Here is a 115,343-nt window from a genome sequence, read left to right on the forward strand (position 1 = left end):
ACGATTTTCTCATATCGACCGGTTTGTTTTCCCCCACCAGTACCATTGTAAGCATAGTCGCACTGACTGCACTATTTGCACTCATGCTACGCATGCGCAAAAAGCGACCGCTGGTTGCACTGGGTATGGCGTTCTTCTTCGGCTGCCATTTGCTGACCGGCACCATACTGCCACTGGAACTGATCTACGAACATCGGAACTACTTTGCCAGCTTTGGCCTGCTACTGGCGATTGTGCCCCTGCTTGCAGCGCCACGCCTCAGAACGCGTTTATCGGCGGCCAGCGAAGCACTTGGCGCAGACGTAGCCGCCGTGGACACGACAATAAAGATCGGGTCGATGGCAACCGTGGGTGACACTGGAATATTGGAGCCGATCGACGCGCTTCCCATTGCGTTACCCCGCTATGTCCTTTTGGCTGGACTGATCGTCTGCTGGGCTGGCCTTACGGCGCTTACCTCACATGCATGGGGACAACCTCTGAGACTGGCGGAAGATCTGGCAACCCGCGCGTCGATGTCGCCCCGCGCTCAATATGAGCTGGGGCGTACTTACATTATCTATTCACACTACGATCCCGCATCACCCTTCACCAAGCTGGCTTACGGAGCGCTGGAAAAAGCAGCTGTCTTGCCTAAATCGACGATTCTTCCAGAACAAGCGCTGATCTTCATGAATGCCCGCATGAAGCTCCCGCTGAAAAATGAGTGGTGGGACAGCTTGATCGACAAACTGAGTTCGCGCACCCCCGGCGTACAGGATGAAAGTTCACTTGCTTCCCTTGCTCAATGTGCTCAGGAATACCATTGTGACCTGCCTAAAACTCGTATGAAAAATGCCTTTGCGGCAGCACTGTCACATCCCAATCCAAGCGCGCGGCTTCTGGCCACTTATGGGGACTATGCGTGGAACGTTTTAGACGATCAGGCGCTGGGCGCGCGCATGACCATGGCAGCCGTCCAGGCAAGTCCAAGCGAACCGGCCTATCAAATCACCCTTGTTCGCATGCTCGCCGCGGAAAATCGCTCAGCAGAGGCGAAACAGGCGCTGGAGCGACTGCAGTCATTGAATATAGGGGGCCGACTCGATACGAGCCTGACTCAGTTGAGGACGCTTCAGGCATTGCAATGACCAGCTCACCGCGACGATAGAAGTGAAACACGATAGAGCTCGCAGCCAATCATGTTGAAGGCAGTCTTACTCTATTATCTGCCCCTCCCACGCTTCGTCCTCCTTCACCACCAACCTAACTGTGAAAAGCACCGTCATGAAAGCAGTCATCCTTGCGGGCGGTCTTGGTACAAGAATCAGCGAAGAGACCATCGTACGCCCGAAGCCGATGATCGAGATCGGCAGCAAACCGGTCCTATGGCATATCCTGAAGACCTATTCGCACTTTGGCATCAACGATTTCATTATCTGCCTCGGTTATAAGGGGTATATGGTCAAAGAGTATTTTGCCAACTATTTCTTACATACCTCCGACGTCACTTTTGACTTGGTAAAGAACCGTATGGACGTCCATCACCAGCACGCTGAGCCATGGCGGGTCACGCTAGTGGACACCGGTGACCAGACGCAGACAGGCGGGCGCCTCAAGCGCGTGCAAAATTATCTCGACGACCAGACGTTCTGTTTTACCTATGGTGATGGACTGGCCAATATAGACATACGCAAGCAACTGGCGTTTCACGCAAAACATGCAAGCCTGGCGACCATGTGCGCCGTGCAACCACCGGGAAGATTCGGTGCGATCGATATCAGGGACAACCGCATCACGCGCTTCCAAGAGAAACCACAGGGCGATGGCTCGTGGATAAACGGCGGCTTTTTTATACTAGAGCCGGAAGTTATGCGCTACATACGGGACGACAGCACCATATGGGAGCGCGAACCACTGGAAGCCTTAGCCCTCGACGGTAAAATCTCGGCGTATACCCACGATGGATTCTGGCAGCCCATGGACACGCTCCGCGACAAGATCAAACTGGAAGAGCTATGGCAAAGTGGCCAAGCGCCATGGAAAGTCTGGCCTTGAACGAGTTATTCGGGGGAGCATACGTAGATCGAAATGTGCTTGTTACGGGCCACACTGGTTTCAAGGGCTCGTGGCTGTGCCTTTGGCTCGTGAGCATCGGTGCCCACGTTACGGGCTTGGCGCTTGACCCGGAGGCCAGCCCTTCACATTGGTCACTACTCAAACTCGATAACGTCACAGACTTGCGTATTGATTTACGCAATCGCGACAGCGTGCGGCAGACGCTGAGGGATGTAAAGCCGGAAATAATCTTTCATCTCGCAGCCCAGCCGTTGGTCAGGCGCAGCTACCTCGAATCGATAACCACCTTTGACATCAATGTGATCGGTCTGGTCAATCTGCTGGAGGCAGTCCGCGCCACACCGTCAGTGCGGGTATTGATCAACGCGACCACAGATAAGGTCTATCTGGATCAGGGTGGCGACAGCGCTTATCGTGAAGAACATCCGCTCGGCGGACATGACCCCTACAGCACGTCCAAGGCCTGTGCAGAACTCGTTACTGAATGCTATCGCAAGAGCTTTTTTGGTGAATCCGGTCCACGGGTGGCTACGGCTCGAGCGGGCAATGTCATCGGCGGAGGTGACTGGTCAGAAGATAGGATTGTTCCCGACCTGGTGCGTGCCGCTTGCGCGGGAAATGCCCTAAAAATTCGTAACCCAGACGCCGTGCGGCCGTGGCAACACGTGCTGGAACCTTTATCGGGTTATCTGCAGCTGGGTCAAAGCCTGCTATCCAGCAAGATTGCGGAGGGACCATGGAATTTTGGCCCCGGAACCGACGCAACGCTACCGGTGCATATGCTGGTATCCGAATGGCAGAAACACTGGCCCGGATTGCACACCGAATATCAGCCGGGGCCACATCCTCATGAAGCGAAAGCGCTGCGGCTCGACTGCTCCAAAGCGGCCCGACTACTCGACTGGCGTGGCGTATGGAATGCCGAGGAGACACTTCATCGTACAGCTTCATGGTATCGCGCCTTTTACGAAGATGGCTGTTTAAATAGCAGCGATGATCTGCATGACTATATCGCCGCTGCCAGAACTGAGAGCATGGGATGGGCGACATGAAGATTCATACCACGCCACTTGCTGGCTTGATGGTTATGGAAACCACACCCGTTCGTGACGAACGTGGACAGTTCATTCGGGTGTTTTGTCAAAACGAGTACGCTGTGGTGCGGCCTCAACTGCATTGGGAGCAGATCAATGTTTCCGACACGACACATAAAGGCACGGTCCGCGGCATGCACTTCCAACACCCGCCATCTGCCGAAGCTAAGCTTATTCGCTGTCTTCGTGGAAGGGTCTTCGACGTTGCTGTCGATCTGCGCACTGGTTCTCCGACCTTCCTGCACTGGCACGGCATCGAACTGAGTCAGGATGAACCAATTCAGTTTCTCATCCCGGAAGGCTTTGCTCATGGCTTTCAAGCGCTGACGGACAACGCGCAACTGCTGTACCTGCATACTTGTGGATGGGATCGCCAGCGCGAAGGTGCACTTCGCCATGACGATCCAGCGTTGTCTATTGCATGGCCCTTGCCGGTGACAAAACTGTCTAACAAAGATCGCACTACGCCTTTGATCGACGGAGCATTCAAAGGCCTCCAATTGAACGAGGAGCCATAATGAAGTGCCGGTTCTGCAGTACGCCTTTGCACGATGTATTTCTTGATCTCGGCAGTGCGCCACCTTCAAATGCGTTTCTGACTGCCGATGCATTGAATGCTCCGGAAACCTGGTTTCCGCTGAAGCTTTTCACCTGTGAAAAATGTCATCTGGTACAGGTGGATGAGGTGCAGTCGCACTCCGCTCTGTTTGCCTCCGATTACGTTTACTATTCTTCTTTCTCCCGTTCTTGGCTTGCGCACGCGGAACGTTATGTTGATAGCGCCGTGACCAGGCTGGGATTGAACCAGAAAAGCCTGGTCATGGAGATAGCGTCTAACGATGGGTATTTGCTTCAATACGTCGCCGCGAGAGGTATTCCCTGCATCGGCATAGAGCCCACGGGCGGCACTGCTCTAGCTGCACGACAGAAAGGGATCGAAACGATTGAACGTTTCTTTGGCAATGAATTCGCTGAAGAATTCGTACACCAACGGGGTAACGCCGACCTGATCGTCGCGAACAATGTCTTGGCGCACGTTCCGGATATCAACGACTTTGTCGCTGGATTGGCTCTTGTGCTTGCAGAACAGGGCGCTATCACGATCGAGTTTCCGCACCTGATGGAGCTGGTCAAACATCGTCAATTCGATACGGTTTATCACGAGCACTTCTCGTATTTTTCGTTGCACACCGTAAAAGCCATTTTTGCCACGCACGGGCTGCGCCTTTGGAATGTCGAACAGCTTTCCACGCATGGGGGATCGCTGCGTATCTGGGCCGCACACGAGCACAGTCACCACCTGCAAAAGCCGGCAGTCGATGCTTTGCTGGAAAAAGAAGCTCTTGCCGGCATGAACGACCTGACCTTTTACCGCGGATTTCAGTCGCAGGCCGACAAGGTCAAGAACGACTGTCTGGCGTTCCTACTGCAACAGCACCGCACCGACCGCAAAGTAGTCGGTTATGGTGCGGCGGCCAAGGGAAATACTCTATTGAACTACGCCGGAGTGAAGGCCGATCTGTTGCCGTACGTGGTCGATGCATCGCCTCATAAGCAAGGCCATTGGCTTCCAGGATCAAGAATCCCTGTCCTAGACGAGTCCCGACTACGCCAGGACCGGCCGGATTTCGTGCTTATACTGCCTTGGAATCTGCGCGAAGAAATCATTGACCAACTCGGTTATGTCAGAACATGGGGTGGCCGCTTCGTCACCTGCGTTCCAGACCTTATCACGGACTGACATAATGCGAGTTGCCGTCACCGGCGCCAGCGGATTCGTCGGGCAGCACGTGCTGCATGAATTGCAGTCGCGCGACCTTGAAATCGTAGCCATCAGCCGAACAACGGCAGGCCCGGCCTTCGACAACGGTCGCATTGAATTCGTGCAAATGGATATCGCCGAAGCACATGCCAATCCAATCGAAAAAATGGGCTCACCTGATGTGCTCATTCATCTCGCATGGGATGGCTTGCCCAACTACCAGTCCCCTGCACATATGGAAATCGAGCTTCCAAGGCAACGTCGCTTTCTTACGTCTTGTCTGGACTCTGGACTGGAGAGGCTGGTCGTGACTGGCACCTGCTTCGAATACGGAAGACTCTCGGGAGAAATTTTCGAGTATATGCCTGCAAATCCATGTACTCAGTACGGTGCAGCCAAAGATGCCCTCCATAATCACCTGAAAGCTTGTAAAACCAACCACGCTTACCAGCTATCCTGGTTGCGACTTTTCTACTTGTTTGGACCAGGTCAGTCTAAAGCCTCTCTGTACTCCCTTTTGATGAACGCCATACATCGAGGCGATACGGATTTCGACATGTCCGGCGGAGAACAAATAAGAGACTTTCTACCCATCGAAGAAGCGGCGCGGGCGATCGTGGATTTGGCCATGTACCCATCAGAAGTGGGAACCGTTAATGTGTGCAGTGGAAAACCCACCAGCGTTCGCAAACTCGTCGAGGAATGGATTCGAGCAAGCAAGTCACATATCAACATGAAACTGGGTTGTATTCCTTACTCTGATATTGAGCCGATGCACTTTTGGGGAAATTGCTCGAAGCTTAATCGTATCCTGAAAAATAGTTCCCAGAATTTGAGGCGCTGACCAAAAATATTTTCAGAGATTGTATCTGCTGTCTTTTCTTACAATTGGATCGACCAGCCTTTCGTAGACATCCGGACGCCATAATTGGACTGCCCAGGGAATCGTAAGCACTTCTAGCCTATGATTTGAGCATAGGGGGAAGTCCCCTGAGCAAACCGCGATTTACCCCGGAATTTAAAGAAGAAGCCGTTCGGCAAATCATCGATCGCAAGTATTCCGTCGCCGAAGTGTCCGCACGATGGGGCGTATCGGCGCCATAGCCTTTACACGTGGGTCAAGGCCGTCGCTCCCGACAAGAGCGAGAAGCAAGCCAGTGAATGACTTGAGACCAAGAGCGAGCTGTTACGATTGCGTGCCCAGTTGCGCCGCTTCGAGGAGGAACACGACATCCTAAAAAAGGCCGTGGCACGTTCAACCGGTCGATGCAATATCATCCATGTAATTGGAACTTGGAGATGCAGCATCTATGGCACGTATGGGAAGGCCAGGGCTCTCGGATGACCAGAAGATAGAACTTTGGCGGCGATGGAAGGATGGTCAGAATCTAAGTGAGATCGGCTTGGCGTTGTGTCGTCACGCCGGCTCGATTCACGGCGTCCTATCAGCGCGAGGCGGCATCGCACCGTCGGCCCGGCGGCGCAGTGCGTTTGCTCTCACGCTCGCGGAACGAGAGGAAATTTCTCGGGGCTTGGTCGCGGGCCAATCGATCCGAAGCCTCGCTGCTTCTCTGGGGCGATCGGCGTCCACCGTGAGTCGAGAGATTGCTGGAAATGGGGGCGCCAAGATTTACCGTGCCTCAGAAGCAGAAGAGGCAGCGTGGAAGCGCGCTCTGCGGCCGAAAATGTGTCGACTGGCTTTGCTGCCTCGATTGCGGCAAGTAGTTGCCACTAGGCTAGCTGAGCAATGGTCGCCCGACCATTGAATCGCCCAGAGTTCCATAGACACTTAGGACCCTCGTTGCGCGTAGCGCCTCTCGAACTCTACAGGGGACAAATCACCACAGGAACCGTGGCGGCGTTTCGGGTTGTAGAACATTTCGATGTAGTCAAACACATCGGCCCGCGCAGCATCTTTGGTCAAGTAGATCCGCCGTCTGATCCGCTCGCGCTTGAGCAGGCCGAAGAAGCTTTCCACGGGCGCGTTGTCGTGGCAGTTGCCGCGACGGCTCATGCTGCACACAAGAGCATGCGCCGTCAGGAAGCTCTGCCAGTCATCGCTGGTGTAGACCGACCCTTGGTCCGAGTGAATCAGGGCACCGAGTTTAGGCTTGCGCCGCCAGACCGCAGAAAGCAGCGCCTGCACGACCAGGTCGGCGTCCGCCCTATCACGCATTGCCCAGCCGATGACTTGCCGCGAAACAGGTCGAGCACGACCGCCAGATACATCCAGCCCTCATGGGTCCGGATGAACGTGAAGTCACTGGCCCAGACAGTATTCGGTACAGCGACATCGAACTGCCGATCCAGCACGTTGGTGGCCGCTGTGCACTCTGGCCCGCCATGGAAACGCGGCTTGCGTCCATAACCCACCTGCGCTCGCAAGCCTTCGGCACGCATCAGGCGATGCACGCGATGCCGACTACAGCGCTCGCCCAGATCCCGCAGATCCTTGGTCACCTTGCGATGCCCGTAGACGCTGCCGCTGGCCAGCCATTGATGCTTGATCAGCCCGAGCCGGCGCTCGTCCTCCGTCGCCCGGTCACTCATCGGCGACTGCAGCCATGCGTAGTCGCCTGCGCGATTCACCTTCAGCACTCGACACATCGCGCACAGCCGGAACTCCCGGCCGTGCGCCTGCATGAACGCGTACTTTGCCTTTACCCCTTGGCAAAGTACGCCGCAGCCTTTTTTAGGATGTCACGCTCCTCGGTCACCCGCCGAAGCTCCGCTCTTAGACGCCGAACTTCGGCGCTCTGGTCGATTTGCGCTTGCTGCACGATGCCCGGTTTGCCGAACTTGCGACGCCACTCGTACAGGCTGTGTGTGGTGACCCCGAGTCGCTCGGCGACGTCCGCCACTTTGAAGCCCCGATCCGTCACTTGACGCACCGCCTCCACCTTGAACTCATCCGTATATCGCTTGCTGCTCAGAGACACCTCCGATCAGACCATTTTCCATGGCCCTGAGATGTCTAGGAAACTCTTGGCGATTCACTCATCGGCCATCTGCGATCGCGACGAATGATGCGGCGTTCGAAAACCTCAACCACAAAAGGTCAGCCACGTGGCCGCATCATTGATGCGATCTCGATTCGCGATCGCCCACATGAGGTCGAAGGCAGTGCCATTCCTGGTCACTGGGAGGGAGATCTACTATCAGGCGCCAAGAACAGTCACATCGTTACGCTGGTCGAGCGAAGAACACGATTCACCATGCTTGTGAAAGTCACCGGAAAAGACACCGGAAGCGTGGTAAAGGCATTGATCCAGCAAATCCGTAATTGCCTGCAGAGCTACGAAAGTCGCTGACCTGGGACCGCGATGGGAGCTGGCAAGTCACAAAGCACTTACTGCTGCTACCGGCGTTCAAGTGTATTTTTGCGACCCGCAGAGTCCTTGGCAGCGCGGAACCAACGAAAACACAAATCGGCTCCTCCGGCAGTATTTTCCTGACAGCACGAACCTATCAGTCTTCAGCCAAGATGACCTGAATCGGGTTGCTCTTCGTCTGAACCGGAGACCACGAAAAAATCTTGGATATCAAACTCCGGTAACGTGGTTCGGCAATGCCGTTGCATCGACCGGTTGAACGTGCCGCACGGTCCTTTGCCAAGGAACCTGAGTGAAGTACCGTTTTATCAACGATCACCGGCATGAATTCCGGATGGCCACGATGTGCCGCGTGCTGCATGTGACGCGCAGTGGCTTCTATCAATGGGTGCATAAGCTGATGTCCGACCGGGACATCGAAGACCAGCGTTTGTTAGGCGTCATTCGTGAGTCCTATGTCGCTAGCGGCGGCGTCTACGGGGAACGTCGTGTCTTGGGCGACCTGCGCAAAGCGGGCGAATCGTGCAGCAAACATCGGGTCGCCAAGATCATGCGTAGCCACAAAATCAAGGCGATTCGCGGCTATAAGGCACCTCGCCGTATCGTTGGACGCCCATCGATCATTGCGCCCAATCGCTTGCAGCGACCATTCACCGTCGACGCGCCCGATCATGCATGGGTCACGGACATTACCTACCTTCGAACCTGGCAGGGTTGGCTCTATCTGGCCGTGGTGATCGATCTGCATTCGCGCAAAGTGATCGGTTGGTCGATGAAGCCGACATTGGCACGCGAACTGGCTCTGGATGCCTTGCTGATGGCATTGAGTCGTCGTCAACCCTCGCAGCCTGTAATCGTGCACTGCGATCAAGGCTCACAGTACGGCAACGATGATTGGCAGCGGTTCTGTCGTTCGCACGGATTGCAGCCGAGCATGAGTCGCCGTGGCAACTGTTGGGATAATGCCGTGGCCGAATCGTTCTTTAGCAGTTTGAGGAAGGAGCGTATCTGCAAGCGCGTCTACAAACCCGCGATCTGGCGCGTGCCGATGTCTTCGATTACATCGAGGTCTTCTACAATCGAACTCGTCGTCACAGCCGTCTGGGTGGCGTCAGCCCCGAGGCCTTCGAACAGGCCTCACTGTGAGGCTGCGAAGTGTCTTCATTCCCTGAGCAGTCCAAATCGATGAACCAAGAGCACCCTGTGTCACATAGAATCGATATAATTCTGGAGTGATAAATCGGGCCTCATCGTTTATTACGTGCATCAGCTCGCTGTAAGCGACGATCGAGTACTGGTGATTCTCGACTTCAATCACACATGGCCACATATCGGCGGATATTAGAAGGGTATATCCCCTCAGCATTTCCGGGTGGTTATTGCAACTTATTTGACCATGTAACCGGCAATCTACAGAACTCTATTTTTCCGGATCACTCCTCGAAAAAGGGTAAGGATCAAAAGATGGCAGCGCCGGAATGTCTACGGCACCTGCAGATTGAAAAGTGACCAGACAAAGACGGACGCCGTTGCCATTCAAAATTGACGTAGCAATGGTAAAAAAGCTGCTCACTACGGCACCCCTACGGGCTATCTGAGACGGATGTAATTCATTTTTTCTATGACAGCTCTGCGTACCAATATCCTAGCCAATTATGCCGGGCAGATCTGGATGGCGCTGATGGGGGTGGCATTTGTACCACTTTATATTCGTGCTCTTGGCATGGAGTCATTCGGACTGGTAGGTCTGATGCTGAGCATTCAGGCACTTTCCACGCTTTTCGACCTTGGCATGGGTGGCGTACTCAACCGAGAGCTTGCGCGCCGCTTCCACGGCACCAGATTAGATCAAACTTCAGCTGATTTGATTCGCACTTTCGAATGGCTGGTTTGGCCAATTGCCGGACTGTTGGCCATCATCATATGGCTTGGCAGCGAGCCACTGGCAAATCACTGGCTCCACCCAGATCACCTTACCCGTCACGACACCGCCCGTGCTATCGCTATCATGGGACTTGCCGTAGCGTTGCAATGGCCGAGCAGCTTCTACACAAATGGGTTGTCTGGATTGGAAAGACAGCCAGCATTGAATCTGATCAATGCCGGCTTCGCCACGCTTCGCGGAGCTGGCGTCTTGGCGGTGCTCTTCTGGGTATCGCCAACCATCATTGCGTTTATGTGGTGGTACGCGGCGGTAGGTGCAGCCCAATCGCTGACCGCAGCTTCGGTGTTGTGGCGCCTGCTGCCTGCCGATAATAAGTCCCAAGCCAAATTTCGCTTGAAAGAGATACATTCAACCGGTCGTTTCGCGGGCGGCCTGTTAGCGATCATGGCTTTATCGGTGACGTTGATACAGCTCGACCGGATCGTACTTTCCGCCATGCGACCCTTGGTGGAACTGGGCTATTTCAGCCTGGCAATGAGCGTAGCCGCTGGGATGGGCAGGATGATCCAACCCATGTTCAACGCTCTTTACCCTCGTTATACAAGACTGGTTTCATTAGGAAAAGTGGAGGAACTCAATCATTTGTATCATCTTAGCAACCAATGCGTCGCTGTAATGGCCGCTTCCACAGCCGCGGTATTAATGGTCTTTGGCAAAGACGTGATCTTTCTATGGACGGGGGATAACGCGGCAGCAGCAATGCTCGCGTTACCGCTTTCCGTTCTTATAGCCGGAACTGCGCTCAACGGATTGATTAATCTGCCTTACGCTCTGCAACTGGCATCTGGCTGGACGAGACTCACCATCGGGTCCAACTTGGTCGCACTGATTTTTGGACTACCTTTTTGCATATGGGCAGTAAGGCAGGATGGTGTGCTCGGGGCAGCATACCTTTGGTTCACCATCAATTTGGGATTTTTCGCCATCACCGTCCCGTTGATGCATCGTCGCCTGATGCGAGGCGAACTGAGCAAGTGGTATTTTCAGGACATCATTCCGCCCATTATCTCCGCTATCTTTATCACCTTATTGGGCAGATGGTTTTTACCTGCGCTTCAACGCAATATTTTGAGTGCCTTGCTTTTGGGCGCCGTCAGTATAGTCACACTGACAGTTTCGGCACTTTCTGCTCCCATGCTACGTGAGCACATCTACCGGCAGCTGAAAGTACGAATAGGGAGCTCAACATAGGTAGCGCCATTAAGCGCTTACCGGACATCTCGAACCAGATGGCCAAAACGTTTCTGGAGTTCTCTCCGATCGTTCACCAATCGGTTTTCGACCATCCGGTAGTACCTTGTATAGATTCGCTGGAACCAGGGATTCTGCTCGCATGCAGTTGCTATAGCTCTTAGAAGCATTGGGCGCCATAGCTGCCCATAATCCATTTGGAGTGCGCCAGCCGCACCCCGCGCAAAATCGTAGCGGCCGAACGACAAGACATTGGCTCCTCGTCTAAACAACATTCTTTTTGCGTCCTTATGCAGTGCCACAAGAGCTGCTTGCTTTGCAAAATCGCTCAAGCTCTCACTACATTCAATATTACGAAACATTTTTTTCCAGCCTGGCCAGAACGAGGAAAGTGGCTCCGTCGCGCTAAAGGATGCCGCATTAAGCGTAAATACGGCTGATGGATGCTTACGCAGGAAGAACGGATAGGAAGCCGCTGCCCTTAAAACAAAGTCCAGATCAGACGGACCTAATGCTTCCTTATCCGGAAAACCCATAAAGTCCAGAATTTCTCGTCTGAATAAAATACCGTTCCACGAAGGAGCAAGCCCATTCATCATTGCCATCATACCGTCGGCAGGAAGGTACAGTCCTTCCCTTGTCCACTGATTTATACGCGCGTCCCAGATATTTCCCTGTTCGTCGACATTCAGCGTCATACCTGCCCAAAACATTGCATTGGGATGCTTGGCAAGGTCTTCCAAAGCCTGCTGATAGAATCCCGGCAATAAGTAATCATCATCAGAAAATATGGAAAAAAAGGGTGTATCAACACTGCGTAATCCGTACTCGAAATTGGCAGCTGCCCCTATATTCTGCCGATGGCAGTGATAGCTGAGTCGTGACTCACCTTTGGCTAGATCCGCCATTACCGCGCCTGTCTCATCACCTGAGGCATTATCGAAAACGCGAACACTGAGCGAGACCGCAGCTTGATTCAGCACACTAGTTACCGCACGCCGAAGAAGCTTTGGCCGGCGGTAAGTCGGTATGATCGCCGTGATATCCGCGGTGATCACGGCGAACCGATCACTTTGCGATAAATGGCCACGTAATCGTCGACCGCCAACTTTTCTGTAAATACGTTCAACGCCCGCAGTCTCCCAGCACATCCCATACGCTCCAACATCGGCATGTCTTCCGCAAGCTCTTTGCACCGCCACACTAAAGCATTGACGTCGTTTATGGGGACTAGAAAACCGGTCTCTCCGTCAACTACGACATCAGTCAGACCGCTGGTATGAAAGCCCAAGAAAGGCTTTCCGCAAGCCATGCCCTCTAAAGCAGTGTATCCAAAGCCTTCATAACGTGACAAAGAAACAACTGCATCGCAGGTACCATATTCCTCGATCAGCGTGCTCTCGGATACGCGCCCTAACATGCTGATGTTAGCTGGCCTTGAATTATCGTCGCTGCCTCGGAGCCCTCCCGTGCAGCGCAAATCAAACGCCGGCCCCAACTTCTCGGCAAACGCCAACAGCAGGTCACTGCCTTTGCGGCGACTGTGGTTTCCCACCATCAGCAATCTGAACTTTCGGTCGCGAGGCGGCCTGTACGTGGCGGATGGCTTGTACGAATTAGTGTCCACCCAATTATTGATTATCCGAACCGAGGTTAGTCCAAAAACGTCTATTACCGTTTCGCCCACATAGCTTGAAATCGCCGTTACGGCAGCACTTTTCTTTATCGCCAGCGCTTCTCGCCACCGAACGTGCCAGCGGTGATACAACGCCTGCGCGACGGATCGGTAAGGGGCATAGCCCGGGTCATGGACCAAGTGTAGGACCGTAGTCACCACAGGAATCCGCAGCCCTAGAAACACATACGCATTCCAGCTATTGGCGTGGATGATATCGATATCGTCAGGCCGTTGGTGGAGGCGCATGAGTTCCGGCAAGAGTTCATATCGTTTGTTGAACCACTGCACGATAACCTCATGTCCCGCACTGTGAAGTGCCTCGGCGAGTCGCAAAACAAAGACATCGGCGCCACTTTGGGCACGAATGGCAGGGATCCAAATTCGCAACTTGTCCCGTTTACTCTGATCGATCATTGTGGCCAGAACCGATAGATCAGGGTCGGCATGACATTAAGCAGAGGTACCCAAACTCGGTCGGGAAGATTTCGCAGAACATTTAGAACAAAACTTTGCGAATGCTCAATTTCTATAGTAGTGCGCATAGCGTCGATTGAAATATTTTCGTACCCGAAACCTGCCTGCGCTAGAAAGTTCTCAAGCTGGCTCAATTGCAAAGGCTCGCAATCATATCGCTTGCCCTTTCGCATGAGATGAAGATATGGCGTTCGCCATGAACGCGGCATCCAGCTGAGAAATGCGAGTCGGAAATGTGGCTCTATCAGCATCCATCGATTGGGAACTGCGATATAACCGATACCGCCGGTTCGTAGCACCCGATGCAGTTCAGACAAATGATGGCGCTGGGCTTGCTCATCACCAACGTGCTCGATCACGTGATTAGTAACAACAACATCGAACGAATCATTTTCGAATGGCAGAACGGTGCCCATAACCTGCTGATAGTGGTAGCCATCCAGCACAAGCCGATTGTCGTATACGTCGACCGCGTCGACGATACAGCGCATGCGGGGATGAGTACCAAAGTAGTGTGCAATGCCTCCAGACCCCGTCCCAACCTCAAGCACGCGCAACGGCTTGGGAAGATTTTCCAGATCCAATAAGCGTTCAATTTTCAGCCCCTTGAGCTGCCGTGAGCGCATGTCCAGAGCCGCATGGGGCATCCGCAAAGACGAGTCACCTTCGCAATTTTTGTGATGCGGTTGGTCAGTCAAGTTCGAACCTCAGAAACGCCTGAAATTTCATTTTTTCCGTCCCGAAAATACATATTGCAAGACGCAGACCTAGGCTTTGTGCTCGCGCGGACTCACCACGTTTTGGATTATCTCAGAGTAGTTCTCGGCAACAATCGACCAGTCGAACTTTCTGGACAACGCTAATCTCAACCCTTCCTGGGACTGTGGTGTCGGCGGACTTGCAAACAGCGCACAAACCGCGTCGGTGATCGCCGCTACCGAGCCAGCCTCCACAAGAAGTGCTTGGCTCTCGTCAAAAACATCCCTTACGGCTGGCAGATCACTGGCAATGACCGGGCAACCGCAACCGGCAGCCTCCACTGCAACCAGTCCCAGACCTTCTTGATCTCCAGATGGAGTCGAAATGAACGGCGCGACGAACATCGCCGCCCGCCGATAAAACGCCGGCAAATCTTGCTGAGCCATCGCCCCTAGGAATTGCACCTTGGCATGCAATCCCAGACGCCGGACTTGTTCTTTACGCTCATCCGCTTCCGGACCAAAACCGACCACGGTGAGGAACGCCGAAGGATTGACCTGCAAAATGGCTGGCATGGCATCGATCAGATAACGAAGTCCTTTTTTCTCCACGAAACGCCCCACAAATAGAATCTCATTGCGGGAACGTATCAAGGATCCATCGGGTAAAAACCGGCCTTGCAAGTCGACGCCCATCGCCCTTACATGGATCCCTCGCACGTCAGCACCGATATGGGCCAGCTCAGTGCGCATCGCTTCGCTGACAACAGTGACGGCTGCGGCCTTTTTGACGACAAAGCGTTTCAGCTCGTTCAGCAGCTTACCGCGCAGTGCAAACAGATCCGCACCATGGGAGGTCACTAAATATCGGGGTGAATTGCCAGAAAATTTGTTGAGCAACGCAGCTATTAAGCCCTGTGGCAATAGCCAGTGAGCATGCAACACATCTACCTTGGCTCTTCGCGAAAGTCGCCATAGGCGCCATGATTGTCCTAAAACAAATGTCGGCAGCAGCAGCATTTTCCAGCGATGCCGCCGCAAGTTGCTGATGATGCCGCCATCGTTGACCAGTGTTTCAAAACGACGCGGGGCATATCGAAAACGAATAACCTCGACACCATCAAGTATTTCGTGGAATGACGCACCTGGAGAGCTAGGTACCAAGGCAATAACACGGAATCGACTAGTCAGGCGTTTCGCCAATTCGTGCACGAAACCCGGTTCATGATCGTCGGCCCAACGCGGGTAAGTTGATGAAATTACCAGCAGTGTTTTGCGTTTATCCGGTGGCGACTCAGGTGTCACGTCGGTATGTCAAGGCTGTAATTTGCTCGGAAATCAGTCCTATCAGAAAAACAATTACGGCAGCGCTCCACATAAGAGTGCTGCCGTTAGTCAGTCTGCCCTGATGAAGAAAAGTCCAGACATAATTCGCGCAGCCAAGCAGAAAAAACAACGCGCTTGCAGGTACGAATAGCTTCAACGGCGAATACAGCGTAGCGATCTTGAAGATGATCAGCAGAAAGCGCACGCCGTCACGCAGCGGCTTGATATGGCTCTTGCCGATACGCTCGGCCGCCTTGATCGGCACATACGCCACCGCATAGGCGCTGCGAAAAAATGCCATGGTGCTGGTCGTGGGATAGCTGAAGCCGTTCGGCAGCAGATGGATGAATTCGCGGAACTTGTTCGCACGGACGGCGCGAAACCCGGAGGTGAGGTCTAGCACCGAGTGACCGGTCATGCGGGTGGCCAGCCAGTTGTAAAGCGTGTTGGCGAGGCCGCGGCCGACGCCGGCCTGGCTGCTCCAGTCGCGGGCGCCGACCACCATGTCGTAGCCCTGCTCTAGCTGGTTCGTGAGGCGGAGGATATCGGCGGGATCGTGCTGGCCGTCGCCATCCATGAAAACCAGGATTTCGCCAGTGGCAGCGCGGGCACCGCGTTTGATGGCTGCGCCGTTGCCCATCGAATAGGGTGAGGATAGGCATTCAACGCCGTTGCTGCGGCAGATCGCCGACGTGTCGTCGGTGGAACCATCGTCCACCACGATGATTTCGGCATCGGGGTAAGCGGAACGCAGCTTGGGCAGGAGTGCGGCCAGCGCGGGTGCCTCGTTCTTGGCGGGCAGAATGATGCTCAGGTGGTTCAAAGAGGGTCCCCTACATTTATGTGGATGATAGCGTGAAGCGCCAGGGCTTGCGGCACAGTCTCCGGCCACATGTCAGATCGATATTTAAGGCCACCGCGCACTATTGGACGCGCTCAGCCGCTAAAGTAGCCCGCAATGGTCGGCCTGCGGATAAGGCTTCACTGCGGCAAAACGAGCAGTAGCGCGCTTGGATGTCAGCGGCAACAGGGTGGCTCGCCCCACTCTGGCGCCGAGGCTCGAACCCCGCGATATGGGGACAGGATAAAGGATGACCTGACGACCGAACTGCGGTAGATTCAACCACATACGCGCCGGGGGTCAGAAATCATGTCGTCACAATTGCAGCCATCGCTGGTAGGCCTATCCGGCATGGCGCGCCGTTTGGTCTCCGAGGGCGTGTTGCCCGAGGCCGATGTGCGTAAGGCAATGTCGGACAGTATCCAGAACAAGTCCACCCTCGCCTCGTGGCTGCTCGATCACAACCTCGTCGAAAGCATTCAGCTTACGCAGATCGCATCGGCGGAGTTCGGCATGCCGATGATCGATGTCGCATCGCTCAACCCCACCAATATGCCGCTGGACGTGATCAGCGAGGCCCTGATCAGCAAGCATCAGGCGCTGCCGCTGTTCCGTCGCGGCAAGCGGCTGTTTGTGGGCATCGCCGACCCCATGCAGTCGCATGCGCTGGACGAGATCAAGTTCCACTCCAACTGCATGGTGGAGCCGATTCTGGTCGAGCGAAGTTCGCTGACCCGGGTGATCGAAAGCCTGCTCAACAACATGCGGGACACCATGCCCGATCTGGGCGGTGGCGATCTCGAAGGCCTGGACCTCGAAGGCGGCGATGACGAGGCCGAACAAACCGGCATCGACGCCAACGCCAACGACGACGCCCCGGTCGTCAAGTTCATCAACAAAATTCTGGTCGATGCGATTCGTCGCGGCGCCTCGGACATCCATTTCGAACCTTTTGAAACGCAGTACCGGGTGCGTCTGCGCATGGACGGCATGTTGAAGGCCGTCGCGAGCCCGCCGATGAAGATGGCCAATCGCATTTCGTCTCGCCTCAAGGTGATGGCACAGCTCGATATCGCCGAAAAGCGCACGCCGCAAGACGGCCGCATCAAGCTGAACCTGTCCAAGACCCGCGCGATCGACTTTCGCGTGAGCACGTTGCCCACGCTGTTCGGCGAAAAGATCGTGCTGCGTATTCTCGATGGTTCCTCGGCGAAGATCGGCATCGAGAAGCTGGGCTACGAGCCGGATCAGCAGAAGCTATATATCGATGCCATCCACAAGCCTTACGGCATGGTGCTGGTTACCGGCCCGACCGGTTCGGGTAAAACGGTGTCGCTGTACACCGGCCTGAACATGCTCAACACCCCCGAGCGCAATATCTCGACGGTGGAGGACCCGGTCGAAATCCGCGTCGAGGGCATCAATCAGGTGCAGCAGAACGTCAAACGCGGCATGACCTTTGCGAGCGCCTTGCGCTCGTTTCTGCGACAGGATCCGGACGTGATCATGGTCGGCGAAATTCGCGACCTGGAAACGGCCGAAATCGCGATCAAGGCGGCGCAGACCGGCCACATGGTGTTGTCTACGCTGCATACGAACGACGCCGCGCAGACCATCGCGCGCCTGATGAACATGGGTATCGCGCCCTACAACATCACCTCGTCGGTGACCCTGATCATTGCTCAGCGCCTGGCGCGACGTCTGCACGACTGCAAGAAGCCGCAGGACCTGCCGCCGGAAGTGCTGCTCAAAGCCGGCTTTACTCAGGCGGATATCGACTCCGGCATGGTTATCTACGAGGCAGTGGGCTGCGACGGCTGCAACGAAGGCTACAAGGGACGCGTCGGCATCTACCAGGTGATGCCGATGCTCGAGGACATTCAGAAGATCGTGCTCAAGGGCGGTAATGCGCTGCAGATCGCCGAAGTCGCCAAGGCCGCGGGCATCAACGACCTGCGCGCATCGGCCATGTTAAAGGTAAAAAACGGATTCACCAGCCTGGCGGAAATTGATCGGGTGACCAAGGACTAGGTCTTTACTGAAAGACGGATAGCGCGCTTGAGCACGATGTGGATGCGATAAGTACGTTAAATTATGGGGTAACGAGCCGGCGATCAGTCGACGGCCGCTCTGGGCTGCACCACGGGGAAAACAGGCATGGCCACGGCTAACGCAGCAGCAAACAAGGCACGCGCGCTCGGTGCTCAACGCGCCGAAGTCAGCAAGCAGACCACCTATGACTGGGTGGCGCTGGACAAGCGCGGCAAGCGCATGAAAGGCGACATGCCGGCCAAAAATGCCTCACTGGTGAAGGCAGAATTGCGCCGCCAGGGCATGAATCCGCAAACCGTGCGCGAACGCTCCAAGCCCTTGTTCGGCGCGACCGGCAAGAAGGTCAAGCCGGGCGACGTGGCCATCTTCAGTCGCCAGATTGCCACCATGATGGCCTCCGGCGTACCCATGGTGCAGTCTTTCGACATCATTGCCGACGGCCAGAAAAACATCCGCTTCAAGAACATACTTCTCGATGTGAAACAGAACATCGAAGGAGGTGCCGCGCTACATGAGGCCCTCGCCCAATATCCCGTTCAGTTTGACGAGCTTTACTGCAATCTCGTCCACGCCGGCGAAACGTCCGGCGTACTCGACACCGTGCTGGACACGGTCGCGACCTACAAGGAACGCACCGAAGCGCTGAAGAAGAAAATCAAGAAGGCGCTGTTCTACCCCATGATGGTGCTGGCGGTCGTCTTCGTCGTCATCCTGATCATGCTGCTCTTCGTGGTGCCGGTGTTCGCCAAGACCTTCGAAGATGCCGGCGCCCAGCTTCCGGCACCGACCCAAATATTGGTTGATGCGTCGAAATTCATGCAAAGCTACTGGTGGATCGTCATCGGCATCATCGGCGGAAGCATCGCTGCCCTTGTCATCGCCAAAAAACGCTCGCCGAAGTTCGCTCATTTCATGGACCGCGTCGCGCTGAAGCTGCCCGTGATGGGAGGCATCGTGCGGAACTCGGCCATTGCGCGTTTTGCGCGCACGCTCGGCGTGACTTTTCGCGCTGGCGTTCCTTTGGTCGAAGCGCTAGATGCCGTAGCGGGAGCCACCGGCAGCGTTGTTTACGGCGATGCGGTACGGCTAATGCGTGAAGACATTGCGGTCGGCCATCAGCTGCAGCTCGCCATGAAGCAGACCGGCCTTTTCCCCAATATGGTGGTTCAGATGGTCGCCATCGGCGAAGAATCGGGCGCGCTGGACAACATGCTGTTCAAGGTCGCCGAGTTCTACGAGGATGAAGTCGAGAACGCTGTCGATACACTTTCCACGCTGCTTGAACCGCTGATCATGGTGGTGCTGGGCACACTGGTCGGCGGCATCGTGATCGCACTGTATCTGCCTATCTTCAAGCTCGCCGGCACATTCTAAATTTGCTTCCCAAACGCCGCAGAGCTGCCGCGATCCGGCGACTCTGCGGCTTTTTTTTCGATCAGGACTAGGCTATGCCCGAGATGCCGCTGGTGATATGGATCGTTTTTGCCGGCGTACTCGGCCTACTTGTCGGCAGTTTCCTCAACGTCGTGATTCTGCGCCTGCCCGAGCGCATGGCCGCGGCCTGGGAGCAGGAAGCACGCGACGTGCTGGAACTGGAAGCCGAAGCCCCGCCAATGCCGCCCGGCATCGTTCGCGAGCCATCGCACTGCCCGCAGTGCAAGCATCGGCTCTCACCGCTGGACAATATTCCGCTGTTTGGCTGGCTGTTGCTGCGTGGGCGCTGCCGCTACTGCCGCGCAAAAATTTCCATTCAATATCCACTGGTAGAATTGCTCGCAGGCGTGCTCAGCGCCGTGATCGTGTGGAAATTCGGACCGTCGTGGCCGGCGCTGGCCGGGCTCACGCTCACTTGGTTTCTGATCGCGCTGTCGGGTATCGATTTCCGCACGCAGCTCCTGCCTGATCAACTGACATTGCCGCTGCTCTGGCTGGGCATGCTGCTAGCGCTCATCTCGATGTTCATCACGGCACAAACGGCGATCCTCGGCGCTGCCATCGGTTACTTGAGCCTTTGGAGTGTCTACTGGCTATTCAAGCTGCTCACCGGGAAAGACGGCATGGGCTATGGCGACTTCAAGTTGCTCGCAGCGCTCGGTGCCTGGATGGGGCCTTCGGCGCTGCTACCAATCATTTTGCTCTCCTCTTTCATCGGCGCCCTGGTCGGCGGCAGCCTGATGATCCTGCGTAAGCGCGACAGCCAGATACCGATGCCTTTCGGCCCCTTCATCGCGTCAGCCGGGTGGGTATGGTTCGTGGGAGGCAGTTGCTTTCTCCAATGGTATCTAACGCTATTTTCTACTCACGGATAAAGATGGACCATAAAACTATCCTGGCTCGAATAACGGTCGCATTACTGATCATCCTTTTGATGTTACCCAATATTATTTGGGCTATACACGGCCTTGGAGCCCTCCAGTGCGATTCAGCGATTATCGTTCCAATCACGTTACTCGCCGCTCTATTCTCTCTATTCGGTCGACGCATCTGGTTGGCCTGCCTACTGCTCTCACCTTTTGCGATGCTTGCCCCACTTGAATCGTTTTACGTCGCCCTATACAGGCACCCCACTACTCCCGAAGTCCTCGGGACCGTTTTTGCTACCAACGCGAGCGAAACCATTGGGTACTTCGGCTGGCTGCTTGCACCGCTAGCACTCAGCCTGCTGGCTGGATTGCTGCTCGCGTTTTACGCCGCCAGAGTAAGCTGGACTCAACACCTGCGCTGGCTTGGTCAAACTCGCGAATGGGTATTGGCATTTGCGATTCTGCTACCTTTGATAGTGTTTGCCATGAACGCAATCAGAGAAAACGGCAGCCTAGAAAAACGCTTTATCGCCAGTATGTCGAGCATGAGCGCGATGGCTAGGCCAATAGCGCTTGGCTATCCTTTCGGCCTCATATCGAGAGGGGTGGAGTTTGAAGGGGAATGGAAAATCATGTCTGCCGACGCCTCCCAGATGGACTCATTTCGCTTTCATGCAATCGAGCGCAAGAACATTGGGAAGCGTCAGATTTATGTTCTGGTACTCGGAGAGAGTAGTCGCCGCAATCACTGGCAGTTGTTTGGATACTCTCGCTCTACGAACCCCGAATTGACCGGAATACAGGATCTGGTGCCCATACCCGACATGATCACATCGTGGCCGGAATCGATAATGGCGGTGCCGCTCGTGCTGACCCGAAAGCCGGAGACGCAACCTGGCTTCGCTTGGAACGAGGCGTCTATCCTTCGCGCAATGCAGGAAGCCGGTTACGACACCTGGTGGATATCCAACCAGCTCCCCATAGGCAGGTTCGATTCGCCAATCTCCACCTACGCCATGGAGGCAAAGCATAGGCTTTTTCTCAATCATGCATCATGGTCTTCGCCCGGCAGCCCTGATGAAGTGCTGGTTCAACCCCTGAAGAAAGCCTTATCGGAAGGCGATCTGCACAAAAACCTTTTTATCGTTCTCCATATGATGGGGAGCCACCTGCCTTACGACTTACGGTATCCATCAACTTTCAAACAGTTCACTCCCACGATTTCCGACGGCACAACCAACGTCGCCCAGGGATTACGCTTTCAGAACAGCTATGACAACACGATCCTATATACCGATCACGTTCTGGCGCAAATTATCAAGACGCTCAATGAAAGTAATGCAGTCTCAGCACTCTGGTTCGAATCGGACCATGGCGAGACGTTGCCCACTCCCACTTGCTCACTATCTGGCCACGGCATTGGCACACGCTATGACTACATGATTCCCGCACTTTTCTGGTACTCGAATGCGTATGCGAGTCAATTTCCCGACCGCGTTGCGCAATTTCAGCTCAATGCAAAAAGTCGTACGTTGAGTGCATCGACTTTCGAGTCACTGATCGATATGGCCGGCGTCGATTTCCCCGGGCATGATTCAACCAAAAGCCTTTTCAGTTCAAAGTGGCATTACCGCCCGCGACGCGTAACTGCCATGTGGCAAACCGATTTTGATACAGCTCAATTCGGCAAGGGTTGCGAGGTCGTCATACCATCAAAGCTAAATTGACGGTATAAAGAAAAAATGCAGCCATTTATGCCGAAAAGCATGGTCATCGCGGTCACTGGCGGTATTGGTGCTGGCAAGAGTAGCGTGACACGGCGTTTTGAAGCATTCGGCGTGACGGTGTACGATTCGGATATGGCGGCTCGCGAGGTTGTCAGGCCGGGTACGGAAGGACTAAGCGAACTAATTAAAGCTTTCGGGACAGAAATACTCGATCAAAGAGGTGAGCTGGATCGCAGGGCCATGCGCGAACGCGTTTTTACCGATGCGTCCGCGCGCAAACGACTAGAAACTGTAATTCATGGTCGTATCCGCTCATGGCTGTACGACCACGCGATTTCATATGAGGGGCCTTATTGCCTACTAGCCATTCCCCTGTTCGCTGAAAACATCAGCCACTACCGTTGGATCCAACAGGTTTTACTAGTGGATGCGCCGGAGTCGCTGCAGCTCAGCAGGCTTATGCTGCGCGACGGCATCGATGAAACCCTGGCCAGAAACATGCTGGCCCAGCAGGCCAGTCGGGCCGAGCGGCTGGCGCTGGCGGATGACGTGATCGACAACAGTGGCGATGAGGCCGCTCTGGATGCCGCCGTTGCCGAACTGCATGGGAAATTTCTGGCCCTGGCGGAAAGGCATCGAACCGGCCAAAACATGAGCTGACCACGCTGGATTCAGTTCGTGCGGCAAAAATCGCGAAGATGTTCTGCCCAAGCGGCAACGTCCGCGGTGCCTACCAGGCTTCAGTGGTTACGATGCCCTGCGCGCCGCTGCTTTTTGCCCTATCCATACTCATCGCAACCGTATCGCCATCAGCGTACACGGGCAACGATGCCTCTTCTGCCAGTGACTGAAAATTCGTCCATGCCCCTGATGCATCAAGCGATTCCGCGACGGACTCGGTGCCCATGGACCATGTCGCGAAGTCTGCTTGTATCTGTGTGGCCTTCGCCAGCTGGGATGCCGCATGGCAACTGACGCCGACCAGCTGCCGCCAGGGCAGCGGCCGTTCCGACAGAAGTGCGCCTTGTTCGCTGCTGAGCTGAACGCCGACGCCCAGCATGCGGGCACCCTCGATATCGCCGTCGAGCACCAGCTGCACATCGTGCGCTTGCGCGGCGGGCAAAAGATCCCGCGCGAGTTCGCGAACGGATTCGACCGGCCAAAGCGGCAGACGCAGCAACAGCAGGCGAACGCCGCGGCTGAATACCTCGCGGATACGCTTCAGCCACACGTCACGCTGATCGAACGCTACATCTGCGGGGCTCACCGCGTAAGTAGCCGGCAGCCTCAGCGCCTGCAGGATCGGCCGATCGGCCGGCGTCATGCTTTCCGGGTCGATCGCCGCGGGGTAGCACCACTGCAGCGCCTGTCCTTCCAGCGACTGCGGCGCACCCAGCCACGCGTCGACGCGCCAGGCATCCAGCACGAGGCGACGATCGTCGTACGTCCACGGCACACGAATCAGCGGCTGGGCAGACTGAAGCTCGATGCCCAGCTCTTCGCGCAGTTCACGGGCGAGCGCCTCTAGCGGCAACTCACCCGCCTCCAGCTTGCCGCCGGGGAATTCCCAGAAGCCGGCAAGGTGTTTCCCCTGCGGCCGCTCGGCCAGCAGCACGCGCCCCTCGCCGTCGATCATCAGGCCAGCCATTACATGCATGGCGGTAGGCGCTGCGCGACCGGGACGAAAACGGCGCTGCGATCAGTTGCTGCGCAGATACTCGACCATGTCGAAATCATAGGCATGCTCGGCGTCGGCTTTGTGATGCACGCGCGACACTTCGGTCCACTCGCTGAAATGCGTACCCGGGAAAAACGTATCCGCGCCATTGATCGCCGCGCTCACCCAGGTCAGATACATGCGGCGAGCCATCGGCAAGGCCTCGGCGAATACCTGACCGCCGCCGATCACCATCAGGCCGGTCTGATCGGTTCGGGCCAGCGCCTCTTCCACCGAACGCACCGTGATCTGCCCTGGAAACGGCGCCTCATGGCGGCGCGAAAGCACCATGTTGACGCGATCCGGCAACGCCCGACCGATGGAAATGGCGGTGTTGTAACCCATCAGCACGTTCTTGCCGGTGGTCAGCTGCTTGAACCAGCGCAGGTCGTCGGGCAGATGCCACGGCAGCTCTCCCTTCAGGCCAATAGCGAAGTTCTCATCCAGCGCGGCAATCAACGAAATAGCCATGAAATTCCTTGGGCAGCACGATCAGTGGTGGGGCCCCCGACCATAAGGGTCAGTGTCGGCGGCGACGCATATTAGCAGGCCGGCGCGTTACCGGCTCCATGGCGCCGGTCAGACGGCGACGGCACCCTTGATCGCCGGATGAGACACGTAATTTTCGATCGCTACGTCCTCGTAGCGAAAATCGAAGATCGAACGCACCTCGGGGTTGAGCCTTAGCGTGGGAAGCGGGTAAGGCTCGCGCGTCAGCTGCAGCCGCGCCTGCTCCACGTGGTTGTTGTAAAGGTGCGCATCGCCCAGCGTATGCACGAAATCGCCGACATCCAGCCCACACACCTGCGCCACCATATGCGTCAGCAGCGCGTAACTGGCGATATTGAAGGGCACGCCGAGAAAGATATCGCCTGAGCGCTGGTACAGCTGGCAGCTGAGCTTGCCGTCGGCGACGTAGAACTGAAACAGGCTGTGGCACGGTAACAAGGCCATTTTCGGCAGCTCGCCCACGTTCCACGCGCTCACGATCAGCCGGCGCGAATCGGGGTTGCGCTTGATCTCGTCGACGACCCAGGCGATCTGGTCGACCACGGCGCCATCGGCGGTCGGCCAGGCGCGCCACTGCTGCCCGTAGACCGGGCCGAGGTTGCCGTCCGCGTCGGCCCATTCGTCCCAGATGCGTACGCCGTTTTCTTTCAGGTAGGCGATATTGGTGTCGCCGCGCAGGAACCAGATCAGTTCGTGCACGATGGATTTGAGGTGCAGCTTTTTGGTGGTAACCAGCGGAAAACCCTGTGCCAGATCGAAGCGCATCTGCCAGCCGAACACGCTGCGCGTACCCGTGCCGGTGCGGTCGGATTTTTCGGTGCCATGCTCCAGCACATGCTGCAAGAGATCGAGGTAAGGACGCATGATCAGGCCTTCGCCGACACAGGCGTGAGCGGTACTGTGGGCGCCCGACGCGACAGCAGAATCAGCCACAGGCCGATCACCACGAGCGGCAGCGACTGCAGCTGGCCCATCGTCACCCAGCCGAAGGCCAGATACCCTAGCTGCGGATCGGGCAGGCGCACGAATTCCACCGCGATACGGAAACAGCCGTATAGCAGTCCAAACAGACCCGATACCAGATAGCGCGGCCGCGGCTTCAGCGAAACCAGCCAGATCACCACAAACAGCAGCGCGCCCTCCAGCGCCATCTCGTACAGCTCGGAGGGATGGCGCGGCAGCCCACCGAACTGCTGCAGCGAAGGCAGCCAGGTCGGATGGCTCTCGGCGTACGCGATGTCATCCGGTCGCGCATTGGGGAAAATCATGCCCCACGACAGCGTCGTGGGCTTGCCCCAGAGTTCGCCGTTGATGAAATTGCCGAGACGGCCCAGGCCAAGGCCGATCGGCACCAGCGGTGCCACGAAGTCGATAGTGTCGAAAAAATGCAGGCCCTGCCGGCGTGACCACCACCAGCCGGCTGCCAGTACGCCGAGCAGCCCGCCGTGGAAGCTCATGCCACCGTCCCACACCTTGAACAGCGCGAACGGTTCGGTCCATATCCAGTGAATGCCGCCGGCGTAATAGAACAGCATGTACCAAAGCCGGCCGCCGATGATCACGCCCATCATGCCGTAGAAAAAAAGGTCGCTCAGCGTCTCGCGGCTCACCGGCAGGCGGCCACGGCGCCGACGATATTCGCCCAGCAGCGCCACCGCCAGAAAACCCAGCAGGTACATCAGCCCGTACCAGTGCACCTGGATAGGCCCCAGGCCAAAGGCCACCGGGTTGAACTGGACGATGAAAGGCTGGGTCATGGACAGAAGGGGCTGAATGTAAACGCCGATTGTAGCTTGCCCCACCGGGATTCAGTCGCGTGGACAAGCTCTCACAGCAGCACCGGCCGATCCGGCAGCTCGTCGGGATTATCCGTGCCGTCGCTGGGGAAGTGATGCTGCAGCAGTGCGTGCGCTGCGGCGATGCCTGCAAGGCTGCCCTCGCGCCATCGTCCGTCGGCGTAGCTGTCGCGCATGCGGGCACAGATATCGTCCCATTCGGCCTGCCCAACGCGGCTGGCGATGCCACGGTCCGCCACTATCTCGATGCGCCTCTCGGCCATCAGCACGTAGAACAACACGCCAGTGTTGTGCTCGGTATCCCAGACCTGCAGCTGGCCGAACGCTTGGCGTGCGCGCAGCGCCGCGTCGACGCCTTCGAGCACCATCCACGGCGATAGCCGTGACTCGACCGCAAACTGCACTTCACCCCGATGCGTCCGCTCACCGGTGGCGATCGCCGCAGTCATCTCCTCCAGCAGCGCTTCGGGAAAACGCCGGCGCATGGCGAACCACTGGCCGAAAAGGTTGGTGAGCAGTCGTTGCAGTCGCGTCATCACCAGCTCCCCGACGAACCGCCGCCGCCGAAACTGCCGCCGCCACCGCTGAAGCCACCGCCGCCAAAGCTGCCGCCACCGCCGCTGGAGCCGAAACCGCCGCCACCGAATCCGCCCCAGCCACCGCCGCCGATGAAGCCGCCGCCACCGCCAGGCAGCAGCATGAGAATGCCGCCGATCAGCGCGCCGATGATGCCGGCGCCGGCCGATACCAGCAGCCACAGCAGGCCGCCGGTCACCAGCGCGCCGATGGGCGCCCGAACCCAGCCGCTGGCGCGACCCAGCACGCTGCGCAGAAACAGAGCCAGAAACAGTCCCATCATCAAACCGTGCTCTAACCCCAGTCCGCGGCGCTGCGGCTCTTCATTTCCCTGCACCGGCGGCGGCAACGCCTCGCCGTCGATCAGCTGGGTCAGCGCGCCGACCGCGTCGCTGATGCCACCGAAGTAATCGTTGCTGCGAAATTTCGGCGCGATGTATTCGCGGATGATGCGCGCCGTGGCGGCATCGGGAATCGCACCTTCCAGCCCATACCCCACCTCGATACGCACATGACGATCGTTCTTGGCGACCAGCAGCAGCACGCCGTCATCGGTGCCCTTGCGGCCGATCTTGTTGGCCTCGGCGACGGCCAGCGAGTAACTCTCGATATCCTGTGGCTCGGTGGTGCTGACCATCAACACCGCCAGTTGCGCGCCCTTGGTCTTCTCCAGCGATACCAGCTGCGAATCCAGCTGCTCGATCTGCTGAGCGTTGAGCGTGCCAGTGAGGTCGGTGACGTGACGAGCCAGTTGCGGGACCGCGGCATCCGCCGCGTGCAGAAGCACCGGCGACAGCAGGGCCATCGCCATTAACCACAGCAGGCGCGACGGGCGCCGGCGCATCGTCAGTGTGCCGAGGCGGCGGGCGCTGGCGTGCCGCTGCCGAAGTCCACGGTCGGCGCGGTGGAAATGGCCTTCTCATTATCCACGCTGAAATTCGGCTTGACCTGATAGCCGAACATCTTTGCGGTAAGGTTGTTCGGAAACGTGCGGATCATCGAGTTGTAGTCGGCCACGGACTGGATGTACCGATTACGCGCCACGGTCACCCGATTCTCGGTGCCTTCCAGCTGCGCCTGCAGATTCTGGAACAGGCCGTCGGCCTTCAGCTGCGGGTAGTTTTCGCTGACCACCATCAGCCGCGACAATGCACCGCCGAGCTCGCCCTGCGCGGCCTGAAACTGCTTGAGCTTTTCCGGATCGTTGATCGTGTCGGCGTCGACCTGCAAGCTACCGACCTTGGCCCGCGCATTGGTCACTTCGACGAAAACCTTCTCTTCGTGCTGCGCATAGCCTTTAACCGTATTGACCAGATTCGGCACCAGATCGGCGCGACGCTGGTACTGGTTCAGCACCTCGGACCAGGTCTTCTTGACCACCTCATCCTGCCGCTGCATGGCGTTGTAACCGCAACCGGAAAGCCCGGCGAGTATCAACAAAAGCACGAGTGCGCGCAGAATTTTCATCGAAGATGCCCCCGTTGCGGAAAGGCGACCATTGCAGCATCCCTGCCATGCAGACGCAATAAATTGCCAACAGGCACCGACGACCGCGCCAGCCTAACCCCATAAGAGCCTGTTCATGAACAGGCTCTTAGAACCAGCGCGGCAGCAGGATCAAACCCCAGCTCAGCGTCACCAGTACCAGCAACACGAACACCGCGGCCGATCCCATGTCCTTGGCACGGCCGGCCAGCTCGTGGAATTCGGGGCTGACCTTGTCCACTACCGCCTCGATGGCCGAATTGAGCAGCTCGGCCGACAGCACGAGCATCGGCGGAAAGACCAGCGCCAGCTTCTCCAGCGCGCCGTTGCCCAGCCACAGGCCAAGCGGAATCAGCGCGATGGCCAGACAGGCCTCCAGCCGGAACGACGCCTCGTGGCGCCAGCCCGCGCGAAAGCCTTTCATCGACCACTGGAACGCCATCCAGAGCTGCTTGGGACCACGGAAACCTTCGGCCGCCATCAGTCGACGTCGGTCAGCGGGAAAAAGGCGGCGGCCTGGCAAGGCGAGCGTCCAGACCGAGCGCCCTGGCGAGGGGCATTCCGACCGCCGCGAAGCGTAACGAGATGAACGCAAAGATCAACGTAACGAGGCATACGGTCCCTGGTTCCAGAGGTTCTTCGAGGCAACGAGCGGCGAATCGACCCGGTTTCTGTCAAAAAACGCGGCGGCCAATGATGCCACAAGCATCGAAGCGCAAGATTCGTCGCCCTCATCCGGACCTCGACCCAAAGCCGGACGAACCAGCTCGGCCCTGGTCCATACCTATGCTGCAGTGCTGCGACGCCAAAATGGCGAATGGGTTACGCTTCGGCGGATGTAACTTGTCCCAACGTCGTTTTGCACAGGGGATGCCACGGCAGCGCCGGGGACAGAACCACGTACTTCGAATCACGCACGGAAACTCCATGGCACTTCAGAATCCGCCCGTCTCGCAAACCCGCTCCTTCACCGCCGTCTTCCTGATTGAAATGTGGGAGCGCTTCGGCTTCTACGGCATGCAGGTGCTGATGGTCACCTTCTTGATGAAGAAGCTCGGCTTCGTCGATACCAAGGCCAACCTGGTCTGGGGTGCGGCGGCCGCGTTGATCTATGCGACGCCAGCCATCGGCGGCTGGGTCGGCGACAAGCTGCTCGGCACGCGGCGCACCATGCTGATCGGCGCCACGGTGCTGGCGCTGGGCTACGCCATGCTTTGGATTCCGACCAACAACCCGTACATGGTGTATTGCGCACTGGGCGTCATCGTCGTCGGCAACGGCTTCTTCAAACCGAACGCGGGCAACCTGGTGCGCAAGATCTACGAGGGTGACGAGACCCGCATCGATAGCGCCTTCACCATCTACTACATGGCGGTGAACATCGGCTCGATGATTTCGATGACGCTGACGCCGTGGATTCGCAACGTGGTCAGCGCGAAGTACGGCGACGACATGGGCTGGCACACCGCCTTTGGCGTGTGCTCGATCGGCCTGATCCTCGGCCTGATCAACTACGTGTTCATGCGCCGCGCGCTGGCGCATATCGGCTCGCCCGCGGACGAGCGTCCGATGGATCTTCGCCGCGCTCTGCCCGTTTTCGCGGCAGGCATCGTGCTGGTGTTCGTGGTCGCCTTTATCCTGCAGAGCCAGGCGGTCGCCAGAGCCTGCGTCTATACCGCCGGCGTGATCATTCTCGGCGTGTTTGCGCACCTGATCCGCAGCAGCCAGAAGAACGAGCGCGCTGGCCTCATCGCCGCGCTGGTGCTGACCGTACAGACGATCTTCTTCTTCATCTTCTACTCGCAGATGGCGACATCGCTGAACCTGTTTGCACAGCACAACGTGAATCTGTCGTTTGACCTGTTCGGCACACACCTTTTCACCTGGATTCCGGAGCAGTTCCAAAACCTTAACGCCATCTGGATCGTGATCCTCAGCCCGATCCTGGTACTGATCTACAACACGCTTGGCCGCGTCGGCAAGGATCCGTCCATCGCGTTCAAGTTTGCGCTCGGCTTCGCGGCTGTGGCGATCGGCTTTTTCATGTATGGCGTGGGCGCGCACTCCGCGGTCAATGGCCAGGTGTCGTCGTGGACCATGGTCTGGGGCTACGGCTGGTATTCGCTGGGCGAGATGCTGGTCAGCGGCCTGGGGCTGGCGATGATCGCGCGCTATGTGCCTTCGCGCATGGGTGGTTTCATGATGGGTGCGTACTACGTCGCCGTCGGCCTGTCGCAGTATCTGGGCAGCATGGTGGCCAACGCGGCGCATATCCCGGACAACATCACCGATCCGGTGCAGTCGCTGGCGATCTACGTGAGTCTGTTCAACAAGCTCGGCTTTGTCGGCATCGCCTGCGTAGTGATCGCGCTGGTCATGCTGCCGATCATGAACCGGCTGTCGGCCAGCCACTCCGACCCGGCGGTCAACCACCACCCGCTGCCCGCCGTTCACAGCGAAGAGTTCGACAACCGCGCCTGATGCCCGACTACCCGCACACCGCTGGTGTTGCGGGTATTGCTGGATGACGCACCCTTAAGAGGAAGCCATGACGCGACGTCCAGCCCAACGCATCGGCCCGTTTGCGCTGACGCGCACGCTGGCGTGGCTGCGCATCTGCGCCATCGCCGGCCAGAGCGTCGCCGTCCTTTTCTGCGCGTGGTGGCTGCATCTGCCGATTCCGCTGCTGCCGCTGCTGGTCGGCGTGGGCCTGCTGGGCGTGTTTGCCGTGTTCGCGGCGTGGCGACTTCGCCAGCCCTGGCCGGTGCGCGAGTGGGAAACCGTCGGCCATATCGCCGCCGACATTGTGGTACTGGGTTACCTGCTGTATTTCACCGGTGGCGCCAGCAACCCCTTTATCACACTGCTTTTGGTGCCGATTGCGTTGAGCGCCGCGGCGTTGTCGGCACGCGCGCTGCTGACGGTGTCCGCGCTGGCCGCCGTTGCCTATGTGATTCTGCTGAACTGGCACGTGGCGTTGCCGATGCCCATGCACGAGAACCCGCGCGGCGGTCTCACGATGAGCGAGGCCGGCACCGGTGTAAACCTGCTGATCAGCGCGCTGCTGCTCGGCTTTTTCATCAATCGGCTGTCGCACGCCCTGCGTCTGCAGCAGACCGAGGTGCAGCGCGTGCGCGAGCGGGCGCTGCGCGACGAAGGCATTCTGGCCATTGCCACGCAGTCGGCGGGTGCGGCGCACGAACTGAACACGCCGCTGTCGACCATGCTGACCTTGCTGCCCGAACTGCGCCGCGATTACGCCGCCGACCATTTGCTATCCGAAGACCTGCTGCTGCTGCAGGACCAGGTCAACCGCTGCCGCACGATTCTTCGAGAGATGGTGGCGTTCGGCAAGGCGCAGCTGTCGCAGGAATCCGAGCGACTGACCGTCACCCAGTTCATCCATGGCTGCCTGGAGCGCTTTCAGCTGCTGCGGCCTGAAGCCGACGTCTCGCTGGTGCTGGACGACAACACCGGCCGCACCGTGCTGCGCACCCCGCCCGGCTTGCGCCACGCCCTGCTCAACCTGCTCAACAATGCCGCCGATGCCTCTGCCAGCCGAAGTTCGCAGATGGTCGCACTGATCGTCGTGCGCGAGGGTAGCTGGCTGCAGTTGTGCGTGCGGGACGAAGGGCCGGGCTTTGCCGTCACCGGCGAACTGGCCCTGCTCGGCGAGTCGCAGAAGCAGACCGGCCTGGGCATCGGCCTGGCCCTGGCAGAAGCCACGGCCGAGCGCCTCAACGGCGAGCTGATCGCCGGCAATACCGAGCACGGTGCAGAAATGTGTCTGCGCCTGCCGCTGGCCGTCATCGCCGACCGCTAAACCGCCGCTGGGCCGGGACGTGGCCACGACGACGTGAAAGCGACGCCACATAGGGTCACAATACACGCTGATCTGCCTGAAAGAAGCACCGCCATGAATGAATCCGCAGACATCGTACCGAACGCCGCCGCATCGGGAATCGCCGCACTGGCGCCAGCAACGATCAGCCGGCCCCTGCTGCTGATCGACGATGACGCAACCTTCGTGCGCGTGCTCGCGCGCGCACTGACCTCGCGCGGATTCGAAGTGCTCACCGCCACCGACTTCGACGAAGCGCGCGCGCTGTCGCGGCGACGCCATCCCCGCTACTGCGTACTCGACCTCAAACTGGGCGATGAAAACGGCCTGCGGCTGATCCCCGAACTGCACACGCTGGTACCCGATATCCGCGTCCTGCTGCTGACAGGCTACGCGTCGATCGCCACCGCCGTGGAAGCGATCAAGCGTGGCGCGCACGATTATCTGGCTAAACCCGTGGACGCCGACGCCGTGGTTCGTGCTCTGCTCGATGGCGACAACGCCGACGGTGAAGAGAACGATCCGCCCGAGGCTCCCGAAGCGCCGCTGGCACTTCGCCGACTGGAGTGGGAACACATCCAGCGCGTGCTGACCGAGTGCGACGGCAACATCTCCGAAACCGCCCGTCGCCTCGGCATGCATCGCCGCACCCTGCAGCGCAAGCTCAGCAAGCATCCGGTACGCGAGAGGCCGGAGCGCGAAGACTGAAGGTGAGCGCGTGAACCATTTCTGATCCGCTATGTTTCAGTGCGAGCCAGCTGACCACCGATCAATCCGTCGTATCCTAGGCAGCTGACTCAACTGCAGGAACCGGCAATGGACAAGGTGTTTGCAACGGCGGCATCCGCTCTCGATGGCCTGCTGGCCGATGGCATGACCATCGCCGCAGGCGGTTTCGGCCTGTGCGGCATTCCGGAGAACCTGATCGGCGCGCTGCTCGCTGCCGGCACCAGGGAACTGACCATCGTCGGCAACAACGCCGGCGTCGACGACTTCGGCATGGGGCCGCTGCTGAAAACGCATCAGGTGAAGCGCGTTTACGCCTCTTACGTGGGCGAGAACAAGGAGTTCGAGCGTCAGGTGCTGGCCGGCGAGCTGGAGCTGCATCTGACGCCGCAAGGCACGCTCGCCGAGAAGCTGCGCGCCGGCGGCGCGGGGATTCCGGGTTTCTATACGCGCACCGGCTTTGGCACCAAGCTGGCCGAGGGAAAAGAAACCAAGGTCTTCGGTGACAAGGAATACGTGCTGGAGGAAGCGATCCACGCCGACCTGTCGATCGTCAAGGCGTGGAAGGGCGACGCCCACGGCAACCTGGTGTTTCGCGAAACCGCGCGCAACTTCAATCCGATGATCGCCACCTGCGGCAAGGTATGTGTGGCCGAAGTCGAACATCTCGTGGCCGTGGGCGAGCTCGAACCGGACAACATCCACGTGCCGGGCATCTACGTCGACCGCATCATTCAGGGCGAAAAATACGAAAAGCGCATCGAGTTTCGCACAGTGGCCGGCGCCAACACCGGTAAGGAAAGCCCGGTGCGTACGGCGATGGCCAGGCGTGCAGCCAAAGAACTGCGCGACGGCTTTTACGTCAATCTGGGCATCGGCATTCCTACCCTGGTGGCCAACTTCATTCCCGAGGGGATCGACGTCACGCTGCAGTCGGAAAACGGCCTGCTCGGCATCGGCCCGTTTCCGGACGAAGCCAACGTGGATCCGGACCTGATCAACGCCGGCAAGCAGACCATCACCACGCTGCCGGGCTCGAGCTTTTTCTCCAGCGCCGATTCGTTCGCGATGATCCGCGGCGGCCACATCGACCTGTCGATTCTTGGCGGCCTCGAAGTCTCCGCCACCGGCGATCTGGCCAACTGGATGGTGCCGGGCAAGATGGTCAAAGGCCCAGGCGGCGCAATGGACTTGGTCAGCGGCGTTAAGCGCGTCGTGGTGCTGATGGAGCACAACGCCAAAGACGGCACGCCGAAAATCCGCGAAGAGTGCGAGCTGCCGCTCACCGGCAAACAGGTAGTCGATTTGATCATCACCGACCTGTGCGTGTTCGAAGTCGCCAAAGGTCAGGGGCTGACGCTGATCGAGCTCAACGAGGGCGTGACGGTGGACGAGGTGAAGCAAAAGACCGGCTGTGGCTTCACTGTTGCCCCGAGCTTGCAGCGTTAAGTCACAACCAAGATCACTGCGCGTATAGACGGCACGCGCAGCGAAGAGTGCAGCTCAGGCCTCGACGGGCTCCGCAGGCAGGGGCTTCGGAAAACGAATGCGCGCGACGTTTTCCTGTCCCGGCTTCGTCTGCAGCTCCAGCGGCCAGGAGAACCGATCGCTTATCCGCTGCGCGATGGCCAGCTCGAAACCATGGCGATCCGCGCCAAACACGCGCACGGGATGCGCCGTCACGCCGGCCGGATTGGGGTCGGCGTGGTTGCTCACCGTCACGGCACCGGGCAGCACCGTGATCACGACACGACCCTGCTCGGTCTGCTGACAGGCGTTGCGAATCAGCTGCCAGCACAGTACCGAGAAGACGCGGCGTGAGCCCTGCAAGGCAAAGCGCGCGGGCTCTTCCAGTTCGAGTTCGATCGGCCGGCCGGCCAGCAGCATGCGCGCGGCGTCGAGTTCGTGCACCAGCACGTCATTAACGACGAAGCGTTCGCTGTCCAGGCCAGTGTCGGCCTCGCGCGCCAGGATCAGCAAGGCATCCACGACCGTCTCCATTTCGCGCGTGGCGCGCTGGATACGGCGAACGGACCGCTCGCCGAAATCGCTGAGATTTTCCTCGTCGGCCAGCATGTCGATCGACATCTTGATGACGGTCAGCGGACTGCGCAGCTCATGGCTGGCATCGCGGGTGAAGTTGCGCTCGCGCTGGTTGTAGTCGGCAATACGGTTCACCAGCCCGTACAAACCTTTGTGCAATTGCGCAATGTCTGCATCGGTGCCGCGCGCCAGCTTGTCCGGGCTAAGCAGGTTCGAGTCGCCGCTGGACTCGTCCCAATTGGCGAGTGCGACGGCAAGCGCGCTGATCGGTCGCCATTCGCGTTGCGTCGCCATGAAACCCAGCACGATCACGATGATCATGACCGCCAGCACCGCAGCCAGTGGTGCGACGTTGTACACGCCCATCACGCACGTGATCACCACCGCAACCAGCTGCAGCGTAAACACCCACGCGATGCGGCGCTTGAAGGCGCCGGTGCGGAATGTTGTTACGGCGTCGGCCTTGCTCGTCATTTACTTGACCATCGTGGACATGCCGAAATAGGCATTAAGCCGACTGCGTGGACGATGCCACCTCCGACTCCAATTCGGCGAGACGATAGCCTGCCGAATGGATGGTGTGTAACAGGGGCTGTGCGAAGGGTTTGTCGATGACACGGCGCAGGTTGTACAGATGCGAGCGCAGCGTGTCCGAATCGGGCAGCGTATCGCCCCAGATTTCGCGCTCGATATCGCGGCGGCTGACCACACGCGGCGATTCGCGCATCAGGATCGCCAGCAGCTTCAGCCCAATCGGCGACACGGTCAGCTCCTGACCTTCGCGAGTCAGACGCAGCGTGGCGGTGTCGAGCGTCATGTCGCCGACGGTGAGGATTTCGGTCGACACCTGGCGGCGGTCGCGGCGAATCAGCGCACGCAGACGCGCTTCGAGTTCGCGAACCTCGAACGGCTTGACCAGATAATCGTCTGCGCCGGCTTCCAGGCCGACCAGCTTGTCGTCCAGCGTGTCGCGCGCGGTAAGCATGAGCACGGGCGTGGACTTCTTCGCCTCCTTGCGCAGCTTGCGGCACACTTCCAGCCCATCCAGGCCCGGCAGCATCAAATCGAGCACGATCACGTCGTAGCTGTTGGACACGGCAAGGTGCAGGCCGCTCACACCGTCGGCGGCGTAATCCACCGAATAACCGCGGCGCTCGAGAAACTCGCCCACCATCTCGGCGATCTGGCGGTTGTCTTCGACCAGCAGAATCAGTCCGGCTTGATCTTCATGTACGGTCATATCGTGTCCTCATCGCTCTGGCTTCGGTCTCGTGGAGCTTCACAAATGTGAAGACCGGAGATTAAACGCCCCTACGGTGATCGGAACGTGAATCGAGGCGCGGTCATGCAAATACCCGCGACGCGGCATTCCATTCGACGCGGTCCGCATCACTTCAGCAGAGGGGCAAGCTGCGGCCATACGGTGTCGAGCACCTGCGGTTCGGCGCTCGCCACGGGGTGCAACCCGTCGTCCTGCATCTTCGACGGGTCGAGCGCCACGCCCTCGAGCAGGAACGGCACCAGAGCGGTGTGCTTCGTCCTGGCCAGATCCGCGTAAATCGCGCGCAGGCCGTCGCGATACTGCGGGCCGTAGTTCACCGGCAGCTCGATGCCCAGCAGCAGCACGCGAATCTTCACCTTCTGCGCCGCATCGATCATGGCCGACAGATTGTCGCGCAGGGCCGACAGCGGAAGACCCTGCAGGCCGTCGTTCGCTCCCAGTTCGATCACAAGCACTGACGGATGATATTTCTGCAGCAGCGCCGGCAAACGGTTGCGCCCGCTCAGTGACGTTTCACCGCTGATGCTGGCATTGACCGCAGCGGCCTTCGGCACCATGTTCGACAGGCGCGCATCCAGCAGCGATACCCAGCCGGATTCGATCGGTATGTTGTGCGCAGCAGACAGCGAATCGCCCAGCACCAGTACGGTTCTTACGGCTGGCGTTTTCGCCGACTGCGCTACCGCCCCACCGATACCACCCAACAACAGCCCGCAACACATCATCCAACCAAGGCATCGACGCATGACTGATTCTTCCCGCGCGCTTCTAGAAACCCGCGATGTTAGCAAGTCGGTCAGCGGTCCCGAGGGAAAGCTCGACATTCTGCAAAACGTCAGCCTGCAGATTCAGCCCGGGGAAAGCTTCGCCATCGTCGGCGCGTCGGGCTCCGGCAAAACCACCTTGCTCGGCCTACTGGCTGGGCTGGACACGCCGAACAGCGGCAGCATCATTCTCGACGGCAACGTGCTGGAGCGGATGGACGAAGAGGCGCGCGCGGACCTGCGCCGGCGTCTGGTCGGTTTCGTGTTCCAGTCGTTCCATCTGCTGCCCGCGCTGACCGCCGAAGAGAACGTGATGCTGCCGCTGGAGCTCGAAGGCAGCAGCGATGCGCGCACGCGCGCACGCGCAGCGCTCGAAGCGGTGGGGCTTGCCGCGCGTCGCAAGCACTATCCCGCCCAGCTCTCGGGCGGCGAGCAGCAGCGCGTGGCGATCGCGCGCGCCTTCGTGCACAGCCCGCGCGTACTGTTTGCCGACGAGCCGACCGGCAACCTCGACCAGCGCACCGGCCATCACATCTGCGACATGCTGTTCGCGCTCAACCGCGATCACCACACGACGCTGGTACTGGTCACCCACGATGCCACGCTGGCGGCACGCTGCGATCGCCGGATCGAGTTGGAGGAGGGCCGCGTCGTGCCTTCGTCGGATCCCGCCAGCGTCGTGAGCGCTCGCGCATGAAACTATTTCTGCTTGCCCTGCGCACCGTGCGCCGCGAATGGCATCTGCCCGAGCTGCGCACGTTGGCCGCCTCGCTGGTGTTGGCCGTGGTCGCGCTCGGCGTCGTCGCCACGCTGTCGACCCGGATCGAACGCGGCATGCTCGCGAGCGCCGCCGAACTGATCGGTGGCGACATCGGTATCGAATCGCCGCAGGACTTGCCCGACACGTTTGCCGACGAAGCGCGCCGGCGCGGTTTGAACGCGACGGTCAACGCCAGCTTTCCCAGCGTGGCCTTCGCCAACCAGAAAACGCAGCTGCTCGACGTGCAGGCCAGCGACCCGCACTACCCGCTGCGCGGCACGCTGGAGCTTGGCGACGCCAGCGGTCATTCGCATATCGGCCACGCGCCGCCGGCCGGTAGTGTCTATCTCGATCACCGCGCGCTGGTGGCGCTGAACCTCAAGGTCGGCCAGACGCTGCAGCTCGGTGGACGCCAGCTGACCATTGCTGCCGAACTGTTGCGACAACCCGACGGCGGCGAACTGTTCGCGCTGGCGCCGCGCGCGTTGATGAGCCTAACCGACGCCGAACAGGCCGGGTTGCTCGGCGTCGGCAGCCGCGCACGCCATCGCCTGCTGCTGGCCGGCGACCCGTCGGCGGTGCAGAGCTGGCGGAACTGGGTGCAGTCGAGCAAGCTGCCGCAGGGCGCCGAGCTGATCACTACCGAACAGACGCAGGAACGCATGCGCACCGCCTTCGACCGCGCGGGCGCCTTTCTGCGACTGACGGCCCTGCTGTCCGCGCTGTTGGCCGGCGTGGCCATTGCGCTGGCCGCGCAGCGCTACGCCCGGCGCAAGACCGCCGAAGTGGCGCTGCTGCGCGCACTGGGCACCTCGCGCAAGCGCGTGCTCGGCCTGCTGGTCTACACGCTTGCCGCACTCGCCGTGCCGGCCGCGGTCGTCGGGCTCGTCCTTGCGCTCGGGCTGTCCCAGCTTGCCTGGATGTTCGCCAGCCAGCTGTTCGGCAGCGTGCCGACCGTGCTACCGATCGGTCCGTCGTTCGCAGCGGCGGCGATGGGCATCGCGGTGCTGATCGGCTTTGCCCTGCCGCCACTGGCACGGCTGGCCGAAGTGCCGCCAGTGGCGGTGTTTCGTCAAAGCATGGAGCGGCGCGTGCGGCGCTTCGATGCGCTGTATCTGATCCCGCTGGTGGTGGCGCTGGCACTGATCTGGACGCAGAGCGGCTCGGTGCAGCTGGCCGGCATTCTCGCCGCCAGCCTGTTCGGTGTGGCGATCGTGGCGGCACTGCTGGCGGCGCTGCTGCTGTTTGTCGCACGCCGCGTGGCGCCGGGCGCGCATCCGGCGCTGCGGCTCGGGCTCGCCGCGCTGGCGCGGCGGCGCACGCTGAGTCTGATCCAGGCCACGGCACTGAGCCTCGGCCTATGCGCACTGCTGCTGCTCGCCGTCGTCGCGCCGTCGCTGCTGCAGGGCTGGCGGCAGGAACTGCCCAGCGACACGCCGAACTGGTTCGCGCTGAACCTGCAGGACGACCAGCGCGCCGGCTTCGACAAAGCGCTCGCCGCCATCGGCGGCAGCAAACTCAACATGGCGCCGCTGGCGGTAGGCAAGCTCACCGCGATCAACGGCAAGCCGGTCGATGCGATCACCTTCCCCGACGAACGTTCGAAGGATTCGGCCGACCGCCAGCTGCGCCTGTCCTGGGCCAGCGAACTCCCGCCGGCCAACCAGATCGTTGCCGGCCAGTGGCCGCCGGCGCATCCGGCGCAGGCCGTGGTATCGATCGACACGATGTGGCGCGACATGTTTTCGCTGAAGATCGGCGACACGTTGAGTTTCAACGTCGGCGAAGGCAACCTCGATGCAAAGGTCGGCAGCATCCGTAAGGTCGACTGGAGCTCGTTCCGGGTCAATTTTTTCCTGCTGCTCGATCCCGACCACGCCAGCAGCCTGCCGCATACCTGGCTGGCCAGTTTCTACCTGCCGCGCACGCAGGCAACCCAGCTGGCCCAGCTGTCGCGCACGTACAGCAACCTCAGCCTGATCGACGTCGACGCCCTGCTCGACCGCGTGCGCGAGATCGTCGATCGCGTAGGCAATGCGGTGCGCTGGATACTTGGCTTCAGCCTGCTCGCTGGCGCCCTGGTACTGTCCGCGGCGCTGGCCGCCAGTGCTGCCGAACGTCGTCATGAAGCAGCCCTGCTGCGTACGCTGGGCGCGCGCCGCAACCAGCTGCGCGCAGCGGCAGCCTGCGAATTCGCCCTGCTCGGCCTCGTCGCCGGACTCACCGCTGCGCTGGGCGCCGCGGGTGCCGGTCTGTGGATGGGCCATGCCGTATTCCATATCGACGGCTTCGTGCCACCGCTGTGGCCGCTGGCGTTGGGTGCGCTGGGCGCAGCCCTAGTGGTCATGCTGCTCGGGCTGGCCGGCACGCGCAAGGTCACGCGGACATCTCCTATGCGTTTGCTTCGCGAGGGATAGGTAAACTACCGCCGCTGATCTTTCTCCATCATCACGGCAGCGCGCGGAAAGCACCTATGTATACGCTCTATTATTCGCCGGGCACGGCCAGCATGGTCGTGCATCTGGCGCTGCTGGAAATCGGCGCCCCGCATGAGCTGCGGCTGGTCGACTTTGAAGCCGACGAGCAGCACGACGCCGAATATCTGAAGCTCAACGCCGGTGGCGTCGTGCCCACGCTGGTGATCGACGGCCGCGCACTGACCGAGTCTGCGGCGCTGCTGATGATGCTGGCCGAGCGTCACCCGGAGACGAAGCTGGCACCCGCGCCTCGCACACCTGAGCACGATGCCTGGACGCAGTGGATCGTCTATCTCAGCAATACGCTGATGTCGACCTATCGGCTTTGGTTTTACCCAGCCGAACTGGGCAGCAGCGAGCACGATCCGGCGATACGCGCAGCGCTGCAGAAAAAAATCGAAAGCGTGTGGGACCGGCTTGAGACGCATCTGAAAAATCATGGTCCGTACCTGCTGGGTGCGGAATTTTCCGGCGCAGACCTGCTACTGGCGATGCTGATGCGCTGGTCGCGCAACATGCCTCGACCGGTAAGCGAATGGCCGGCATTGAGTCGGCTGGCCGACCTCATCCGCGCGCGCCAGAGCTGGCAAAAGCTTTACGCGATCGAAGGGCTGAGCGGATGGTGATGACGCCATTAGACTGCAGGCGCGCTGTCGCATGAGTAACTCGGCAGTGTCCAAAACCGTACGCCTTACCTGGCACCAAAAACTGAAAAGCGAGTGGTTGCTGGTGGTATTCGGCACGCTGACGATTTTGCTGGCCCTGATCGATCCGCAGCCGCTGTCGCGTTATCACCAATGGCTGCAGCTGCCCACGCTGGCCGGCCTGATGGGCTTGCTGATCGCCATTCAGGGCATCCGCGACAGCGGACTGGTGCAGCGCGCGGCCGTCGGTGTGGTGGCGCGGGCGCATTCGCTGCGCGGGCTGGGCCTGCTGCTGGTCGCCGCCACGGCGATAGTGTCGATGGTGCTGACGAACGACGTAAGCCTGTTTCTGATCGTGCCGCTGACCGTCGCCATCGGCGGCATGTCCAACCTGCCCGTGCTGCGCATGGTGGTGCTGGAGGCGTTGGCGGTGAACGCCGGCTCCACCCTGAGCCCGATCGGCAACCCTCAAAACCTGCTGTTGTGGCAACACTCGAAGATGCCGTTTCTGCATTTCGTGCTGGGTATGCTGCCGGCCGCCGTGGTGATGTTTGCACTGCTGGCGGCATTCACCCTGCTATGGCTGCCGCGCGGCAGCATCGAGCTGAGCAGAGAAAAGATGGACGGCCAAACGATTTCTCGCCGACTGGGCATGGCGTCGATGATCGCGCTAGCCGGCATGGTGGTGGCAATGGAATACGATCAGGCGGCGCTGGGAGCGGCCGCGCTGCTGGCGCTGTTTGCGCTGTTTGCACGCGCCAGCCTGGCGCGCATCGACTGGCTTTTGTTGGTGACGTTTGCCGCGATCTTTCTGGGGCTGGGCCACTTCGCCGAGCTGCCGCTGATTGAACACGCGCTGGATCAGTTCGATTTCAAACAGCCGCTGACGGTGTTCCTCGGCGGCATTTTCGCCTCGCAGGTGATCAGCAACGTGCCGGCGACCGTGCTGCTGCTCGACCGCACGCCCGATGCGATCGCTCTGGCCGTGGCGGCGAACGTCGGCGGCTTCGGCCTGGCGATTGGCTCATTGGCCAACTTGATCGCGCTGCGGCTCGCGAAGCAGCCGCACGGGCTGCGACTGCTTCATCTGGTCTCGATTCCGTTTCTGCTGGTGAGCGCGCCTCTGGTGTATCTGGCGTGGCGCCTCTTGGGCTGAAGTCCGCGCGACTCAATCGTCGTCGCGCGGCAGGCTGAGCTTGCCCTTGACGCGCGCATGGATGACGTCACCGCTGCCCATCGCGCCGAGGCTGAAGCTGCCGCCGACGTCCTTGACGCCCAGGTCGCCCGAGCCCAGCGTGTCGGCATGCACGCTGCCGGCGACCTTGCGCAGCATGACGTCGCCCGAACCGATGCTGCCGATCTTTGCGTCGCCCTTGATGCCTTCGATCTTGACGTCGCCCGATCCCACCGACGTCAGCTCGAGGCTACCGATGTCGTTGGCATCGATGTCGCCAGCTCCCAAGCTGGCGGTGTACTTGCCTGCGACATGGCGTACATGCAGATCGCCGGAATTCACGTGACTCTGCAGCTGCTGCACGCCATTGACCGTGGCATTGCCCGAACCCACCCCCAGCGTTACCGGCATGCGCGCCGGTAGCTGCATGTTGATATCCAAATACGCATAGGAGCTGCCAAAAATATTCGAGGGCGCCTGACTGTCGGCGCCGATGTCGATCAGCAGCTGATCGCCGGCGAGCTTCTGGCTGACCTGCAGGCTGTTGAGCACCGCGTTGTCCGACGTGCAGGCGTGGCCTGTAATGATCAGCTTCTGCGCCGCGTTGTTGGCGATCAGGTGCAGGTTGTGGCTATGCACTTCGATCTGCACCGCTTTCACGCCGGCCAGATTGATCTGCATGCTGCGCGGCGCCTGGTATTTGCACGGCGCCGCCGCGAACGCGGATACCGGGGCCAGCAATAAAACGGCGATAAAAAGACGGCGCATGGTGGAATCCGTAACGAGGCAATGCTCGTAGGATGCCACCGTAAGCAGAAAGGTTGCACGCTTGCGTGTCGCTCGTATGCCGTGATCGTGCGCGGGCGCATGAAATTCCCGATGAAATCGGTGCAATCGGCGGGTTACTTGCGCTCGATCGCCTTGGCACGCTGCCAGAGCGCTTCCTGTGCGGCAAGATCTTGCTGTGCGAAATGCTCACCATCGGCGGCAGCTAGCCGCTCCATCTGGCGAAAGCGCCGCTCGAACTTGGCGTTGGCGTGCCGCATCGCGCGCGAGAAATCGACCTTGGCGTGCCGCGCCAGATTCACCATCACGAACAGCACGTCACCGATCTCATCTTCCAGCCGCGCGGAATCGGCACCGGCAGCGAACTCGGCGCGCACCTCGTCCACTTCTTCGGCCAGCTTGGCCAGTACCGACGATGGCTCGGGCCAGTCGAATCCCACGCTGGCGGCGCGCTCCTGCAATTTGCGCGCACGCTGCCATTCCGGCAGGCCGGACGAAACACCCGCCAGTGCGCTCTCGTCGACGGATGCTCCCTTGGCCAGGCGCTCGGCCGTCTTGATGTCTTCCCAGGCCTGTTTGCGTTCGGCTTCGTCGACAAATTGCGTGTCGCCAAACACGTGCGGATGGCGGCGCGTCATCTTGCGGCCGATCGCATCGGCCACGTCGGCAAAGTCGAACAGGCCTTTTTCCTTGGCCATCTGCGCGTGGAAAACCACCTGCAGCAGCAGATCGCCCAGCTCGTCGCGCAGATCGTCCCAGTCGCCGCGATCGATCGCATCGACGACTTCGTAGGCTTCTTCCAAGGTGTATGGCGCGACGGAAGCAAAGTCCTGCTTCACATCCCACGGGCAGCCGCCGTCGGGATCGCGCAATCGCGCCATGATCGCCAGCAGATCGTCGAGGCTGTACCGCGTCGTTTCAGTCATCGGGTTTGCTTCGGTGATTCGAAATGGAGCGCAGCGGCTACACGTAGCCGGTGCTGCGCAGGCGCGCGGCCCAGTCCACGCGGGTATCGCCGACGGCGATGAATTCGGGATTGAGCAGCGACTCGCCGCGGTTGTAGGTAAACGGCATGCCGTACAGATCGAGCACCGCGCCGCCGGCTTCCTGCAGCACGCATTGTGCCGCCGCCGTATCCCACTCGCTGGTCAGGCCGAGTCGCAAGTAGACGTCCGCGTCGCCACGCGCAATCAGACAGAACTTCAGCGACGAACCGAGCGGCAGCAGCTGATGGTCTTCACCCAGCAAAGTTTTCAGCATGGCGGTCTGCTCGCTGCCGTGCGAGCGGCTGCCGGCCAGTACCGGCGGCTGCGCCAGCGCACGCGCATGAATGCGCTGCCATTCGCCCCCTGCCTGCACCTGCAGCCACGCACCCCGGCCCTGCTCGGCGATGTACAGCTCGCCGGTGACCGGCGCCAGCACCACGCCGAGCACCGTGTGCTTATCGTCGATCAGCGCGATGTTGACGGTGAACTCGCCGTTGCGCTTGACGAATTCGCGCGTGCCGTCGAGCGGGTCGACCAGCCAGTAGCGCGACCAGTGCTGGCGCTGCGACCATGCCAGCGCCTTGGCCTCTTCCGACACAATGGGCAGCAGCGGCTTGAGCCGGGACAAGCCATCCAGGATCACCTGCTGGGCGGCCAGATCGGCAGCGGTAAGCGGCGACGCGTCGGCCTTGGTCTGCACCGAAAAATCGCTGCCGTAGATGGCCATGATGGCTTCGCCGGCGGCGCGCGCGATGTCGCCGATCTGCCGCGCGAACTCGGGTTCCGCACTCATCGAAATACACTCATGCGCGTCGACTCACTGACGCTTGAAGCGGCCGGCGAGATATTCGCGGGCCATGAAGAGCGCTGCGATCGAGCGACCCTCGGTCACGTCATCACGGCCGATGAGCGTATGCAGCTCGGACATCTTCCACGGCACCACTTCGAGCTCTTCCGGCTCGTCGCCGATCAGGCGCTCGGCATACAGATCCTGCGCCAGCACCACATGTGCCATGTGTGTCATATAGGACGGCGATAACGAGAGATTGTGCAAGATGGTGAGCTTACGCGCGCCAAAGCCCACCTCCTCCTTCAATTCGCGATCCGCCCCCTGCTCGGCGGTTTCATCCTGATCCAGCCGACCTTTTGGCAGCCCCAGTTCGTAGCGGCCGACGCCGGCGCCATATTCGCGCACCAACAGCACGGTCTCATCGTCCTGCATCGGTACGATGATCACGGCACCGAGCCCGCTGCTTTTCAGCCGCTCGTAAGTGCGGCGTTCGCCGTTGGAAAACTCCAGATCGAGCTGTTCGGCGCGCAGGAAATGGCTGTTCGCGATGTCTCGCGTGGCGTGGATGATGGGTGGTTTGCGCATCTCTGCATTCTAGCCTGCTGCCGGAAGAATGCGCCGCTGCGAGCCGCGACATACGCGTCACCAGGGAATGAATGTTTGCCGTACCCGTGTGCGTATGCACATGGCTTGATCGCGGCGTATCGACGGGGAAAGCACGCAGCCCCTCACTTCCTTATCTTGCGACGCAGCATGTAAATCACGGATATCCATGGAATTTTTGTTTGACGACCAAGAGGGCCGAATGGATACTCCTGCGTACGGGCGCTGATGCTGGGAGATTGCCGGGGGGCAGCGATGCGGTGGCCGTGAGGTCCGACTGACATCCATCCATAGGGGATTTGCATGCGCACGTTACGTCTTGCCTTTCAAGCCGCGTTGGCCACCTTGCTGCTTTCCATCGCCGTGTCCGCGGGCGCCAAAACCGCTGCCGCCAGCAGCAGTGGTTACACCCAGACCCGCTATCCGATCGTGCTGGTCCATGGCCTGTTCGGCTTCGATCAGCTGTTCGGCACCATTGACTACTTTTACGGCATCACCGACGGGCTGCGCAGCGGCGGCGCCACCGTCTACGTAGTCGAGCTCAGCCAGCTCGGCAATGACATCACCCGCGGCAACCAGCTCGTGGCCCAGCTGGAAAATCTGCAGGCGGTCTACGGTTACAGCAAGTTCAATCTGATCGGTCACAGCCAGGGCGGCCTCGACGTCCGCTACGCTGCGGCCGTACGTCCCGATTTGGTCGCCTCGGTAAGCACGTTCGGCACACCGCATACCGGCAGCGCCGTCGCGGATGGCATCGTGACACTGGCACCCGCGGGCAGTCCGCAGCGCGCGCTGGCGGTGGCGTTCACTACGGCGCTAGCGAATCTGATCGACACCTTCTCCGGCGGCAACAATCCGCAGAATGCAATTGCCGCGCTGACCCAACTTTCCACCAGCGGTACGGCGCAATTCAACGCGCAGTTTCCCGCCGGTATGCCCACCTCACCGTGCGGGTCCGGTGCGGCGGTTGTCAACGGCATCCGCTACTACTCCTCCGGCGGGACCTCGGTACTGACCAATGTGCTCGACCCCTCCGATGTGCTGCTTGGCATCGGCAGCACCTTTTTTAACGGCAGCGCCAGCGACGGCCTGGTCGGGCAATGCTCCAGCCACTGGGGCACGGTGATCCGCGACAACTACGGCTGGAATCACCTGGACGAGGTCAACCAGCTGCTCGGATTGCGCGGCGTGTTTTCATCCGACCCCGTAGCGGTGTACCGCGATCAGGCCAATCGCCTGAAAGATTTGGGACTTTGACGCCACGCCGCCGGCTACGTTTGGTGATGAGTACGCTGGCGCTGATCGGCGCGACGGCGCTGGTACGCTACGGCATCGCTCACATGGGCCCGGCGGAAACACCAGTTACGCCATCGCCAGCCGCGACGATCGCCGACACGCTGCAGGCATCGTCGCGCGAATCGGCCCCACCGCTTTTTGCCGCACAGCGTCGTGATCCGCACGACGTGCTTGCCAACGGCTCGCTGCGCGGCACTGAGCCGGACGGTGGTGTGAGTGTGGGCTTTGGCGGCCATCTCAAACCGGACATGGCCCTGCGCCGCCTGTTCGACTATTACCTCGTACTTCTGGGCGAAACCGATCTTTCGAGCATCCGTACCCTGCTGCACGACGACCTGCTGCGACGACGGCTCGATCCGCCGCTGATCGACGAAGTGATGGCGAGCTTCGATCGATACACGCACTATCAGCAGGCGGCTGTGGCGCTCGCCAACCAGCCCGGCCTGTCGATGGAACAGCAGCTGACGCAGGTCACCGCACTGCGGCGGCAGATGCTGGGCGATGAAACGGCCGAAGCGTTTTACGGTGACGAGCAGCGCCGGCAACAGCAATCCCTGCAGCGGCTGGCGATCCAGTCCGATACCAGCCTTTCGCCGGCAGAGAAGGCGCGGCGTCTGCAGGCGCTGGATGCAGCGCTGCCGGCGGCCGAGCAGGAAGCCCAGGCGCAGGTCTCGCTGGGCACGACGGTGCAGGAACAGACCGAGGCCTTCGACGCCGCGCAAACCGATGCCGATACGCGCCACGCCGAACGCGCGCAATTATTCGGCGATGCGGCCGCCGATCGCCTGCAGCAGCTCGATCAAAGCCGCGCGCAGTGGCAGGCGCGGCTCGATGCCTACACGCAGCAGAGTCAGGCCATTCAGGCCGACAGCACGCTCACCAGCGCACAGCAGCAGGCCGCACTGCAGCAGCTGCTGACCAGCAGCTTTCATGGCGGTGAACAAGTGCAGGTGCAAGCCATGCAGAGCAGTGGCTTGCTGGGCAAATCGAACTGAGCGCGCCGCGCGCTGCCCATCCTTCATGAGCTTACTGCCGGCGCAATCGATCCAGCGCCAGGGCGTGAATGGCCGGCGTGCCGGCCAGCACGCTGCGCGTATCCAGCGTCATCGGGCCGCCGTCGAGATCGGTAAACACGCCGCCAGCCTCGCGCACGATCACCACCAGCGCCGCGATGTCGAGGATGTTGACGTCCGACTCGATCACCAGATCGAGACTGCCGCGCGCGAGCAGATGGTAGTGACAGAAATCGCCGTAGCCGCGAATGCGGTTGCTGTCCCGGATCAACTGGCCGAGCGCATCCCAGCGCGCGTCGGCAGTAAGCGTCTTGACGTTGCCGATGGATAGGGACGCTTGGGCGATCGCGCTGGTGTCGGCAACGACGACGCGCTCGCCGTCGAGCCACACGCCGCCGCCTCGGCTGGCCCACATGGTCTCGCCGTAGATCGGTGCGCTGGAGACGCCGAGCACCAGCTCGTCACCGTCCATCAGCGCGATCTGGGTCGAAAAGAACGGCGTGCGCCGCACGAAACTCTTGGTGCCATCGAGCGGATCGACCAGCCACAGCAGGCCGCCGCGTTTGCCTTCCAGGCCAAACTCCTCGCCGTAGATCGCCGCCTCCGGCAATGCCGCCTGCAGAATTTTCCGGATGGCCTGTTCGGCTTCGCGATCGGCAATGGTCACCGGCGTGGCGTCGGACTTGATCTCGATCTCGACACCGCGGCGCCAGTAATGCCGGATGATTTCCGCGGCCGCTCCCGCAGCTTCGCGCGCGGCCGCCATGGCCTTGGTTGCAGTATCGGATGGCATCATCAGAGGGGCGTCCTGGAGGAGGTCGGCGCCGGCAGACCCATGGCCATGCCGCCGCTTCGTCGAATGTGCAGCGTGCCGTCGCTATCAGGCCGACCGAACTGGGCCAGCCAGTGGCGCAGCGCCGCGTCGGTCTGTCGAGCCAGCAAAGTCGCTTCCAGTCGCCAGCCCAGCGGGCTCAGCTGGAGCTGGCCATCTGCCTGCAGCGGGCCGTGGCCATCGTCATGCAGCTGCGCCGAGATCACGCCGTTCTGCGCCTGCGCCTGCAGCTGCAGTGCGCCGAGGGCGATATCGCTCCCGCGCGTTTTTATGGATGCCTGAGTCCACTGCGTATTCGCCTGCAGCTCCAGCGGCCAGCCGGCCTGCAGCAGGGCGTGCTCCACGCTGAGCTGCAGTTCGCCGCGCGGCCGCCCCTGCGGCAGCTTTGCCACGTAGGCATCGAGCACCGACAGATCCATACGGGCATGGACGTCGCGCCACTCGACCCGGCCCTGCGGCAGTTTGCGCATGGCCCCTGAAAAATTCAGCTGCGGACCGGCGAAATCCAGCTGCAGCTGGGCTTTCCCCAGCAAGGCCGAGCGCGATAGCTGCCAGCTCAGCTTGCCCAGTACCTGCCCGTCGCTGGTCGTGACCTGATCGGCATGGCCGTCCCAGAGCAGCCCACCGACCTGCTGCAGGCGCACGCCATGCAGCTGCGGCGCAATCCACAGCAGCGCCAGGCGGGCGGGCAAAAACCACACCAGCATCAGCACGACCAGCACCAGCAAGACCAGGGCAACCAGGCATTTTTGTAGCGTCTTCAACCGCCGATTCTCAACGTGATTCATCCGACCGTCTTCACCGCTGGGCTTGAGCGTCCAGCGCACAGCGCCGATGATAGCCGGATGACTCACTCCACAAGCAGCAACGCCGCGCTTGCCGCGCGCGACCTCAAACACCTGTGGCATCCCTGCACGCAGATGCACGATCACGACATGGCCGGCGTACCGATGGTGCCGATCGTGCACGGCGATGGCGCTTGGCTCATCGACGCCGATGGCAAGCGCTATCTCGACGGTATCAGTTCGTGGTGGACCAATCTGTTCGGTCACGCCAATCCACGCATCGCGGCCGCGCTGGCCGACCAGGCGCGCACGCTGGAGCATGTCATCTTCGCCGGCTTCACGCACGAGCCGGCGATTGCCTTGGCCGAAGAACTGGTACGCATCACGCCGCCCGGGCTGGATCGCGTATTCCTTGCCGACAACGGTTCGGCCGCGATCGAAGTCGCCCTGAAGATGAGCTTTCACTACTGGCTCAACCAGGGCCACGGCGAAAAGACCCGTTTTATTGCGTTGACTGGCAGCTATCACGGCGAAACGCTGGGTGCGCTGTCCGTGAGCGATGTGGCGCTGTATCGCAAGACGTATGCGCCGCTGTTGCTGACGCCGTTTCTTGCACCGTCGCCCGATACGTATGAAGGCGAGCCCGGCGAGCGTCCCGAGCAGATCGCCACGCGCCGACTGCTGGAGCTGCGTGCGCTGCTTGAGCGCCAAGCGCATGAAACTTGCGCCGTGATCGTCGAGCCGCTGGTGCAATGCGCCGGCGGCATGCGTATGTATCACCCCAGCTATCTCACGGGCCTGCGCGCTCTGTGCGACGAGTTTTCCGTGCATTTCATCGCCGATGAAATCGCGGTGGGATTCGGCCGCACCGGTACGCTGTTCGCCTGCGAGCAGGCGGCGACGACGCCGGATTTCATGTGCCTGTCGAAAGGCCTCACCGGTGGCTTCTTGCCGCTATCGGCCGTGCTGACCACGGATGCGATCTATCAGGCGTTCTACGCCGAGTACAACGCCGGCAAGGCATTCCTGCATTCGCACAGCTATACCGGCAACCCGCTGGCCTGTCGCGTGGCGCTGGAAACACTGGCGATATTCCGCGACGAGCCGGTGCTGGAACGCAATCGCCAGCTGTCCGCGCACCTGGCCAGGCGGCTGACGCCACTGCGCGATCACCCGCATGTCGGCGACGTGCGTCAGACGGGCATGATCGCTGCCGTGGAGCTGGTAGCCGACAAGCCCAGCCGCCGGCCGTTCGCCGCTGAGGACCGGCGCGGCATGCGCGTGTACATGGAGGGACTCAAACGCGGCGTCGTGCTGAGGCCGCTGGGCAACGTGGTCTACTTCATGCCGCCGTACGTGGTTACCGAATCGGATATCGATCGGCTGGTCGATGCGGCCATCGCCGGGATCGAAATTGCCGTCGTTAGCTAGAGCTCTCAGTGTCCGAGACTGATGCTGGGATCGAGCATCTGCAGCGCGTGCGCGTTGTCGATCGCGCCGGTGTTGCGCAACTCGTCGCGGCTGTAACTGCGCCCCGCCACCGGCAGGCAGTCACCTTTCTTCGGCGGAATCAGGCTGCCGGTGTTGCGCAGGCACGCGCGGTCGCCGGGTTTGATCAGGCGATGATCGCCGTCGGCCGTTTTTGACGTGGTTTTGCCCTGATCCGTCGAGCTTGTCGCCGGAACCGCCGAAGGTGAACTCTGCGCGGCCGCTGTCGCACCCATTGCCACACCCGCTGAAAGCGCAAGTGCCAGAACCATACGCTTGGACACGACCAATGTTGAAATCGTTGAATAAGACATAGCGAAACCTCGACAGCGCTGACGGGATACGTGGTGCCATGCTGCGCCGGTCGTCGCGCGCTGGCAACGAGACACGCTCGTTCATCTCGCTGACATTCAGTTTCCTTGGAACCTGTGGGGCTTGGGCGCTCGAGGCGAAAATCCGCCCAGCGGATGTCCGACAGGCTCCTGGCGCATTCGGCAGCGCGCGCCGGCTCGGTTATGCTGCTTTTTTACCGCGCGAACGCTCCATGCGAACCATCCGACTTCATATCGATCAGGCGCTGAATGTCGGCGCTGAGCTGGCGCTGCCAGCGCAGGCCAGCGAGCACGCCGTGCGGGTACTACGAATGGTGGCCGGTGATCCGCTGACACTTTTCAACGGCGACGGCTGCGACTACGCGGCGACCATCGTCGCTGTCAGCAAGCGTGAGGTAACCGTTCGGATCGACGCCAAGCTCGGCCTTACCAACGAGTCGCCGCTTGCGCTGACCCTGGCGCAGGGCGTGGCGCGCGGCGACAAGATGGATCTGATCGTGCAGAAGGCGACCGAACTGGGAGTAACCCGCATCGTGCCGCTGCTGACCGAGCGCTCGGAAGTAAAGCTCGATGCGGCACGTTCGGAGAAACGTTTGCTGCACTGGCGCGCCGTGGCGGCCAGCGCCTGTGAGCAAAGCGGTCGCGCACGCGTACCGGAAATCACCGCTGCGGTGCCGTTGGCGAAGTGGTTGGACGAGTTGGCCGACGATGGCGCGCTGCGACTGGCGCTGCTTCCTGAGGCGGCCAGATCGACTCGCGAACTGCGCTTCGGCGTCGCTGGCGGCGTACTGGTCGTGGGGCCGGAAGGCGGCCTGGGCGAGCGCGACATCAGTGCGTTGTACGCCGCCACGTTTGAAGGGCTAGGGCTTGGGCCGCGAATTCTCCGTACCGAAACCGCGGGACTGGCCGCGCTGGCGGCGCTTCAGGCGATTCATGGGGACGCCTGAAACCTGCAAATTCGCCTGTCTGAAAAAAACTTGATTCAGCCGCCGGTGCCCAACCATTCGGTGCTGTCGTGCGGCACCGGTGCCTCGGTCAGGTCGGCGTCGTCGAGCAGGCTCAGCAGCTCCGCTTCGAGCCACTCCAGATCGGGAATCATCGCCACGTCATCGCGCACCAGCACCTGTGCACGCACGCCCGGCGGCAGCGGAGTGCCGTCATGGGTCGGAATGATCAGCTCGGCGTTGAGCGTGGTCAGGCGCGGAAAGCCCTGTGTCAGCATCGCCACGAACGGCAGCTTCGGATTGCCGCCCAGCGCCTTGAGCACGGCCACACGAACGCTGGCTTCACTGTCGCCGGCCTCGCTCTTCGACAGCTGCGCAAACGACACCAGCGGTACGCGCCAGCCGCGCCAGGCGATGCGGCCCAGCAGCCATTCCGGCGCGTCGTTCACCGGCTCGGGCTTGCTGTAGGTAATGACCTCGGCGACGGTCGCATTGGGCAGCAACAGGCGCAGGTTGCTTACCGGCACCAGAACGCAGCGAATTTCACGCGGCAGCGGCTGTTCTTCACTCATGAAAACACCTCGATCAGATGCGCCGCCAGCTCACGGGGCGTACCGGAAAAACTGACCAACCGTTCGGCGGAAATACCGCTGACCATGTCGGCGGGATGTTCGTTGGCCGAGGACTCCACCCAGACCCTGCCGCCGCGATCGTGTACCGCCTGCGCGCCGGCCACCGCATCGGTGCCGCGACCGGCGAACACGATGGCGAGCGCGTCAGCACCGAACACATTGGCGGCCATGCTGAAACTGGCATCGATCGACGGCCCTTGCGATGCGTCGGCACCACTGGCCCGCAGCTCCATGCTGCCGTCGCGGATCAGGATGAGCTGCTGCCCCGCCGGCACGACGATGACTTCACCCACGCGGGCCCGGCTACCGTGCGTTGCGGCGCGCACCGGCAGCGCCGAGTGCTGGGCCAATGCGTCTACCAGGGTATCGACCGGCGTTGCGCCCAGATGCTGTGTGAGCACGAAGGCCAGCCGGCTGTCGGCGGGCAGCGCCGACAAAAAGCCGTACACCGATTCGCTACTGCCAGCCGCCGCGCCCAGCAGCACGATCTGGCTCAGGCTGTTGGCGCGAAAGGCCTCAGCCTCTTCGAAAGCCGTCGGTGCAACCGCCTCTTCCATCGAGAGCAGTTGAAGGCTCATCACCGCCTCGTCGTCCGCGTCAGCCTGCTCGGCATCGGGTGCGAGAAAATCCGCCGCGCTGACCTTGTGAATGCCGAAATCCGCCGCGTCGGCTTTCTCATCTGCCAGCGGCACATCATCGTCCTCCAGCAGCGACCAACTGTCCGGCACACGCGCCTGCGCGACAAGCGCGTCGGTCGGAATCTGCTGCGCGGCCCCTGCGGCCATCGGCGCGACGGTCGTATCCGTCAGTGGCGCCAGCTCCAGATGATCGAGCTGGAACACCGGTGGCGTCACGCGGCTTGGGCCGGCGTTTTGCTCTGCCGCGGCCACCTGAGACTCGCCCACCGATTCGGAGGCATCCGGCCTGTCATCGGCGCCGGCAGGCGGACCGAAGTGGCCATCGTGCAATGGCGGCAGCTCTTCGTCGTCGGTGAAACGCAGGCCGGAACCGGTGGGAGCCTCCTCGTCCACCGACAGATCGCCCGACGCCAGCAGGGCTTCCAGTTCGGCAGCCAGGTTTTCCGACTGCTCGCCGGCCGCGGGTGTACGCAACGCGTCGACATCGGCCCATTCCGATTCATCGGACGCGAACGACGGCGTTTCCAGCGTAAGGGCTTCGTGTTCGCTGTCCGCGCTCGGCGGCGTGGGTTGAATGTCCGTTTCGGCAACAGCGTGCAATTCAGGCGCCGACGCAAACTCCGCGGTCGCCTCTCGCGCGATGGCCGCTTCCAGCACGTCGCTGTTGATCACCTCGACGCCACGCGCGTGCTCGGGTCGCGGCGGATCGAAATCGCCCATCTCCAGCACCTTGACGGCGAGATGGCGGGCCCAGCGGGCGCGATCCCAGCCGGTCAGCGCGCGGCTGGCTTGCGCATCGTTGAAGACCACGCGGGGCTTGTCGCCGTCGATGACTTCGTACAGACGATCCAGCGCGTCGTCGGCGGAGTCGTCCAGGTTGACGACAAGCACCTGTGCGCCGACTTTCTCCAGCAAATCGCGCGAGAGGCTGGACATATCGCCTTCGTGCACGATACGCGCGCCGCACTCGCTCAGCGCATCGCGCAGATGTCCGCCCAGCTCGACGTCATCAAACAACAGGGCAACCGCCGGTGCGCCCTGACTCATGATTCGGCTCCGACGCGCTGCTCGAGCACCTCGCTGATCTGCACCAGCAGCTCCGCCTCCTGATACGGCTTGCCGAGATAGCGATCGACGCCGATATCGAAGGCGCGCTGGCGATGCTTGTCGCCGCTGCGCGAGGTGATCATGATGATCGGCACGTCGCGCAGCCGCGGATCGGCCTTCATGTGCGTGGCCAGCTCATAGCCGTCCATGCGCGGCATTTCGATGTCTAGCAGCATCAGATCGGGTACGCGCTCATGCAGTTTTTCGATCGCGTCGATGCCGTCCTTCGCCGTACTGACGTCGTACTCATGGCGCTCGAGCACGCGGCCGGTGACCTTGCGCATGGTGATCGAGTCATCGACCACCATGACCAGCGGCCGCACCCGTATCTCTTCGATCACCGGCGCCTGCACGGCGCTCAGACCGTCGGCGATACGATGCTGACGGCGCGTGATGCCGTGACGCACCAGCGGGGCCAGATCGAGAATGATCAGCACCGAGCCGTCGCCCATGATGGTGGCACCGAGCAGGCCGGGTACCGAGCTGATCTGCGGACCGACCGACTTGACCACGATTTCGCGCGAACCGAGCACCGCGTCGATGCGGATCGCCGCACGCAGATCGCCGGCACGCGTCAGCAGCAACGGCTGCTGTTCGCCGTCGGCCGGCAGGCCGGGAGGCAGGCCCAGCAATTCGGCCAGATCGTGGATGCCGTATTCCTCGTTGCCGTACTGGAAGGTCGGCTCGTCGTCGGCGAGGCGCACCGCCAGATCATCCGGACTGACGCGCGCCACGCCCTGCACCGAAGTCATAGGAATGGCAAAGGTCGCCTCGCCGATGCGTACCAGGATGGCCTGCGTCACCGCGAGGGTGAACGGCAGACGCAGCACGAAGACGCTGCCCTTGCCCGCTTCGGATTCGATCGACAGCGAACCGCCGAGCTGCTTGATCTCGTTGGCGACCACGTCCATGCCGACGCCACGACCGGCCAGTTGGGTCACCGTGCTGGCAGTGGAGAAGCCCGGCTGGGTGATCAGCGACAGCAGCTGGTCGTCGGTCGGCTTGGTGTCGGCACGCAGCAGACCGCGCTCGATACCGCGCTTGAAAATCGCCTCGCGATCCAGGCCCCGGCCATCGTCGCTGACGCGAATCACCACCTCGGTGGCTTCGCGCGCCACGCGGATATGCACCGCGCCCTCGCTGGGCTTGCCCGCCGCGCGGCGTTCCTCCGGCGACTCGATGCCGTGAGCGATCGCGTTGCGCAGCATGTGCTCGAACGGCGCCTTGATGCGGTCGAGCAGGTTGCGGTCCATTTCGCCGTGCGCGCCGTCCACGTAAAGCTGGGCGCTCTTGCCGTCTTCCTGCGCTGCCTGGCGCAGGGTGCGGCGAAGGTTGGGCACCATGGTGTCGAACGGCAGCATGCGCGTGCGCAGCAGGCCGTCCTGCAGCTCGGTGCTGACGCGCGACTGCTGGATCAGCAGCGTTTCCGCCTGACGGGTGAGCTCGTCGAGCAAGGTCTGAATGGACACCAGATCCGAGACCGATTCGGCCAGCGCGCGCGAGTATTGCTGCAGCTGCGAATAACGATCGAGCTCGAGCGGATCGAACACGGTCAGGCCCGCTTCGCGATGTTCGCGCTGGAAGCGCGCGATGATCTGCGCTTCGGTCTCGATTTCTAGCATGCGCAGCTGGCTGCGCAGACGCGACACGGTCTGCTCCAGTTCGACCAGGTTGAAGCGATAGCCGGCCACCTGTTGCTCCAGGCGCGAGCGGTAGATCGCCACTTCGCCTGCGTGGCTGACCAGGCTGTCGAGCAGATCGGCGCGAACGCGGATCTGCTCCTGCGACGATCGCACCTCTTCTTCCGCTTCCGGCAAGAGGTCGGGAAGATCGGGCAGATGTTCCGGCATCGTGACCGCAGGCGCCGTCGGGAGCAGCAGCGCACTGGCGCTTCTCGCAGGCGGTGCGGCGTCATCGATCGAGTTGGCGTCGTCGGACAGATTCGTCTCGCCGGCCAAGGCCAGCAGTTGATCGATCATGTCCTGCGGGTAATCGACCGTCTGGCCCAACGACACCGACTGCACCTGTTTGTGCAGACGATCGAACGCCGACTCCAGCGCGCCGATCAGCGGGCCGGTCTTGGACGGATCGCGGATGGGTTTTTCCAGCAGCGTTTCGATGGCGTGCGTGAGATCGCCCACGCCCATCAAACCGGCGATGCGCGCGCCGCCTTTGAGCGTGTGCAGGTCGCGCTGCAGCTCGGCCACGTACGAAAGCTCGGTTGGCGCATCGTGCCACTGCGCCATCACGCCGTCGGCGTGATCGAGAATTTCGCGCGCCTCGTCGATGAATACTTCCAGCAGATCCGCGTCGATGTGACCGGAGCCGGCCAGTGCGTAAACCTCGTCCTGGACCACTGGCGCGTCGTTCGCGACGACGCTTTCTTGCATCGGCTCGGCGGGCGCCTCGACCAGCTGATGGGGAGAAGCGGCTTCCTCGACATGCTGGACTGCGGCTTGCTGGGCAGCGGCAACTTCCTCGGCTCGCCGGGCGGCAGCGGCTTCCTCGGCCGCACGCGCTTCGGCATCGCGCTTTTCGGAAGCCAACAATTCGGCGGCAATTTCGTCGGCAGCCTGCTGCGCGGCCAGTTCGGCAGCGTGTTCAGCGGCAAGCTTGTCGATCGCCGCCTGCTCGGCCGCTGCCTGTTCGGCAGCCAGCTGCTCCGCCGCCGCGTGCTCGGCCGCCGCCTTTTCGGCGGCCAGCTGCTCGGCAGCAATGCGCTCGGCGGCAGCCACCTCGGGCTCGAACGCACCTAGCGCCGCGACCATTTCGGCGGCTAGCTCCGCATGACGCGCGTCGTCGGGATGGACTTCCGCGACGGTATCCGCTTCGGGCTCGTTCGCCGACGCCGCATCGACCGGCTCGGCGGCGTCATCGGCAGAGGTGTCGGTGCTTTCGTCGTGACCAGTCAGCTGTGGCACGGGATCAAACTCGGCGGCGTTGCTTGACGCATCCTCGTGCACGGTTTCCAGCGGCGCGTGGGCGCGATCGGCCGGCTCGTCCGCGTGCGCTTCGACCGTGTCGTTTTCGGCCGCGAATTCGTCGGCGTGCTGCGATTCGATCGCGTTTTCCTCGTCCGACTGCCGCTCGTAGACCACGTGCGCGATCTGCGATTCCGGGTAGCGGTCGCGCAGCGCGGCAATCTGCGCCGTCAGCGCATCGGCATTCGGCAGCTGCGGCTGGTCCACGTCGAACTGGCCCATCACATGGTCGACCAGATCCACCGTCTGTTCGAGCATGCGCACGCCCTCGGACGGCAGCGCAACGTTCAGCGCGCGCAGACGCTTGAACAAGCTTTCCAGCGGCGACAGCAGCTGGGTCAGCAGTTGGATATCGACCATGGCGATGGCGCCGTGCAGCGTGTGCACGGCGCGCAGCAAGTCTTCGCCGATCGGCAGCTCGATGTCGCTACGCTGGATGGCGCCGCGAATGGTGTGCAGATACTGCGCCACTTCGCTGCGCAGAATTTCCAACAGCACCGGATCCACCGGCGGCATCTCGGGCATCGATCTGTTCGGCTCGAACGACGTCGACCCGTCGCCTGCCGCAAGATTGTCGGCGGCGGTGTGCCCTTCGGTGAGGCTGGCTTCCGGCACTGCATCGGCGGCCGCCTGGGAGCGAGGAATGCGCCGCAGCACGACGCGACGAACCATCTCCGTCGCGGTCGACAGGTGATCTTCCACGCGGGTTCGCTGGCCAGCGGCCACTTCTTCCGCCGTTTGCATAATCGCGCTGAGCGGCGCCGTCGGCTCACCCTCGCCCTTGAGCGCCGCGAGCAGCTCCGGCAGGGCAGCGATCGCATGATGGAGCACGGCCTGCACGCCTTCGTGCGGCTCGATGCTGCCGTCGAGCACGCGATTGAGCATGTCTTCGACCTTCCACGCGAATTCACCGAGCACACCGGCACCGACCAGCCGACCCGAGCCTTTCAGCGTATGGAAAGAGCGTCGCAAGGTAACCAGCGAGGAAAGTTGGGTCGGCTCGGCCAGCCAGACTTTTTCGCCGTTGCGCAGGCTGTCGATTTCCTCCTGCATTTCTTCCAAGAAGATTTCGCGAATATCGTCGTCGATACCTTCCGCGTCGAAATTGAACACGGTTTTGCCAGCCAACGCGTCGCGCACCGGCAGCTCTTCGAACGCCTCTTCCTCGATCTCGATCCAGTCGTCGTACGGGTCGGCCGCGCCGGTATTTTCCGATGGCGGCGGCGCCGTCGTTTCCGTCTCGGTCAGACGCAGGCCGTCCAGATTGTGGGCCGCCGTGGCGGGCTGCTCGCTCTCGCCGACAAACAGATGGCCGAGATCGTCGCCGGGCAGCATGCTGACCGATTCGGTGAGATCGGGATGCGCCTCGTGCGCAAGTGTTTCGTCGTGCGCGGCTTCGTCGATGGATAGGCCAGCGGCGTGTTCGACGGCAGTCGGCTCGATGCCATCCGCCGGTTCGATCATCGTGGGCGGCGGCAACGCGCGCGCGGCGGGCAGCGGCCAGTAACCGAGCATGCCAAGGCTGTGCTCGGCCACGTCCAAGATATGATCCAGGCCACCGCGATGTTCGCGCGCGGCTTCCAGGTAATACTCCAGCGCCGCCAGCGCATCGGCCAGATGATCCATCTGCTCGCCGGAGGGCACCCGCCGGTCCATCAGCAGCTCTTCCGCCACGAAACGGCCCACGCCCTCGGCCAGATCGGCCGGACGCGGGGCGGAAAGCATGCGCAGTGCGCCGGCCACTTCGCCCATCAGAGCCGGCGCGACGGCCAGATGGCTATGCTCCCAACCGGATTCGACGAAGGCGATAATCGAGCCCTTGACGCTGCCGGTATTGGCGATCGCCTCCTGCATCAGCGCAGTGACCACGCCAAGCGCCTCGCTTCGCGGCAGGCCCTGCACCGCTTCGGTGGATTCCGTTTCGTCTTCGGAACCCAGACTTTCGATGTGGTCGTCCAAGGACGACTCGACGTAGAGCAACGCGCCGGCCACATCCAGCAGGGTTTCTTCGTCGGACTGGCGCAGTCGATTGGCGATTTCGTCGAGCACGCGGCGCTGTTCGATCACCACACGGCGCGGTACGTTCAACGCCAGCATGCCGAGCGTGTCGGCGACGCGCTCGAGCACTTCACTCTGCGAAGCGAGCTGCGACGGGTCGGCGTCTTCCTGGCGCAGGAAAAGATCGAGCGCTTCCTTGACGCGCAGCAGGTCGTCCTTCAGCGCGCGCGATACCGAATCGAGCAGGGCGCGGTTGTGTCCGGCCATCGAGCCGCGGGCATGCTCCAGTTCGGCGGCGTCGGGCAGCAAGCTATCCAGCGCATAGGTGACGCGCAGCTGTTCCATCAACGGGCTGCGTTCTTTCGACTGCGCCACGATGTACAGCATCTTGCAGCACACGTCGTCGGCATCGCCGCCGCGCAGGCTGATTTCGCCCTGCTCGATCAGCTGACGGATGCTGCGATCGACCTTGCCGATCAGCTGACGTATTTCGCCGGCAAAGCTTTTCAGCATGCCCTGCTCGAGACCTTCGAGCACGCCGGCGGAAATCCACCACAGCCGACGCCCGTGCACGTGATAGCAACGCGAGGCGATCGCCAGCAGTGTCGTGCGCATGCCGAGCAGCTGCTGCGCAGCGTCCTGCCCGCGGAACCAGCTCAAAAGCTGCTGCTGGAAACGCAGACGCAGATCCGCCAGCTCGCCGCGATGCGCTTCGGCATACGACTCGCTCATGGCGGCAGGCGCCTGCTCCGGCAGAAACGCATCCAGATTCGGATGAAACATCGCCGACTCGGTCAGCGCCGGCAGCTCGCGACTGGCGCGCAGATCGTTCAACAGCGGCAACAGCACCACCGGCACGTCGCGGTGGCCGCTGGAAAGGCGCTCCAGATAATCGGGCAACTGCATCAGGCCGCGCATCAGCGAAGCGTAGGCTTCTTCGCGGTGGGTGACCTGATCCTGCAGCAGCGCAACCGCCAGCGTTTCCATTTCCGCGGTGACCTGTGCGGCGCCGTACAGCTCGACCATCTGCAGGGTACCGCGCACCTGGTGCAAATACTCGGCGCACGAACGCATGGCATCGCGCTGCATCGGATGCTCGACGTAAGTCGCCAGCGCTTCGCGGGCGGTCGACAAGGTTTCGTCGAGCTCCGGCTTGACCCAGTGCAGCGTGGTGAAATCGATGTGGTCTTGAAGTCTCATGCGCCTCTCTCAACGATTGCCCAACAACGTTACGCAACCGACGAGCATGCCCCCCGTCCTGTGCTTGTATTCATCGCGCGGCGATCGGCGCGACGGATAGTTCGGTCAACTAGCTCACTCAACTCGTGCGATCAACCAGGCAACTTGAAATGCGCCACTGAGCGGCGCAGATCGCTGGCCAGCTGCGCCAACGTACCGATCGAGTCGGCCGTCTGGCTCGCGCCCTGCGAGGTCTGCGACGTAATTTCCTGAATCGCGTTCATCGATATCGAAATATCGGTTGCCGCGGCGGACTGCGCGCGTGCTGCCGAAGAGATACTCTGAATCAGCGCCGACAAGTCATGCGAAACGCGCTCGATATCGCCCAGCGCGCTGCCGGCGTCTTCCGCCAGGCGTGCACCGGCGACCACCTCGGCGGTGGTCTGCTCCATCGAGTTCACTGCCTCGTTGGTATCGGACTGAATCGTCTGCACCAGTGTTTCGATGCGCTTGGTCGCGCTGGTCGAGCGTTCGGCCAGTCGCTGCACTTCGTCCGCCACCACCGCGAAACCGCGACCGGCTTCACCGGCCGAGGCCGCCTGAATGGCCGCGTTCAACGCCAGGATGTTGGTCTGTTCGGCGATGTCGTTGATCAGTTCCACGATCGAGCCGATCTCCTGCGAAGACTCGCCCAGCCGCTTGATGCGCTTGGAGGTTTCCTGGATCTGGTCGCGAATCGAGTCCATGCCCGAAATCGTTTCGCGCACCACTTCCGCGCCGCGCGAGGCGATTTCCACCGAGCGCTCGGCCACGTCGGCCGACTCGGCCGAATCCTTCGACACGATATCCATCGAGCTCACGATCTGGTTGATCGCGGAGGTCGCCGAGCTGATCTGCTGCGCCTGCTGCTCGGCCGCGTCGGCCAGATGGCGCGCGGTGGTCTGCGTTTCCTGCGCCGAGGACGACACCTGCTCGGAGGTTTCGTTGATCGTCGTTACCAGCGAGCGAAGCTCGTCGATGGCGTAGTTCACCGAGTCCGCGATAGCGCCGGTGATGTCTTCGGATACCGTGGTTTTTACCGTGAGATCGCCTTCGGCGAGCGAACCCATTTCGTCCAGCAGGCGCATGATCGCCTCCTGATTGCGCTGGTTGAGCTCGGCGCTGCTGGCGAAGCGGCGGCGCTGATCGGCGACCAGGGTGAACACCAGCGCGACGGCGAAAACCACGGCGGCGATGGCACCGAACAGGCCCCACCACACGTTCGGGAACAGCCGGCGCAGCGGCAGCTTGCCGACCTGCTCGGACAAATCGTTGGCTCGCAGCAACACGGTCTGTGAATCCAACGAGGCCTGGTTGCCGGCGTGTTTCACGTCGGCCAAATTGCCCGCGGCGTCGGCCAGCTTGGCCAGCGGATCGGACAGCTTGTTCCAACGGTCGGTCATGTCGGCAAGAATCTTTTTCGCATTCGGGTCGCCGATCGGCTTGACCCCGCTTTCCGGATTGCCCTCGAGCAGCCCCTTCAGCACATTGCCGTACAGCTGCGCATCGCGGGCCAGGCCGTCGGCCGCCGACTGCGCGTTGTCGCCGCCCTGCAGCACTTCCTGCACGCGTCGAATGATGCGGTCACCGGAGAGCATCTGGCGGGATGTACCCAGCATCTGGTCGGAACTGCCGTTGTGCTGCTGCAGAATGTTGACCACCTGCTCCATGCTCGAGTTGAGCAGAGGCATCTGCTGCGCCAGCGTGTTGGCGCGCACGCCCGAATCGGTCACCAGCGCCTTGTTGGAGAGGATCTTGCCGATATCGCCGTCGAGCTGCTTCCACGAATCGCTCAGCGTAATCACGGCGCGGCCGGTCGGGGTCGTGTTTTTGTCATCGTAAGGCGGCATGCCGGTATGCGTATCGCCCTTGATCAGCCGCTGCACGGCGGAATCGATCGAGTTGCGGTTGGCGGCCAGCTCGTTGAACGACTCGGCGTTGCCATTGGCCGCTTCCAGCGCGGACTTCGCAGTCTGCTGGGAAAGCACCTGAATCTGCGTGGTCAGCGCGATGGCCTGGCGGTCTTCGCTGTTCTTCTGGTTCAGCAGACCGAAATCGAGCGCCGCGAAACCGATCGAAACCACAAGCAGGACAATATAAACGGCATAACCCCGTTCCCTGCCAACGCCCCCGGTAGTGCTCATGTTCACCTCGTCCGTCTGACCTGATCCGATCGGTGCCGCGCTATGGGCGAATACCGAAACGAAACTTGCTAACCCATTCCGGCCACGACGGGCACCGGCTCTTCTTGTTCAAAATGCGTCGACGACGATCACGCCGCGGCCTGACGGAAATCCGGTGCGCGTACCAATCGATTCATGCTGAAGATCCCCAACTGCTGTTCGCCGACGCGATTTTCGACGAAGCGCGTCAGGCGAGGGTCTTCTTCGCGTATCGCATCACGCCGCTGCTCTTCGTCTACCGTACGCTGGCCGAACACTTCGTCGACCAGCAGCGCCACGTTGCCGTTGCCCTGGCGCACGATCAGCAGACGGGTGCGATCGGTAAGCGGCGTGCGCTCGCCGAACAAAAACCGCGCAAAGTCGATCACCGGCACCAGATTGCCGCGCACGTTGGCCACGCCAAGCAGCCACGGCTGCGTACCGGGCACCGGCGTGAGCGCCGGCACCGCCAGCAGCTCGTTGATCTCGTCGATGCCACTGACCAGCAGGCGTGCGCCGACGCGGAAGCCGATGCCGCGCCACAGACCCGGCGCTTCGAGCTTGTCGCGCGTGTCGGACGCGTGCGCCAGCGAAAGCCGCTCATAGCGCGCCAGAATTTCGAACGGTGTCAGGTTGACGGCCGGCATGCGATGAGCGGGTTGGTTCATGCCGCACCCGGCAGGAGGTCGTTGATGCAGGTCAGCAGCTCTTTTTCATTCACCGGCTTGGTGATGAACGCACGCGCACCCTGGCGCAGGCCCCACACGCGGTCGGTTTCCATCGACTTGGTGGTAATCATGACGATGGGTACAGCCGCCGTAATCGGATCGCGGCTCAGTGTACGCGTAGCCTGAAACCCGTTCATGCCAGGCATGATCACGTCCATGATCACCAGGCTCGGCAGGTCGGCCCGCGCCCGCTCGATGCCTTCTTCGGCGCTGTTGACGGCAACGACCTGATGACCGGCACGCTCCAGCAGCGTGGTGAACACGCGTACGTCGGTCGGTGAGTCGTCGATGATGAGAATATTGGCCACAGGTTCCCCTCAGAATCTGCAGTTAGCGACTTGCAGGCACGGTGCTGACATGACGATGGATGGCACCAAGCAATTCGTCACGTGTGAACGGCTTGGTCAGATATTGCTCGGCGCCTACGATGCGCCCGCGCGCCTTGTCGAACAGGCCGTCTTTCGAACTGAGCATGATTACCGGCGTACCGCGGAACTGCGGGTTGTTCTTGATCAGCGCGCAGGTCTGATAACCATCGAGCCGCGGCATCATGATGTCGACGAAAATGATCGCGGGCTTTTGGTCGGAGATCTTGGCCAGCGCCTCGAATCCGTCAACGGCCGTCACCACGTCGCAACCTTCCTTAGCCAGCAGGGTTTCCGCCGTGCGACGGATGGTTTTTGAGTCGTCGATCACCATGACCTTGAGACCGGTCAAGTCATTAGCACTAACGTTCAAATTCACTACTCCCCCCGGAACTCGCGCGAGCTCAGGTCAATCACGAGCTCAAGCAACTAGTGTGCCGTCATTCGCGCGTATCGGAAATCACGAACCCAATGTATCGAGGTCCGCTCTGCGGCGGCGCTTGATAAACCATGTTGTGTACTGCCTGCCCCTCGAAACTGTCAAGCAATAATCGCGCAGACTCAACGTTCAGCGCGCACAACGTGACCTATATTGGCACCATCGGGCCGATGGCGACAGCTCCAGCCGGATCGAGCTTGTCGCCATCGATCGTCTCGGCGACCATCGCACCTGTTGATGTCAATCTGACGAATCAGCTCGGCCCGATCGGCCGATACGTCGTCGGACCGTTTTTCGAACCCTGTATTTGAGCACTTACGGAGAATCGCCATGACCCTTTCGGTCGCCGTGCTGATGGACCCCATCGGCGCGATCAAGGTTGCCAAGGACACCAGTCTGGCCATGCTGCTGGAAGCCCAGCGGCGCGGGCACACGCTGCACTATTTCGAGCAGGGCGATCTGGCGCTGCGCGATGGCGAGCCGTGGGCGCGCAGCGCCACGCTCACCGTACGCGACGATCCGAAGGACTGGTACACGCTGGGCGAAGCGCAATGGCGTAACCTGCGCGGGATCGATGTGATCCTGATGCGCAAGGATCCGCCGGTCGATGCCCAGTTCATCTACGACAGCATGGTGCTGGAGCTGGCTCAGCGCAGCGGCGTCATGGTGGTCAACGACCCGCAGTCGCTGCGCGACTGCAACGAAAAACTGTTCGCACTGCAGTTTCCGCAGTGCATCGTGCCCACGCTCGTGTCACGCGACGCGGCCGAACTGCGCCGCTTTACCGCCGAGCACGGCGAAGTGGTGCTGAAGCCGCTGGACGGCATGGGTGGGCGCGGCATTTTCCGGGTCAGGGCCGGCGACAGCAATCTCAACTCGATGCTCGAAACCCTGCTCGCCGGCGGCGCCCACGGCGAGGGGCGGCAGCTGACCATCGCGCAGAAGTACATTCCCGAGATCACGGCCGGCGACAAGCGCATCCTGGTGATCGACGGCGCACCGGTGCCGTATGCCCTGGCACGTATTCCCCAGGGCAACGAATTTCGCGGCAATCTTGCGGCGGGTGGCCGCGGCGAAGGCGTGCCGCTGTCCGACCGCGATCGCTGGATCGTCGAACAGGTGGCACCGGAACTGCGTCGGCGTGGGCTGCTGTTCGTCGGACTGGACGTGATCGGCGATTACCTGACCGAGATCAACGTCACATCGCCGACCTGTGTGCGCGAACTGGATGCTCAGTTCGGGCTTAATATTGCCGGCCAGCTGTTCGACGTCATCGAGCAGCGCGTTTCGGGACATCGCACCGCGTGAGTCAGCCTGCCACTGCCGCTCTCCAGCCGACCAGCTCTACCCGAGTGGTCGGCGAGGCGCCCAACCCGATCAGCGCCACGCTGCTGTTTTCGCTGCTGCTGCACGGCGTGCTGTTGCTCGGTATCACCTTTCATTTCGCCAAGTTGAAACCAAGCCTGCCGACGCTGGACGTGACCCTGGTCAACGTGGCCAACCAGGAGGCCCCGGACAAGGCCGACTTTTTGGCCCAGGCCAACAACAGCGGCGGCGGTCAGAGCGACAAGGCGGCGCGGCCGTCAGACCTTTTTTCCGGCCCGCTGCCGCAGCCGAACGAGGGCACCGCGGCCGCGGCGGTTGCGGCGGCCGTCGCGCAGCCTCGGGACGCCACGCCCACCCGCATGGTGACGACCAGCGGCAAGACCGACTTCAGCGTCGACAGCGACACCGCCCGGCAGCAGGTCGATCCGCAGGACGCGGCGACCGCCGCCGAATCGCAGACCGAGCAGGACATCGCCAAGCTCTCCGCCGAAATCAATCGCAAAAAAGTGGCCTACGCCAAGCGACCCAAGATCAAGTTTCTTACCGCCAACACGAAAGAATATGCGTACGCCGCGTACATGCGCGGCTGGGCCGACCGGGTCGAGCGGGTCGGCAACCTCAACTATCCGGAAGAGGCGCGCCGGCGCGGTCTGCATGGCGACGTGCTGCTTACCGTGGTGCTGCGCCTCGACGGCAGCATCAAGAGTATCGAAGTGATCCACAGCTCCGGCGAAAAGCTGCTCGACCTGGCCGCCGAACGCATTGTGCGGCTAGCGGCGCCGTTTCCGCCGGCGCCGCAAAGCGGGGAGAAGATCGACGAACTCAATATCACCCGCACCTGGCAGTTCCAGCCAAGCAACGTGTTGCAGACACGCTGAGACAACGAACAGTCTCTGAAGCACGATGTGCGTGAGGTGCTTACAATGAGGCCATGAGCACCGTCGTCCCCCACATCCTCACCGGCCATTTCCTGATTGCCATGCCGGGGCTGGTCGACCCGCCGTTTTCGCGCGGCGTTGCCCTGCTCTGCCAGCACGACGAAGGCGGCGCGGTCGGTCTGCTGGTAAATCAGCTGTCGGAGTATCGCTTCGGCGACGTGCTGGCGCAGATGAAGCTGGAGTGCCCGGACGGCGATCTGGCCGACGCACCCGTGCTGATCGGTGGACCCGTGCAGCAGGAGCGCGGATTCGTGCTCCACCGTGAGCACGGCGCCTGGGAATCGAGCTATCGGATCAACGCAGCATGGTCGGTGACTACCTCGCGCGACATCCTGGTCGCCATGGCCGCTGGCGAAGGGCCGAGTCAGGCCGTGATGGCACTGGGCTACGCCGGCTGGGATGCCGGCCAGCTGGAGCAGGAGCTGATGGCCAACGCCTGGCTCACCGCCGAGGCCAGCGCCAGCATCGTGTTCGACACGCCGCTGGAGAATCGCTGGAGTGCCGCCGCCGGCCTGGTCGGCGTCGACCCGCGGCAGCTCTCCAGCTACGCAGGCCACGCATGAGCTGTGTGCTCGGCTTCGATGTCGGCAGCAAGCTCACCGGCGTGGCCGTCGGCAACCCATTCACCGCCAGCGCGCGCGCGCTCACCACGATCACCGTGCGCGACGGCGAACCCGACTGGCAGCGCATCGACGCGCTGCGGAAGGAGTGGCTGCCGGACACCTTCATCGTCGGCCTGCCGCTGACGCTGGACGGTGGCGAGCAGCCGGCCAGCCGCGCGGCCCGACGCTTTGCCGACCAGTTGCAGAAACGCTATGGGCTGCCGGTGGCCTTCGTCGACGAGCGACACAGCTCGCAGGACGCCGCCCATCGTTTCGCCGAGGCACGCGCGTCCGGCCTCAAGCGCCGACGCGACGCCGCCCACATCGATGCCGAAGCGGCTGCAGTCATTGTCGAGCGCTGGCTGATCGAGTCGCCCGCCCAGCCTGCGATCGACCACTGACACTCCATCTCACTCTCAGAACCGACGCCATGAGCCCACGCCTGCGCCACCTCACTACGCTGGAAACTATGCCGCGCGATACGATTGAGCGTCTGCTCGATCGTGCCGAAGCGCTGCGCGACGCCTGCGCACACGGCACGCGCAAGCTCAACGTGCTGACCGGGCGCACGGTGCTGAATCTGTTCTTCGAACCATCCACGCGCACGCGCACCTCGTTCGAGCTGGCCGCGCGCCGCCTCGGCGCGGACGTAGTCAACTTCGATATCGGGTTTTCGTCCACCAGCAAGGGCGAGGAACTGTTCGATACCCTGCACACGCTCGAAGCCATGCACCTGGATGCCATCGTGGTGCGGCACAAGCAGTCGGGCACGCCGGATGAACTGGTACGCCACGCGATGAGCGGCGTATCGGTGATCAACGCCGGCGACGGCAATCGGGCGCATCCGACCCAAGGTCTGCTCGATGTGTTGACGATTCGCCAACACCGGCCGGATTTCGAAAATCTGATCGTAGCGATCTGCGGCGACATCAAGCACTCGCGCGTGGCGCGCTCGGATATCCACGCACTCAGCGCGCTGGGCACCAAGGAGATCCGCGTCTGCGGCCCCTCCACACTGATGCCTTCGGCCGAGGAATTCCCCAAGGTCCACTACGTCGAAAACTTCGACGAGGCGATTCAGGGCGCCGATGCGGTGATCACCCTGCGCCTGCAGAAGGAGCGCATGGCAGCCATCGACCTGCCCGACGAGGCGGCCTACTTCAACCTCTATGGCCTGGACCAACGCCGCCTCGCCCTAGCGGCGAAGGGTTGCCTGGTCATGCATCCGGGCCCGATCAATCGCGGTATCGAGATCGCTTCGGACGTCGCCGACGGCGCCCAGTCGCGCATCCTAGAGCAGGTCGGCAACGGCGTATTCGTGCGTATGGCCGTGCTCAGCGAGCTGCTGGCGCGCTAGCGGGTTGCTCCATGGACCCAAAGCTCCCCGGCGACCGATCGCAAACTTATCGTTAAATTGCCGCACCGCGGCAACCCGCGACACGGCATAATGTGCCCGCGACACTCAATAAACCATGGGGATGATCATGCGATCGACGACGCGCTTCATCGCGCTGAGCTTGGCTGGCTTTGCGCTGGCAGCTTGCGGACACAAGGACAAGGACGCGCCGCTGGCCTTTGCGCCAGCCGACACACCCTACGTGGTGGCCAATCTGGACGTACTGGACGACGACACGCGCAAGGCGCTGCTGACGCAGGCCGATATGCAGCTGCCTTCGCAGCTGGCGCAGCTCAACGCCGCCGCCGATCAGATGGCCAAGAAAGATCCCGATGGCGCCCGGCTGATGCATGCGCTGGCGGCCGAATTCAACGGCAAGACGATCGAGACCTTCGCGCAGAATGCCGGACTTGATCTCAAAGGCTATTCCGCACTTTACGGTATCGGCCTGTCGCCGGTGCTGCGCATCGGCCTAAGCGATCCGAAAGCGTTCGACGGCTTTGTCGGCCGGCTGGAAACCGCCTACGGCAAGAAACTCGACGTCGTCAGCATCGGTACGCAAAGCTACCGCAAGTACACGTTCGCCGCCTCCGGCACCGAGGCCATTTTGGCCATGGTCGGCAAGCAGGCCGTACTGGCACTGCTGCCGGCCGACGCCGCGCCGGCGCTGCTGCGTCAGACGCTCGGCCTGGACCGACCTGAAAAGAGCCTGCAGGACGACGGCCGCCTGGTCACGCTGGCCAAGGCCAAGGGCTACCAGAACTGGGTGGTCGGCGATCTCGATCTGACCCGCGCGCTGCCACTGGCCATCAGCGGCAGCGACCCGCTGTTCGCTTCGATCATCAAGGCGCACGCCGCGGCCGAATCGGCCAAGACCGGCGAGCCGGTCGCCAACCAACTGCAGACCTCGCCCAGCTGCGCGCCCGAAGCGACCCGCATTGCCGCGCGTGTCCCGACGATCAGCTTCGGTTACACCCAGCTCGATACCGGTCACCAGAGCGTGCGCTTCGACATCGCGCTGGCCGACGACATCAGCAAGGCGTTCTCCGATCTGAAGGTGGATCTGCCCGGCCTCGGCAGCGCCGGCACCGCGCCGTTCGACGTCAGCATCGCGCTGCCGGTGGCACAGCTGCGCACGTTCTGGTCGGCACAGGCAGACGCCGTCGCCGCCAAGCCATTCACCTGCCCGGCGCTCACCGATCTGAATGACGGCTTCGCCAAAATCGGCCCGGCTATGCAGAAAGCGGCGATTCCGCCATTCGGCGACATGCTGGGACTGCGCATCGTGCTAGACACGCTGGCCCCCGCAAAAGACGGCGGCATGCCGGTCTTCACCGGCCGCATCGTGCTGGGTACCAACAACCCGACCGGCCTGCTGGCGATGAGCCAGATGATGGTGCCGGCGCTGGCCCAGCTGAAGCTCACGCCCAATGGCCCACCCGCCGCGCTGCCAAAGGACATGGCCGGCATGCTCGGTCAGCCGGCCTGGATCGCGCTGGGGGATAAGGCCGTTGCCATTGGCATAGGCGCCGGAGAAGACGCACAGCTGGCCGACACGTTGAAAGCCCCAACCGGCGATGCCGGCCGCACCGGCCGCATGCACCTGACCGGTGCCATGTACATGACCTGGCTGCAGCTGATGGAGGCCAAGGCCGACAGCCTCTCCGCCACGGCGGCCGCACTGGCCAAGAACAACGATGAACCGTCTCTCGACGGTGCCGACAATGGCTCTGACGACCCCGCCCAGATCGCTGCCGACGCGGCACGCTCGAAGGCGCAGTTCGCTGCGATGAAAGCTCAGGCCGCGCGTGTCGACAACATCGACGCGCAAACGCATGTGGAAGCCGACGGCATGGTGATCACCAGCCAGACCACATTGAAATAAGCCTGCCCTAGGCCATGACGCGAAAACCGGAGTGCTCATGCACTCCGGTTTTTTTTGCCGTTTTTCCAGGCTGGATTGCCAACCATAAGCAATCGGAGCCGATGCATCGGTCGAGCCATGCGCGCTGCATCACAGGTCCCGCCACTTGCTGAACAGAAGTGGCGCACCGCCACATCATTTTCACGCATCGACTGTTGCCATACGCGTCACGGAAGCCGGTGACAACGGCATCCCACTGTCGTTCCGACAGACTTCCACCACCAAGGAGATAGCCATGCGTAAACATTCACTGATTCGTAGCAGCCTCATTGCCGCCGGCCTGATGGTCGCCTTCGCAGCTGTTCCGGTTAGCCAGGTCATGGCCCAGGATTCGGCGACCTCCAACCAGACGGTGCCGGAAAAGGCCGCTGACGGCCTGATCACCACCAAGATCAAATCCGTCCTGGCTACCACCAAGGGCATCAAGTCCACCGATATCTCGGTGACCACCGTCGATGGCGCCGTCACCCTGACCGGTACCGCTACCAGCAGCAAGGAAAAGGCGCACGTGGTTCGTGTGACCAAGAAAGTGAAGGGCGTAAAGAGCGTCGACGCTTCGGGCGTGACGGTTGCCGCGGCCCCGGCCTCGAGCTCCAGCAGCGGTATGTAATGGCACGCCTATCGCGCTCGCACTGAGGGCGATAAGCCAAAGAAAAAGGAGCCGAAAGGCTCCTTTTTTTACTTGCCTGTACCGAATCAGCGGTTGAGCAGACTGCCGCCGCCGCCAAAGTTCTGCGAGCTGCGCGTCTCTTCCAGCTCCACGCCGTCCAGTCCCTGCGAGAGGGTATGCGCGTCGCCACCCTGCGCCAGCTTGATGCGCAAGCGCACTTCGTTGGAGCTGTCGGCGTAACGCAGCGCGTCCTCGTAGGAGATCTCGCCGGCGTGATACAACTCGACCAGGGACTGGTCGAACGTTTTCATGCCGAGCAAGGTCGACTCCTTCATCACGTCCTTGAGCTTGTGCAGATCGCCTTGGCGGATGTAATCCTGCACCAGCGGCGTACCCAGCAAGACTTCCACCGCGACGCGACGCGCCTTGCCATCCGGCGTGGGGATCAGCATCTGCGCCACGATACCCTTGAGGTTCAAGGACAGATCCATCAGCAGCTGTTCGCGACGATCCTCGGCGAAAAAGTGCAGGATGCGGTCCATCGCCTGGTTGGCGTTGTTCGCATGCAGCGTGCACAGGCAGAGATGGCCCGTTTCGGAAAAGTTGATCGCGTGTTCCATCGTCTCGCGCGTGCGCACCTCGCCGATCATGATGACGTCGGGGGCTTGGCGCAGCGTGTTCTTGAGGGCGTTTTCCCAGCTGTCGGTATCGATGCCGAGTTCGCGCTGCGTGATGATGCAGCCCTCGTGCTTGTGCACGTACTCGATCGGGTCTTCGATGGTGATGATGTGCCCGGTCGAGTTCTGGTTGCGGTAGCCGATCATCGACGCCAGCGAGCTCGATTTACCGCTGCCGGTGGCGCCGACGAAGATGATGATGCCGCGCTTGGTCATCGCCAACTGCTTGATCACCGGCGGCAGGTTCAGCTCTTCGGGCGTGGGAATCTTCGACTCGATCCGACGCAGCACCATGCCCACGCAATTGCGCTGATAGAAGCACGACACGCGGAAGCGCCCCACGCCCTGCGCGGAAATCGCGAACTGACATTCGTGGGTTTTCTCGAACTCCTCACGCTGCCCGGGCGTCATCACGTTGAGCACCATGTCGCGCGATTGCTGCACGCTGAGCGGGCTCTGGGTGATCGGCACGATGCGGCCCTGCACCTTCATCGAGGGCGCCACGCCTGCCGTGATGAACAGATCGGACGCCTTCTTGTGCACCATCAACTTCAGGAACGAGGTGAAATCAAAATCGCTCATGGCGACGCTCCGCGAAAACAGTAAGTGCAACTAGGAAACGGGGAACAAAATAGGCAATCAGAGCGCCAGAACTGTCAGTACCCTGACTCTACCTTCGTTTTGCTTACTTGAACGTGTCCTTGTTCTTCGCGTAGGTCGAGGCTTCCTGGCGCGACACCAGGCCACGCTTGACCAAATCCTGCAGGCACTGATCCAGCGTCTGCATGCCGAACTGCTGGCCGGTCTGGATCGACGAATACATCTGCGCCACCTTGTCCTCCCGGATCAGGTTACGGATCGCCGGAATGCCAACCATGATCTCGTGCGCCGCAATGCGGCCACCGCCCACCTTCTTCAGCAGCGACTGCGACACCACCGCGCGCAGCGACTCGGACAGCATCGAGCGCACCATCGGCTTTTCGCCGGCGGGGAACACGTCGATGATGCGGTCGATCGTCTTCGCGGCGGAACTCGTGTGCACGGTGCCGAACACCAGATGGCCGGTTTCCGCGGCGGTCAGCGCCAGACGAATGGTTTCCAGATCGCGCAGCTCGCCGACCAGAATGTAATCGGGATCTTCGCGCAGCGCCGAACGCAGCGCTTCGTTGAAGCCCAGCGTATCGCGATGCACTTCGCGCTGATTGACCAGGCACTTCTGCGAGGTATGCACGAATTCGATCGGGTCTTCGACCGTCAGCATGTGGCCGTATTCGTTCTTGTTGATGTGATCGACCATCGCCGCCAGCGTGGTCGACTTGCCCGAACCGGTCGGGCCGGTCACCAGGATAAGACCCTGCGGCTGCTCGATCAGCTGCTTGAACACCGGCGGGCAGCCCAGGTCTTCCAGCGTCAGCACTTCCGACGGAATGGTTCGAAACACCGCACCGGCACCGCGGTTCTGGTTGAACGCGTTGACGCGGAAGCGCGCCAGGCCCGGAATCTCGAAGGAGAAGTCGGTTTCGTAGAATTCTTCGTAATCGCGGCGCTGCTTGTCGGACATGATGTCGTACACCAGCGAGTGCACCTGTTTGTGCTCCAGCGCGGGAATGTTGATGCGACGCACATCGCCGTCGACGCGGATCATCGGCGGCAGTCCGGCGGAAAGGTGCAAATCCGAGGCCTTGTTCTTTACCGAGAAGGCAAGCAGTTCGGCAATGTCCATCTATCTGTTCCCCTGAACCAATCGTCTGGATGACTTGAATTTATGGCGGTATCGGCGCCGCATCGCGCATGCATGACGAGGATGTTCGCACGGATAGGCCACCGCCGCGCATGCGGCACGCGCCGCTTGTCTGTGAACGAAGAACCCCCGACCCCCTTGCAGCTCGTTCGATACTACTCGCGCAACAGGCTGTACGGCCAGTCTTTTTCCGCACCGGAAAGGTGAAGTAAACAGACGCTCTTTGCAGGATTTTCGCAAAACCGGAGCGATCGCTGCCGACTCGTCGAAGCCAACCGGCCAAAGCGGCTCCGTCGCGATTGCCGACGGCAACAAGGAGGCATCGCCAAAGGCTCGGCTCCGGTAAGGTAGCGGCCTGGACAAATGCTCTTTGAGGAAAACCTGCATGGCACGACTAGCCTTTATCGGCGGCGGCAACATGGCGCGCAGCCTGATCGGCGGCCTGCTGAAAACCGGCATGCCCGCCGCCGCCATCAGCGTGGCCGAACCGCTGGCCGAGGCGCGTCAGGCGCTGGGCCGCGAATTCGCCGTCGCCTGCTACGCCGAAAACCGCCTCGCCGTCGCCGAAGCCGAGGTTATCGTGCTGGCGGTGAAGCCGCAGATCATGCCGGCCATCCACACCGAGTTGCGCGACACCTTGCAGCGCAATCGCCCGCTGCTGATCTCCATCGCCGCCGGCGTGCGGCTGGATCAGCTGGAGCGCTGGTTTGGCGCGCACCTGCCGATCGTGCGCTGCATGCCCAACACACCCGCCCTGATCGGCGCCGGCGCCACCGGCCTGTGCGCCAACCACCGGGTCAGCCCGCCGCAGAAAGCACAGGCCCAGCACATTCTTGACGCTGTCGGCCTCACCCGCTGGATCGATGACGAAACGCTGATGGACACCGTCACCGCGCTGTCCGGCTCCGGTCCCGCGTATTTTTTTATGCTGGTCGAAGCGCTCGAGGCCGCCGCCGTCGCGCAGGGCCTGCCGCGCGACGTCGCCCGCGCGCTGGCCGCGCAGACCTGCCTCGGCGCCGGCCGCATGCTGGTCGAGGGCGGTGAAGACCCCGGCGTGCTGCGCCAGCGCGTCACCTCGCCCAACGGCACCACCCAGGCCGCGCTGGAAAGCTTCAGCGCCGACGAACTTCCACGTATCGTGGCCCGCGCCGTTGCCGCCGCCACCCACCGCGGCACTGAACTGGCCGCCAATCTGGACACCATCTCGTGAGCTATCTGCTGAACGCCGTTTCCCTGCTGATCGAACTGGCTTTCGATGCGGTCATCACTTTGCTCGTCGTGCGCTTGCTCGCCGAAGCCTGCCGTGCCGATTTCAACAACCCGCTCAGCCAGTTCGTCTACCGCTATACCAACCCGGTGCTGGCGCCGGTGCGTCGTGTCATTCCCAACTGGCGCCGCATCAACCTCGCCGCGCTGCTGCTTGCGTGGCTTGCCATGCTGCTGAAGCGGCTCGTGCTGTTTCTGATTATCGGCGTGATGCCGCACGCGCTCGGCCTGGTGCTGCTGGCCTTCGCCGAGCTGCTCGATTTTCTGCTGCTGTTCTATCTGGTGCTGATCTTCGCCTGGTCGTTGATGAGCATGCTGGCCGTGGATCGCCGCCAGCCGGTGCTTCGCCTGGCAGGTTCCATCGTCGACCCGCTGCTGCGGCCGCTGCGCGGCAAGCTGACGGCGGGGAATATCGATTTTTCGCCGACGGTGGTGATGGTGGGCCTGCTGCTGGCGCGCATGTTGATCGCGGCTCCGTTGCTGGATCTCGGAACACGGTTGGCTTTGGTCGCCTAGAGCCTGTTTAAGGTCTCCGTGTGGCCCGCGTCGGGTTGCCTTGCCGTGGCCGCCGAGCGGCAGCGCGAGCTAGTCGGAGACTTGCTCTTTGAAAACCAACCGTCCCTGTCGACAGGGACGCGCGCTCAGTAAACCCCGCACAGATTCATTAACCGTCAACCGGCCTTCAGCGCGAACCTTCAAGCGACGGATCGGCGGCTGCCGGACCGGGGATATGGCTGACTCTGCCGTCGTCGGCGAACGTAAGCACAATGCGATTGCTGCTGCGCAGTTCGATGGCACTGACATGGTTCACGCTGAGCATATCGGCCATCGCGGTCATGGAAGCTGGCGGCCGTCCGCGCCGGCGATCCAGCTTGTGAAAGCGCTTCCAGTTGTAGGCTGACCACGATGAAATGACCAACGCGCAGCCCAGGGCCAACCAGAGCAGGTAGAGCAACTGGCCCCACCCTGCGGTATGGTCACGCTGGAACAGCTCCACGTAGCTGGTATGCAAACCGAACCACCACGCCAGCGCGGTAATCAATGGCAGCCACAGGGACACCCACGCTATCCACGCAACCAGCGTGAGCAGTCCGAATATCGCCCGACTCGCTCGCCGCTGCCGATGAGGCCTATGGATCAAAATAGCTTCGGCTTTCATCGCACGCCCCGATCCGGACTGGTCCAGATGGCACGGGTACCCTTGCGCTTCAACAAGGCCTTGGGCAGAGCGACGATGCTGGTGAATGTGTTGATCAACCAGTACGCCAGCGGATACCAGATCATCCAGTAGTAATTGCGGCCAATGGCCGTCTCGTAGCGACGATCAATCATCAGGCTGACCAGGAATTGGGTGAGGCACACCAGTCCCAGTACAACACCGTTCCATTGCGGCAACATGGTGGCTATATACAAGCCAGGCGGCATCGGCAGAAACAGTCCGAGCACCCACAGCGTCAGCACACACAGCATCACATACGCCCAAAGCATGCTCAGCATGTATTCCAGGACGACCAGCCAATTGCGGCGCAGGCGCCAATGCAGCATGTCGCGGGTGTAACGCAGGATCACCTCGGCACCGCCCTGCGCCCAGCGCAGACGCTGCTTCCACAAGCCGCCAATCGTCTCGGGCATCAATATCCAGCAAAGCGCATTGGGCTCGTAGCGGATATCCCAGTGCTTCATCTGCAGGCGCCAGCTGATGTCGATGTCCTCGGTCACCATGTCGGTGCTCCAGTACCCGACATCATGCAAGGCGCTCTTGCGGAAGCCGGCAATCACGCCCGATATCGTGAACACGCTGCCGTACACCCGCTGCGCTCGCTTGATCAACCCGATGATCGAAGAAAATTCGCCGACCTGCAGCTTGCCCAGCAAGGTGGAGCGATTGCGTATGCGCGGGTTGCCCGTGACCGCCGCCACGCGCGGACTGCTGATCAAGTGTGTCATCAGCCAGTGAGTGGCGTAGTCGTCCAGCAGGGCATCGCCATCGATGCACACCAGATACTCGCCGCGCGCCGCCATGGTCGCCATGCGCAGTCCCATCGCCTTGCCCTGATTACTGGACAGGTGAATCACCCGTAGTTGCGGAATGTGCTGCTGCAGCTCATCCAGCAACTCGCCGGTGTTATCGGTGGAGCCGTCGTTGACGGCAATGATCTCGAATGCCGGGTAGCGTTGCGCGGTCAGTTGCAGGATCGTTTCGCGCACCTGCTCGCCTTCGTTATGACATGGCACGATCAGGCTGACGAGGGGATATTCGGCAAGCGCCGGCGGCTTCACCCGGGATGGGCTGGTGCGTTCCCAGCGCAGAAAATACAATACGCTGCCGATCATCCAGATTATCGACATCGTCAACGGATAAAAAAACGCAAAGTCGAGCAAAACGCGCAGAGTGCTGTCCATGCTCAAGACCTCAGCGTGACTTGTACGGAAAGTCGGACCCAGAAATGAACGGGCGAATGGCCTCAAGCGCCGGCTGTCCATTGACGAAGTCATCGGGGTAATAGCCGACATCTCGCGCGCCACGCTCCTGCAGCAGACGTATCTGTTCGCCCAGCACCTGCGCCGGAATCGGCTGGCCGTTTCGCCAGTCCTTGCTCGCCAGCTCGAACACCGTGTGATCGAGGCCGCTTTTTTCGCGAGCTACCGCATCGACCAACTGCTGGAACCACTGATCGGTTGGCGAACGCTTGTCCAATTGCGGCATGGCCATCAGGCCGACGTAGTCATAAGCCCTCAGAAAGGCCGGAAGACTCTGTGCGAACCACGCTTCCGCCTCCGGCCGAAGCACCGGCGTGGCGTACAGATTGCGTGCCGTCTTGATCTGCGATCGCCACTGTTTCACGCGCGCCGTCAGCGCGGTGGTGAAGTCGATCAGATCTTGCGTGCGCTGCGCGGGCGTGTGCGCCGCCCAGGGGCCCAGATGGTCGCCATCACGCATCAACGCATCATCGGAAAACAGCACGCCGGAAAAATTGGCATGCTGCGCCAGATCCTCGTAGACATCGCCGATCATCCGGCGCACACGGGGGTCCCACGGGGCCAGCCGGTACACGTCGTCGCCGGCTTTTGGCACGGCGGCCCCGAGGCTGGGCAGGCCGGGCGCCTCCTTGAAACGATAAGCCAGCACCGGCAGCCAGGCATACACCCTCACCCCACAGCGGGTCTGCAGTTGCCAGGCCACGCGCGAAAACAGGTCGGCCCGCATCGGCAGATGCCGGTTGGGAAAGTACACCGACTCCGCAACGCCGTTGCCATCCGGGTCGGCGTAGGCTTGCAGCCATATCTGGGTCGGCGCCATCCGCTTGATGCGATCCAGCAGAGCGGACAGGTTTCGTTCCTGCTGTGCCGGGTTCGGGTCGTAGACGTAGTCCAGATCGACCTGCACCACTCGCTGCGGTTGCACCTCGTGCCGGTCGTAGATGAGCGCCGCCAAGCCATCCACACCGATATTGTCGGGGATGAGCACGCGTGGGATGGTCTTGTCCGGCGACAGCGAAGGGCTGGCGTCATCCAGACTCAGCGAAAACGCCAGCCCCACCGAGGCGGCGACCTGCTTTGCCACCTGGTTATAGGTGCCGTACGGCCACACCACTGCCCGCGGTCGCTGGCCCGTCTGGCGCTGTATCTCATCGGCACTGTGCTTCAAATCGGCATACAGGCGAGCGCGATAAGCCGCGGCGTCTTCGTATTTTGCGGCGGCGGCATCGTAGGCCGACGTCACCGCCGCCGGCATCACGTTACCCTGCGGATTGGCGACAATGCCGCGATGCAGATCCCAGGTATGCGAAGCGATCTCAACCAAACCAGACGCCTGGATCTGACGAACCTGCGCCCAATCGAGAAAGCAATGGCGATCGCAGCGCTTGCCGTTGTAGTCGAACGATTTTCCTTCCGGCAAGTCCATCCACGAGCCTTCCAGCGCCATCAACGCCGGATAATGGTAGGCACGCAGCAGCGGCAATACGCGGGTGTAGGCGCTCTGCAGTCCGTCATCGAAGGTAAGCAGCACGGCTTTGGGCGGTAACGCGCGCGATCCTTCAACGGCTTCCACCACGTCATTGAAACTGACCATGTGAAAGCCGTTGGTCAGCAGCCAGTCGAAATGCGCAATCAGATGATCGGTGGTGATCGCGGTGCTGTCGTTCGGACCGGCTTCGCGCAGGTCGTCGACCACGTCGTGATAGTTCAGAACGGTAAGCGCCGGCAGCGGGGGCGTAACCCGTATCGGATGCACCATCGCATCCGGCACAGGTCGCGTGGCCGCTACGGCGGCCACCGAAAAGAACAGCAGCGGCAACAGCAGGACTCTGTTCAATCCATACATCTCATTCTCCCCAATGCATGGTCAGATCCAGCGTGACTCGTGAGTCGCGCTTGCCGTCATAAGGCTGGCTGCTCCAGCCCAGCTTCCAGCCAAAGGCCAGGCCGGCACGCGGCTCGATGCTTTGTCCATAGCCTGCGCTAGCCATCCAGCTCGAGCCAAAGCCTCGCTCGTCATAGGTGCCCGCCTGGATATCGATCCTCTGTCGCCACGTTTGCTCGTAGCGCTGGAACAGCAAATTCTGCAGGCGCAAGTCGACCGCCGCCCAGCGAACGTGTCCTGGGCTGTAGTAGGGAACGTCGACATTGCTGTTGTGACTGCTGCCAGCCTCCAGGCCACCGTCGATCGTCATCTGCGGCACGGTGAACAATCGCTGCATCACGTGCGATTGCCAGCCTTTGCTGCTGTTGTTGTCGCTGAAGTGCACGCTGTTGACACCGAAACCTGCCTCGGTGAGCTCGCTGGCGCGCCACTGCACGCTGGCATGTACCGCCTCGGCGGTAATACCGTAATAGCTCGCACGGATCGGCAGATCGGTGTCGCCATGCTTGTTCCAGTCACCGGCAAACACCCAGTGATCGCTCGGTGCCCAGGTGGCGCCAGCCTCCAGCGCCGTGTCCTTCGCCCGGCCGCCAGCTGCGCCCAGCACGTGGGCATAGAACTGCAGATCGCGCATGTAGCCCAACAGGCCCAGCCCGGCCCGGTCGCGCTCGATAGGACCTTCGGGAAGGTTCGCCGAGGTCTGGTTGATCAGACCCTCCACGCGCCAGTGGTCGTCCAGCAACGGACTGGCCAACGTCGCCTGCGTCTGATGATCGGAGTCACCCAGGTTGGGCGTACTGCCGCGTCCACGATCATGCTCGATATCGAACTGCCAGCCGCGCTCGCGATCCCACGACTCGCGCTCGCGCTGCACTTCGGGACTGCGCGGCAGCACGGTTTCAATCTTGGTCAGCGTCGGCTGCACCAGCGAATAGTCATGCAGCTGACGCCAGTCATCGAGCACGCCGAGCTTGGTGGACAAGTCGTTGGGATCGATGCCGAGGGCGATGATCTGACTGCGCTCGGCGGCGCGCGGCCAGCCCCGGGCTCGCTGCAGAGTGCCGAACTCGCGCCATAGCTGCGCGTTCATCGGCGCCTGCTGCAACAGCGGCTGCAAACGGCTCTGCGCATCGGGCAGCAGGCCGCTGTACTCACGTACCAGTACCGTATTCAGATCGGCCTGCAGCTTTGCCTGATTGCGCACCGGCAGTGCGATGCCATGACGAGGCTTGAAGGCACTCAGCGAGTCCGCCGTTTTGTCAGCCAAGGCAATCGCCTTGGTATTACGGCCTGACTCGAGATAGGCATACATCAGACCGGTACGTGGATCTGTCTCGCCTGAAGCATAAGGCCCCGGCAAATCGTGAATGCTCTGTTCGTAGAGTGTCGCCGCCTCAAATGGATGACGCTGCTGCAACAGCGCATCGGCCGCGGCAGCCTTGGCGTAACTTGGCAAAGGATGGTTGTCGGCCAGCAGCTGGCGATACGTATTGACCGCGGTGGCGCCATGGTCTAACTGATCGTCGACCATCAGGCGATCGGTGCGCGCCCGCACCGCCAACGCGGGCTGATTTTTGTCAGCCTCGGCGATGACTTTATTGATGTCCGCCACAGCCCGATCGACGGAAACATAGGGCTGCCGGGGATCAGCAGGCGTCGCCGTGGCCCAGCGAATTTCATGCGTCGCCAGGTCGGCCTGCAACGTCCTGCTGGTTGCCGCATCGGGTGGTGAAGACATCCCTTGCGCCAATTGCCACGCGCGTGCGGTGGCGCCCAGATCGGACAGAATTTGCCACTGCATGCGGCGCGCAGGTACGTCGTTCGGCCATTGCGCCAACAGTTGTTCGCACGCCGCCAGGGCAGGCAAACGCCGCCCCGCCGCCAGTTCTGTCTGAGCCCGCTGCCATAGTGTCTGGCGCGTTTCGAGGTTTGTGCGGTTGATCGGCAACGGCGCTGCCGTCGTCTCATGATCCGGCGTTGCCGCTGCGCTGGACGACCGCGCCGGGGGCGCCATCGTTTTGTAGGAACGCTTTCGATCGGCCGCATCGGCGGCGGCAAAATGCGCGCTTTGCGCCGCGCCCGACATCGCCGACGGCGCTGCTGCCACCTGTGCCTGCGGTAATTTCGACGGCGGCTGCTCTGACGGTTTCGTCGTGGCTACCTCGGCCACTGGCGGTGTTTTTCTCTTATCGGCGCGCTCTGCGGCGTGCGTCGCAGGCGTGGCTACGCTGGCGGAACGGATCTCCTGGTGGTCACGCCGCAAAGCCTGCGTTTTCGGCGCTGGCGACCGTGTGACGGGGGCCGACGACGCCGTGCTCGCCGTTGACGCGGCAGCATCCGTGCGAACGTTTGCGCGCACCGCAACGGGGGCTTCCTGGCCAGCGGCGGAGCGATTTTGTCCGGGCGACGCGGCATTGGGCGTGCTGTATTTGGCGACCAGCGACTGCAGGTCATCGAGCTTTCCGTCACCGACCGACTGCGCCGAGGCTCCGCAAACGAACAGGGCTCCGCTGGTGCCGACAAGCGCTGCCATCAGCAGCTTGTTGCTCGATCCCGACTGTCGCCCATCCGCTGTGCCGGTGGCGCTGCCGTGGCATCGAGATGCCAGTTCCGATGCGACGACCAAAACCCGGCGTGAGCGGCACCAGACGAGACGAAAAATGTGATTCATAGCCGATCCATAACAAAACAGCCACAGATGCGGCTATCGGCAGCAACACCCAGAACACAACACTCGTTCATCCAGCAACTCGCCTTGACTCGCAGCAATTCCATCGCACTACCTTCCGTCAGCGGCCTATGCCGGATTGATGCTGATCAAGCAGATCCAGCGCGCATAACTGACGTGATGCAGGCCAGCCAAACTTTCAATTCTATCTCTATCGCTGCAGGCCTCCAACCTCATGGCCCAAACATCGCTATGCATCCGTCGGCTCGGTATCGGGCAAAACGATTATTTAGCTTAATGCCCAGGTCGCGATGATCCGATGAATCGCATCCAGCCCATCGAACAGCGCCGCGGGCCCGGGCTGCAGGATGATCGGAGACTTGATCTCGTAAAGATCGCCATGGATCACTGCAGGAATGGTTTCCCAACCGGGACGCACTGCCACCTTCTCCGACCGGAAGCGTTTGCCGCACCACGAGCCGAGGATGATGTCGGGCGCGCGGCGTATCACTTCGTCGCCGTTGGCCAGAACGCGCTGCTTGGCCAACGGTTCGCTCGCGAGTTCGGGGAAACAGTCGTCGCCGCCGGCGATACCGATGATCTCGGCGACCCAGCGGATGCCGGTAATGATCGGCTCGTCCCATTCCTCGAAATAGACCTTGGGTCGGCGCGGCAAGGCAGCCGCCGACGCGCGAATGTCGGCGATATGCCGCTCGGCGCGTTGCGCATACGCCTCGGCTTTCGCCGCGGCACCGACCATTGCGCCGAGGCGGCGAATATAGGCGAGGATGCCGTCGACACTGCGATGGTTGCTGATCCACACCTCGACGCCGCATTTGATCAGCTCGCGCGCGATATCGGCCTGGATATCGGAAAAGCCGATCGCCAGATCCGGCTCCAGCTTCATGATCTCGCCGATCTTGGCGCTGGTGAAGGCGGAGACTTTCGGCTTTTCCTTGCGTGCACGCGCCGGACGCACGGTAAAGCCTGAGATGCCGACGATGCGATGCTCCTCGCCGAGCGCATACAGCACTTCGGTGGGCTCTTCGGTCAGACAGACGATGCGCTGCGGGTAGTGGTCGGCACTTTCGCGATCAGCCATATGCCAGGCATCCCGCGCTCATTGCCCCAGCACCGTCACGGTGACCTTGCGCTGGTGTGGACGAGTGCGATGCTCCCATAGATAAATGCCCTGCCAGGTGCCCAGCTGCAGGCGGCCATCGCTGACCGGCACAGTCAGCGTGACACCGCTCAGCGCGCAGCGGACGTGCGCCGGCATATCGTCAGGGCCTTCCGCGTCGTGCTCGAACAGAGCATCGCCATCGGGCACCGCGCGCGCAAACCAGCGCTCCAGATCGCGGCGCACGGCCGGGTCGGCGTTTTCGCTGATCAGCAACGAACAGCTGGTATGCGCGGTGAAGATATTGGCGATGCCGGTTTGCACCGTGCTCGCAACAACCAGGTTATCTACCTGCGCCGTGATGTCGGTGAAGCCTCGGCCGCGCGTCGGCACCACCAAGCCGTGCTGTGCAACCTGCTCGACAGGCACCGCCCGACTCATGGATAAAGCAGCCTGCTGGTCCAGGTCTGGCCGTGGCGATTCCAGCGCACGCGCTCGTGCAGGCGGAACTCGGCGCCGTACCAGAATTCGACCATGTCCGGCTCGACCAGGAATCCACCCCAATGCGGCGGACGCATCACATCGCGACCTTCGAATTCCTTTTCGTACTTGGCCACGCGCTGCTCGAACGTGTCGCGATCGGGCAGCGTCTGCGATTGCAGCGAGGCCCACGCACCGATCTGGCTGCCCCGGGGCCGACTGGCAAAATAGGCGTCCGACTCGGCCGGCTGCACTTTACGCGCCACGCCCTCGACACGAACCTGAACCCCGTGGCGAAGCTGCTTCCAGTGGAAGCACAGGGCGACCTGCGGATGCGCATCGAGCTGGCTGCCCTTGTCGCTCTGGTAATTGGTATAAAAGCGGAAGCCGCGTTCGTCGACCTCCTTCAAAAGAACGATGCGCGAGGCGACACGGCCCGAGGCGTCCACGGTGGACAGACTCAGGGCCGTGGGTTCACGGTCGTCGCTGGCTTTGGCTTCATCCAGCAGGCGCACAAACGTACTAAGGATTTCGGGGTTGAGCATGGCGGTCAAAACTTTCCTTTTGCATCGTGGTCAACTCGCGCCATCATGGCGCAGATGAACACTTCCGATGATAGTGCAACGCGTCATCTATCCCGTATCGCCCATGCAGGCGACGTGATGGCGTATTGCCGCGACCCTCTGTTACAGGGCATCCGCCTGGCGGTGGCCAGCGCGGGTTGCAAACCAGGCTTCGCGCCATGACGGCAGTACAGGGCGGCGCGCAAAACGAGGCCCTGGCCGGCCACCTGCTGGACCAGTACGCCGGTCGCATCGCACGCTCGCGCCGGCCGTACATTCTCGGCCTGTCCGGCTTGCAGGGCAGCGGCAAAAGCACGCTGGCCAAGGTGATGAAGGCGCAGGCCGAAGCGCGCGGCTGGCACACCGAGGTGCTGTCGCTGGATGATTTCTACTACTCGCGCAGCGATCGCGAGGCGCTGGCGCATCAGGTGCATCCGCTGCTGCGCACGCGCGGCGTGCCGGGTACGCACGAGATCGAACTGATGATGTCGGTGCTCGCCGCGCTGCAGAAGGCCTCGGACAAGCTGCCGGTCGCGCACCCGCGTTTCGACAAGGGCCGCGATACGCGCATTCCGCCCTCGCGCTGGCCGCGCTCGACCAAGCCGCCCAAGCTGGTCATCGTTGAAGGCTGGGCGCTGGGCATTCGTCCCCAGAGCGAAGCGGCGCTGGCCGAACCGATGAACGAACTGGAGCGCGTCGAGGATCCCGACGGCAGCTGGCGCCATTGGGTCAACAAGCAGTTGCGCGGCTATCAGCCGCTGTGGCGCAAATTCGATGCGCTGATCGTGCTGCAGGCGCCGAGCTGGGACATCGTGCGCCGCTGGCGCAGCGAACAAGAAGAGAATCTACTGGCCCGGCATGCGCCGCTGGCCATGGAGGCCGAGGCGATGGTGCGCTTTCTGGCGCACTACGAGCGCCTGAGCCGGCACGCGCTGGCGACGCTGCCCGCGCTGGCCGACAGCTGCGTCGAATATGACGACGACCGCCACGTGATCGCGCTCAATCACGGCTGATCGAATCGTCGCGCTGCAATCAGCGATGCTATTCCACCAGCACCGCCGTTCCGTACGCCAGCACCTCGGTCACACCTTCCGCCACATCGTTGGCGTCATAGCGCATCGCCACCACCGCGTTGGCGCCGAGCGCCGCCGCATGCTGCAGCATCAGTTCGAACGCGTCCTCACGCGCCTTCTCGCACAGCTCGGCATAGATCGAGATATTGCCGCCTACCAGGGTCTGCAGGGCTGCACCGAAATTGCCGATCACGCTGCGCGAGCGCACGGTAATGCCGCGCACGATGCCGAATGATCGAACGATCCGACGACCGGGAATGTCGTTGGTGGTACTGACTTGGTGATGCGCAATGCTATTGGCCATGATGCTTCTCCTGCTGCATTAGTTGAGCATGTTCAGGTGGATGAGCTGGCTACCGCGGCAGCATAACCCTCGCGCGAATCCGGCCAGCGCGGCACGAAGCCGCTGGCGCGCAGTCGCGCGTTGCTGAGCCGTTTGCTGCCGATGCCGGCGGGCGGCGGTCCGTCCTGCGGCGGATCAACCCCCATCAGCGCCGCCAGCGCGTCGTACAAAACGTCGAGCGGTAGCGGCGTGTCGTCGGCACCCAGATAGAGCGACAGGGGACGGTCGAGCTGCAGCAGATGCACGATCGCCGCGGCGGCGTCGTCGGTATGGATACGGTTGGCCCAATGTTTCGTCTGGCGCGGCACGCGAACCGGGCCGGCGCGCAGGCGATCGAGCAGGTGCAACTGGCCTGGACCATACAGGCCGGCCAGCCGCAGAGTGATCGAGCTGACCGGCTGCGTCGACAGCCACTGCTCCGCGTCCAGCAGCACCTTGCCATTGAAGCCGTACGGTGCTGTCGGCGTCGCTTCATCCACCCAGCCACCGTCGTGATCGCCGTAAACCGCACTGGAAGAGACGAACAACACGCGGTGCAGCGTGGCGCGATCAAGCGCCGCCATTACATGACGCAAGCCGTCGACGAACGTGGCGCGATAGGCCGCCTCGTCGCGCCGATCGGGCGTGGGTAGATACACGAGCTGGGTGATGCCGCGGGGCAGCGCGCGCAGGCTATTGGCGTCAGTGAGATCGCCACTCAGCCACCGGATGCCGCTGTCGTCGCTGGGCGGTGGTCGACGGCGTAACGCCCACACCTGATCGCCACGCGCCAGCAACTGCTTCGCCACACGCAGGCCCACGTCGCCACAGCCCGCCACCAATACGCGTTCGCTCATGCAGCCTCCTCCCCAGCAACCTCGCTACAGCCGCCGTCGCGCGCCCTGGTAGCATTTACCCATGAATCCGTCGCACAACCTGTTCATCATCGGCCCGACCGGCGCCGGCAAAACGTCCATCGGACGTCGCCTTGCCGTGCATTATGGACTGCAGTTCGTCGATATCGATCAGGAGATCGAGCGCCACTGCGGCGTCGATGTGAGCACCGTGTTCGAGCTTGAAGGCGAAGTGGGCTTTCGCCAGCGCGAGAGCGCCGCCATCGACGAGTGCAGCCGACGCGGCGGCGTGCTGATGGCGACCGGCGCCGGTGCCGTGCTGGCCGCGCTCAACCGCAGGCACATGATCGAACGCGGCTACGTGGTATGGCTGCAGGCTAGCATCGCGCAGCAGCTTGAGCGGCTCGAGCGCGACCATCATCGCCCACTGCTCGAGGTCGCCGATCGACACGAGCGGCTGCAGGCGATGGCGCAGATTCGCGAACCCTTGTATCGCGACATAGCCGACCTTGCCGTACCGGGCGAACACGGCAGCGTGACCAGCGCCACCGAACGCAGCATCGCGCTGATCGATCATGACTGGCAGCGCCTTCCGCTCACCTCACAGCAGACCGCATGAACCTTCCAGCCATCGAAACCGTCACCGTTGCGCTCGGCGAGCGCAGCTATCTCGTCTCCATCGGCAGCGGCCTGCTGGCCGATCATGCGCTGTGGCGCGATTCGCTGCGCGGCAAGCACGTGTTGGTCATGAGCAACACCACCGTCGCGCCGCTGTATCTCGATCACGTGGCCAAAGGGCTGGAAGGCCTGTCGTGGTCGTCGCTGCTGCTGGAGGATGGCGAGGCGCACAAGAGCTTCGCCAACATCGGCGTGGCGTTGGACGCGCTGGCCAAGCTCGGTGCCACCCGCGACGCCTGCATCATCGCGCTTGGCGGCGGCGTGATCGGCGACATGGCCGGCTTCACCGCGGCGTGCTGGATGCGCGGCATCGATTTCATCCAGATGCCGACGACCCTGCTGGCGATGGTCGACTCCTCGGTCGGCGGCAAGACCGGCGTCAACCTGCCGGCCGGCAAGAACCTGGTCGGCGCGTTCCATCAGCCGCGCGCGGTGTTTGCCGATATCGATACGCTGATCACCCTGCCCGACCGCGAATACCGCGCCGGGCTGGCCGAAGTAGTGAAAGGTGCGGCGATCGGCGACGAGCCGTTCTTCCACTGGCTGGAACACAACGCCGACCGGCTCGCCGCCCGCGACAGCGCGACCATGCTCGAAGCCATTGCGCGCAAGGTGCGCTACAAGGCCGGCGTGGTGGCGCGCGACGAAACCGAACAGGGCGAGCGCGCCCTGCTCAACCTCGGCCACACCTTCGGCCACGCGCTGGAAACCGCCGGTCACTACACTACCCTGCTGCACGGCGAAGGCGTGGCCGTGGGCATGCTGCTGGCCGCGCAGCTGTCCGAGCGCCTGGGCATGAGCGAACCCGCCGACACCACGCGCCTGCAGGCCCTGCTGCACATGCTCGGGCTGCCGACGGCGATTCCCGCCGGCATGGATCCGCACCAGCTGCTGGCGCTGATGCGGCTGGACAAAAAGAACACCGCCGGTTCGCTGCGGCTGATTCTGTGGCACGGGATCGGTCGGGCGGAGATCGTTTCGGGTGTGGGTGAGGCGGATGTGCTGGCAACATTGACTGCAGCTTCCTAAATACAATGCGCCATGACTGCAAAAATATTGCTCGCTGTGCTTGTGGCCATTTCGACCTTGCTAGTGCCCGAGCTGGCAGGAGCAGCAACAACTTTCGCAGGGCCCAAGTTTTTGGACTATCCCGCAGCCAAAACAAGCATCGAAAATATTTCAGAGCCGCGCCTGGAGACTGCCAAGGATCGCGAATACCGGTCATCGATTCTTGGCGCCGCGCATAAAGGGAGGGTGAACTTCGCGGGGCACTATATTTTTTCAGTTGTGGGCTGCGGGAGTAGCTGTTCGATGGCTTTCATCCTCGATGCAAAGGACGGAAGCATTTACTGGCTACCTTTCACGGTGAGTTATGCGGAGAAAGCAGACAAAGGCTTCGGCAACGAGTTCTATGCGTTTGATTTTCGTACCGACAGCAATCTTCTCGTTATTCAGGGGAGTCGCAACGAGCTTAACGACGATGGACTTTATGACTATGTTTTCGGCCATGGCCTTCTCCAGCTCGTCAAGTCTCAACCATATCCACTCAAACATTGAGCGTCTCTGTGAATAAACGCTACACAGACTAAGCTCGCTACCAGCGCGCGAGCCTTCTAGAATGTCAGGCTTTGCGGGATCTCTCGCCGCATCGCCCCTCGGGAAACCATGCGCCTCTACATGCAAACCGTGCCCGGAAACACCGACGCACCGCGTTATGTCCAGATTACGCTGGAACAGGATCTGCTCGGCGGCTGGACGCTGTACCGCGAATCGGGCAATCAGGGCGGTCGCGCCTCGCTCAAGCGCGAGCAGTTTCTGGAGCGCGACGAGGCCATGGTCGCGTTCGAAAAGGCGCGCGACGCGCAGCTCAAGCGCGGCTTCCGCGTGATGTTTGCGCAAGGGCAGGAAGGCCCGTACGGGCGCTGAAATGAATACCCTCAAGAACGACCGCTTCCTGCGCGCGCTGCGCCGCGAGCCGACCGACACCACGCCGATCTGGGTGATGCGCCAGGCCGGCCGTTACCTGCCCGAATATCGCGCCACCCGCAGCCGCGCCGGCAGCTTCATGGCGCTGGCGCAGAATCCCGAGCTGGCCTGCGAAGTCACCCTGCAGCCGCTGGAACGCTTCGATCTGGACGCGGCAATTCTGTTTTCCGACATCCTGACCATTCCCGATGCGATGGGCTTGGGCCTGACGTTTGCTCAGGGCGAAGGCCCGCGCTTCGCGCATCCCGTGCGCACGCGCGGCGACATCGAGAAGCTCGCCGTGCCGGACATGGACGTCGAGCTGCGCTACGTGATGGACGCGGTGCGCTTGATTCGAAAAGAACTCGATGGCCGCGTGCCGCTCATCGGCTTTTCCGGCAGCCCGTGGACGCTGGCCTGCTACATGGTCGAGGGCGCCGGCTCGAAGGATTTCGCCACGCTCAAAGCGATGTGCTGGAACGAGCCGAAGCTCGCGCACCAGCTGCTCGACACCCTGGCGCAGGCCGTCGCCGCCTATCTCATCGCCCAGGCCGCCGCCGGTGCGCAGACGCTGATGGTGTTCGACACCTGGGGCGGCCTGCTGGGACCCGCGCCCTTCCGCGAATTCTCGCTGCGCTATATGGCCCGCGTCGTCGATGCATTGAAAGCCAGCCCGCACAGCGCCGAGCTGCCGATCGTGCTGTTCTCCAAGGGCGCCGGTCAGCATCTGGGCGCACTGGCCGACACCGGCTGCACCGCGCTTGGCGTCGACTGGACCATCGACCTGGCCGATGCCCGCGCCGCGGTCGGCAGCCGCGTGGCGCTGCAGGGGAATCTGGATCCAGCGATCTTGCGCGCCGGCCCCGACGTGATTCGCCGGGAAGCGCGCGCCGTACTCGACAGCTACGGCCGTCATCCCGGCCACGTGTTCAATCTCGGCCACGGCATCACGCCGGAAGTCGATCCCGAGCATGTAAACGTACTGGTGGATGAAGTGCACGCCTACGGGAAAACGCTGCGCGGCTGATACTTTGCCCCTTCCCCCTTGGGGAGAAGGCCGGGATGAAGAGCTGGTGCTTGCCAGGATGCGCCGGCTTTTCCGCAACACGCCAGTGGCTCCCGTGTTGAGTTCATTCCGATACTCGGATAAGCCATCGGCCTGCGCCGCTTTACGCCGCCATGACCGCGGTCCTGATATACCTCGCACTCTTCGAGCCACTATCGGGACAACCTCATGGATCTGCAGCTTGCCGGCAAACGCGTACTGATCACCGGTGGCTCCAAAGGCATCGGCCAAGCCGTTGCCGAGCTGCTGGCGAGCGAGGGTTGCGATCTTCGCCTGGTCGCCCGCGACGGCACCGCGCTGGAAGAACTCGCCACCGCGCTGCGCGCTCGTTTTCCGGTGCAGGTGGAAACCATGGCGGCCGACCTGTCAACGGAGGCGACCGTGCGTGCGGTCGCCGACTGGGCCGGCGAGATCGACATCTTGGTCAACAACGCCGGCGCGATTCCGCCCGGCACGCTCACGGCCATCGACGACGCGGCCTGGCGCAACGCGTGGGATTTGAAAGTCTTCGGCTATATCTCGCTCAGTCGGGCGGTCTATCCGACGATGGCGAAACGCAAGCAGGGCGTGATCGTCAACGTGATCGGAGCAGCGGGTCAATCGCTGCCGCCGGGCTATATCGCCGGCGCCACGGGCAATGCGGCGCTGATGGCCTTCACCAAGGCGCTTGCGCGCGGCAGCCACGTCGACGGCATTCGCATCGTCGCCATCAATCCGGGCCCGGTTGAAACCAAGCGACTGGAAACCATGCAACGCGCCAATGCGCAGCGCGAGCTGGGCGACGCCGAGCGCTGGCGCGAGATGTTCAAGACCATGCCCTTCGGACGCCCCGCCAAGCCGTCGGAGATTGCAGCCGCCGTGGCGTTTCTCGCCAGCCCGCTGTCGGGCTACACGTCTGGCACGGTGTTGACGATCGACGGTGCGGCATAGCCGAAAAATACGACGCTTGGTAGGTTGGCGATGCTTGGTGGGTTGGCGGTGAACGAAGTGAATCCCAACGTCCAGCGACCTGCCAGCGTTTTCGCCGCGTGCCGTTGGGCATCGCTTTGCTCAGTCCAACCTACGGCGTGATCGCGTCCAAACGCACGAACTCTCGCCGTGGAAAATCAGTGCTTGTCGGCACTTGCCTTCGTCCATACCGCCACATAGTCCACCAGCATCGGGTGCCCCGGCTCGGTCTTGTCATTGGGCGTCGGAACGCCGCCTGCCATGGCATACGAAAACCCGCCGCCCATCGCGACATTCAGCAGCAGAAAATAACCGCCCTGACCGGTAATTTCATTCCAGGTGGCGGCCGGCAGCTGGTTCTGCGATACGTGATCGTAAAGCTTGCCGTCGACATACCAGCGGATTTGCATCGGCGATACGCTGCGATCCCATTCGAACGTGTAGACATGGAACGCCGCCTGGCAGGTGGTGGCATCGCATGACGCGCGACGACCCAGGCCATTCGGCTCACCGCATGGGCCGCCGGGATAAACGCCACAGTGCAGGATGCCCCAGACACTGTTGATGCCGTTGACGTTTTCCATGATGTCGAATTCGCCCGCCTTGGGCCACAGACCATCCTTTCGATAGCTCTGACCAAGCGCCCAGAACGCCGGCCAGTAACCCTCGGCCGCCTGGTCGGCGACATAAGGCATCTGGATGCGCGCTTCGATGCGCAGCACGCCGTGTACGGGCGGTTTGAAGTTGCCCTGCCGGGTCTCGAGGCGGGCCGAGGTCCAGTTGCCGGATTTATCGCGAAGCGGCGTAATGCGTAAATGACCCTGCCCGTCCAGACCGACATTCGCCTTATTGGCGGTATAGGTCTGGATCTCACCCGTGCCCCACTGTGGCGGCCCCGAGGGATATCGATGCCCGGTGTCGAGCAGCCAGCGCGTGCGCGAGGGCAGCCTGTCGGCGGCGCCATTGAAATCATCGCCGAACTGCAGCGTCCAGCCCGCAGGCTTGGGGATGGTGGCGTGTGCGCTCGGGATGCCCATCGCCGTGCCGATGCCGATGGCACCGCCGACCAGTATCCGCAGCACACGCTGCCTGGGCCAGCGACAACATAACTCCATGGTTTCCAGCAAATAATTGGGGGTCGATCGCACGCAAAAACCTTTTTGAAATCGAAATCTTTTTGCTCGCACCACACCCCGATCCAGCCGAAGCTCGTATCGGGATGCTATTGCCATATACGGCGACCGCAAGATTGAGGACGCGCGATAGCTCTGTGCCTGCCTATAGTCCCGGCTCAAGACATAGCCTCGGGTGAACGCCGATCTCCCGAGCGCTTGCCAACGCACCGGCCGATCACGCTGGCATGCCCTCGACGAAGGCTTTGGCAGCCCTATCCGCGCCCCGTACAATGGGGTTTTGCCGTTGCCTACCCGTGCGCCTTCGACGAGGCGCCATTGCGAGTCCCCATGGAAAAGAGTTTCGAACCCGCCCAGATCGAGTCCAAATGGTACGCACATTGGGAAGCCAGCGGTGCGTTCAAGCCTGCGGCTCCTGACGACAAGAGCCGGGGCGAGCCGTATTGCATTCTGCTGCCGCCACCGAACGTCACCGGCACCCTGCATATGGGTCATGCGTTTCAGCAAACGGTGATGGACATGCTGGTGCGCTATCAGCGCATGCGCGGCATGAACACGCTGTGGCAGGTGGGCACCGACCACGCCGGCATCGCCACGCAGAAGATCGTCGAAAACCAGCTCGCGGTGGAAAATCAGACCCGCCACGACCTCGGCCGCGAGGCATTCGTCGAACGCGTGTGGAAGTGGAAAGAAGAATCCGGCTCCACCATCACTAACCAGATGCGCCGCATCGGCACCGCAGCCGACTGGTCGCGAGAGCGCTTCACCATGGACGAAGGTTTGTCCGCCGCGGTGCGCAAGGTGTTCGTCGAATGGTATCGCGCGGGCCTGATCTATCGCGGCAACCGGCTGGTGAACTGGGATCCGGTGCTGGGCACGGCGGTGTCCGATCTGGAAGTGAACAACGTCGAGCGCGACGGCCATATGTGGTCGATCCGCTACCCGGTGAGCGGCAGCGACGAGTCGCTGGTGGTTGCCACCACGCGCCCGGAGACCATGCTGGCTGACGCGGCAATAGCCGTGCATCCGGAGGACGAACGCTACCAACACCTGATCGGCAAGATGGTCGACCTGCCCCTCACAGGCCGCAAGATTCCAGTGATCGCCGACGAATACGTCGACCGCGAGTTCGGCACCGGTTGCGTGAAGATCACTCCCGCGCACGACTTCAACGACTACGCCGTGATGGAACGCCATCTCGATATAGGCATCCAGTCGATGCTTACGTTGGATGCAAAAGTCATCAGCCGCGCGGATGAAGAAAAGATTTGGGGCAACGGCGTCGCGCCACGAATCACAAAGCACCACCTCATCACCATCGACACTCCATTCCTTACCGACTTCATTCCGTTGAAGTACCAAGGCCTCGACAGATTCGATGCGCGCAAACAGATCCTTGCTGATCTAGACACTGGTGGCTTCCTCATCGAAACCAAACCGCACAAGCTGCAGGTACCGGTGAGCGATCGCTCCGACGCGGTGATCGAGCCGATGCTGACCGATCAGTGGTTTGTCGATCTCACGACGGACGTCCAGAAGGATGGACGTCCGGGTGGCCGCAAGGCGATCACCGAACCCGCGCTCGATGCGGTGCGTTCGGGCGACATCAAATTTGTGCCTGAGAGCTGGACCAGCACGTACACGCAGTGGCTGGACAACATCCAGGACTGGTGCATCAGCCGCCAGCTCTGGTGGGGCCATCGCATTCCGGCCTGGTACGACGAAGCGGGCAACATCTTCGTCGGCGAAGACGAAGCCGATGCGCGCGCCAAAGCCGACACGCCGCCAGTCGGCGCGCTGAGCCAGGACGAGGACGTGCTGGATACGTGGTTCAGTTCGGCGCTGTGGCCCTTTTCCACGCTCGGCTGGCCGGCCGACGGACCGGTGAAAAACGAGCGCGGCGAGGTCATCGCCAACTGGGCGGAGGACAAGATTTTCCTGCCCAGCGCGGTGCTGGTGACCGGCTTCGACATCATCTTTTTCTGGGTCGCGCGCATGGTGATGGCGACCAAGTACTTCACCGGCCAGATTCCGTTTCGCGAGGTGTACATCAACGCCATCGTGCGCGACGCGGAAGGCAAGAAGATGTCCAAGTCCAAGGGCAATACGCTGGACCCGCTCGATCTGATCGACGGCATCGAGCTGCAGCCGCTGCTGGAAAAATCGACCAAGTCGCTGCTGATTCCGCAGGTGCGCGAAAAAGTCGAAAAGCGCATCCGCAAGGATTACCCCGACGGCATTCCGTCGATCGGCACCGATGCGCTGCGCTTCACCTTTGCCGCGCTGGCCAGCTACAGCCGCACCATCAACTTCGACATCAAGCGTGCCGAGGGCTACAAGGCGTTCTGCAACAAGCTGTGGAATGCGGCGCGCTTCGTGCTGATGAACGTAGCGGAAGGTGAGATCGCCGCGCCTACCAGCGCACCGGCCACCGAAGCGGAGCGCTGGATTCTTACCCGCCTCAAGCAGACCCTGGGTGAAGTGGAACAGCACTTCGCCAGCTATCGCTTCGACCATCTGGCGCAGGCGCTCTACGAGTTCGTCTGGAACGAGTTCTGCGACTGGTTTCTGGAATTGTCCAAGCCGGCGCTGGCTGGAGACGATGCGGTCGCCGCGGCATCCACCCGCCGCACCCTGCTGGTGGTGCTGGAGTCGGTGCTGCGCGCGCTGCATCCGGTCATTCCCTTCATTACCGAGGAGATTTGGCAGGAGTTGCCCGCGACCGCGAAGAGCGCAGGGGCATCCACAGCAGCAGCGTCCAGCGCGCTGATCCTCGAATGTGCGTACCCACGGGCAGACGACTACGCCGGCGACGACGCGGCGGCCGCCGAGGTCGAGTGGTTCAAGAACGTGCTCGGCGGCGTCCGCCGGATTCGCTCGGAGATGAACATCTCGCCTGCGAAAATCATTCCGCTGCTGCTCGCCGACGGCGACGCCAGCGATCGCTCGCGCATCGCCAAATTCGCCGCGCAGATCGGCTTTCTCGCCCGCGTCGAGGCACCGCAGTGGATCGACAGCGGCGCCGCCGAGCCTGCCGCCGCGGCCGCGGTGGTAGGCGCACTGCGCGTCATGATTCCGCTGGCCGGCCTGATCGATCTGGACGCGGAAAAGTCGCGGCTGACCAAGGAAATCACGCGCATCGAAACCGAAATCAAAAAATGCGAAGGCAAACTCGGCAACGCCAACTTCGTCGCCAATGCCCCGGCGGAAGTCGTGCAGCAGGAACGCCAACGCATCGCCGACTGGACCCAGCAGATCGTCGCTTTGCGCGAACAGGCGCAGAAACTTGGTTAAGGTGGCTCTGAGGCTAGCGAGAGGGAGAACCCAAAGCGCGGCTTTCAAGTCAAGGCGGCGCCCAGTTCCAGCACCATCACGATCGCATCCTCGCGCCCGTTCTTCGCCGGGTAGTAGCGCGGCCGCCTGCCGATTTCCTTGAAGCCCAGCGACTCGTACAGGCTCTTGGCCAGCGGATTGGACGGTCGAACTTCGAGGAAGACGCGCTCAGCGCCGTTCCAGCGCGCGATATCCAGCAAGCGGCGCAGCAGATGCCGGCCCAGACCCTGGCCGCGGTAATCCGGGGCTATGCAGATATTGAGTATGTGGGCTTCGTCGGCACCGGTGGAGAGAATGCCGTAGCCGGCGACCAGGGCGTCCACGCACAGCACCCAGCAGGGATGGCCGGCGCGCAGGCAGTCGGCGAACACGCCCTGCGACCAGGGAAAATCGTAGGAAGCGTTTTCCAGTTCGCCGACCCGGGAGAGGTCCTCGTTGCGCATCGCGCGCACCTGGATCACCGGCTTGACCACCGCCGCCACCGCTCAGCGCTCCGCGACAGCCAGCGTGCGGCGCAGATTGCGCAGCGCACTCCACAGCCGCCGTTTGGCCTCGGCAGCGGTCAGCACCTGTACCAACTCATCGGCCAGCACGATTTGCGCACTCTGCATGGCGGCCGCGGGCAAAGCTCGCCCCAGCGCATGGGCCTGGGCCTCGCCGAAAACCAGATAGGCCCGCGCATGCGGCACCTCGGCCAGCTGGCCGTCGGTGACCCGCACGCGCGCGGCGCGCGCCAATGTCGAACCGCAGGCGTTGAGCAGGCGACCCAGCAGATCCAGTTCGCGCGTCGCGCAGCTCTGGGGCAACACCACGACGCAAGCGACACCGGCGGCCAGATCGGGCAACGGTTGCGACGGCTCGACGACGGTTGGCCCAGACCGCGTCGCGCGTTGCACCCATGGCGTCACGCCCAACGCCCGCAGCACACGAGAGCGCTGGCTCAGGGTGGCAGACCGAGGGGATGCCGATACGTTCACGCCACGCCCCGACGAACGCGCCGACGATGCGTGGCCAGCCGGCACATGGTCCAGACCGGCCCGGAGAGCAGATACAGCGTGAAACCGACAAACAGCACCCATGCCGTATCGAGCACCAGCAAACCGAGCAGCAGCACCGCGCCCACCATCCAGCCGAACGGCACGTGGCCGCGCTCGCCCATCGGCAGCGACTTGAAACTGAAATAGCGAAACCGGCTGACCATCAGCAGGCCCACGATGACGGCCATCACCGGCGTGATGAAACAGAACTCGCTGCCCGGCAGGCCGGTCTTGTCGACCACCCACACGAACGACATGCATACCGCCGCGGCCGCCGGACTGGCAAGGCCTTGGAAATAGCGCTTGTCGGCCACGCCTACCTGGGTGTTGAAGCGCGCCAGCCGCAGCGCCGCGCAGGCGACGTAAATGAAAGCGGCAGCCCAGCCCAGCTTGCCCCACAGCGGGCCGAAATCCTTCAGCGTGGATAGCGACCAGGCATACATCACCAGCGCCGGCGCCATGCCGAAGCTGATCAGGTCGGATAGCGAGTCGTACTGCACGCCGAATTCGCTCTGCGTACCGGTGAGCCGCGCCACGCGGCCATCCAGGCCATCCAGCACCGCCGCCATGAAAACCGCCACTGCCGCGTCGGTGTAATGACCGCCGATGCTGGCAATAATCGCGTAGAAACCGGCGAACATCGCCCCGGTGGTGACCAGGTTCGGCAGCAGATAAATGCCGCGATGAGGCGGCTGGCGGGCGGGCATCGCGTCGTTCATGAAACAATCCGTGACAACATACGCTCAGTGTAAACCATCGCTCGCTTGAGTCCGGGCGGTGGTGGATGTTAACTAGGCAGCCGGATTGGCCGATTGGCCATGTGCCATTCCGTTGCGCAGCGCTCGCTCATCGTTTGTCGTCGAATAACCCAGGGGGAAAACCATGCATCGTTCGATGATTGCGCTGGCACTGCTGCTGATGGCTCCGCTGGTCGGTGCCCAGGTCTACAAATGGAAGGATGCCAACGGCACGGTGCATTACTCGCAAACGCCGCCCTCCAGCAATGGCACCAAGTTCAAGGAAGTGAAGGCCGATACGTCGGTGCCGCCCACGCCGGCAGCCAGCACTGCTGCGCCAGCCGCCGCTCCCGCCCCAGCACAGCCGACCACGACCACCGTAGCCGACACGCCGGAAAACCGCGCGAAGCTGTGCAGCTCGCTGCAAACCAATCTGGCTGCGCTGCAAAGCGCAGCCCCGGTCGTGATGCAACAGGGCGGCAAACAGACCGCGCTCGACGACAGCACGCGCAAGCAGCAGGCCAGCGCGGTACAGGCGCAGTACCAGCAATACTGCGCCAAATAATTCCGGGTAATCGCGGATATCGGCGCCCAGCAGCGCGCCGGCAAGAGCGCCTGGCGAACGCTTAAGAGCCTGTTCAACGCCTCCGCGTGGCCCGCGCCGGGAACGGTTGGCGCGCAGGCCAAGTAAGAACGAGGGTAGGCGGGGAGGCGCCATGGATGGCGCCGGCTTTGAGGAGCGAGGAGTGGACGCCCGTCCACGACCAGTGATGACGCCGGATTGCGCGCAAACAGACACGGCCCTGCGGGTTGCCTCGCCGTGACCGCCAGGTGGCGCAGCGCTTGCCTGGCTGGCGAGTCAAGCCGCGCACCACCACCTGGCGGTCACGGCGAGGCAACGCGAGCTACGTGGAGACGTTGAACAGGCTCTAGGTGCCGCCGCTCCGACCGGTGCCGCCGGCAGGCCGCTACAATTGGCGTCTTTCATCACGCCGGAACAAACCCGCATGCGCCTCAGCCAATTCCATCTGGCCACCGTCAAGGAAGTCCCCGCCGACGCCGAAATCGCCAGTCACCGACTGATGTTGCGCGCCGGCATGATCCGCCGGCTGGCCTCCGGCCTGTATACCTGGTCGCCGCTGGGCCTGCGCGTACTGCGCAAGGTGGAGAGAGTCGTGCGCGAGGAGATGAACCGTGCCGGCGCCATCGAGATGCTGATGCCTTCGATCCAGCCGCGCGAGCTGTGGGAAGAAACCGGCCGCTGGCAGAAGTTCGGCGGCCAGCTGCTGAAGATCAAGGACCGCAAGCAGCAGGAGTTCTGCTACGGCCCCACGCACGAGGAAGTGATCACCGACTTCGCCCGCAACGAGCTGAAAAGTTACAAGCAGCTGCCGGTCAACTTCTACCAGATCCAGACCAAGTTCCGCGACGAGATTCGCCCGCGTTTCGGCGTGATGCGCGCGCGCGAATTCCTGATGAAGGACGCCTACTCCTTCCATCTCACGCAGGAATCGCTGGCGCAGACCTACCAGGCGATGTACGAGGCCTATACCCGCATCTTCACCCGACTGGGGCTGACCTTTCGCGCAGTGCAGGCCGATACCGGCGCCATCGGCGGCAACGCCAGCCACGAGTTTCAGGTGCTGGCCGATTCGGGCGAGGACGCCATCGTGTTTTCCGATGGCTCCGATTACGCCGCCAACATGGAGAAAGCCGAGGCGCAGGCGCCTGCGGGTGACCGCCCCGCGCCCGGTGCCGAGCTGCAGCGCGTCGACACCCCGAAACAGCGAACCATCGATGAAGTTTCGGCCTTTCTTCAGGTCGCTCCGCAGCAGTGCATCAAGACCCTGCTGGTGCGCGGCCGCGAGGGCCTGGTCGCGCTGTGCCTGCGCGGCGACCACGAGATCAACGAGGTCAAGGCGAGCAAGCTGATCGAACTGCCGGACGAATCGGTGCTGGCCTCCGAAGAAGAAATTCGTGCCGCCACCGGCACGCGTCCCGGCTTCATCGGCCCGGTGGGGCTGCCCGACGCCATTCCGGTTATCGTCGATCGCGATGCCGCCGTGCTGGCGGATTTCGTCTGCGGCGGCAATGCCGACGGCACACACTACACCGGCGCCAACTGGCTGCGCGATGCGCGCGTCACGCGCGTGGCCGACCTGCGCAACGTGGTCGAGGGCGATGCGTCGCCCGATGGCCAGGGCATGCTGCACATCGCCCGCGGCATCGAAGTCGGGCACGTGTTTCAGCTCGGCCAAAAATACGCCGAGGCACTCAAGGCCACCGTCATCGACGACCAGGGCAAGCCGCAGGTGTTGACCATGGGCTGCTACGGCATCGGCGTCAGCCGCATCGTGGCAGCTGCGATCGAACAGCGGCACGACGACGCCGGCATCATCTGGCCCGACGCGATGGCGCCCTGGCGCGTGGTGGTGTGCATCATCAACCCGAAGAACCTGCCCGAGGTCGGCGCCGCGGCCGAGGCTTTGTATCAATCGCTGATCCAACGCGGCATCGAAGCGGCGCTGGACGACCGCGGCCTGCGCCCGGGTGGCATGTTTGCGGACATGGAGCTGATCGGCATTCCGCACCGCGTGGTGGTGAGCGAGCGTGGCCTGGCCTCCGGCACACTGGAATATCGCGGCCGGCAGGACGCCGACAATCGCGCCATGACCCAGGACGAGCTGTTCGATCTGCTCGATTAACCCGCCCCCTCAAGCGCCGCCTTGGCGCAGCCACCCCTGCGCCGACGCAGGGCAATCGTCATCAACGCCCATCAAAATGGCCGCCTCGCGCGGCCATTTTCGTTTGCGCCATTGCCCGCATACGCACCGTTTCAATATCCGGCGATAACGTTTTATACCTGGCCGCATAATCGGCGGCGCATTTAAAAAAACGGCGTATTTCGCCATCAGTCTTTACAACGGTTTGATAAATCAGCCAGAATCATCCCTGCAAGACCATTAACCGGGTTCGGCTTCCCCACTTATCTGCCACCCTCTCCATTAAACACATCTAATTAATCGATCCAGCGATCTCCCTCGGAGATCCTTACCCCCGGAAACCAACATGGCCGTCGATATCAAAAACCTCAATCACTCCCAGCTCAAAGACCTCATCAGCAAGGCGCAGATTCGCCAGAATGAATTGAGCAAGGAAAAAGTCGCCAAGCTTCGCGACAAGGTGCTCGCGTTGATCAAGGCCGAGGGTTATACCTTCGAAGAAATTTTCGGTCAGGCACGCAGCAAGGCCAAACGCGCCAGCAGCCCGGTGGCACCGAAATATCGCAACCCGGCCAACCCCGCGCAGACCTGGTCCGGCCGTGGCAAGCGCCCGCACTGGTTCAGCGACGCGCTGAAGGCCGGCAAGAAGGAAAAAGATCTCGCGATCTGATCGCAGCTCTCCGACGAGTCGACCTGACGTCGATTATCGTCCTGACCTTCGACATAAAAAACGCCGGCTATATGCCGGCGTTTTTTATTCGCAATAACCGCCGTTTCCAGGTAACGGCCGTGAAAATACGTCGATTCTTACAACGATCGCCGCGGCGAAACCAGCAACTCGCCAAACATCAGCCCGCCGACCAGGGACACCAAAAGGGTCACCAGCAGCAAACCGGTATCCATACCCAACGAGGTATCGCGCTGCAGCAGAAAGGACATGCTGCGAAAACCCACGCTACCCGGTACCAGCAGAATAATCCCGGGCTCGCGAATCAATGCGCCGGGGCGATGCGCGTATCGCGCATAGGAGTTGGCCATCGCGCTCAGCAAAAAGCCGCCGAGGAAAACCCCGAACGGCGCTGCCGGCAGCGAGCCGGAAATCTGCCCACCCCAGCGCGTGGCGAGATAACCGACGATAACCGCGCCCATGACGATCAGCCAGTCGCGGCGCGCGGCGCGAAACAAAATGGCGAAACCGAACGCGCCGACCAGCAGGGCTGGTAGTTCGGTCCAGCCCGGCAACGGCGGCAGCGCGTAATCGCGCGGTTCGATACCCACCGCCGCACACAGCGTCGTCGCCGCTACCGTGCCGAAGGTGAGCTTGAGCAGGGTCGCCACCGCGCCGCCCATGCGTGCCATACCGGCCACCAGGTGCTGGCTGGAGATCTCGCGCACCGCCGTGGTCAGCGACATGCCCGGCACCAGCACGATCAGGCTGGCCAGCACCACCGACTTGATCGCCAGCGGCACCACGAACGCACTGACGACGGTTGCCACCGTGGTCGCCACCAGCGCGCAGATCGCATCGCTGGCAATCGACAGCTGCGGCCGCTTGGCCGCCAGCACCGTGATGCTGCCGATGATCAGACCGATGAAAGCCGCGGTCAGCAGATCCGGCCATGCGCTGTGCAGAAACAGCGCGACCACGCACGCCGCCGACAGTCCGTAAGTGGCGACGACGGCGGCCTGCGCGCGACGCGAATCGGGCCGCCCCAGTGCGCGCAGTCGCTGGAAACCTTCGCGCAGACCGATTTCACCGGCAATCACCTGATCGGCAATGTCATCGGCCTCGCACAGCCGCGCCAGGTTCACATCGCCCGGCGCCAGACGCATGACTTGCGTGGTTTGCGCCACGCCCTCCTCGCCTTGCCCAAGGTCGGTAAACGAAATGATGACCGCCGTAGGGCTGGACCACACATCCGCACTCAAACCCAGTCGCTGCGCCGAACTCGAAATCGCCATCTCTAGCCGTGGCGAAGCGGTGCCGTACTGATGTAGCCGCCGCGTCAGCTCGAGCAAAAAGGCGATGCGCGTGCTGATCGCCGTCGTCGCGAACGACGGATGGATGCTCGCCGTGCCGACCGCGCTCGCACTCATGTCGCCGCGCGCACCTTCAACGTGGTGCCATCGACGGCGATCACTTCGACCAGGCTGCCCAGCGGCAGATCCGGTCCGTTGACCAGCCACTGGCCGTCGCCGACGCGCGCCTTGCCGCGGCCGTTGACGATCGGCTCGATCAGCTCGTAGCGCTGGCCGATCATGCGCTCGCCGCGACGATTGAGCGTTTCGCTGCCCGATTCGCTTTTATCCAGCTTCGGCCGCAGCACGCGGGCGTAAAGCACGCAAGCCGCGAAAGCCAGCAGCGCAAACAGCACGGCCTGAATCAGCAGTCCGAGCGGCGGCACTACCAGCAGCACCACACCGACGGCTGCCGCGGCCAGACCGATCCACAACAGGAAATAACCCGGCAGCAGCACTTCGCCGCCGATCAGCAGCAGCGCGAGGATCCACCACAGGTAATGCACGGGAAACGCCATGGCAGAATCCTCAGCGCAGCGGCGGCTGGAACGAGCCCGAAGCCGGCGGCGCGACCGAACGCTGCTGCTGGCCTAGCGACTCTTTCGCCAGCTCGGCAATACCGGCCAGCGACCCCAGAATGCCGGTGGCCTCGATCGGCAGCAGCAGCATTTTCTGGTTCGGCGATTTGGCCATCTCTTTCAGCGCTTCCACATAATTGTTGGCGACGAAGTAGTTCAGCGCATTGACGTTGCCGCCGGAAATCGCGTCGGACACCATCGTGGTGGCCTTGGCTTCGGCTTCGGCGGAACGCTCGCGCGCCTCGGCGGCACGGAACGCCGCTTCTTTCTCGCCCTCGGCCGCCAGGATCACCGACTGCTTTTCGCCTTCGGCCTTGAGAATCGCCGCCTGCCGGAAGCCTTCCGCGTCGAGAATATTCGCGCGCTTCTCGCGCTCGGCCTTCATCTGCCGCGCCATCGCGTCGATCAGGTCGCGCGGCGGAGCGATATCCTTGATCTCGATACGGTTGACCTTGACGCCCCACGGATGCGTCGCCTCGTCCACCACGCGCAGCAGTTTGGCGTTGATGCCGTCGCGCTGGCTCAGGCTCTCATCCAGATCCATCGAACCGAGCACGGTGCGGATATTGGTCATGATAAGCGCAAGCGAGGCCTGCTCCAGGTTGGAGACTTCGTACGCTGCCTTCGACGCATCCAGCACCTGATAGAACACCACGCCATCCACGCGCACCACGGCGTTGTCCTTGGTGATCACGTCCTGTGAGGGCACGTCGAGCACCTGCTCCATCATATTGATCTTGCGCCCGACCGTTTGATAGATCGGAATCAGCAGATGCAGACCCGGGCTCAACGTATGCGTGTATTTGCCGAACGTTTCCACCGTCCACTCGAAGCCCTGCGGCACGATGCGCACCAGCTTGGCCAGAATGACCACGACCACCAGCACAATGACCAACGCGAGAATCTGACCCATGACCTGTCCCCATCCGTGACGAAGACATCAGTATAGGCGAGCTGCTGTTACGCGCGCGGCCGCGCCAACCCGCGGTTTAACGCAATGCCGCCTGCGGCAACAGCAAGGTGACGCGCAACCCGCCATCTTCGCGATTGGCCAGCAGCACGCGGCCGCCATGCGCCTCGGCGATTTCACGAGTCAGCGCCAGCCCCAGCCCGGTGCCGGCACGCTTGGTCGAATAGAAAGGCAACAGCGCCTGCGCCAGTACGGTGTCGGTCATGCCGGGGCCGCGGTCGGCGACCTCGATGCGCAGCTCGCGGCCGACTTCAGTAATGGACAGCGTGACGTCGTCTTCGCCGCTGCCGGATTCATGCGCATTCTTTATCAGGTTGATCAGCACCTGCTCGATCTGCACGGCGTCGAAATAACCCGGCCGCGTCGGCGCGGGTGACACCAGGCGATACTGGCAGTGCAGCGACAATCCTTCCAAAAACGGCGTCCACTCAATGGCGACCGACTGCGGCGTGGGCAGTTTGGCGAAACTGGCGTAACCGGAAATGAAACTGTGCAGGTGCTTGGCGCGCTCGCTGATGGTGGCGAACACGCCGGGCAATCGATCCACGTTGCCGCGCCGCGCCAGCTCCGCGCCGGAATGGGCGAGCGAAGAAATCGGCGCCAGCGAGTTATTGAGCTCGTGACTGATCACCCGGATCACCCGTTTCCATGTCGCCACCTCTTGGCGAGACAGCTCGCGTGTCATACGTCGAAACAGCTGCAGCCGATGCGGTCGACCCTGCAGGCGAAACGCGCGCTGCGAGATGTGGAACGTTTCCTCGCTGCCGTCCATTTCCACGCTGAGCAACGCATCCTCGCCGTCTTCCACCGCGCGGCGCAGCGCCTCGGGCGCACCGTCCAGCAGCCGGGCGAATTCCAGCCCGTGCAGGCTGCGACCCTCGTTGAACAGATGCCGCGAGGCGATGTTGGCGTACGCCACCCGACCGATGCTGTCGGTCAGCACAAGGGCCACCGGCGTGTTCTGCACTACGGTATCCAGCAGCAGTTCGCGCTGAGCCAGATGCTGACGCTGCTCGCGCAGGGTCTGGCCCAGCGCATTGTGCATCTGGATCAACTCACCGAGCTCGTCGCGGCGATGAATGCCGATCGATATGCTGAAATCCCCGTCGCGGTAACTGGCGACCGCGCCCTCCAGCGCACGCAGCAGCCGGCTCACCGGCGCCATGGCCTGACCGGCCAGCCAGAACGCCAGCAGCAACAGCAGCACCGCACAGATGCCGAGCGCGCCGTAGATGCCCAGATGGGTCACGGGCAGCGCCTTGGCGGCGACCTGCACTGACGGATCCTTCACCGTCAGCTCGGTCTGCATCCATACCAGCAGCTGCGGCAACGGCCACTGCGTGACGCCGGCATAGATCAGCGCACCCGCCACGCTGGCCAACGCCAGCAGCAGGGTCAGCCGCGTGCGCAGCGAATTCAGCCAGCGCCACATGCGGCAGACCTCGCGAACAGAGCCATTATCGCCAGATCATTTAGCCGTCCATATGCCATCACGCCGGCGCTGCCAGCCCGTAGCGCTCCATACGTCGATACAGGGCCTGGCGCGACAGGCCGAGGCTCTGCGCCGCGCGGCTGACTACACCGTCGGCCTTGTGCAGCGCTGCCTCGACGGTTTCACGACTGGGCTCATCGAGATTGCGCGTGGCGGTGGACACGTGCGCCGCCAGATTGAGCAGCTCGGGCGTAATCGGGCCTTCGCCCGAAAGCAACGCCGCGCGCTCGATCGCATTCTTCAGCTCGCGCACGTTGCCCGGCCACGGATAGTTGAGCATTGCATCGCGTGCCGCATCGCCCAGCTCGGCGCGCCCGTCGAGAAAGAACTCGGCCAGCGGCAGGATGTCGTCGCTGCGCTCGGTCAGCGGCGGCAGATTCACTTCGATCACGTTGAGGCGATAGTACAGATCTTCGCGGAAGGTGCCGGCGCGGATCATCGCCTTGAGGTCGGCGTTGGTCGCGCTCAGCACGCGCACCTTGACCTGCCGCGTGCGGCCGGAGCCCAGCCGCTCGAACTGGCCGGTTTCCAGTACCCGCAGCAGTTTCATCTGGCCCGGCAGCGGCAGGTTGCCGATTTCGTCGAGAAACAGCGTGCCGCCGTCGGCCAGCTCGAAGCGACCCTCGCGCGCCTTGTTGGCACCGGTGTAGGCCCCGGCATCGGCGCCGAACAATTCGGCCTCGATCAGCTCGCCCGGCAGCGCGCCGCAGTTCACCGCAATAAAGGGCCCCCGCCGCACGGCCGAGTTGGCGTGCACGATCGCCGCGATGCGTTCCTTGCCGGTGCCGTTGGGCCCTGTGATCAGCACCGGCACGTCGGCCTTGGCGACCTGGCAGGCCAGCTCCAGCGTTCGCGCCATCGCTTCGGAGGCGAAGACAAGATTATCCAGCTCGTACTTACCCTGCAGCGCCTCGCGCCGGCGCTTGCGCTCGCGCCGCGTGCGCGTCACTTCGCGATTGGACTCGGACAGTTCGAGCAGGTTTTCGACCGTGGCGATCAGCTTGTTGTCGTCCCACGGCTTGGCCAGATAATCCGCCGCGCCAGCCTTGACCAGCTCTACTGCGGTTTCCAGATGCGTCCACGCCGTGAGCAGGATCAGCGGCAGATCCGGATGCTGCTCGCGGATCGCGCGGAACAGTGCCACGCCCTCCTCGCCTGAGGTGGTATCGGCGGTGAAGTTCATGTCCTGGATCACCACGTCGATGGCCTCATGCTGCAGCATGGCCAGGCCTTCGTCCGGGGTGAGCGCGGTGAGTGGCCGGATGTCGTGCAGGGACAACGCCAGCGAAAGCGCCTCGCCCACGGCCGGGTTGTCGTCGATGATGAGTACGCTACGTGTCATTTTTTTTCTGCACATGCGGACATAGATGCCGCTCCGGCCGCAAAGGTTTGCATGACTATCGGACTACTGGCCAGCGATGGCAACGAAATCGATGCGTGATGTCGTTCATCAAGGGCTTTAGGTGATTAGGGCGAGGCGGGAGAAATGACGTGCGCGTAGTCAGTCGCAGCCACAGCGACTTCCACGAATGCGCCGCCGCGCAGCAGCTGCAGCTTCACTGGCGCGGGCCGGCTGGCACGAAACCGGCCCATCAATTCGCTGACGTGTTTGACCGGCGTACCGTCGGCCGCCGTGACCACATCGCCGACCTGCAGACCCCACAGCGATTCGGGAACGACCTTGGTCACCGTAATACCCGTGGTCTTACTCGACGATAGCTGCAGCGCGTGGCCGGGGTTGCGCCAGCTGAGGCGGTCGTCTGTGGTGTGTTCGTAGGTAAACCAGCCGCTGTCCTTTGACGGCGACGGCGGAGGTGGTGGCGAAGGCGGAGATGGCGTGGATGTTATTGCAGGCGGTGGCGGTGGCGGAGGTGGAGTCGGTGCCGTTGGCGAAATGACCTGGCCGTAGTCCGCCGCCGTCACGCTCAACGCGAGCATCGTGCCCGTGCGCCGGACATGCAGCACTATGGTCGCCGGCTTGCTAGCACGCAGCCAGTTCATCAACTCGCTGACATGCTTCAGGGGATGATCGTCTACAGCAACGATCACATCGCCCTCGTGCAGACCCCACACGGGCTCCGTGCCGACCTTCGTTACCGTGATGCCCGAGGTGTTATCGGAATGCAGCTTCAACGCGTGGTCGGCGATGCGCCAACTCAGGCTATCGTCCGAATTGAGCTGATAGACCCAGCCAGCCAGCGCCGGCCGTGCCAGCGCACTGACCAAGACGAACATGCCGCCGAGTAACAAACGTCTCATCATCGTTCCTCCGGTAGACCTGAGCAGAGGCGCTGACCGGATCGAACCCGGCCAGCGCGCTCGATTCAACCGGCAGCCGCCGCCGGATGCGCCGGCGCCTTGCCGGCTTTCACCGCCGCAATCCAGGCATTGACGCGCGTCTCCAGCACGTCCAGCGGCAGCGCGCCGCCGTTGAGAATCTCGTCGTGGAACGCACGAATATCGAACTGGCTGCCCAGCGCCTTTTTCGCCCGTGCGCGCAGCTCGAGAATCTTCAGCTCGCCGGTCTTGTAGGCCAGCGCCTGGGCCGGCCAGGTGATGTAGCGATCGGTTTCGGCCTGCACGTCCGGCTCGTCTTCGCTGGAATGCGCGTGGAAGAAATCGACCATCTGCTGACGCGTCCAATGCTTGTCGTGCACGCCGGTATCGAGCACCAGGCGATCGGCGCGCAACAGCTCATCGGACAGGCGGCCGTAATCCGACAGCGGATCCTGATAGAAGCCGATGTCTTTGCCTAGCTGCTCGGCATACAGCGCCCAGCCCTCGATATACGCGGTATAGCCCGCCTGCTGGCGGAACGGCGGCAGCGCCGGCAGCGTCTGCGCAATCGAAATCTGCAGGTGATGGCCAGGGATGCCCTCGTGATACGCGGTGGATTCGATCGTCAGCACGCTGCGGTTAGCGAAGTCGCCGGTGTTGACGAAAATCTGCCCGGGACGCGAACCGTCCGGCGTACCCTGATGGTATTCGGCCGCTGCAGCTTCCTTCTCGCGGAAAGGCTCGACCGGCACCACCACCACCTTGGTCTTCGGCAACAGCCCGAACAGCTTGGGCAGCTGCGGCTGCATCTGCGCCAGATAATTGCGGTAGCGGTTGAGGATGTCGTCACGCGAGGTGGCATGCGTCTTCGGATTGGTTTTCAGCGAAGCGCGGAAGCTGGCCAGATCGGCAAAACCTTGCGACTTGGCGATGGCCGTCATCTCGCCTTCGATACGCTTCACCTCGGCCAGGCCCAGCGCGTGGATCTGATCCGGCGTTTCCTCGGTTGTGGTCATCTGTTCGACATCAAAACGGTAGATCGCATCGCCGTTGGGCAGGTTCCAGATGCCCGGCTCGGCACGCCCGTGCGGTGCGTAATCCTTGGCCACGAATTCGCCGAGCTTTTTATAGGCCGGGCGCACGTCGTGCTCGATCGCCGCGAGAATCGCATCGTGCAGCCGCTTCTGATCGGCAGCGGATACCGACTGGGGGAAATGCTTCAACGGCTCGGCGAACACGCTATCCATGCCGGCGGATTTTTCGATGCTGTCGATCTGCACAACTACCTTTTCCAGCACGTATTTCGGCGGCATCATCTTGTCACGCAGGCCTTGCTTCGCCACTTCCGTCACCTGATCGAAAAGCCTCGGCACGGCCTTCAGGCGGGCGAGGTAATCGTCGTATTCCTTGGTGTTGTCGAACGGAATCGAGCTGACAAAACCGGCCAGCGCGATATGCGCGCCGCCCATCTGATCCAGCGGCATTTCGTACAGCTTCAGATCGTAGCTGTGCAGGCTATCGCGAAGTTGTCGCACCATCAGCTGCTGGTTCAGTGCGTCGGCATCGGAAAAACCGGCGGTATCGATCGCGCGGAACCGATGCAGAAAATCGACGGTCGCCTTGTGCTCGCTTTCTGCATGCGCCAGCGATGCATCGCTCCACTGGCTGTTATAGCGAAGATCGCCCAGCGTGGTCGCAAACTCGGGGCTGGTTTCCAGCTGATGCTGCCACTGCTCGGCCAGCAGCGCGTTCAGCGCCGCCACCCGGCTGGCCACATCGGTGGTTGCTGCCTGTGCCGCAGGCGCAGCCTGTACGGCGGTAGCAGCGGTCACGGAGCCCAGCAGGCTCGCAGCGATCAGTAACGGCAACGTTTTCATCAAGTGTCTCTCCCCAAGGTTGTACCTGGATTGTGATCGTCATCGCCCCGATCCTCCCGTGCCAGAGTGCATGGTTTACGGAGCGGAGGTGGACTGGGGCGTGGTTCGAGGAAGAATTTAAACTGTGACCACACTTCATTCACACGCTTGCCGCACTTTTTTCCAAGCGCATCGCCATAGCCTAAACACCGCGCGTTGCGATCACGGGCGGCACAGCGGCCGCACGCAGCGCCGGCCCCAGCACGGCGAGCTGGCCGAGTAGCCATAACACCAACGCACCGATCGGCAGGTAGTACAGCGGCAGACGCGGCAGCTCGTAGAACTTCATCAGCGTAAGGTTCAGCGCAAACGCCAGCAGCATGCCCAGCACGATGCCGAAACTCACGATCAGAAAATTTTCGGTCTGAAAATAGCGCAGGATGTCGCCGCGCGTGGCGCCGATGGCGCGGCGGATGCCAATGGTGCGACGTCGCTGCTGCACCCAGAAGTTGGCCAGGCCGGTGATGCCCAATGCAGAAACGAACAGCAGGCCTAGCGCCGAGGCGAACAGCAAGCTGATCATGGTGATGTCGCGCTGGAAATACTTCGCGCGTATCTGCGTATAGGTCTGCACCCGGCCTGGGTCGATGAGGCGGTTCGGGTTAATCTTCAGCAGCGTAGCCGCCGCGGCTTTCAGCACGCGCTGACGATCCTTCGGCGCGCTGCGCAGCACGTAGAGCACGCTGGAGCCGTCCGGTCGTTGCGGCCAGATCATGCTGTCGTCGTCGACACCCGGTTTACGCAGGTTTGGACGCAGAAACCTGTCAACGACGCCTACGATACGAATGTAGTTATCGCCGTCGTACATGCTCTGTCCCAACGCCTGTTTGTCCGGATACAAATGCTGCGCCAGTGCGCGGGTGATAATGGCAACCGTTGGCTTGCCCGTGCTCACATATTCGTCCGGCCGGAAGTCTCGCCCTGCAACCAGACGCAGGCCCAGCGTGTTGATCAAACCAGGCGTGCCGTCGTATTGCGTCGGCTGCATGCATCCGCTGCCCTCGATCGAATTGATTTGCTCCGCTCGGTCCAACGCTTGCTTGCTTGGGCAGGTGCCGCGGGACGACTCGCTTTGATCCAGCGGCAACGAATAACTGACCGCCACCGCGGACTGCACGCCGGGAAGTCCGCGCAGCGCCGCCAGATCGGCGGCATGTTGGGCCTGCTGATTCTCTCCCTTCTCGATGCTCGTGCTTTGGATCACGGCCAACTTGTCCTCGGCCATGCCAGTGGGCACGCTGATCCGCTGCACGCGACTGGCGATCATGAACGCTACGTTGCAGACGATGGCGCAGGTAAACGCTACCTGCAGCGTCAGTAATGTCGCAGTGAGTTTGTGCCGACGCAGGGTCGAAAGTATCGGCCGCATTTGCATGCTGTATATCCTCATGACGTTTTCAACTGCAGCGCGGGTTGTACGCGGCAGGCCCGCCACGCAGGCAGCAGGCCAGCCACCACGCTGGCGATGATGGCCAGCGCCAGCGTGCCCAGCAGCATTGGCATATCCATCTGGGCGAGCTGCGCATAGTCGTCGGGGCGATGGCGCACACTCCAAAGGCCGATCTGGGCGATCACCAGTCCGAGCACGCCGCCGGCCACACCGATCAGCGCCGACTCGATCCCCAGCTGCAGGAAGATGTCGCGTCGTCGCGCACCGAGCGCGCGGCGCACGCTGATCTCGCTGCTGCGACGCAGGAACTTTGCCAGCAGCAACGCCACGATGTTGACCATGCAGACGAACAGGAAACCCAGCGCAAGCCACAGTTGCAGGCGCACGTCGTTCGGCACAAGATTCTCGTGCTTCAGCCAGCCCATCAGGCTGTACAGCTTCGCGTCGGTGGACGGGCGCTCAAATCGGCCTTGCGCCTTCTGCTGAGCCGAATAGTCGACAAGAAACTGACGATACGCCTGCGCCTGCGCAGGGCTGTTCAGTTGCACCCAGAATTGCAGCCACGTCATGGTGGCGCCGGTAAGACTGGTGGAGTCATCGTTCTTGCCCCAACCGGATTGATTGCCATTGGTCGACAGCTTCAAATCCACTGCCGCGGACAGCGGCAGGAAGAACTGGTCGACATCGCTGTAATGCTGTGCTCCCGGATCCGCATAGAACATCGGCTTAGGCTGCCAGTCAGCTGTAACGCCGATCACGCGAAAATCGTGCTCGCCCAGTCGAACGTCCTGACCGATGCCGCTACCGTTGCCAAAGAGTTTGCGATACAGCGTGTCGCTCAGTACCACCACATGGGCGCGCGCCGCGTCGTCCGCCGCCGACCAACTCTGCCCGTGCTCGAACGGCATACCGAACATTGCGAAAAAGTCCGCCGTGGCATAACGCCCATCGACATTGAACGGCCGCAAATCGGCTCGTGTCGGACGCACCAGCAAAGTGCCGCCCGCCATCGCCGCCTGCCGCTCGGCCCGGTGCGCCTTGAGCAGGGCCATCGCGTCCGGCCAGGTGACGTTGTCGGCTGCATCGGGGCTGTCGCCACCTTGCTTGTAGTTCAGCGGCAACGGATCGAGATGCGGCGTGAACAACTGCGAGCTGCGTCCCGGCAGCGGATCGTCCGTCAGCACGTGCAACACCGTGATCATCGTCATGCTGGCACCGATGCCCAGGCCGATGGCCAGCACCATCAGCGCCGTGAGTATCGGATTGCGCCTCAGGCTATGCCAGGCCAGGTCGAGGTAGTAGGCAAACATGATCAGGCTCCAGCGAAGGACAGGAAACGAGGAACACATTGCGAGGGTATAAGTACGAAACCATGATCGCCCTCAATCAGCTCGCATGCTCCGACATCAGCGGTGGCGACCAGCACTTCGACCCTAAACACTGCGGGTCGCCACGACAGGCGGCACAGCGGCCGCCCGCAGCGCCGGCCCCAGCACGGCAAGCTGCCCGAGCAGCCACAGCGCGACGGCGCTGGCCGGCAGGTAGTACCAGGGCATGCGGTCCATCTCGTAGTGGTGCATCAGATAGATATTGATGCCAAAAGCCAGCGCCATGCCCAGCACCACGCCCATGCCGGTGAGCAGAAAATTCTCGGTGCGGAAATAGCTGAGGATGTCGCCGCGGGTTGCGCCGACAGCACGGCGTATACCGATCTGCCGGCGCCGCTGCGCGACCCAGAAGCTGGTGAGGCCGACGATGCCAAACGCGGTAACGGCCAGCATCACCACGCAGACCAGGACCAGCATCCAGGCCATGCTGCTCATGTCGGCGAAGTACTGGCCGCGTATGTCGTCGAAGGTTTGCCCCTTGGCGACGGCGGCCGGATTGATTTCTCCGAGCTTCTGCTCCGCTGCGCGCACGATGCGAGCGCGATCCTGCGGCGCGCTGCGCAATAAGTAGTAACCCAGCGTCGCATCCGGCTGCAGCGGATAGAAGGTGCTGGCATACGACCGCTGTGTGCTATGGATACTGGCCTGCGGCCGCACGACATCCGCCACCACGCCGACGACGGTGTAGTAGTACGGCTTGGAATAAATCGACTGACCCAGTGCCGACTTGTCCGGCCACAGCTGGTGGGCCAGACCCTCGGTGACCAGGACAACATGCGTGGAAGGCAGGGCCGAGCCGCCAAGCGTGCTGTCTGCGTATTCGTCGGCGTTGAAAAAACGCCCCTGCTTCAGCTGCAGGCCAAGCGTCTGATCCGCGCCGACACCCAGAAAATATAGCGATACGTTGAAGGTGTTCTTGTCGGTCATGGCCGAGTCCGATTTGAGGCCGAAACTCCAGCCCCAGTTGTTTCTGGAAAGTGGCAAGGTGCTGGTCACCCCGACGGACTGAACGCCGGCGATGGTGCGCAACGACGCAATATTGCGCGGTATGTCGCTGGCCGCGAGCTTGGGGTCGGTGCCATTCAAGACGACGACCGAAAGGCCCCTCTCATCGATCGCGTTCGGTATCCGGATATCGCCGATGCGTTTGCCGATCATGAAAACGGCGTTGCACAGCACCGCGCAGGCCAGTGCGATCTCCAGCACGATCAGGATGGCCGGAATGCGGTGCTTGCGCAGGCTGGCGAAAATGGGGCAAATTTCCATCTGAACTTCCTTGGAGAGTGCAGCCATAGATGGCCGCTTTCACGCTTGGGGAAAATGCGTCAACTGGCTTTCAGTTGCGGGGCAGGTGCCAACACACAGGCGCGCCAGGCAGGCAGCAGCCCAGCGACCAGACTGGCGACGATGGCGACAACAAAGGTAAGCGCGAACATGCTCACATCCAGATGCGCGAGGCTGGCGTACTCGGCCGGCTGATGACGAATACCCAGCAACCCAAGCTCGGCGAATACGAGTCCGAGCAAACCGCCCGCCAGCCCGACGATGCCCGCCTCCACTATGAACTGGGCGAATATCGTGCGCTGCGTGGCCCCCAGTGCGCGGCGCACCCCGATTTCCTGCGAGCGACGCAGGCATTTGGCCAGCAACAGGCCGACCGTGTTGATCACACAAATCAGCAGGAAACCGAAGGCCAGTCCGGCCTGCAAGCGCACGTCGTCCGGCACCACCTGTTCGTCGCGCAGCCACTGCATCAGGTCAGGCAAGCCGGTATCCGAGCGGTGAAAGCGACCTAACGCGATCTGCTGCCTGGCATAGTTGGCGAGAAACGCTTTGTAGTCGGCCACGGCCGCGCTGTTGTCCAGCTGCACCCACATGCCCAGCCAGATGCACGGCGCCGTCTCCAGATGCTTGAGGTCCTTGATTTCATCGAAGCAATTGGTATTGCCGGCTGCCATGTCGGCAGCGCGCGCCGACTGTAGCGGCAGGAACACCGCGTCCCCATCGCCATAGTCGCGGCCGCCGAGATCCAGCGAGTAGAACCGCGGCTGCGGGGCCCAGTGCTTCAACACGCCGACGATGCGAAAATCATGGTCGTTGATGCGCAGCGTCTTGCCGACGCTGTTGGCACCCCCGAACAATTTGTCGTTGAGGAAATCGGCAATCACTACCACACGGGTGCGGCTTTCGTCATCGCTCTCGGTCCACCCGCCACCGTACTGGAACGGTGCATCGAACATGCCGAAAAAGTCGGATGTGGTCATCACCCCATCGCTGTAGAACGGATGCGCGTTAGCTTGCTGCGGCGCGATCTTGGCTCCCGTCGTCGTCATCACCGCCTGATGCGTGGCCTTACGCGCATGCAGCAGGTTCATCGCATCGGTATAGGTCATGGTTGGCTGCGGTTTTGTCTCCCCCGCCACATAGCCATCCATCGGAAAAGGATCGACCTGCGGATAGAAGAGCTGCGCACTCTTCTGCGGCAGCGGATCACCCGACAACAACTTGAGCACCGTCAAGGTGGTGATGCATGCGCCGATGCCGAGACCCAGCGCGAGCACCATCAGCGTTGTCAGCACCTTGTTGCGCTGCAGGCTGCGTATAGCCAGTTCGAGGTAGTAGGCAAACATGTTCAGACTCCGCTGAGAGGTGAGGAATCAGGAGCGCGTTGCAAGGGGTTCGATGCAAAGCCATGGCCATGAGCGATCAACACCAGCGTGCCACCCTCGCCCCAAGCCACTCGCCCATCGTTCCTGCGCTTCATCACACACTCCTCGTTGCTTCGACCGGGGGCACCGCAGCGGCACGCAGCGCCGGCCCCAGCACAGCCAGCTGACCGATGGCATACAGACTCAGCGCGCCGATCGGCAGGTAGTAAAGCGGCAATCGCGGCAATTCGTAGTGCTGCATCAGCAGCAGGTTGATCGCAAAGGCCAGCAGCATGCCCAGCACGATGCCGCCGCTCACGATGAGAAAATTCTCGGTCTGGAAATAAGCCACGATGTCGCTACGCGTAGCGCCCAGCGCGCGCCGCACACCGATCTGTCGGCGGCGCTGCTGCACCCAGAAACTGGCAAGTCCCACGATGCCGAGTGCGGTCACCAGCAGCAATGCGGTGATGACGCCGACCAGGATGCCCGCCATCGCACGATCGGTCTGGAAGTAACCATCCCGCAGCTGACCGATAGATTTGCTGGCCTGCTGGTCCAGTACGGCCTCGGGTACGATTTTTGCGAGCGCCGCGCGAGCATCACGCAACACCCGCTGCAGTTGTGCCGGCTCGGCGCGCAGCAAATAATTGCCGGAGAAGTTTTTGCCGGGCAACGCCGGCACAAACACCGACCACTCGCGCGTTTCTGGACCGCCCT

At 62.0% G+C, this 115,343-nt stretch carries 103 protein-coding genes and 5 pseudogenes (2 of these 108 cut by a window edge); 49 read left to right on the forward strand and 59 right to left on the reverse strand.

Going from position 1 to position 115,343, the window contains the following annotated elements:
- The 8 genes and pseudogenes from HDE78_RS04980 to HDE78_RS21220 form a co-directional block, all read left to right on the forward strand.
- Window positions 1–1,130 carry the 3' portion of a hypothetical protein gene (locus HDE78_RS04980; protein ID WP_179477575.1) on the forward strand. Its footprint begins 964 nt before the window's first position, so the window shows 1,130 of its 2,094 coding nt (coding positions 965–2,094); the start codon falls outside the window, past its left edge; the stop codon is at window positions 1,128–1,130.
- Between the two features lie 136 nt (window positions 1,131–1,266).
- A complete protein-coding gene (gene rfbF / locus HDE78_RS04985; RefSeq protein WP_179477412.1) occupies window positions 1,267–2,037 on the forward strand; it encodes a glucose-1-phosphate cytidylyltransferase in 771 nt (256 codons plus the stop codon).
- Window positions 2,019–3,110, forward strand: a complete 1,092-nt coding sequence (gene rfbG, locus HDE78_RS04990) for a CDP-glucose 4,6-dehydratase (RefSeq protein ID WP_179477413.1) — start codon at window positions 2,019–2,021, stop codon at window positions 3,108–3,110. The genes rfbF and rfbG overlap by 19 nt, the downstream gene beginning before the upstream one ends.
- Window positions 3,107–3,670 (forward strand): dTDP-4-dehydrorhamnose 3,5-epimerase family protein, encoded by a 564-nt coding sequence (locus tag HDE78_RS04995; protein WP_179477414.1) that lies wholly within the window; start codon window positions 3,107–3,109, stop codon window positions 3,668–3,670. The genes rfbG and HDE78_RS04995 overlap by 4 nt, the downstream gene beginning before the upstream one ends.
- Window positions 3,670–4,893: a class I SAM-dependent methyltransferase gene (locus tag HDE78_RS05000; protein WP_179477415.1), complete on the forward strand. Its 1,224-nt coding sequence runs from the start codon at window positions 3,670–3,672 to the stop codon at window positions 4,891–4,893. Before HDE78_RS04995 ends, HDE78_RS05000 begins: the two co-directional genes overlap by 1 nt.
- 4 nt (window positions 4,894–4,897) lie before the next feature.
- Window positions 4,898–5,758: an NAD-dependent epimerase/dehydratase family protein gene (locus tag HDE78_RS05005; protein WP_179477416.1), complete on the forward strand. Its 861-nt coding sequence runs from the start codon at window positions 4,898–4,900 to the stop codon at window positions 5,756–5,758.
- 146 nt (window positions 5,759–5,904) lie between these two features.
- Window positions 5,905–6,157, forward strand: a pseudogene (locus HDE78_RS05010) (transposase); the annotation flags it as partial.
- Between the two features lie 76 nt (window positions 6,158–6,233).
- On the forward strand, window positions 6,234–6,680 hold the full coding sequence (locus HDE78_RS21220) for a helix-turn-helix domain-containing protein (protein ID WP_345776034.1): 447 nt from the start codon (window positions 6,234–6,236) through the stop codon (window positions 6,678–6,680).
- A 23-nt stretch (window positions 6,681–6,703) separates the two neighbouring features.
- On the opposite strand, the pseudogene HDE78_RS05020 reads toward HDE78_RS21220, so the two are convergent.
- Window positions 6,704–7,847, reverse strand: a pseudogene (locus HDE78_RS05020) (IS3 family transposase).
- 75 nt (window positions 7,848–7,922) lie between these two features.
- Here HDE78_RS05020 and HDE78_RS20995 point away from each other — a divergent pair.
- The 3 genes and pseudogenes from HDE78_RS20995 to HDE78_RS05040 all read left to right on the forward strand — a co-directional run.
- Window positions 7,923–8,505: pseudogene (locus HDE78_RS20995) on the forward strand (IS30 family transposase); the annotation flags it as partial.
- 6 nt (window positions 8,506–8,511) lie between these two features.
- Window positions 8,512–9,392: pseudogene (locus tag HDE78_RS05035) on the forward strand (IS3 family transposase); the annotation flags it as partial.
- A gap of 475 nt (window positions 9,393–9,867) precedes the next feature.
- A complete protein-coding gene (locus tag HDE78_RS05040; protein ID WP_179477419.1) occupies window positions 9,868–11,382 on the forward strand; it encodes an oligosaccharide flippase family protein in 1,515 nt (504 codons plus the stop codon).
- Between the two features lie 17 nt (window positions 11,383–11,399).
- On the opposite strand, the gene HDE78_RS05045 is transcribed toward HDE78_RS05040, so the two are convergent.
- From HDE78_RS05045 to HDE78_RS05065, 5 genes are all read right to left on the reverse strand, one after another.
- A complete protein-coding gene (locus HDE78_RS05045; protein WP_179477420.1) occupies window positions 11,400–12,440 on the reverse strand; it encodes a glycosyltransferase family 2 protein in 1,041 nt (346 codons plus the stop codon).
- Window positions 12,437–13,474, reverse strand: coding sequence for a glycosyltransferase family 4 protein (locus HDE78_RS05050; RefSeq protein WP_179477421.1), 1,038 nt, complete (start codon window positions 13,472–13,474; stop codon window positions 12,437–12,439). The genes HDE78_RS05045 and HDE78_RS05050 overlap by 4 nt, the downstream gene beginning before the upstream one ends.
- A complete protein-coding gene (locus HDE78_RS05055; protein ID WP_255457633.1) occupies window positions 13,471–14,232 on the reverse strand; it encodes a class I SAM-dependent methyltransferase in 762 nt (253 codons plus the stop codon). The genes HDE78_RS05050 and HDE78_RS05055 overlap by 4 nt, the downstream gene beginning before the upstream one ends.
- A gap of 69 nt (window positions 14,233–14,301) precedes the next feature.
- Window positions 14,302–15,537, reverse strand: coding sequence for a glycosyltransferase (locus tag HDE78_RS05060; RefSeq protein ID WP_345776029.1), 1,236 nt, complete (start codon window positions 15,535–15,537; stop codon window positions 14,302–14,304).
- A complete protein-coding gene (locus HDE78_RS05065) occupies window positions 15,527–16,381 on the reverse strand; it encodes a glycosyltransferase family 2 protein (protein WP_179477422.1) in 855 nt (284 codons plus the stop codon). The genes HDE78_RS05060 and HDE78_RS05065 overlap by 11 nt, the downstream gene beginning before the upstream one ends.
- A gap of 327 nt (window positions 16,382–16,708) precedes the next feature.
- Between HDE78_RS05065 and pilB the strand changes: the two genes are divergently transcribed.
- The 5 genes from pilB to coaE all read left to right on the forward strand — a co-directional run bounded on the left by pilB (window position 16,709) and on the right by coaE (window position 23,141).
- Window positions 16,709–18,430, forward strand: coding sequence for a type IV-A pilus assembly ATPase PilB (gene pilB / locus HDE78_RS05070; protein WP_179477423.1), 1,722 nt, complete (start codon window positions 16,709–16,711; stop codon window positions 18,428–18,430).
- A gap of 126 nt (window positions 18,431–18,556) precedes the next feature.
- Window positions 18,557–19,825 (forward strand): type II secretion system F family protein, encoded by a 1,269-nt coding sequence (locus HDE78_RS05075; protein ID WP_179477424.1) that lies wholly within the window; start codon window positions 18,557–18,559, stop codon window positions 19,823–19,825.
- A gap of 74 nt (window positions 19,826–19,899) precedes the next feature.
- The gene (locus HDE78_RS05080) at window positions 19,900–20,760 is read left to right on the forward strand and encodes an A24 family peptidase (protein WP_179477425.1); all 861 of its coding nucleotides are present in this window, start codon (window positions 19,900–19,902) and stop codon (window positions 20,758–20,760) included.
- 2 nt (window positions 20,761–20,762) lie between these two features.
- Window positions 20,763–22,481 (forward strand): phosphoethanolamine transferase, encoded by a 1,719-nt coding sequence (locus tag HDE78_RS05085; RefSeq protein ID WP_179477426.1) that lies wholly within the window; start codon window positions 20,763–20,765, stop codon window positions 22,479–22,481.
- 15 nt (window positions 22,482–22,496) lie between these two features.
- A complete protein-coding gene (gene coaE, locus HDE78_RS05090; protein ID WP_255457635.1) occupies window positions 22,497–23,141 on the forward strand; it encodes a dephospho-CoA kinase in 645 nt (214 codons plus the stop codon).
- A gap of 70 nt (window positions 23,142–23,211) precedes the next feature.
- Here the strand turns inward: coaE and HDE78_RS05095 are convergent, their stop codons facing one another.
- The 8 genes from HDE78_RS05095 to HDE78_RS05130 all read right to left on the reverse strand — a co-directional run bounded on the left by HDE78_RS05095 (window position 23,212) and on the right by HDE78_RS05130 (window position 29,046).
- Entirely contained in the window at window positions 23,212–24,138 is a 927-nt protein-coding gene (locus tag HDE78_RS05095; RefSeq protein ID WP_179477427.1) for a Nudix family hydrolase, read from the reverse strand.
- Between the two features lie 42 nt (window positions 24,139–24,180).
- Window positions 24,181–24,669: a dihydrofolate reductase gene (locus tag HDE78_RS05100; protein WP_179477428.1), complete on the reverse strand. Its 489-nt coding sequence runs from the start codon at window positions 24,667–24,669 to the stop codon at window positions 24,181–24,183.
- Between the two features lie 108 nt (window positions 24,670–24,777).
- Entirely contained in the window at window positions 24,778–25,572 is a 795-nt protein-coding gene (locus HDE78_RS05105; RefSeq protein ID WP_179477429.1) for a thymidylate synthase, read from the reverse strand.
- Between the two features lie 2 nt (window positions 25,573–25,574).
- Window positions 25,575–26,465, reverse strand: coding sequence for a prolipoprotein diacylglyceryl transferase (gene lgt, locus HDE78_RS05110; RefSeq protein ID WP_179477430.1), 891 nt, complete (start codon window positions 26,463–26,465; stop codon window positions 25,575–25,577).
- 71 nt (window positions 26,466–26,536) lie between these two features.
- Window positions 26,537–27,040, reverse strand: coding sequence for a TPM domain-containing protein (locus HDE78_RS05115; RefSeq protein ID WP_179477431.1), 504 nt, complete (start codon window positions 27,038–27,040; stop codon window positions 26,537–26,539).
- A complete protein-coding gene (locus tag HDE78_RS05120; RefSeq protein WP_179477432.1) occupies window positions 27,040–27,924 on the reverse strand; it encodes a TPM domain-containing protein in 885 nt (294 codons plus the stop codon). Before HDE78_RS05120 ends, HDE78_RS05115 begins: the two co-directional genes overlap by 1 nt.
- 2 nt (window positions 27,925–27,926) lie before the next feature.
- Complete coding sequence (locus HDE78_RS05125; RefSeq protein ID WP_179477433.1) at window positions 27,927–28,547, reverse strand: LemA family protein; 621 nt, start codon at window positions 28,545–28,547, stop codon at window positions 27,927–27,929.
- Window positions 28,548–28,674: 127 nt separating this feature from the next.
- Window positions 28,675–29,046: a diacylglycerol kinase gene (locus tag HDE78_RS05130; RefSeq protein WP_179477580.1), complete on the reverse strand. Its 372-nt coding sequence runs from the start codon at window positions 29,044–29,046 to the stop codon at window positions 28,675–28,677.
- Between the two features lie 446 nt (window positions 29,047–29,492).
- On the opposite strand from HDE78_RS05130, the gene HDE78_RS05135 reads away from it, so the two are divergent.
- From HDE78_RS05135 to HDE78_RS21005, 5 genes and pseudogenes are all read left to right on the forward strand, one after another.
- Window positions 29,493–31,046 (forward strand): oligopeptide:H+ symporter, encoded by a 1,554-nt coding sequence (locus tag HDE78_RS05135; protein ID WP_179477434.1) that lies wholly within the window; start codon window positions 29,493–29,495, stop codon window positions 31,044–31,046.
- A 67-nt stretch (window positions 31,047–31,113) separates the two neighbouring features.
- The gene (locus HDE78_RS05140; protein ID WP_179477435.1) at window positions 31,114–32,388 is read left to right on the forward strand and encodes an ATP-binding protein; all 1,275 of its coding nucleotides are present in this window, start codon (window positions 31,114–31,116) and stop codon (window positions 32,386–32,388) included.
- Between the two features lie 93 nt (window positions 32,389–32,481).
- Window positions 32,482–33,114 carry a response regulator transcription factor gene (locus tag HDE78_RS05145; protein WP_179477436.1) on the forward strand — a complete coding sequence of 211 codons (633 nt, stop codon included), beginning with the start codon at window positions 32,482–32,484 and terminating at the stop codon, window positions 33,112–33,114.
- 108 nt (window positions 33,115–33,222) lie between these two features.
- Window positions 33,223–33,858 (forward strand): annotated as a pseudogene (locus tag HDE78_RS21000) (CoA transferase subunit A); the annotation flags it as partial.
- 93 nt (window positions 33,859–33,951) lie between these two features.
- Window positions 33,952–34,581: a 3-oxoacid CoA-transferase subunit B gene (locus tag HDE78_RS21005; RefSeq protein WP_255457659.1), complete on the forward strand. Its 630-nt coding sequence runs from the start codon at window positions 33,952–33,954 to the stop codon at window positions 34,579–34,581.
- Between the two features lie 54 nt (window positions 34,582–34,635).
- On the opposite strand, the gene HDE78_RS05155 is transcribed toward HDE78_RS21005, so the two are convergent.
- The 3 genes from HDE78_RS05155 to HDE78_RS05165 form a co-directional block, all read right to left on the reverse strand.
- On the reverse strand, window positions 34,636–35,649 hold the full coding sequence (locus tag HDE78_RS05155) for a HAMP domain-containing sensor histidine kinase (RefSeq protein ID WP_179477438.1): 1,014 nt from the start codon (window positions 35,647–35,649) through the stop codon (window positions 34,636–34,638).
- A 34-nt stretch (window positions 35,650–35,683) separates the two neighbouring features.
- Window positions 35,684–36,415 carry a response regulator transcription factor gene (locus HDE78_RS05160; protein ID WP_179477439.1) on the reverse strand — a complete coding sequence of 244 codons (732 nt, stop codon included), beginning with the start codon at window positions 36,413–36,415 and terminating at the stop codon, window positions 35,684–35,686.
- Between the two features lie 149 nt (window positions 36,416–36,564).
- Window positions 36,565–37,203, reverse strand: coding sequence for an arylesterase (locus tag HDE78_RS05165; RefSeq protein ID WP_179477440.1), 639 nt, complete (start codon window positions 37,201–37,203; stop codon window positions 36,565–36,567).
- Here HDE78_RS05165 and HDE78_RS05170 point away from each other — a divergent pair.
- Genes HDE78_RS05170 through HDE78_RS05185 form a run of 4 tightly spaced genes read left to right on the forward strand, consistent with a single transcriptional unit; the run spans window position 37,202 to window position 42,258 of the window.
- Window positions 37,202–37,918 carry an ATP-binding cassette domain-containing protein gene (locus HDE78_RS05170; RefSeq protein ID WP_179477441.1) on the forward strand — a complete coding sequence of 239 codons (717 nt, stop codon included), beginning with the start codon at window positions 37,202–37,204 and terminating at the stop codon, window positions 37,916–37,918. The two genes, HDE78_RS05165 and HDE78_RS05170, sit on opposite strands and share 2 nt — an antisense overlap.
- On the forward strand, window positions 37,915–40,398 hold the full coding sequence (locus tag HDE78_RS05175; RefSeq protein ID WP_179477442.1) for an FtsX-like permease family protein: 2,484 nt from the start codon (window positions 37,915–37,917) through the stop codon (window positions 40,396–40,398). The genes HDE78_RS05170 and HDE78_RS05175 overlap by 4 nt, the downstream gene beginning before the upstream one ends.
- Window positions 40,399–40,454: 56 nt before the next feature.
- Window positions 40,455–41,084, forward strand: coding sequence for a glutathione S-transferase family protein (locus tag HDE78_RS05180; RefSeq protein WP_179477443.1), 630 nt, complete (start codon window positions 40,455–40,457; stop codon window positions 41,082–41,084).
- 31 nt (window positions 41,085–41,115) lie between these two features.
- Window positions 41,116–42,258 carry an SLC13 family permease gene (locus tag HDE78_RS05185; RefSeq protein WP_179477444.1) on the forward strand — a complete coding sequence of 381 codons (1,143 nt, stop codon included), beginning with the start codon at window positions 41,116–41,118 and terminating at the stop codon, window positions 42,256–42,258.
- A gap of 12 nt (window positions 42,259–42,270) precedes the next feature.
- Here HDE78_RS05185 and HDE78_RS05190 read toward each other — a convergent pair whose 3' ends face one another.
- The 4 genes from HDE78_RS05190 to nudE form a co-directional block, all read right to left on the reverse strand.
- A complete protein-coding gene (locus tag HDE78_RS05190) occupies window positions 42,271–43,044 on the reverse strand; it encodes a DUF4097 family beta strand repeat-containing protein (protein ID WP_179477445.1) in 774 nt (257 codons plus the stop codon).
- 134 nt (window positions 43,045–43,178) lie between these two features.
- The gene (gene mazG / locus HDE78_RS05195; RefSeq protein ID WP_179477446.1) at window positions 43,179–43,988 is read right to left on the reverse strand and encodes a nucleoside triphosphate pyrophosphohydrolase; all 810 of its coding nucleotides are present in this window, start codon (window positions 43,986–43,988) and stop codon (window positions 43,179–43,181) included.
- 37 nt (window positions 43,989–44,025) lie between these two features.
- On the reverse strand, window positions 44,026–44,841 hold the full coding sequence (cysQ, locus tag HDE78_RS05200) for a 3'(2'),5'-bisphosphate nucleotidase CysQ (protein WP_179477447.1): 816 nt from the start codon (window positions 44,839–44,841) through the stop codon (window positions 44,026–44,028).
- Between the two features lie 24 nt (window positions 44,842–44,865).
- Window positions 44,866–45,423 carry an ADP compounds hydrolase NudE gene (gene nudE / locus HDE78_RS05205; RefSeq protein WP_179477448.1) on the reverse strand — a complete coding sequence of 186 codons (558 nt, stop codon included), beginning with the start codon at window positions 45,421–45,423 and terminating at the stop codon, window positions 44,866–44,868.
- Window positions 45,424–45,744: 321 nt separating this feature from the next.
- Here nudE and HDE78_RS05210 point away from each other — a divergent pair, with 321 nt between their 5' ends.
- Together HDE78_RS05210 and HDE78_RS05215 are read left to right on the forward strand one after the other, a co-directional pair.
- A complete protein-coding gene (locus HDE78_RS05210; RefSeq protein WP_179477449.1) occupies window positions 45,745–46,698 on the forward strand; it encodes a triacylglycerol lipase in 954 nt (317 codons plus the stop codon).
- Window positions 46,699–46,724: 26 nt separating this feature from the next.
- Window positions 46,725–47,732, forward strand: a complete 1,008-nt coding sequence (locus HDE78_RS05215) for a lipase secretion chaperone (RefSeq protein WP_179477450.1) — start codon at window positions 46,725–46,727, stop codon at window positions 47,730–47,732.
- A gap of 31 nt (window positions 47,733–47,763) precedes the next feature.
- Here the strand turns inward: HDE78_RS05215 and HDE78_RS05220 are convergent, their stop codons facing one another.
- Both HDE78_RS05220 and HDE78_RS05225 read right to left on the reverse strand, forming a co-directional pair.
- Window positions 47,764–48,543 (reverse strand): inositol monophosphatase family protein, encoded by a 780-nt coding sequence (locus tag HDE78_RS05220; protein ID WP_179477581.1) that lies wholly within the window; start codon window positions 48,541–48,543, stop codon window positions 47,764–47,766.
- 2 nt (window positions 48,544–48,545) lie between these two features.
- Window positions 48,546–49,370, reverse strand: a complete 825-nt coding sequence (locus tag HDE78_RS05225) for a type II secretion system protein N (protein WP_255457640.1) — start codon at window positions 49,368–49,370, stop codon at window positions 48,546–48,548.
- Between the two features lie 57 nt (window positions 49,371–49,427).
- Between HDE78_RS05225 and HDE78_RS05230 the strand changes: the two genes are divergently transcribed.
- Window positions 49,428–50,798: an adenosylmethionine--8-amino-7-oxononanoate transaminase gene (locus HDE78_RS05230; RefSeq protein WP_179477451.1), complete on the forward strand. Its 1,371-nt coding sequence runs from the start codon at window positions 49,428–49,430 to the stop codon at window positions 50,796–50,798.
- 5 nt (window positions 50,799–50,803) lie between these two features.
- Here HDE78_RS05230 and HDE78_RS05235 read toward each other — a convergent pair whose 3' ends face one another.
- Window positions 50,804–51,091 carry a hypothetical protein gene (locus HDE78_RS05235; RefSeq protein ID WP_179477452.1) on the reverse strand — a complete coding sequence of 96 codons (288 nt, stop codon included), beginning with the start codon at window positions 51,089–51,091 and terminating at the stop codon, window positions 50,804–50,806.
- A gap of 308 nt (window positions 51,092–51,399) precedes the next feature.
- On the opposite strand from HDE78_RS05235, the gene HDE78_RS05240 reads away from it, so the two are divergent.
- Complete coding sequence (locus HDE78_RS05240) at window positions 51,400–52,134, forward strand: 16S rRNA (uracil(1498)-N(3))-methyltransferase (RefSeq protein ID WP_179477453.1); 735 nt, start codon at window positions 51,400–51,402, stop codon at window positions 52,132–52,134.
- Between the two features lie 35 nt (window positions 52,135–52,169).
- Here the strand turns inward: HDE78_RS05240 and HDE78_RS05245 are convergent, their stop codons facing one another.
- From HDE78_RS05245 to pilG, 7 genes are all read right to left on the reverse strand, one after another.
- Entirely contained in the window at window positions 52,170–52,703 is a 534-nt protein-coding gene (locus HDE78_RS05245) for a chemotaxis protein CheW (protein ID WP_179477454.1), read from the reverse strand.
- Complete coding sequence (locus HDE78_RS05250) at window positions 52,700–54,448, reverse strand: chemotaxis protein CheB (RefSeq protein ID WP_179477455.1); 1,749 nt, start codon at window positions 54,446–54,448, stop codon at window positions 52,700–52,702. The genes HDE78_RS05245 and HDE78_RS05250 overlap by 4 nt, the downstream gene beginning before the upstream one ends.
- Window positions 54,445–60,687 (reverse strand): Hpt domain-containing protein, encoded by a 6,243-nt coding sequence (locus HDE78_RS05255; RefSeq protein ID WP_255457641.1) that lies wholly within the window; start codon window positions 60,685–60,687, stop codon window positions 54,445–54,447. The genes HDE78_RS05250 and HDE78_RS05255 overlap by 4 nt, the downstream gene beginning before the upstream one ends.
- A gap of 131 nt (window positions 60,688–60,818) precedes the next feature.
- Entirely contained in the window at window positions 60,819–62,849 is a 2,031-nt protein-coding gene (locus tag HDE78_RS05260; RefSeq protein ID WP_179477456.1) for a methyl-accepting chemotaxis protein, read from the reverse strand.
- 128 nt (window positions 62,850–62,977) lie between these two features.
- Complete coding sequence (locus tag HDE78_RS05265; protein ID WP_255457642.1) at window positions 62,978–63,535, reverse strand: chemotaxis protein CheW; 558 nt, start codon at window positions 63,533–63,535, stop codon at window positions 62,978–62,980.
- Entirely contained in the window at window positions 63,532–63,903 is a 372-nt protein-coding gene (locus HDE78_RS05270) for a response regulator (RefSeq protein WP_179477457.1), read from the reverse strand. The genes HDE78_RS05265 and HDE78_RS05270 overlap by 4 nt, the downstream gene beginning before the upstream one ends.
- A 22-nt stretch (window positions 63,904–63,925) precedes the next feature.
- On the reverse strand, window positions 63,926–64,339 hold the full coding sequence (pilG, locus tag HDE78_RS05275; RefSeq protein WP_343205733.1) for a twitching motility response regulator PilG: 414 nt from the start codon (window positions 64,337–64,339) through the stop codon (window positions 63,926–63,928).
- A 390-nt stretch (window positions 64,340–64,729) separates the two neighbouring features.
- Between pilG and gshB the strand changes: the two genes are divergently transcribed.
- The 6 genes from gshB to HDE78_RS05305 all read left to right on the forward strand — a co-directional run bounded on the left by gshB (window position 64,730) and on the right by HDE78_RS05305 (window position 70,546).
- Window positions 64,730–65,707: a glutathione synthase gene (gshB, locus tag HDE78_RS05280; protein ID WP_179477458.1), complete on the forward strand. Its 978-nt coding sequence runs from the start codon at window positions 64,730–64,732 to the stop codon at window positions 65,705–65,707.
- A gap of 44 nt (window positions 65,708–65,751) precedes the next feature.
- The gene (locus HDE78_RS05285) at window positions 65,752–66,603 is read left to right on the forward strand and encodes a TonB family protein (protein ID WP_343205734.1); all 852 of its coding nucleotides are present in this window, start codon (window positions 65,752–65,754) and stop codon (window positions 66,601–66,603) included.
- Between the two features lie 53 nt (window positions 66,604–66,656).
- The gene (locus HDE78_RS05290; RefSeq protein WP_179477459.1) at window positions 66,657–67,226 is read left to right on the forward strand and encodes a YqgE/AlgH family protein; all 570 of its coding nucleotides are present in this window, start codon (window positions 66,657–66,659) and stop codon (window positions 67,224–67,226) included.
- Window positions 67,223–67,666 carry a Holliday junction resolvase RuvX gene (gene ruvX / locus HDE78_RS05295; RefSeq protein ID WP_179477460.1) on the forward strand — a complete coding sequence of 148 codons (444 nt, stop codon included), beginning with the start codon at window positions 67,223–67,225 and terminating at the stop codon, window positions 67,664–67,666. The genes HDE78_RS05290 and ruvX overlap by 4 nt, the downstream gene beginning before the upstream one ends.
- Before the next feature lie 29 nt (window positions 67,667–67,695).
- Window positions 67,696–68,622, forward strand: a complete 927-nt coding sequence (locus tag HDE78_RS05300) for an aspartate carbamoyltransferase catalytic subunit (RefSeq protein WP_179477461.1) — start codon at window positions 67,696–67,698, stop codon at window positions 68,620–68,622.
- A gap of 127 nt (window positions 68,623–68,749) precedes the next feature.
- The gene (locus HDE78_RS05305) at window positions 68,750–70,546 is read left to right on the forward strand and encodes a hypothetical protein (protein ID WP_179477462.1); all 1,797 of its coding nucleotides are present in this window, start codon (window positions 68,750–68,752) and stop codon (window positions 70,544–70,546) included.
- Between the two features lie 7 nt (window positions 70,547–70,553).
- Here the strand turns inward: HDE78_RS05305 and HDE78_RS20815 are convergent, their stop codons facing one another.
- Window positions 70,554–70,832, reverse strand: coding sequence for a hypothetical protein (locus tag HDE78_RS20815; RefSeq protein ID WP_218862044.1), 279 nt, complete (start codon window positions 70,830–70,832; stop codon window positions 70,554–70,556).
- Here HDE78_RS20815 and HDE78_RS05310 point away from each other — a divergent pair.
- On the forward strand, window positions 70,821–71,195 hold the full coding sequence (locus HDE78_RS05310; protein ID WP_179477463.1) for a BON domain-containing protein: 375 nt from the start codon (window positions 70,821–70,823) through the stop codon (window positions 71,193–71,195). The genes HDE78_RS20815 and HDE78_RS05310 overlap by 12 nt on opposite strands.
- 86 nt (window positions 71,196–71,281) lie before the next feature.
- Here HDE78_RS05310 and HDE78_RS05315 read toward each other — a convergent pair whose 3' ends face one another.
- Complete coding sequence (locus HDE78_RS05315) at window positions 71,282–72,454, reverse strand: PilT/PilU family type 4a pilus ATPase (protein WP_179477464.1); 1,173 nt, start codon at window positions 72,452–72,454, stop codon at window positions 71,282–71,284.
- 103 nt (window positions 72,455–72,557) lie between these two features.
- Window positions 72,558–73,595: a type IV pilus twitching motility protein PilT gene (locus HDE78_RS05320; protein ID WP_179477465.1), complete on the reverse strand. Its 1,038-nt coding sequence runs from the start codon at window positions 73,593–73,595 to the stop codon at window positions 72,558–72,560.
- 403 nt (window positions 73,596–73,998) lie between these two features.
- Here HDE78_RS05320 and proC point away from each other — a divergent pair, with 403 nt between their 5' ends.
- Window positions 73,999–74,823, forward strand: a complete 825-nt coding sequence (gene proC, locus HDE78_RS05325) for a pyrroline-5-carboxylate reductase (RefSeq protein ID WP_179477466.1) — start codon at window positions 73,999–74,001, stop codon at window positions 74,821–74,823.
- Window positions 74,820–75,395 carry a YggT family protein gene (locus HDE78_RS05330; protein ID WP_179477467.1) on the forward strand — a complete coding sequence of 192 codons (576 nt, stop codon included), beginning with the start codon at window positions 74,820–74,822 and terminating at the stop codon, window positions 75,393–75,395. The genes proC and HDE78_RS05330 overlap by 4 nt, the downstream gene beginning before the upstream one ends.
- A gap of 166 nt (window positions 75,396–75,561) precedes the next feature.
- Here HDE78_RS05330 and pgaD read toward each other — a convergent pair whose 3' ends face one another.
- The 7 genes from pgaD to pdxH all read right to left on the reverse strand — a co-directional run bounded on the left by pgaD (window position 75,562) and on the right by pdxH (window position 84,058).
- A complete protein-coding gene (gene pgaD / locus HDE78_RS05335) occupies window positions 75,562–76,038 on the reverse strand; it encodes a poly-beta-1,6-N-acetyl-D-glucosamine biosynthesis protein PgaD (RefSeq protein WP_179477468.1) in 477 nt (158 codons plus the stop codon).
- Window positions 76,035–77,282 carry a poly-beta-1,6-N-acetyl-D-glucosamine synthase gene (gene pgaC, locus HDE78_RS05340; RefSeq protein ID WP_179477469.1) on the reverse strand — a complete coding sequence of 416 codons (1,248 nt, stop codon included), beginning with the start codon at window positions 77,280–77,282 and terminating at the stop codon, window positions 76,035–76,037. Before pgaC ends, pgaD begins: the two co-directional genes overlap by 4 nt.
- A gap of 10 nt (window positions 77,283–77,292) precedes the next feature.
- Window positions 77,293–79,197, reverse strand: a complete 1,905-nt coding sequence (gene pgaB, locus HDE78_RS05345; RefSeq protein WP_179477470.1) for a poly-beta-1,6-N-acetyl-D-glucosamine N-deacetylase PgaB — start codon at window positions 79,195–79,197, stop codon at window positions 77,293–77,295.
- A gap of 10 nt (window positions 79,198–79,207) precedes the next feature.
- Window positions 79,208–81,778 (reverse strand): poly-beta-1,6 N-acetyl-D-glucosamine export porin PgaA, encoded by a 2,571-nt coding sequence (pgaA, locus tag HDE78_RS05350; protein WP_179477140.1) that lies wholly within the window; start codon window positions 81,776–81,778, stop codon window positions 79,208–79,210.
- 424 nt (window positions 81,779–82,202) lie between these two features.
- Window positions 82,203–83,015, reverse strand: a complete 813-nt coding sequence (locus HDE78_RS05360) for an ABC transporter substrate-binding protein (protein WP_179477471.1) — start codon at window positions 83,013–83,015, stop codon at window positions 82,203–82,205.
- An 18-nt stretch (window positions 83,016–83,033) separates the two neighbouring features.
- Window positions 83,034–83,474, reverse strand: a complete 441-nt coding sequence (locus tag HDE78_RS05365; protein ID WP_179477472.1) for a secondary thiamine-phosphate synthase enzyme YjbQ — start codon at window positions 83,472–83,474, stop codon at window positions 83,034–83,036.
- Window positions 83,471–84,058 carry a pyridoxamine 5'-phosphate oxidase gene (pdxH, locus tag HDE78_RS05370; RefSeq protein WP_179477586.1) on the reverse strand — a complete coding sequence of 196 codons (588 nt, stop codon included), beginning with the start codon at window positions 84,056–84,058 and terminating at the stop codon, window positions 83,471–83,473. Before pdxH ends, HDE78_RS05365 begins: the two co-directional genes overlap by 4 nt.
- A gap of 197 nt (window positions 84,059–84,255) precedes the next feature.
- Between pdxH and HDE78_RS05375 the strand changes: the two genes are divergently transcribed.
- Window positions 84,256–85,089 (forward strand): kinase, encoded by an 834-nt coding sequence (locus tag HDE78_RS05375; RefSeq protein WP_179477473.1) that lies wholly within the window; start codon window positions 84,256–84,258, stop codon window positions 85,087–85,089.
- A gap of 28 nt (window positions 85,090–85,117) precedes the next feature.
- Here the strand turns inward: HDE78_RS05375 and HDE78_RS05380 are convergent, their stop codons facing one another.
- Both HDE78_RS05380 and HDE78_RS05385 read right to left on the reverse strand, forming a co-directional pair.
- Entirely contained in the window at window positions 85,118–85,453 is a 336-nt protein-coding gene (locus HDE78_RS05380) for a YbjQ family protein (protein WP_179477474.1), read from the reverse strand.
- 32 nt (window positions 85,454–85,485) lie between these two features.
- Entirely contained in the window at window positions 85,486–86,328 is an 843-nt protein-coding gene (locus HDE78_RS05385; RefSeq protein ID WP_179477475.1) for an SDR family oxidoreductase, read from the reverse strand.
- A 61-nt stretch (window positions 86,329–86,389) separates the two neighbouring features.
- On the opposite strand from HDE78_RS05385, the gene HDE78_RS05390 reads away from it, so the two are divergent.
- From HDE78_RS05390 to HDE78_RS05415, 6 genes are all read left to right on the forward strand, one after another.
- A complete protein-coding gene (locus HDE78_RS05390) occupies window positions 86,390–86,944 on the forward strand; it encodes a shikimate kinase (RefSeq protein ID WP_179477476.1) in 555 nt (184 codons plus the stop codon).
- Window positions 86,941–88,032 (forward strand): 3-dehydroquinate synthase, encoded by a 1,092-nt coding sequence (aroB, locus tag HDE78_RS05395; RefSeq protein WP_179477477.1) that lies wholly within the window; start codon window positions 86,941–86,943, stop codon window positions 88,030–88,032. The genes HDE78_RS05390 and aroB overlap by 4 nt, the downstream gene beginning before the upstream one ends.
- A gap of 12 nt (window positions 88,033–88,044) precedes the next feature.
- Entirely contained in the window at window positions 88,045–88,560 is a 516-nt protein-coding gene (locus tag HDE78_RS05400) for a hypothetical protein (RefSeq protein ID WP_179477478.1), read from the forward strand.
- A gap of 108 nt (window positions 88,561–88,668) precedes the next feature.
- Window positions 88,669–88,929 carry a WGR domain-containing protein gene (locus HDE78_RS05405; RefSeq protein ID WP_179477479.1) on the forward strand — a complete coding sequence of 87 codons (261 nt, stop codon included), beginning with the start codon at window positions 88,669–88,671 and terminating at the stop codon, window positions 88,927–88,929.
- A gap of 1 nt (window position 88,930) precedes the next feature.
- The gene (gene hemE, locus HDE78_RS05410; RefSeq protein ID WP_179477480.1) at window positions 88,931–89,995 is read left to right on the forward strand and encodes a uroporphyrinogen decarboxylase; all 1,065 of its coding nucleotides are present in this window, start codon (window positions 88,931–88,933) and stop codon (window positions 89,993–89,995) included.
- A gap of 207 nt (window positions 89,996–90,202) precedes the next feature.
- Window positions 90,203–90,964, forward strand: a complete 762-nt coding sequence (locus HDE78_RS05415; RefSeq protein ID WP_179477481.1) for a short-chain dehydrogenase/reductase — start codon at window positions 90,203–90,205, stop codon at window positions 90,962–90,964.
- Between the two features lie 176 nt (window positions 90,965–91,140).
- On the opposite strand, the gene HDE78_RS05420 is transcribed toward HDE78_RS05415, so the two are convergent.
- Window positions 91,141–92,130 carry a glycoside hydrolase family 16 protein gene (locus HDE78_RS05420; protein ID WP_345776030.1) on the reverse strand — a complete coding sequence of 330 codons (990 nt, stop codon included), beginning with the start codon at window positions 92,128–92,130 and terminating at the stop codon, window positions 91,141–91,143.
- 315 nt (window positions 92,131–92,445) lie between these two features.
- Here HDE78_RS05420 and HDE78_RS05425 point away from each other — a divergent pair, with 315 nt between their 5' ends.
- Window positions 92,446–95,409: a valine--tRNA ligase gene (locus tag HDE78_RS05425; RefSeq protein ID WP_179477482.1), complete on the forward strand. Its 2,964-nt coding sequence runs from the start codon at window positions 92,446–92,448 to the stop codon at window positions 95,407–95,409.
- A gap of 44 nt (window positions 95,410–95,453) precedes the next feature.
- On the opposite strand, the gene rimI is transcribed toward HDE78_RS05425, so the two are convergent.
- The 3 genes from rimI to pssA are packed head-to-tail and all read right to left on the reverse strand — an operon-like array spanning window position 95,454 to window position 97,204.
- Complete coding sequence (rimI, locus tag HDE78_RS05430; RefSeq protein WP_345776031.1) at window positions 95,454–95,930, reverse strand: ribosomal protein S18-alanine N-acetyltransferase; 477 nt, start codon at window positions 95,928–95,930, stop codon at window positions 95,454–95,456.
- A gap of 3 nt (window positions 95,931–95,933) precedes the next feature.
- Window positions 95,934–96,425, reverse strand: coding sequence for a hypothetical protein (locus HDE78_RS05435; protein WP_345776032.1), 492 nt, complete (start codon window positions 96,423–96,425; stop codon window positions 95,934–95,936).
- On the reverse strand, window positions 96,422–97,204 hold the full coding sequence (pssA, locus tag HDE78_RS05440; RefSeq protein WP_179477484.1) for a CDP-diacylglycerol--serine O-phosphatidyltransferase: 783 nt from the start codon (window positions 97,202–97,204) through the stop codon (window positions 96,422–96,424). The genes HDE78_RS05435 and pssA overlap by 4 nt, the downstream gene beginning before the upstream one ends.
- A 163-nt stretch (window positions 97,205–97,367) precedes the next feature.
- Between pssA and HDE78_RS05445 the strand changes: the two genes are divergently transcribed.
- The 3 genes from HDE78_RS05445 to HDE78_RS05455 all read left to right on the forward strand — a co-directional run bounded on the left by HDE78_RS05445 (window position 97,368) and on the right by HDE78_RS05455 (window position 100,615).
- Window positions 97,368–97,787, forward strand: coding sequence for a DUF4124 domain-containing protein (locus HDE78_RS05445; protein WP_179477485.1), 420 nt, complete (start codon window positions 97,368–97,370; stop codon window positions 97,785–97,787).
- Between the two features lie 442 nt (window positions 97,788–98,229).
- Window positions 98,230–99,927, forward strand: coding sequence for a proline--tRNA ligase (locus HDE78_RS05450; RefSeq protein WP_179477486.1), 1,698 nt, complete (start codon window positions 98,230–98,232; stop codon window positions 99,925–99,927).
- A 364-nt stretch (window positions 99,928–100,291) separates the two neighbouring features.
- The gene (locus HDE78_RS05455; RefSeq protein ID WP_179477487.1) at window positions 100,292–100,615 is read left to right on the forward strand and encodes an H-NS histone family protein; all 324 of its coding nucleotides are present in this window, start codon (window positions 100,292–100,294) and stop codon (window positions 100,613–100,615) included.
- Between the two features lie 137 nt (window positions 100,616–100,752).
- Here the strand turns inward: HDE78_RS05455 and HDE78_RS05460 are convergent, their stop codons facing one another.
- From HDE78_RS05460 to HDE78_RS05515, 12 genes are all read right to left on the reverse strand, one after another.
- Window positions 100,753–102,042 (reverse strand): threonine/serine exporter family protein, encoded by a 1,290-nt coding sequence (locus tag HDE78_RS05460; RefSeq protein ID WP_179477488.1) that lies wholly within the window; start codon window positions 102,040–102,042, stop codon window positions 100,753–100,755.
- The gene (locus HDE78_RS05465; RefSeq protein WP_179477489.1) at window positions 102,039–102,482 is read right to left on the reverse strand and encodes an NfeD family protein; all 444 of its coding nucleotides are present in this window, start codon (window positions 102,480–102,482) and stop codon (window positions 102,039–102,041) included. The genes HDE78_RS05460 and HDE78_RS05465 overlap by 4 nt, the downstream gene beginning before the upstream one ends.
- 10 nt (window positions 102,483–102,492) lie before the next feature.
- Window positions 102,493–103,455 (reverse strand): SPFH domain-containing protein, encoded by a 963-nt coding sequence (locus HDE78_RS05470; protein ID WP_179477490.1) that lies wholly within the window; start codon window positions 103,453–103,455, stop codon window positions 102,493–102,495.
- Between the two features lie 76 nt (window positions 103,456–103,531).
- Window positions 103,532–104,944 (reverse strand): ATP-binding protein, encoded by a 1,413-nt coding sequence (locus HDE78_RS05475; RefSeq protein WP_179477491.1) that lies wholly within the window; start codon window positions 104,942–104,944, stop codon window positions 103,532–103,534.
- Between the two features lie 58 nt (window positions 104,945–105,002).
- Window positions 105,003–106,346, reverse strand: coding sequence for a sigma-54 dependent transcriptional regulator (locus tag HDE78_RS05480; protein WP_179477492.1), 1,344 nt, complete (start codon window positions 106,344–106,346; stop codon window positions 105,003–105,005).
- 125 nt (window positions 106,347–106,471) lie between these two features.
- A complete protein-coding gene (locus tag HDE78_RS05485; RefSeq protein ID WP_179477493.1) occupies window positions 106,472–107,263 on the reverse strand; it encodes a PDZ domain-containing protein in 792 nt (263 codons plus the stop codon).
- A 65-nt stretch (window positions 107,264–107,328) separates the two neighbouring features.
- A complete protein-coding gene (locus HDE78_RS05490; protein WP_179477494.1) occupies window positions 107,329–109,158 on the reverse strand; it encodes a DUF885 family protein in 1,830 nt (609 codons plus the stop codon).
- A 181-nt stretch (window positions 109,159–109,339) separates the two neighbouring features.
- Window positions 109,340–110,572, reverse strand: a complete 1,233-nt coding sequence (locus tag HDE78_RS05495) for an FtsX-like permease family protein (protein ID WP_179477495.1) — start codon at window positions 110,570–110,572, stop codon at window positions 109,340–109,342.
- An 11-nt stretch (window positions 110,573–110,583) separates the two neighbouring features.
- Complete coding sequence (locus tag HDE78_RS05500) at window positions 110,584–111,897, reverse strand: ABC transporter permease (protein WP_179477496.1); 1,314 nt, start codon at window positions 111,895–111,897, stop codon at window positions 110,584–110,586.
- A 123-nt stretch (window positions 111,898–112,020) separates the two neighbouring features.
- The gene (locus HDE78_RS05505; RefSeq protein WP_179477497.1) at window positions 112,021–113,241 is read right to left on the reverse strand and encodes an FtsX-like permease family protein; all 1,221 of its coding nucleotides are present in this window, start codon (window positions 113,239–113,241) and stop codon (window positions 112,021–112,023) included.
- Window positions 113,242–113,300: 59 nt separating this feature from the next.
- The gene (locus tag HDE78_RS05510; RefSeq protein WP_179477498.1) at window positions 113,301–114,605 is read right to left on the reverse strand and encodes an ABC transporter permease; all 1,305 of its coding nucleotides are present in this window, start codon (window positions 114,603–114,605) and stop codon (window positions 113,301–113,303) included.
- A gap of 133 nt (window positions 114,606–114,738) precedes the next feature.
- Window positions 114,739–115,343: the final stretch of an FtsX-like permease family protein gene (locus tag HDE78_RS05515; RefSeq protein ID WP_179477499.1), read on the reverse strand. It continues 607 nt past the right edge of the window; 605 of the gene's 1,212 nt are visible here — the last part of the coding sequence; the start codon falls outside the window, past its right edge; its stop codon occupies window positions 114,739–114,741.

Origin of the sequence: Rhodanobacter sp. K2T2, from assembly GCF_013408815.1 — a bacterium.
Taxonomy (GTDB): domain Bacteria; phylum Pseudomonadota; class Gammaproteobacteria; order Xanthomonadales; family Rhodanobacteraceae; genus Rhodanobacter.

Bases quoted from the DNA above. Each gene is read 5' to 3' on its own strand.
- rfbG (WP_179477413.1), top strand. From the start codon at position 2,019: ATGGAAAGTCTGGCCTTGAACGAGTTATTCGGGGGAGCATACGTAGAT.
- HDE78_RS05210 (WP_179477449.1), top strand. From the start codon at position 45,745: ATGCGCACGTTACGTCTTGCCTTTCAAGCCGCGTTGGCCACCTTGCTG.
- HDE78_RS21220 (WP_345776034.1), top strand. From the start codon at position 6,234: ATGGGAAGGCCAGGGCTCTCGGATGACCAGAAGATAGAACTTTGGCGG.
- HDE78_RS05000 (WP_179477415.1), top strand. From the start codon at position 3,670: ATGAAGTGCCGGTTCTGCAGTACGCCTTTGCACGATGTATTTCTTGAT.
- pgaA (WP_179477140.1), bottom strand. From the start codon at position 81,778: ATGGCAGCGCTTGTCGGCACCAGCGGAGCCCTGTTCGTTTGCGGAGCC.
- HDE78_RS05130 (WP_179477580.1), bottom strand. From the start codon at position 29,046: ATGGCGGCCGAAGGTTTCCGTGGTCCCAAGCAGCTCTGGATGGCGTTC.
- HDE78_RS05265 (WP_255457642.1), bottom strand. From the start codon at position 63,535: ATGAACCAACCCGCTCATCGCATGCCGGCCGTCAACCTGACACCGTTC.
- HDE78_RS05260 (WP_179477456.1), bottom strand. From the start codon at position 62,849: ATGAGCACTACCGGGGGCGTTGGCAGGGAACGGGGTTATGCCGTTTAT.
- HDE78_RS05510 (WP_179477498.1), bottom strand. From the start codon at position 114,605: ATGTTTGCCTACTACCTCGAACTGGCTATACGCAGCCTGCAGCGCAAC.
- HDE78_RS05500 (WP_179477496.1), bottom strand. From the start codon at position 111,897: ATGTTTGCCTACTACCTCGACCTGGCCTGGCATAGCCTGAGGCGCAAT.
- HDE78_RS05400 (WP_179477478.1), top strand. From the start codon at position 88,045: ATGACTGCAAAAATATTGCTCGCTGTGCTTGTGGCCATTTCGACCTTG.
- HDE78_RS05230 (WP_179477451.1), top strand. From the start codon at position 49,428: ATGACTCACTCCACAAGCAGCAACGCCGCGCTTGCCGCGCGCGACCTC.
- HDE78_RS05385 (WP_179477475.1), bottom strand. From the start codon at position 86,328: ATGAGCGAACGCGTATTGGTGGCGGGCTGTGGCGACGTGGGCCTGCGT.
- HDE78_RS05115 (WP_179477431.1), bottom strand. From the start codon at position 27,040: ATGACGCGACTGCAACGACTGCTCACCAACCTTTTCGGCCAGTGGTTC.
- HDE78_RS05445 (WP_179477485.1), top strand. From the start codon at position 97,368: ATGCATCGTTCGATGATTGCGCTGGCACTGCTGCTGATGGCTCCGCTG.
- HDE78_RS05100 (WP_179477428.1), bottom strand. From the start codon at position 24,669: ATGGCTATTTCGTTGATTGCCGCGCTGGATGAGAACTTCGCTATTGGC.
- aroB (WP_179477477.1), top strand. From the start codon at position 86,941: ATGAACCTTCCAGCCATCGAAACCGTCACCGTTGCGCTCGGCGAGCGC.
- HDE78_RS05485 (WP_179477493.1), bottom strand. From the start codon at position 107,263: ATGAGACGTTTGTTACTCGGCGGCATGTTCGTCTTGGTCAGTGCGCTG.
- ruvX (WP_179477460.1), top strand. From the start codon at position 67,223: ATGAGCTGTGTGCTCGGCTTCGATGTCGGCAGCAAGCTCACCGGCGTG.
- HDE78_RS05170 (WP_179477441.1), top strand. From the start codon at position 37,202: ATGACTGATTCTTCCCGCGCGCTTCTAGAAACCCGCGATGTTAGCAAG.
- HDE78_RS05255 (WP_255457641.1), bottom strand. From the start codon at position 60,687: ATGAGACTTCAAGACCACATCGATTTCACCACGCTGCACTGGGTCAAG.
- HDE78_RS05180 (WP_179477443.1), top strand. From the start codon at position 40,455: ATGTATACGCTCTATTATTCGCCGGGCACGGCCAGCATGGTCGTGCAT.
- pssA (WP_179477484.1), bottom strand. From the start codon at position 97,204: ATGAACGACGCGATGCCCGCCCGCCAGCCGCCTCATCGCGGCATTTAT.
- HDE78_RS05175 (WP_179477442.1), top strand. From the start codon at position 37,915: ATGAAACTATTTCTGCTTGCCCTGCGCACCGTGCGCCGCGAATGGCAT.
- rfbF (WP_179477412.1), top strand. From the start codon at position 1,267: ATGAAAGCAGTCATCCTTGCGGGCGGTCTTGGTACAAGAATCAGCGAA.
- HDE78_RS05405 (WP_179477479.1), top strand. From the start codon at position 88,669: ATGCGCCTCTACATGCAAACCGTGCCCGGAAACACCGACGCACCGCGT.
- HDE78_RS05495 (WP_179477495.1), bottom strand. From the start codon at position 110,572: ATGCAAATGCGGCCGATACTTTCGACCCTGCGTCGGCACAAACTCACT.
- HDE78_RS05455 (WP_179477487.1), top strand. From the start codon at position 100,292: ATGGCCGTCGATATCAAAAACCTCAATCACTCCCAGCTCAAAGACCTC.
- HDE78_RS05250 (WP_179477455.1), bottom strand. From the start codon at position 54,448: ATGAGTCAGGGCGCACCGGCGGTTGCCCTGTTGTTTGATGACGTCGAG.
- HDE78_RS05185 (WP_179477444.1), top strand. From the start codon at position 41,116: ATGAGTAACTCGGCAGTGTCCAAAACCGTACGCCTTACCTGGCACCAA.
- HDE78_RS05005 (WP_179477416.1), top strand. From the start codon at position 4,898: ATGCGAGTTGCCGTCACCGGCGCCAGCGGATTCGTCGGGCAGCACGTG.
- HDE78_RS05425 (WP_179477482.1), top strand. From the start codon at position 92,446: ATGGAAAAGAGTTTCGAACCCGCCCAGATCGAGTCCAAATGGTACGCA.
- pdxH (WP_179477586.1), bottom strand. From the start codon at position 84,058: ATGCTCAACCCCGAAATCCTTAGTACGTTTGTGCGCCTGCTGGATGAA.
- HDE78_RS05375 (WP_179477473.1), top strand. From the start codon at position 84,256: ATGACGGCAGTACAGGGCGGCGCGCAAAACGAGGCCCTGGCCGGCCAC.
- HDE78_RS05475 (WP_179477491.1), bottom strand. From the start codon at position 104,944: ATGTGGCGCTGGCTGAATTCGCTGCGCACGCGGCTGACCCTGCTGCTG.
- hemE (WP_179477480.1), top strand. From the start codon at position 88,931: ATGAATACCCTCAAGAACGACCGCTTCCTGCGCGCGCTGCGCCGCGAG.
- HDE78_RS05135 (WP_179477434.1), top strand. From the start codon at position 29,493: ATGGCACTTCAGAATCCGCCCGTCTCGCAAACCCGCTCCTTCACCGCC.
- HDE78_RS05190 (WP_179477445.1), bottom strand. From the start codon at position 43,044: ATGCGCCGTCTTTTTATCGCCGTTTTATTGCTGGCCCCGGTATCCGCG.
- HDE78_RS05140 (WP_179477435.1), top strand. From the start codon at position 31,114: ATGACGCGACGTCCAGCCCAACGCATCGGCCCGTTTGCGCTGACGCGC.
- HDE78_RS05480 (WP_179477492.1), bottom strand. From the start codon at position 106,346: ATGACACGTAGCGTACTCATCATCGACGACAACCCGGCCGTGGGCGAG.
- HDE78_RS05365 (WP_179477472.1), bottom strand. From the start codon at position 83,474: ATGAGTCGGGCGGTGCCTGTCGAGCAGGTTGCACAGCACGGCTTGGTG.
- HDE78_RS05105 (WP_179477429.1), bottom strand. From the start codon at position 25,572: ATGCGTCCTTACCTCGATCTCTTGCAGCATGTGCTGGAGCATGGCACC.
- HDE78_RS05080 (WP_179477425.1), top strand. From the start codon at position 19,900: ATGCCCGAGATGCCGCTGGTGATATGGATCGTTTTTGCCGGCGTACTC.
- HDE78_RS05160 (WP_179477439.1), bottom strand. From the start codon at position 36,415: ATGACCGTACATGAAGATCAAGCCGGACTGATTCTGCTGGTCGAAGAC.
- HDE78_RS05490 (WP_179477494.1), bottom strand. From the start codon at position 109,158: ATGAAAACGTTGCCGTTACTGATCGCTGCGAGCCTGCTGGGCTCCGTG.
- HDE78_RS05225 (WP_255457640.1), bottom strand. From the start codon at position 49,370: ATGAATCACGTTGAGAATCGGCGGTTGAAGACGCTACAAAAATGCCTG.
- HDE78_RS05360 (WP_179477471.1), bottom strand. From the start codon at position 83,015: ATGGCTGATCGCGAAAGTGCCGACCACTACCCGCAGCGCATCGTCTGT.
- HDE78_RS05305 (WP_179477462.1), top strand. From the start codon at position 68,750: ATGCGATCGACGACGCGCTTCATCGCGCTGAGCTTGGCTGGCTTTGCG.
- HDE78_RS05470 (WP_179477490.1), bottom strand. From the start codon at position 103,455: ATGGGTCAGATTCTCGCGTTGGTCATTGTGCTGGTGGTCGTGGTCATT.
- HDE78_RS05155 (WP_179477438.1), bottom strand. From the start codon at position 35,649: ATGACGAGCAAGGCCGACGCCGTAACAACATTCCGCACCGGCGCCTTC.
- pilB (WP_179477423.1), top strand. From the start codon at position 16,709: ATGTCGTCACAATTGCAGCCATCGCTGGTAGGCCTATCCGGCATGGCG.
- HDE78_RS05165 (WP_179477440.1), bottom strand. From the start codon at position 37,203: ATGCGTCGATGCCTTGGTTGGATGATGTGTTGCGGGCTGTTGTTGGGT.
- HDE78_RS05505 (WP_179477497.1), bottom strand. From the start codon at position 113,241: ATGGAAATTTGCCCCATTTTCGCCAGCCTGCGCAAGCACCGCATTCCG.
- HDE78_RS05240 (WP_179477453.1), top strand. From the start codon at position 51,400: ATGCGAACCATCCGACTTCATATCGATCAGGCGCTGAATGTCGGCGCT.
- pgaD (WP_179477468.1), bottom strand. From the start codon at position 76,038: ATGAAAGCCGAAGCTATTTTGATCCATAGGCCTCATCGGCAGCGGCGA.
- HDE78_RS05120 (WP_179477432.1), bottom strand. From the start codon at position 27,924: ATGCGCCGGCGCCCGTCGCGCCTGCTGTGGTTAATGGCGATGGCCCTG.
- HDE78_RS05380 (WP_179477474.1), bottom strand. From the start codon at position 85,453: ATGGCCAATAGCATTGCGCATCACCAAGTCAGTACCACCAACGACATT.
- HDE78_RS05040 (WP_179477419.1), top strand. From the start codon at position 9,868: ATGACAGCTCTGCGTACCAATATCCTAGCCAATTATGCCGGGCAGATC.
- nudE (WP_179477448.1), bottom strand. From the start codon at position 45,423: ATGCGCAAACCACCCATCATCCACGCCACGCGAGACATCGCGAACAGC.
- proC (WP_179477466.1), top strand. From the start codon at position 73,999: ATGGCACGACTAGCCTTTATCGGCGGCGGCAACATGGCGCGCAGCCTG.
- HDE78_RS05125 (WP_179477433.1), bottom strand. From the start codon at position 28,547: ATGAAAATTCTGCGCGCACTCGTGCTTTTGTTGATACTCGCCGGGCTT.
- HDE78_RS05050 (WP_179477421.1), bottom strand. From the start codon at position 13,474: ATGATCGATCAGAGTAAACGGGACAAGTTGCGAATTTGGATCCCTGCC.
- cysQ (WP_179477447.1), bottom strand. From the start codon at position 44,841: ATGAGTGCGGAACCCGAGTTCGCGCGGCAGATCGGCGACATCGCGCGC.
- HDE78_RS04995 (WP_179477414.1), top strand. From the start codon at position 3,107: ATGAAGATTCATACCACGCCACTTGCTGGCTTGATGGTTATGGAAACC.
- HDE78_RS05075 (WP_179477424.1), top strand. From the start codon at position 18,557: ATGGCCACGGCTAACGCAGCAGCAAACAAGGCACGCGCGCTCGGTGCT.
- HDE78_RS05085 (WP_179477426.1), top strand. From the start codon at position 20,763: ATGGACCATAAAACTATCCTGGCTCGAATAACGGTCGCATTACTGATC.
- HDE78_RS05095 (WP_179477427.1), bottom strand. From the start codon at position 24,138: ATGCATGTAATGGCTGGCCTGATGATCGACGGCGAGGGGCGCGTGCTG.
- HDE78_RS05245 (WP_179477454.1), bottom strand. From the start codon at position 52,703: ATGAGTGAAGAACAGCCGCTGCCGCGTGAAATTCGCTGCGTTCTGGTG.
- HDE78_RS05460 (WP_179477488.1), bottom strand. From the start codon at position 102,042: ATGAGTGCGAGCGCGGTCGGCACGGCGAGCATCCATCCGTCGTTCGCG.
- gshB (WP_179477458.1), top strand. From the start codon at position 64,730: ATGACCCTTTCGGTCGCCGTGCTGATGGACCCCATCGGCGCGATCAAG.
- HDE78_RS05450 (WP_179477486.1), top strand. From the start codon at position 98,230: ATGCGCCTCAGCCAATTCCATCTGGCCACCGTCAAGGAAGTCCCCGCC.
- HDE78_RS05310 (WP_179477463.1), top strand. From the start codon at position 70,821: ATGCGTAAACATTCACTGATTCGTAGCAGCCTCATTGCCGCCGGCCTG.
- HDE78_RS05215 (WP_179477450.1), top strand. From the start codon at position 46,725: ATGAGTACGCTGGCGCTGATCGGCGCGACGGCGCTGGTACGCTACGGC.
- HDE78_RS05220 (WP_179477581.1), bottom strand. From the start codon at position 48,543: ATGCCATCCGATACTGCAACCAAGGCCATGGCGGCCGCGCGCGAAGCT.
- HDE78_RS20815 (WP_218862044.1), bottom strand. From the start codon at position 70,832: ATGTTTACGCATGGCTATCTCCTTGGTGGTGGAAGTCTGTCGGAACGA.
- coaE (WP_255457635.1), top strand. From the start codon at position 22,497: ATGCAGCCATTTATGCCGAAAAGCATGGTCATCGCGGTCACTGGCGGT.
- HDE78_RS05300 (WP_179477461.1), top strand. From the start codon at position 67,696: ATGAGCCCACGCCTGCGCCACCTCACTACGCTGGAAACTATGCCGCGC.
- HDE78_RS05465 (WP_179477489.1), bottom strand. From the start codon at position 102,482: ATGGCGTTTCCCGTGCATTACCTGTGGTGGATCCTCGCGCTGCTGCTG.
- HDE78_RS05145 (WP_179477436.1), top strand. From the start codon at position 32,482: ATGAATGAATCCGCAGACATCGTACCGAACGCCGCCGCATCGGGAATC.
- HDE78_RS21005 (WP_255457659.1), top strand. From the start codon at position 33,952: ATGGCCAGGCGTGCAGCCAAAGAACTGCGCGACGGCTTTTACGTCAAT.
- mazG (WP_179477446.1), bottom strand. From the start codon at position 43,988: ATGACTGAAACGACGCGGTACAGCCTCGACGATCTGCTGGCGATCATG.
- HDE78_RS05315 (WP_179477464.1), bottom strand. From the start codon at position 72,454: ATGAGCGATTTTGATTTCACCTCGTTCCTGAAGTTGATGGTGCACAAG.
- HDE78_RS05390 (WP_179477476.1), top strand. From the start codon at position 86,390: ATGAATCCGTCGCACAACCTGTTCATCATCGGCCCGACCGGCGCCGGC.
- pgaC (WP_179477469.1), bottom strand. From the start codon at position 77,282: ATGGACAGCACTCTGCGCGTTTTGCTCGACTTTGCGTTTTTTTATCCG.
- HDE78_RS05290 (WP_179477459.1), top strand. From the start codon at position 66,657: ATGAGCACCGTCGTCCCCCACATCCTCACCGGCCATTTCCTGATTGCC.
- lgt (WP_179477430.1), bottom strand. From the start codon at position 26,465: ATGACCCAGCCTTTCATCGTCCAGTTCAACCCGGTGGCCTTTGGCCTG.
- HDE78_RS05235 (WP_179477452.1), bottom strand. From the start codon at position 51,091: ATGGGTGCGACAGCGGCCGCGCAGAGTTCACCTTCGGCGGTTCCGGCG.
- HDE78_RS05415 (WP_179477481.1), top strand. From the start codon at position 90,203: ATGGATCTGCAGCTTGCCGGCAAACGCGTACTGATCACCGGTGGCTCC.
- HDE78_RS05320 (WP_179477465.1), bottom strand. From the start codon at position 73,595: ATGGACATTGCCGAACTGCTTGCCTTCTCGGTAAAGAACAAGGCCTCG.